We start from the raw sequence: 115,343 nt of genomic DNA, 5'->3' as shown, positions 1-115,343 counted from the left end.
ATGCAGGAAGCAGGTGCTACCTGTGATATTGAATTGGCATACACTTTGGCAGATGGTTTGGAGTACGTACGTAAAGGATTGGATGCCGGCATGGACATAGATACCTTTGCCCCCCGTCTATCCTTCTTCTGGGCCATTGGAATGAACCACTTTATGGAAATTGCCAAAATGAGAGCCGCGAGAATGCTCTGGGCAAAACTCATCAAACAATTCAATCCTAAAAATGAAAAATCATTGGCATTGCGCACCCACTGTCAAACCTCTGGTTGGAGCTTGACAGAGCAGGATCCTTTCAACAATGTAGCTCGCACTTGCATTGAGGCAGCAGCTGCAGCTTTTGGAGGGACACAATCCCTGCACACCAATGCGCTGGATGAGGCCATTGCCTTACCAACCGATTTTTCTGCTCGTATTGCCAGAAATACGCAAATTTACCTTCAGGAAGAGACGCAGATCGCCAAAACAGTCGATCCTTGGGGAGGCAGTTATTATGTAGAAAAGCTCACCCATGACATTGCTGAAAAAGCTTGGGCTCTTATCGAAGAAGTCGAAGCCCATGGCGGTATGACCAAAGCCATTGAGGCTAGTATTCCTAAAATGAGAATTGAGGAAGCAGCTGCCCGAAAACAGGCCCGCATCGATTCTGGACAAGATATTATTGTTGGAGTGAACAACTACCAATTGGAGCAGGAAGCCCCTATCCAAACTTTGGAAGTAGACAACCAAACCGTACGAAACCAACAAATAGAACGTTTAAACAGACTGAAGGACAATCGGAACAATGAAACCGTACAACAGGCCCTATCAAAATTGACCGAAGCTGCCCAAAATGGTGTTGAAAATTTATTGGCATTAGCGGTGGAAGCAGCTCGTGAACGTGCAACTTTAGGAGAAATCAGTGATGCCTTGGAAACGGCCTTCGGACGTTACAAGGCACAAATAAAATCAGTTTCAGGCGTGTACAGTAAAGAAATAAAAAACGACGATTCCTTTAATAAAGCTAGGGAATTGGCCGATAAATTTGCTGACCAAGATGGTCGCAGACCCCGTATTATGATTGCCAAAATGGGCCAAGACGGTCACGACAGAGGCGCCAAAGTAGTAGCTACGGGTTATGCCGATATCGGTTTTGATGTGGATATCGGCCCACTATTCCAAACTCCTCAAGAAGCCGCTAAACAGGCGGTGGAAAATGACGTCCACGTATTGGGAGTATCTTCCTTGGCAGCAGGTCACAAAACACTTGTTCCCCAGGTTGTAGACGCCCTTAAAGCTTATGGCAGGGACGACATACTGGTAATTGTAGGTGGTGTAATCCCTAAACAAGACTATCAATACTTATATGATGCCGGTGCAGTTGCCGTATTTGGTCCAGGGACCAAAATTAGCGATGCCGCCATAAAAATATTGGACATTTTGATTGCTGAATAGGCTTTCTAAATATCCAAAAAAGCCCCAATAACCCCCTGTGAGCCTAAGACTGCTTTGAAACTAAACGTTTAACGTTTGTTAACAAATTACGTTTTTTAAACTCACAAATAATCGTATTTTTACCAGGACAAAAACCAAATCAATTAATGGGTAAAATCATTGCAATTGCAAATCAAAAAGGAGGCGTTGGAAAAACAACGACCTCGGTAAACTTAGCCGCTTCTTTAGGTGCTTTAGAAAAAAAAGTATTGCTGATCGATGCCGATCCTCAGGCCAATGCAACCTCTGGTCTTGGTATTGATGTTGAAGGCATTGAAGTTGGAACCTACCAATTATTGGAGCATACATTGCCTGTTGAGGAATGTATCATGCCTACAGAGTCCCCAAATGTAGATATCATTCCTGCGCATATCGATTTGGTGGCCATCGAAATTGAATTGGTAGATAAGGACCAACGCGAATACATGATGAAAAAGGCCATTGGCCACTTAAAGTCAACTTACGACTATATCTTGATCGACTGTGCCCCTTCTTTGGGCCTTTTGACCTTGAACGCCCTAACGGCTTCCGACTCGGTAGTTATTCCTATACAATGCGAGTATTTTGCTTTGGAAGGATTGGGCAAATTGTTGAACACCATCAAGAGTGTTCAAAAAATCCACAACCAGGATTTGGATATCGAAGGCATGTTGTTGACTATGTACGATGCCCGTTTACGTTTATCCAACCAAGTAGTTGAGGAGGTTCAAAAGCACTTTAGCGATATGGTATTTGAAACCATTATCCAGCGTAATGTGCGTTTGGGAGAGGCGCCTAGTTATGGTGAAAGCATCATCAACTATGACGTGACCAGTAAAGGCGCCGTAAATTATTTAAATTTGGCGAAAGAAATCATTAAAAAGAATGAGTAATGGCGAAGGCAACAAAAAAACAAGCCTTAGGAAGAGGACTTTCCGCACTTCTTAAGGACCCTACCAATGATATAAGTTCTGTTCAAGATAAAAATGCCGATAAGGTTATTGGCAATATTGTGGATTTGGATATCACAACCATTGAGATCAATCCATTCCAGCCCCGTACCAATTTTAACGAAGAAGCCCTTCGCGAATTGGCCACGTCCATCAAGGAACTTGGTGTCATCCAACCTATTACGGTTAGAAAATTAGATTTCAACAAATACCAATTGGTATCTGGAGAGCGCCGTTTTAGAGCCTCCAAATTATTGGGCTTGGAAACCATTCCGGCCTACATCCGTATTGCCAACGACCAAGAGTCTTTGGAAATGGCCTTGGTGGAAAACATCCAACGCCAGGATCTGGACCCTATAGAAATCGCTTTGTCCTACCAACGCTTGATTGACGAAATCAACTTGACTCAGGAACAAATGAGTGACCGCGTTGGGAAAAAGCGTTCTACTATTGCCAACTATTTGCGATTGTTGAAATTGGATCCAATCATCCAAACAGGAATGCGTGATGGCTTTATTTCCATGGGTCATGGTCGCGCTATCATCAACATTGAGGATCAAAACGCCCAATTGGAGATTTACGAAAAAATCATTTCCAATAAATTATCCGTACGTGATACCGAAGCCTTGGTAAAAACCTACCAAGAAGAAAAGACCGTTAAAGTACCGAAAAGCAAATCGGGCGATCAAGAACTACCTGTGTTCATCAAAGATGGAATTAAGGAGTTCTCGGAATACTTTGGACACAAAATCAACGTTAAAGTTTCCAAGAATGGCAAAGGGACCATTTCCATTCCCTTCCATTCCGAAGAAGATTTTAACCGTATGCAAAAATTAGTTAAAGGTGTCAAATAAGCTTTTTTATAGTACGCTTTTTTTCATTCTATGTCATCTTTCAGGTAACGCTCAAACTAAAACGGACAGTACGGCTGTAAACACCGACCTAATGGTGGTACAAGACAGTGTAAAACGTCGTCCATTGAATATATTGGCCCCTTCAAAGGCTGCTTTCTATTCTGCTGTGTTACCTGGTTTAGGACAGGCCTACAACAAGAAATACTGGAAAATCCCGATTGTTTATGCAGCCTTGGGAACCGGTATTTACTTTTATGTAGACAATAGTAAGCAGTACGACCGCTACCGTGATGCCTATAAACGCCGCTTGGCAGGTTTTAAGGATGATGAGTTTTGGGGAGAAGATTCCGAAGGCAATCCTTTGGAGAATCCGAGACTTTCAAACGACGGACTCATCAGAGCCCAAAAAACCTTACGAAGCAACAAAGAAGTGTCACTCTTGGTGACCTTGGGACTTTATGCCCTTAACATTATAGATGCCAATGTCGACGCGCATTTACTGCAATACAACATCGACGAAAACTTGGCATTGAAACCTCACTTTAAATATAACGAACAAGATAATAGTTCCGATTTGGGACTTACCCTCAATTTTAAATTTTAGATCATGAAAATAGCCTTATTGGGATACGGAAAAATGGGAAAGGCCATTGAAGCCATTGCCATCGACCGTGGACACTCTATCGTAATTAAAGCCAATGCCGATACCGATGATTATGACATTACCGAAGCTGATGTAGCCATAGATTTTAGTGTGCCCTCTTCGGCATTTAAAAATATTTCCAAGTGCCTTAGTAACGGGGTGCCTGTCATTTCAGGAACCACTGGATGGCTCCAGGACTATGACAAAGCTGTGGAGCTTTGCAACGCCAATGAAGGCGCCTTTATTTATGCCTCTAATTTCAGTCTTGGGGTGAACCTCTTTTTTGAATTGAACCGTGTGTTGGCCAACTTGATGAAAGGACAACCTCAATACCAAGTGAGCATGGAGGAAATCCACCACACTCAAAAATTGGATGCCCCTAGTGGTACTGCCATTACTTTGGCCGAAGGGATTATCGATAACAACAGCACCTTCAACAATTGGACTTTGGAAGCGCCACAAGAGGACCAAATCCAAATTGAAGCCAAACGTATTGCCGACGTTCCCGGAACCCACATTATCAACTACGATTCTGAAATCGATTCCATTCAAATTTCACATACCGCACACAACCGTCAAGGTTTTGCTTTGGGAGCCGTGATTGCTGCCGAATGGATTGTTGGAAAAAAAGGTGTATTTTCAATGAAAAATGTGTTAAACATTGGTTAAGGAGTGCTTTCTTCGTACCATTTTCAATACATTTCAACCCACTAAACTCTAAAACATGACATTATCTCAATGGTTTATCTTTTTCCTTGCCGTACAAGTAATCCACGGCTTGGGAACCTGGAAACTTTATGTTAAAGCAGGACGTCAGGCATGGGAAGCATTTGTTCCCGTTTACAATGCCGTCATCCTCATGAAAATCATTAACAGACCATGGTGGTGGACCATTTTGTTATTTGTTCCTATTGTGAACCTGATCATGTTCCCCGTGGTTTGGGTAGAGACAGCTAGAAGCTTTAAAAAGAATTCTACAACTGATACCCTTTTGGCAGTGGCCACTCTAGGATTTTACAATTACTATTTAAACTATGTCGCGGATGTTGAATACGTTGAAAATCGTGATTTGCATCCCCGCACTGCTTTTGGAGATTGGGTGAGTTCCATCTTGTTTGCCATTGTGGCCGCAACCATTGTACACACCTACTATATACAGCCATTTACCATTCCTACCTCCTCTTTGGAAAAGACGCTTTTGGTAGGTGATTTCTTGTTTGTAAGCAAGGTGAATTATGGGGCAAGAATCCCAATGACAACAATTGCAGCACCTATGGTGCATGATACCATTCCGGGTGCAAAGATAAAATCCTATATCCCTAAATTGGAGTTGCCTTATTTAAGGCTTCCTGGTTTTGAAGATATAGAACGCAACGATATTGTGGTGTTTAACTGGCCTGTAGATACCATGTTGGACATGTACCACACCGATAAGTATTACTACAAGCCTATCGACAAAAAAACAAACTATGTGAAGCGTTGTGTGGGTATTCCAGGGGATTCTTTGGAATTAAGAGATGGCTATGTTTACATCAACGGAGAGCAAAATGACCTTCCGGACCGTGCTAAGTTACAGTTCTCCTATGAAATCACTTTTAAAAGAAATATTCATCCACAGGAAATTGTAGCGATGTTGAACCGTTACGACATTACAGACGGTTTGGCCTATGGAAGAACTCAAGGGTCTTATTTAATTCCTGCTGCTTCCAATGAAGCTATTGCTCGTTTAAAAAACCACCCAGATGTAGGGGACATCGTTTCTTTAAAAAGTCCTAAAGGAGAACGGTCTTCAGGGATTTTCCCAAGTAATGTAGCCTACAATTGGAACAATGACAATTTTGGTCCTTTGTACATCCCAAAAGAAGGCGCAACCATTGATTTGAACCTAGAAACATTGCCACTTTACAAACATCTCATCACCCATTACGAAGGGCATAAAGTGTCTGTAAATGGAAACCAAATCCTTTTGGACGGGCAACCTAGCACCAGTTACACCTTTGCGAAGGACTATTACTGGATGATGGGAGACAACCGTCACAACTCTCAGGACTCCCGTGTTTGGGGCTTTGTACCCTTTGATCACGTGGTTGGGAAACCGGTATTTATCTGGATGAGCTGGGCCAATGGAAAACCCCGTTGGGAGCGTTGGTTTACGACGGTTGAAGGATCTGGAAAACCTACTTCATATTTAATTCCGTTCTTGGTGTTATTGGCAGGTTGGTTTGGCTTCAGCAAATGGAGAAAACGCAAAAAGGAATAAGCACTTCCCAACTTTTAAAGAGAATAAAACATATATGGATATTGTCATACATCCCACCTATTTCCCTAATGTGGCACATTTTGCAGCACTATTGCAAGCAGACCGTGTCACTTTGGAAATGTGCGACAATTACCAAAAACAGACCTATCGTAACCGCACCTATGTATATGCAGCAAACGGAAAGTTATTGTTGAACATTCCTATTAGGCATACCCAAAAAAACAGACAGCTATACAAGGATGTAAAAATTGCCAACGATACCGACTGGCAATTACTTCATTGGAAATCTTTGGAATCGGCCTATCGTACCTCTCCTTATTTTGAGTTTTACGAAGCCGATTTGGAACCTTTGTTCAAAACACCTTTTGAATATCTTTTGGACTTCAACTTAAAATGTTTTGAAACCATTTGTGAGTGCTTGCAAGTGGAAATTGATTTTGATCGTACTTTGGAATATCAAAAAGATGTTGTGGCTCCTATTAAGGATTTTAGAAGCCTAGTAAACAGCAAAGGAGAACCACAAAGGAACTTTGAGCCCTACACACAGGTATTTGGAGACAAACATGGCTTCATTTCCAATCTAAGCATCTTGGATTTGCTGTTCTGTGAAGGTCCAAACGCCATTACGTATCTGGAAGCTCAGAAACTACAAAAGTAATGCTACAAACTCTCATACATTACGGGATTCACTTTGTGCTTCCCGTGTTTGTTGCTATAATCTTCTTTAAACCGAAATGGCTATTGGCTACCCTCATCATGTGGGCCTGTATTGCCATAGATTTAGACCACTTGCTGGCAACCCCTATTTTTGATCCCACACGCTGTAGCATCAATTTTCATCCACTCCACACCTATTATGCCATTGCAGTTTATGCTGTACTCTCCTTTTGGAAACCCAGTAGAATTTTGGGAATAGGCCTACTCATTCATATTTTGGCAGACTCGGTAGACTGTTTAATGATGCAGCTTTAATTTGGTCATGATGGGATAATGATCAGACAGTTCTATGTCGAAGGTTTTAAAGCTGTTCACCTCAAAATCCTTGTCGGCCAATATAAAATCAATCCGAACTGGGAAAAATTTAAAGTTGAAAGTCCTTCCAAAACCATTGCCAGCCTCTACAAAAGTATCCTGAAGATCCCCTTTGATTTCTTTATACACATAAGAATAAGCCGTATTGTTAAAGTCTCCACAAATAATCATTTTATACGGACATTTAGCCTTGTTTTTTAAGAAGAGTTCTGTCTGACTTTGTTGGAGCTTAAAAGTCCCACCAACGCGCTTAAAAAGGTTCTCTGAGGATTCGTTGGCCAACTTTTCCATATTGGGGTCAATCCTTAGGGATTGTAAATGCACATTGTAGATCCTGATGGTATCCTTCATTTTCACTATGTCGACATAAATGGCATTATTGGAAGAATTGGGAAACTCAATGGAGCCCGAATTTACTATGGGATATTTTGAAAAAATGGCCTGTCCACTCTTTACCTTATTCCCCGAAACCTTTTCAAATTTGTGGTAATTTTTAAGTTGAATAGTTTCATCCGGCCGGTATTCCTGCAGGCTTATGATATCAGGCTGTTGTTCCTTGATAAAGCCCAACATCTCTTTCTTAACGTCCCTATCTTTGATCCATTCAAACAAATTGAACAAACGCACATTATAAGTCATCACCGAAAGGTTGGCCTCATCTTCCACATCTTTGGAAGACGAAAATTTATAAAGTGAGAACAGATAGGTATAGCCTAAACTAAGCACCAAAAGCGACAACAGTAATTGCTTTTTTACTTTGAGCAACCAATAAATAACAAATAAAATATTGAGGAGTATCAATACAGGCACCGCCAGACTGAGTACCGATAGAAAAGCAAATTTGCCAGGCGATACATGGGGTAAAATATAAGACAGCAGCAACATCGTTGCGACAATGGAATTAATGAAGAATACTAATTTTTCAATGACTTTTAGTCGCTTCATACAGTCTTAGTCCTTTCCGGCTTTAAACAAAAATGATTTCTCCTCCTGCGTCAAACTTTCATAGCCACTCTTCCCTATTTTATCCAAAATAAGGTCAATACGTTTTTGTTTGGTGAATTCGTTAAACTCTTCTTTGTTGTGTCCTGCAAAGGATTTGGATTTTCGTCTATGTACAGTTTTCAGGGGAGATTTCGGCTTAAACCATCCTTCTACCTTATTCATAAAACTTTCAAACCTTTTCCCGATATCCTTGCCTTTGCTAAGCTGTTGCGCATAAACATACCCTAGTAAGCTTCCTCCCAAATGCGCTACATAACCTCCCTGATTTAAACTAAACAGTCCTAAAACATCTATCACTACCATGGCCACTCCAATATACCATAGCTTGATATTAAAGGTCATCAAACGCGCTTCTTTGTGGGGCATATAGGCACTCAAAAAAATAATCAAGGCACGTACGCCTGCAGAGGCACCAACTAAAGTTCCTACATTTTTTAACTGTGATTGTGGAAATAAATTGTAAACCAACAAAAAGGCCAATCCGCCACACAAAATGCCCAAAAAGTAAACGTTCAGAGCCATTTTGGTTCGAAACAAATTGAGCATCATTTGAGAAATAAAGTACAGAATAAGCATGTTGAGCGCTACATGCCAAAAGCCATAGTGTACAAAACCGTAAGTAAAAATAGACCAAGGTTGATGGATAAAATCACCAAAACGTTTTGGCATTTCAAACCAATGCAAACTGGTGCCATAGGCCTTAAACAGTATTAAGGAAATAAGAAACACCACAACATTAATGCCTATGATTTTTTCAAAGGCATTCAATCGCTTTAGTTTATACTGTATGTCCTGACTTAAGGAGGTCATATCAATACCATCTATTTTTATTAAACTGTGTTTTTTTCCAATACCACATTATGATAAACCCTGTCAAAGCGCCTCCAACGTGCGCCATATAGGCCGTATTGCTTGGACTAAAGAAAGACTGTCCCGTAAGTGCTGAAATGACATCCAAAATGATAATTCCGGGAATAAAATATTTCGCCTTTATAGGAATAGGCAAAAAGATGAGCATGAGTTTTGCTTCCGGATTCATCATCCCAAAGGCTGCCAAAATCCCCATGATACAACCTGAGGCCCCTACCATGGAAGCCATTGTAACCTTGTTCATTTCAAATAATTCCGCAAATGCATTTGTATCAATCACTGCACCTCTATAATCAAAATCATTTAAAACTGTTTTTAATCCATTATGAAAAAGCTCAGGTTTAATATAACCTCCTTCTATAGCATTTATATTAACAATTGAATTTAACAAATCTGAACTTAAATTTAGATCCCCAATTCCAAAAGCTGCCGAATAATATTTAAAGTAATAAAAGCCAAGCTGGAATAGCACTGCTCCTAATCCAGCTGAGATGTAAATAAACAAAAACTTTTGGCTTCCCAACTGCTGCTCCACTGCGCTTCCAAACATCCACAAGGCCAACATATTAAACCCTAAATGAAAAGGGCTGAAATATTGAAGACTCGCGCCTCCATGCATAAACATATGGGTAATGATTTGCCAAGGTTGGAAAAGATCATTTTTTGGAAAATACAAGGCAAATAATCTGTAAAACAATTCTCCATTCCCTATTAACATAGTAGCAACAAACATAATCACATTAATGATAATGAGATGTTTTACGGTATTGGTAATCCTAATCATAATCTACATAAATTTTTTATCCAAATCGTCCACACTCATCGTAATAAATGTGGGTCTATTTGTGGGTGACACAGAAGGCTCTTTACAGGCAAAAAGGCTGTTCACCATATGCTCCTGCTCCAATTTGGTAAGCGATTGCCCTGTTTTAATCGCCAAACTTTTGGCAATGGATTTGGCCAAAAGGTCGGTGGCACTAAAACTGCTGTCCGGGACTTCCTGCTCTACATCGCTGATGAGCTGCTCCAAAATAATGGAGACTTCACTTTCAGGAACGTTGATAGGAACTCCGGTAATCTCTACAAGATCCTCACCGAATTGCGAAAATATAAAGCCCGTGGACTCCAAATCTTCCTTAAGACTCTCTAAAATAGGAATTTCATTTGATGAAAAGTGCAATTCCAACGGAAAAAGTAGCTGTTGGCTTACCGCTTCCTTAACCGTCATACTTTTTAGCAGGTTTTCATAGAGAATACGTTGGTGGGCCCGGTGCTGATCGATCACCAACATACCGGACTTAATGGTACTTACAATATATTTGTTATGAACTTGATAGGTGTTTTGAGTCGCCCCCACTTCATTGTCCTGAAATAAAGGCTCAGTAGTTTCTTCACTTTCAAATTCTACCTCACTGAAATCTTCTTCATCTCTGGTCCCTTTGGACTCCAAACCAACATACAGACTTTCCCAACTAGCACCAGTATCTTTCTTGAAAGACACAGCTGAAGCACTTCCGCCACCTGAGGACGAACGCTTGGGAGCCATCTCCTCTGCAAAAGGGTTGAAGTTTCTGTCTACTTCAATAGTAGGGGTTGCAGCCGCCTTGTTTTTATAGTTATAGGGCGTATCCAAATTGGTATCCAAATCGAAATCCAGAACCGGTGCAATATTGAACTGTCCCAAACTGTGTTTTACAGAAGACCGGATAATGGCATATAGGGTATGCTCGTCATCAAATTTAATTTCGGTTTTAGTTGGGTGAATATTGATATCAATCGTTTTGGGATCTACCTCTAAATTCAAGAAATAACTTGGGTGTGCTCCATCTTTTATCAGTCCTTCAAAGGCTGAATTAATGGCATGGTTAAGATAGGCACTCTTTATAAAACGGTCGTTTACGAAAAAGAACTGTTCGTTGCGGTTCTTTTTGGCAAATTCAGGCTTGCCAACAAAACCGGATATCTTTAAGACCTCCGTTACCTCATTTACCGGCACCAATTTTTCATTGGTTTTGTTCCCAAAAATATTCACCACACGTTGCCTGTAATTACTGGCCGGAAGGTTGAAACTTTCACTGCCATTATGATACATCATAAAGGCAATATCAGGATGTGCCAAGGCCACCCTCTGGAATTCGTCGATGATATGCCGAAGCTCCACAGTATTGGACTTTAAAAAATTACGTCGGGCCGGAATATTAAAAAACAAGTGTTTTACGGCTACCGAGGTACCTTCTGGTGTAACCACCACTTCTTGGGCAGTTATCTCACTACCCTCAATGGTAATTTGCGTCCCCAATTCCTCCTCGGGTTGGCGGGTTTTAAGCTCTACATGGGCAATGGCTGCAATACTGGCCAAGGCCTCCCCTCGAAAACCTTTGGTATGCAATCCGAACAAATCCTCGGCCGCCCTGATTTTTGAGGTCGCATGGCGTTCAAAGCTCAAGCGTGCATCGGTGGGGCTCATCCCCTTTCCGTTGTCGATGACCTGGATAAGCGTTTTTCCAGCTTCTTTTATAATAAGTTTCACCTGATTGGCGTCGGCATCAATAGCATTTTCAAGGAGTTCCTTTACCACGGAAGCAGGTCGTTGCACCACTTCCCCGGCAGCTATTTGATTGGCAACGTGATCAGGTAGGAGTTGTATGATGTCTGCCATTAGGGTTTTGAAAAGAATATAGACAAATCGAAATCGATGATAATTAGGAATATTAAGATCAAGATCCCCACAATAATCAAGACACGTTTGTTGGCGCCCATGGTATCTGGATTGTTCTTATAATCTTCCCAAGCATTGTTGACCTTTGTTTTCAGACCTCTGTTGTTGCCTACGGTCTGCCTGTAATCATCAAACTTATGCTTCAGTTCATAAGGACTCCCCTCACCTTTATAGTATCGTGGTGTATACTCGAATTTTTTGTTCTTTTTTAAGCTAAATATTCCCATAATGTTTCTGTTATTCGTAACGACTTAAAATGTATAGTAGTACTAGAACAGCAATCAAAAATAAGACCAAAAAAGGAAGTGAGGTAAAAAAAGATTTTTTTCGGCGGTTGGCATCCCTAACTTCCTTCCATTGCGACTCCATAGTGTCTTTGGCTTCCTTCTCCTCTGTTTTTAAATGTTTGGGAGTATAGCTATACCGCTTGTTTTTTCGTTGGCCAAATAAATTCACTATAAAATTTCGTCACTATTACACTTCAAATGTACTTAAAATACAAGGAAATATCATGCTTGGCGTGCTAAAAAATGTTAACACACCTAAGTTGTAAAAATTGACATTGGAATTGGATTGGCTCTAAGCGTTTTGGCGCAATACAGCCATTTTTATGGCCGCTACAGCTGCTTCTACACCTTTGTTACCGTGTTTCCCTCCGGAACGGTCTATGGCTTGCTGCATGGTATTGTCTGTCAACACACAAAAAATAACAGGAGTATCATGTTGCACATTCAAATCCTTGATGCCTTGGGAAACCGCTTCGCACACAAAATCGAAATGTTTGGTCTCCCCTTGGATCACACTCCCTATGGCTATGACAGCATCCACCTGTTGTTGCTGCATTTTTTTGCTGCCGTAGATAAGTTCATAGCTTCCCGGCACGTGCCATTGCAGAATGTTTTCTGGAAGTCCTCCGTGTTCTACCAAAGTGTCATAAGCCCCTTGAGCCAGTCCTTCGGTGATGATATCATTCCATTCAGAAACAACAATCCCAAACCGAAAGTCTTTCGCGTTTGGGATTGTGTTTTTATCGTATTGAGATAAATTTGTCGTTGCCATATTATAGAGCTGCTTCCGCTCTACCTATGAAAACATCAATGTTTGTTGCTTCGGTAGAGTCTGGAAATTCATTTTTGATACGCTTAAAGTACGTCAAGGCTTTATTGGAATCTCCCAACTTATTGGCTAGGTTAGCTGCCTTAAACAAATACAATGGCGTTGTAAATTCATTGCTAGAAGCATTAATAGCCTGCTCGTAGTATCCTAAAGCATCTTCCAATTGGTTCAATTGTACGAAGGCATCACCAATACCTCCTTTAGCCAAAGGCGCCAACATGATATCGTTACTAGAAAAGTTGCTTAAATACTCGATGGCATTTTTGTAATCCTTAAGGTTTAAATACGCCATACCCGCATAATAGTTGGCAAGGTTTCCTGCTGGAGTTCCACTGTGCTTATCAGCAATATCCACCATTCCGTACTTACCTCCAGAACCTTCTAATGCCAAGGTGAAAAGAGAATCCTTTTCAGTACCGTTTACCGCTTGGTCAAAATACTGTTGTGCGGTGAACATATCGTTCATTGCTTCTTCAGCTTTTGGCTCGGCAATAAATTTATTATATCCCAAATACCCCAATAGAATAAGCGCAACAGCACCTACGGTAACCAAAATGGCTTTTTGGTTCTTTTCTGCCCATTCTTCAGTCTTAGAAGCAGATTCATCCAAGGTGTTAAACACCTCAGCTGTAGTGGAGTGCTCGTCTACAATCTCTTCTTCTTGTGGTTCTACTTTAGTCTTTGGTTTATATCCTCTTTTCTTGTAAGTTGCCATATATTCTGTATTAATGCGCCGCAAAAATAAAATTTTTATTGATAAATAAAAGGCAATTTTTTTGTTATTTTTAATAATTTGCACCGCCTTTTGCAGAACTGGAGCAAAAACACATCTTACATTCTCATTTTATGATTTTAAAGTCTCTTTCATTAATCAACTATAAGAATTTTGAAAGCCAATCCTTTACGTTTGATAGCAAAATCAATTGTTTTGTTGGGGCCAACGGCATTGGAAAAACCAATGTATTGGATGCTATTTACCATTTATCCTTCGGAAAAAGCTACTTCAACCCCATCGCCTCACAAAACATCAAACACGGTGAGGACTTTTTTGTAATCGATGGTGTTTTTGACCGTGAAGAGCGCTCCGAAAAAATTATTGTATCCCTGAAGAAGGGACAGAAAAAGGTCATTAAACGTAACGGCAAAGCATATGACAAGTTTAGTGATCATATAGGTTTTATTCCATTGGTGATCATTTCTCCTGCCGATAGGGACTTGATTCTGGAAGGTAGCGAAACCCGACGCAAGTTTATCGACAGTGTGATTTCGCAAAGTGATAAGGTGTATTTAAACAACCTCATCAATTACAACAAGGTGCTTTCGCAACGGAATGCCTTATTGAAGTTTTTCGCTTTAAACAATACCTTCAATGCCCAAACCTTGGAAGTTTACAACGAACAATTGCACCAGTACGGCTCCGCTATTTTTAAAACCCGTGATGAATTTTTAAAAACTTTCATTCCTATTTTCAAATCGCGCTATGAAGCCATTAGCAATAGCATGGAAACGGTGAATCTCAGCTATAAAAGCGATCTTTTTGAGCACGACCTATTAGAACTTTTCGCCCAAAACCTTAATAAGGACAAGGCTTTGCAATACACTAGTAGAGGCATCCATAAGGACGACCTTAACTTTGAAATAGAGGATTACCCCATCAAGAAATTTGGAAGTCAAGGTCAGCAAAAGTCCTTTTTAATTGCCTTAAAACTGGCACAATTCGACTTTATAAAACAACAAAGTGGCGTTACTCCCATCCTACTTTTGGATGATATTTTTGACAAACTGGACGAACATCGCGTAGCCCAGATTATAAGTTTGGTGGACCACGAACATTTTGGGCAATTGTTTTTAAGCGATACCCATGCGGACCGTACGGAAAGTATCATCAAGCAAATTCACCAATCTTACAAGATTTTTAAACTGTAAATCTTCTTTCCTCTTAAAAAGAAAAGACAATCCTTGTATTTTCAACAAGTATGGCAGACCTTTGGATTTCAAAGTTTACAGTAGATGAAATTCAAACTTTTCTTTACGGTTTTAGCCTGTTTCACCTTACTCCATTGTGGAAAAAATCCAGAGACATCCCTTCAACACCTTAATGGATACTGGGAAATCAAGGAAGTCACCTTGGCAGATGGCTCTAAAAAGGAATACACTTTTAGTAACTCTATCGATTTCATAGAGGTCAATGACAGCCTAGTTGGTTTTAGAAAAAAATTAACCCCTACTTTGGAAGGCAAGTTTAAAACTTCTGGCGATGCGGAAAATATTAAGGCTATCATACAAAATGACAGTTTGATTTTGGAGTATACCACTCCTTTTTCCAACTGGAAGGAAACCGTCTTGAAGGCTACCGAGGACAAACTTTTAATCCTCAATGCGCGGAAAGATTTGTACCTTTACAGTCGTTACGAACCTTTAGAACGTATCAATTAATGGCAAAACGGCACAGTGAATATTTAAGCATCAGTGAGGTACTCAAGGAATTTGTAGATACCAACAACCTGCAGGACGGCCTAGACAAAATAGATGTGAGGGATGCCTGGGCAAAGATGATGGGAAATGGCGTGAACAACTATACCACAGCCATTCAATTGGAGCGCGATACACTTTACGTACAATTGAGCTCTAGTGTACTTCGGGAAGAATTGAGTTACGGTAAGGAAAAAATTATCAGCATGCTCAACGAATCCTTGGGCAAGGAAGTAATCAAAACCCTTGTACTTCGTTAAAATCAAAACCTTATAAAAACAAAAAAACGCAACGGTACCGTTGCGTTTTTTTGTTTAAGGTACATGTACCTTAAAACATTTCTCTTCCTGCAAAGTGGAATGCACCTTCAATGGCAGCATTTTCGTCGCTATCACTTCCGTGAACAGCATTCTCCCCAATAGACTCAGCATACATTTGACGGATCGTTCCCTCAGCTGCTTCAGCAGGATTAGTAGCTCCAATCAAAGTTCTAAAATCCTCAACAGCATTTTCTTTTTCCAAGATAGCTGCTACAATAGGACCACGAGTCATATATTCCACCAACTCTCCAAAGAAAGGTCTTTCTTTGTGGATTGCATAGAAAGCCTCAGCATCTGCAGAAGTCATTTGAGTTAATTTCATTGCTACAATTCTAAATCCAGAAGCTGTAATTTTCTCCAAAATCGCACCAATATTCCCTTTTTCAACAGAATCTGGCTTAAGCATTGTAAATGTTCTATTTGTTGCCATTTTAATATATTAAATTATTCAGATTTTACGTTAGTGTTCCATAACGGTTTGACTACACAGCCTTTAACTTGTAGGCACCCCGTAATTTGGGTGCAAAAGTAATGCATTTCTTCATAAAAACCACATAAACCATTATTAAAAAATTGTATCTTCGCCCTCTATGACAAAGCAAGATATCAAGAACATCCAAACGCTTTTAAGCAGACCAAAACATGTTGTAATTATCCCTCACAAGAATCCAGATGGGGATGCCATGGGAGCCTCTTTAGGCCTATACCATTATCTTAAAAACATGAACCACGAAGTAAGGGTCATTGCTCCAAACGACTATCCCGACTTTTTAAAATGGATGCCCGCCGATGACCTTGTTCTAAAATATGAGTTCAACCGTAAAGAAAGTGATGTACTTATTAAAAATGCCGATTTGATTTTCACTTTGGATTTTAATGCCCTGAATCGCATAGGTGATATGGAAACACCGGTTAAGACTTCGGAAGCCATTAAAATAATGATTGACCACCATCAGCAACCAGACGATTATGCCCTTTACACCTACTCTGAAGTGGGCATGTCCTCTACCTGCGAAATGGTTTATCATTTCATTGACATGTTGGGGGATTTGGGATCCATCAATCCAGAGATTGCCACCTGCCTTTACACTGGAATCATGACCGATACGGGGTCCTTCCGCTTTGCGTCTACTACGAGTACTACCCATAAAGTGATTGCCCATTTAATAGATCAAGGTGCCGAAAACGCACAGATTCACAACAATATATACGACACCAATTCCTTTGAACGCCTGCAACTGTTAGGCCGTGCCTTAAGCAACCTTACGGTTTTGCCAGAATATAGAACAGCCTATATTTCATTGACACAAGAAGACCTAAACACCTTCAACTTTAAAAAAGGAGACACCGAAGGTTTTGTGAATTACGGACTCTCTGTAGAAGGCATTGTACTGGCGGTAATCTTTATTGAAAACCAACAGGAAGGCATTGTAAAAATCTCATTGCGAAGCAAGGGGGATTTCTCGGTGAACGAATTATCCCGCGCCCATTTTGAAGGCGGCGGCCATACCAATGCAGCCGGAGGAAAAAGCGATTTGTCCCTTGAGGCCACTATTGAAAAATTTATTAGTATATTACCGAGCTATAAACATGTCCTGAATCATGAATAAATATATACTAATAGGGCTCTTGGCAAGTTGTGCCATGGCCTGTAAATCTCCCGAAGCCCGAAAACCGGTCACGGTCAATAAGGGGTCCTTTATCAATTTATCGGTAGAGCGCAATATTAAACTCAATCAAAAGGAACGCGAATTCATTGAAGGTATCATTCAAAAAGACACCAGCAATACCTATATAGCTTCAGAAAGCGGATTTTGGTACTACTATAATACCAAGGTTGAACAGGATACCATCACGGCAAATTTTGGAGACATTGTCAACTTCGATTATAGTGTCACCGATTTAAGTGGCAACCAAATCTATTCCGAAGAAGAAATTGTCCCAATGGATTATGCCATGGACAAGGAAGAGCTGTTCACAGGCCTTCGTGAGGGTCTTAAATTAATGAAACCTGGAGAAACGGTAACCTTTTTCTTCCCGTCCCAAAAAGCCTATGGGTACTATGGTGATTCCAACAGAATTGGCACCAATACCCCACTTATTTGTAAAGTCACAGTTAATACTATAACCCAAACCCAAAATGATTAATATGAGAAACATGAAAAACAAAGTATTGCAATTATTTTTTCTTGTTGCCTTAATGACAACCACGGCATGTAACGACAAGTATCCTGACCTAGAGGATGGTTTATATGCTGAATTTGTTACCAACAAAGGAACCATGGTCGCCAAGTTATATTTCGACAAAGTTCCGGTAACCGTTGCAAATTTTGTTGCCCTTGCCGAAGGAAATCACCCAATGGTAAAGGAAGAATTTAAAGAAAAAAAATACTATAACGGTACTACCTTCCACCGCGTTATCGATCAATTTATGATCCAAGGAGGTGACCCAACTGCTACAGGTTCTGGAGATCCAGGATATAAATTTGAGGATGAATTTCACCCAGACCTAAAGCATGACAAGCCAGGTATTTTATCTATGGCCAATTCAGGTCCTGCTACCAATGGAAGTCAATTCTTCATCACCGAAGTACCTACTCCAAACCTAAACAACCGTCACGCTGTTTTTGGAGAGTTGGTTTTAGGTCTTGAAATCCAAGACAGTATTTCCAATGTGGAAACGTCTAAACCTGGCGACAAGCCAAAAGAAGATGTGGTGATCCAAGAATTAAACATCATCAGAAAAGGATCGGCTGCGAAAAACTTCGATGCGCCAAAAGTGTATATGGAAGAACTTCCTAAAATCAAGGAAAAACAAAAAGCCTTAAGAGAAGAGGCTAAGAAAAAAGCCGAAGAAGAGCGTTTGGCCAAAGAAGCTCAAAATGCTGAAGCTGGGGCTGCTTTTAAAGCTACCTTAGATGGTTACGAAGCCAAGGCTACTACCCTTCCTTCTGGATTGAAAATGTTCGTGATTACTGAAGGAACTGGTGAAAAACCAAACACTGGAGATATGGTAAAAGTAAACTACGAAGGTTACTTTGCCGATGGTCGTTTATTTGACAGTAACGTTAAGGACGTTTCTGAAAGACATGGAATGTTCAACGAAATGAGAGACCAACAAGGTGGATATCAACCAATGCCAATGAAAGTGAGCCCAGACGCCAATATGATTCCTGGATTTAAGGAAGGTGTTGCTGCTTTAAAAGGTGGAGACCGTGCATATTTCTATCTGCCATACCACTTGGCATACGGAGAGCGTGCCATGGGTCCTATTCCTGCAAAATCAGATTTGATTTTCATTATTGAATTGGTTGAGGACGCAGAATAATATTTCAATCCATATAAATAAAAAAGCCGCTATTAAGCGGCTTTTTTATTTTGGATATATAATTTTTATTTCTTTGGAATCGCCTTAAGGATTTCCAATACAAACTTCCAATATTTTTGAGCAGAAGAAATCTGGGCGCGTTCATCCGGAGAGTGTGCTCCCTTAATGTTGGGCCCAAAACTAATCATGTCCATCTCTGGATAATTGGTTCCTAAAATACCGCATTCCAAACCGGCATGGCAAGCCGCTACATGAGGTTCTTCACCTTGGTTCAGTTCTTTGTACAAAGGCACCATCACCTTTAAAATATCAGAATCCATATTCGGTGTCCAACCTGGGTAATCCCCACTGAACTCTACTTCACAACCTGTCAGTTCAAAAGCAGCTCTAAGTGTGTTTGCCAAATCCCATTTAGAACTTTCCACAGAAGAGCGGGTCAAACATCCCACTTTAATTTCCCCATCTTTTATCACCACATTGGCAATATTATTAGAGGTTTCCACCAAACCAGGAATATCGGCACTCATACGGTACACCCCATTCCAAGCAGCATGCAAGGCTCTTGTAAACCCTTCCTGAACGCCTAGGTCCATGATGTGCTCTGGTGTTTCGGTTTTGGTCACGATGATCTCCAAATCAGGTTCCATGGTTTTCAATTCGGCTTTAATGTCATTGGCCAAATCATTGGTTTCCGCAATAAACACTTCTTCGTGCATGCTATCTATGGCTACAATGGCTTTGCTTTCCCTAGGAATGGCATTGCGCAAACCACCTCCGTTGATTTCTGCAATTCGCAAACCGAAGTTTTCAAACCCATCAAACAATAAACGGTTCATGATTTTGTTGGCATTGCCTAAACCTTCATGGATCTGCATTCCAGAATGGCCTCCCTGAAGTCCTTTCACCTCAATTTTGAAACCCATTTTAAATTCTGGAGTTTCTTCCTCTTCATAACTGCGGGTAGCCGTTACGTCGACTCCTCCGGCACAACCTACTCCGATTTCGTCATCTTCCTCAGTGTCAAGATTCAACAAAATCTCACCTTCCAACAAACCACCTTCCAATCCCATAGCACCGGTCATCCCCGTTTCTTCGTCTATGGTAAACAAAGCCTCAATGGCTGGGTGCTCAATATCGCTACTTTCCAAAATGGCCATAATGGTAGCCACTCCCAAACCGTTATCCGCACCAAGGGTAGTGCCTTTGGCCCGTACCCAATCGCCATCAATATACATGTCGATGCCTTGGGTATCAAAATCGAAATTGGTATCGTTATTTTTTTGGTGCACCATATCCAAATGCGATTGCATCACAATGGCCTTCCTGTCCTCCATCCCAGGAGTTGCAGGCTTCTTGACAATCACGTTGCCTACCTTATCCACGATGGTTTCCAAACCTAGGTTTTCACCAAATTCCTTCATGAACGCAATGACGCGTTCTTCCTTTTTTGACGGTCTTGGAACTGCATTCAAATCGGCAAATTTATTCCATAACGCCTTTGGTTCCAACTGTCTTATTTCTGAATTCATATGTATTAGCTTAAAGTTGCACAAAGGTACAAATTGAAGTCCACAATTAAGAGACACAGATCTGCTTCTTTTTATTACATTTGAAGTATGCAGAACTTTGGCCGCCTCTTTATTGCCTTTTCGATTCTCCTTCAAATCGCCTTTATCAAACTTATCGCGAAGTTCCCCGAATTTGTAGAACGCTGGTACAGCCACGGACTATATGTTTGGATTTCCAAATCCATGCGTTTTACCTTTGGATGGGTTCCTTTCTCGGTGGGTGATCTTCTATACACCCTGGCCACCATTTACATTTTAAGATGGCTCTACATCAATAGAAAACGCATGCTCAAGGATTTCAAATCCTGGGGTGTGGATGTGCTTATGGCCTTGTCGATGGGCTATTTGGCCTTTCATATATTATGGGCCTTTAATTACTACCGTCTGCCCCTCCACGAATCTTTAGGACTGGAAAAAGAATATACCACGGAAGCCCTTTTGGCCACTGCAGAACGCCTTACCGAAAAGGTCAACACCTTGCATACTGCGATCACTTACAATGATACGCTTCCGGTGGTCATGCCTTATAAGAAAACGGAATTGATAAAAGCGGTTCCCAAAGGGTATGAAGTCCTTTCAATGGAATACCCCCATTTGGCATATACTCCAAAAAGTATCAAATGTTCGATTTATAGTTTACCACTTACCTATATGGGATTTAGTGGCTATTTGAATCCGTTTACCAATGAAGCTCAAATAGACGGCATGATCCCTATTTGGAAGTACCCTACAACTGCCAGTCATGAAGTGGCACACCAATTGGGATATGCCGCAGAAAATGAAGCCAATTTTATAGGCTGTATGGCCGCTATACACCATCCTGATAAGTATTTTCAATATTCAGGATATGCTTTTGCCCTACGCCACTGTCTTTTGGAAATCTACCGTAGGAATCCCGAAACGTATGATGAAATGCTGACCAAAGTGAATAAAGGGGTATTAAAAAACTACCAGGAATCACGTGACTTTTGGATGCGTTACCAAAACCCATTGGAACCGGTATTCAAAACTACTTATGACAATTTTTTAAAGGCCAATAACCAAACCGATGGCATGGAAAGTTACAGCTATGTGGTGGCACTATTGGTTAATTATTTTGAGGCCAATCCAGAGCATTAAGCTTTTCTACCCAACTATTTTACGATAAGTTTTTTAATGCTTTTTCTTGTTCCGTTATGCAATTGAACAAAATAAATACCGCTTTCCAAGGAAGACACATCCAATGCCATTTCTTGTTCTTGGGCATAGGACGTTTCCATAACTCGCTTCCCTAGCACATCAAAAACATTTACCCTCAATTCTGAAGAAACCTCTTCTATCTGAATATAGACCATATCATTTGCTGGATTTGGATGAATTGAAAACTCAGCAGTCTCCTGATCTTCTACCGAAAGTGTCTCTACAAATTCGGTAGAGAATGTATTGGTAATTACGGGGTCATTAAAGTCGAAATAGATAGCCGCAGAATTAGGAATAACATCTCCCACTCCATAACCTGAAACAGGTTTTATTTTAAAATGAACGTAACCGTGGCTTTCAGGCTCATCCATACTTTCACTCGGCAAATTAATGTCATCGAACTGCCAAACCAATAGATTGCCCGTTCGGGTAACGACATAATCATGACTGGAATGCAACATTTCAAAAGTGCTTTCATCCAATTGAACATCCAGGACATCCTCAATTCTCACTTCGAAAGCTTCGGCTGTCCCCACATTTTGAAAGCGAATGGTATAATACAAATATTCATCTGAAGTTATAAACTCATCATAAAGAATTTGTGGCCCATGGCTTTCCATAATATCATTTGGATCATAAGATCCAACAACTGTTTCAGTTAAACTCGCAGTGTTATTGTTGGTATTTATTTCATCTGTATTTGATGTATAAGTAACAGAATTAGTAACAGTTTCTCCCAATGCTAGCGTTGTGGGACATACCACTGTTACAGGTATATATATTTCAGAACCTCCCTCAATATCCATAAATTCCAATATAAACCCAGTCGAAGTATTAATTATGGTATAATTTGGTGAGTCATTCACCACAAGCTCACTCAAAGGCAAAGATTCATCCAAAACAAACTCCAATTCTCCTGAATTAGGTTGAGTACCATAATTTTCTAGTTGAATAATACTATAATATGAAAAACCAGGTATCGGAGGAAAGTATGTGTAAAGATGGACATACATATCCTCACAGTCCTCAATTTCCATAATTGGAAAATCAAGTGTTATTTCCGCTCCATTGGAAACGGTAATATCTGAGAGCGTTGTTGTGTTAGAATAATAACAATTTTGTTGTAAGCTTAAATTAAAGTCATAGGAATCGCTTTCCTGAGAGGTGTATAAAGTAAAACTCCCTGTATTGGACATTACACCACTAAAATAACCTGAATCATTCAACTCATAGGTTATTTGGGCTTGGTCAAAATAAGCTTCACCGGTATCAAAAACAGAATTACTATTGGCGTCCAAAAATATATTTACATGAATTAATCCTGAGTTTTCACAATCTATAAAATTCACTAAGGTGGCGTCTGCCCCAACTGGAACTTCCTGTATTGGGTCATAAATAATAACTGAATAATAAGCCGATTCGGTTACCACCAACTCATCTGTTGTTGCCCCAGAAATCAAGATGCCATCTTGATACCATTCATAATTAAATGTACTAGTCGAAGATATTTCCGCCTGCAATAATACAGTAGGTGTTTCTTCACATATATTCTGATCTGCTCCTAATTCCACATCAACCGCCTCCTGGAAATCAACACAATATACCATATAACTAATGCCTTCACTAAGCTCTAGTTCACCTGAGGCACAACTCACAGTTTCATTCGCCACTACAGAAAAGGTAATAGAATCTCCTGCAGACATTATAAACGTTCCCGGAACAACCTGACCGGCAGGATAATAAAGGTTCGAGCCACCAGTATCTAATATTTTCAAGGTGTCATTTCCATCCTCAATAGCCCCTCCTATTAACATTAACATCAACGGATTTCCATTGGAACTTGTATAAGTGACTTCATTATAGCTATTGTTTTCGTAACAAGCCGTAACAAACAAAGGCCCTTCATCACAATCAACAATTACCTGTGCTTGGAAACTAAAAAAGAAAAGGGATAAGGCGAAAAAAAGTAATTTTTGCTTCATAAAAATGTAAATTTGCACTACCAATATACTGTTAATAAGTGAGAAAAGAAATAATCAGTACTCAAAATTCCTACATTAAAGAGTTGTTTCAACTAAAGGAGAAATCCCGTGAACGTAAAAAAACAGGACTTTTTCTCATTGAAGGAGAAAGAGAAATTAGCCTGGCAATCAAGGGCAACTATAACGTTGATACTATTTTATTTTATCCTGAGTTATTTCCGGAAGCCCAACTTAAAACCTTATCAGCCCCATCTATCCCAACCATACAAATCTCAAAGGAAGTATATCAAAAGTTGGCACACCGCTCTACCACAGAAGGTATTTTGGCTGTTGCTAAATCCAAAGCTCACAATTTGGAGCAACTTACATTTAAGTCGAAAAACCCATTAATCATGGTTGCCGAAGCCCCTGAAAAACCAGGAAACATAGGCGCTTTACTCCGTACGGCCGATGCTGCCAATGTGGACGCCGTGATTATCGCTAACCCCAAAACCGATTTATACAACCCAAATATCATCCGCTCCAGCGTGGGATGTGTCTTTACCAATACGATTGCCGTGGGCAGCACTTCCGATATCATTACCTTTTTACAAGACCACAACATTGCCATGTATTGCGCTGCGCTACAGGCTTCGGTGGGATATCACACCCAAGACTACACGGGCCCCACAGCTTTGGTGGTAGGCACCGAAGATACCGGTCTTAGCGACGAATGGCGAACCAATTCAAGACAAAACATTATCATTCCTATGCAAGGCGCTATTGATTCCATGAATGTTTCGGTGGCTGCTGGTATCTTGATATTTGAAGCCAAAAGACAGCGTCAGTTTTTATAATCAAAAATCCATTTATTTCCTCTAAACTCTTATGAACTCCCAAACCCTATTCTATATCATCATTGCCATTATTATTCTGGATTTTATCGTCGACAAAGTGTTGGACGCCCTAAACGCCAAACATTTTAAAGATCCTATTCCACAAGAATTGCATGATGTATATGATGAAGAAGACTATAAAAAATCACAGGCTTATAAAGCCACCAATTATCGCTTTGGTTTATGGAGTTCCAGTTTTTCAATACTAACAACACTTGCCTTTTTAATCTTTGGCGGTTTTGAGTATGTAGACCAATGGGCTCGAAATTTCAGCAACCATCCTATTGTCATTGCCTTGATATTCTTTGGAATTATCATGTTAGCAAGTCAGTTGGTGAGTCTACCGTTTTCTTACTACCGAACTTTTGTAATTGAAGAGCGTTTTGGATTCAATAAAACCAGTAAGGGCACTTTTATTTTGGATAAGCTTAAAGGTCTCCTCATGGGCGCTATTGTGGGAGGAGGTTTGCTGGCCTTGATTATTTGGATCTATCAACTTACCCAAGAACACTTTTGGTTATATGCATGGGGCGTCATTGCACTTTTTTCTGTGGTAATGAATATGTTTTATTCCAAAATTATTGTGCCTCTGTTCAACAAACAAAGTCCTTTGGAAGATGGTCCCTTGCGTGAAAAAATTTCGGAATATGCACAATCGGTTGGATTTCAACTGGACAATATTTTTGTGATTGATGGTTCCAAACGCTCCACCAAAGCCAATGCTTATTTTTCTGGATTTGGAAGTCAAAAACGTGTGACTTTATACGATACGCTTATCAAGGATTTGGAAGAAGATGAAATTGTAGCTGTATTGGCACATGAGGTAGGACACTACAAAAAACACCATATCATTTTTAATTTAATAGCCTCGCTATTACTAACTGGAGCAACCTTATTTATTCTATCCATTTTTATTTCCAATCCCCTATTATCGCATGCCTTGGGCGTGAGTATTCCGAGTTTCCATGTGGGCTTGGTGGCTTTTGGATTGTTGTATGCACCAATTTCGGAATTGACAAGTTTGGTGATGAACCATTTTTCACGTGCTTTTGAATATCAAGCAGACGACTATGCCAAAAACACCTATAAAGCAGCGCCATTGGTAAGCGGACTAAAAAAGCTTTCCAAAAACAGTTTGAGCAACCTTACACCACACCCCGCCTATGTTTGGGTACACTATTCGCATCCTACCTTATTGCAACGGGTATCCAATTTACATCAAAACTAAGCGTGTTTTTAGTTCGAGGTTAATTCCTCGTCATCTTCGTCCTCGTCAACGTCTAAAATATCCAAGTCCTCCAACTGCTTCTCAATTAAAGTAGCTCGCATTTTTTGACGGCGTTTTACACTTAACCTCAAATTTTTAAGTCGCTCCCTATTTAGGGCAATGACCAAATTATAACACATGGCCAAAAGGATCAATGAAAACGGCAATGCGGCCAGCATGACAGCAGTTTGTAATGTTACCAAGCCCCCGCCAATTAATAGGGTTGCCGACAACAGTCCCAAAAGGGCCGCCCAAAACAAGCGTTGTAAAACCGGGGAATCCATTTTCCCTCCGGAAGTAATAAAGTCTACAACTAAAGAACCACTATCTGAGGAAGTGACAAAAAAGCTTACCAAAAGTAATACCCCAACAAAGCTCATGATTTTAGACATGGGAAAGGCCCCCAACATAGCAAACAAGGCAGTGGAAATATTGGCATCGACCTCAGCCCCTATAGGAGCCAACCCGTTAAGTTCCAAATACACTGCTGAAGATCCAAAAACAGTAAACCAAAGAAATGAAAAAGCACTAGGAATTAAAATTACCCCTGTTAGAAACTCTCTAATGGTTCGCCCTTTGGACACACGCGCAATAAAAATCCCCACAAAAGGACTCCAGGCAATCCACCAGGCCCAATAGAAAATGGTCCAATTATTTTGCCATTTGGTATTACTATACACCTCGGTATAGGTCCCTAATTGGATCGCATTCTGTAAATAATTCCCAATATTTTCAATCAAGGAGTCGATGATAAATACCGAAGGCCCAATGAAGAGCATCACCACCATAAAAACAAGGGTAAGCCTAATATTGAATACACTTAAAGCTTTTACCCCTTTGTCCAAACCAGAAGCAATGGAAAACGACGCTATAACCGTAGCCACAATAATGAATATCACATGCGTATATGTGGTATTGGGAATCCCCCATAAATAGTTGAGCCCCGAACCTATCTGAGCAGCCCCAAACCCCAAGGTTGTGGCCAGGCCAAACAAACAAGCAATTACAGCCAGTACATCTACAACATGTCCAAACAAACCATTGATGCGATGTTTTAAAACTGGAAAAAACAAGGAACGGACACTTAACGGTAATTTTCGGTTGAAAGTAAAAAAGGCAAAACCTAAAGACACCATTGCATAAACCGCCCAAGGATGGAAACCATAGTGCAGGAAGGTAAATTTAAAGGCCTGCTCAGCAGCCTTGGCCTCTGTTGCCACCGGAATGGGAGGATTGACCAAATGCTGAATGGGCTCGGCCACTCCATAAAAAATCAAACCGATGCCCATACCTGCTGAAAACAACATGGAATACCAAGAAAAATCGGAATAATCAGGGACTGCCTTAGGGCCCCCCAAACGGATTCTTCCGAAGGGTCCAAAAGCAATAATAATACTCATAACCAACATAGTGCTCACCGTGATGATGAACAACCAGCCCACTTGATCATAAAGTACATCACGCCACTTTTCAAAAAGACGTTCTATGGGCTCCCCAACAATTAAGGTCACCAATACAAAGCCCAAAATAATCAGGGTTGCAGGAATGGTAACTGGATAATACAAATTAAGGAGAGGTTTCTTCTTTTTTTTGTGCTCCATATCAAACGTGGATTTCGCTAATGTTAGAATATCAGAATTGTAGCCCTGAAAGCACCATGGAAAAACTTGAAAAAAGCGAACAGTGGGCGCAGAAAACTATTCAGGAACAAGGTCTTACAAATATACGCATTAAAAAGTAAACCGCTCGATAACAAGCTATTGAATGCAAAACTAAGATTTACATTCGTTAGAGTTCCGCCCTCTAATTCTAAGCTCATAAAATGTAATACACCTTACAACGACTTTTGTAATCAGAAAATACTTTCAAATTAGTATCTTGGGTGCATGTTATAAAAAATTAAGGTCCTTCAAAACAAGACACCTTACACCAACCAATACCAACCTTGAAATACAAGACAATGAGAAAACCTCTTTTACTATTAATTGCATTATCTTCTTTATTTAACATTACATTATCAGCCCAAAACTCGAATTTAACCTATGGAATAAAAACAGGTGCTAATTACTCAAGTTATTCACCTCGATACCCCATGGCCGGCTTTAAAGAAATACACTACTCAAGTAAATTTGGGTTCTATTTAGGGGGCATACTAAATTTTGAAATAAACAATAATTTCAAATTGCAACCAGAACTTAATTTTGCATCACAAGGCGCTAGATATGTAAGTGAAAATATTCATCTTACAAGCGAATATGGTCCCGATATTGTAGGAGATTTTGAATCTAGAATTACCGAATCTACCATTGTTATACCCATAGTATCTCAGTATTTTTTTTCTGAAAAGTTTTACATGGAAGGTGGTCCTCAATTTGGATATATTTTAGACAGAACAGAAAAGTTAATAGTAAACCCCGCTGAGCAATTTGGAGATACTACCAATGAAATTAATGATATTGATTATGACAAATTTGATTTCGGACTCACTTTTGGATTAGGGCTTAAATTTTCAGAAAAAATTGGACTCAATTCAAGATATTTCTTTGGTCTTATAGAACGCAACAATTACCTAAAATCCTCTGTCTTAAATTTAGGATTAGAATATCTTTTTTAGAAACTTTTATATAATTTACCTTTTCTGTATGCTGGGTGCTGCCCTTGGTGGGTATACTGGATATAGCATCGCCAAAAATACCAAACCCAATGGCTCCCATACAGTTGAAGAAAATTTACAAAACTAACCAAACCCCATATAATGACAGATTACTCTGAACGCCTAAAACATCTTGATGACAAAAAACTTATGGATGTTGTAAAAAATTATCGTCAATATGGTTATGACATTTCTGTTCGAGCCACAGCTATTTCAATACTAGGAGAAAGAGGATTTTCAGAAGAAACATTAGAGCTTACGGGAAATATGGATAACAAAACATATGACTACGCGGAAACTCTATATAATTCATTTAAAAGAAATTCCAAGGTAGCATTCATCCTCTTCTGTGTACTTCTAATCACCAATATATCAACTTCTATTTTTGCAATAAGCGCCAACTATTTGACTTCTGTTTCTGTGTCAATAAATGCTATAGCAACCATTCTTTACTTTGTTTTTTTAATTAAATCATTCTTAAATCAAAACAAGTTTTACAAGGTAATTAATGACGATTATGGCACAGAGGGAGTTCTAATGTATTTCCTCTTAGGCATGCCACTTTATATTGTTATGTATTTTTATTTTGGAAATCAAATGAAAGAAAAAATGAAAGATATCCAATAAGATTCTTTCCCGCGAGATAACATTCGCGCGGTTATTTTTCTTGAAGAAAACAAACCACTCTATTTTCAAGTAATTACCCTTGCCAAGAAGAATAAAAGGAATCCTAGAAATTATTGATTTTTAGCATTAAAACCCACAATATCTCTCATCAAAACCCTAATACCTGGGCAAAAATTCCTTACTTTTATATGGCCTAAAAACCTTAACAAATAAGGTCCATTTTAAACTTACCAAATGAAAATATCCAACATCTCCAAAACCCTAGTTCTTGGACTAAGTTTAGCCCTTGTAAGCTGCGCCGAAACCGCCAAAACCAAAACCATTGCTCAAGAAGCCCCTATAAGCAAAGAAGCCTTTGAGGAAGCCCATAGCATTGTGACCCAAAACTGTGTGACCTGTCATGCTCCTGCCGGCAACCCAACCACAAGAATTGCCCCACCACTCATTGCTGTTAAGGACCACTATTTAAAACCGGATATGACGGAAGCTGAATTTGTTCAGTCCGTAGCCAGTTTTTTAAATACCCCGAAAATAGAAAATTCACAAATGCCCAGAGCTGTAGAGCGTTTTGGGCTAATGCCCAAACTAGGCTATTCCCAAGCCCAACTAGAAGCTGTAGCCACTTATATTTATAGAGCTAAATTGGATCAACCGGATTGGTTTGAAACCCATCACCAACAACGCGAAGCCGATTTGATGAAGTATTCTGAAACCGGTACCCAAGATTACCTCAAGAAAGGAATGAGCATTGCCCTATCCACTAAAGCGGTTTTGGGCAAAAACCTGTTAACCGCCATCCAAACCAAAGGCACTGCTGGAGCTTTGGAATTTTGCAACGAAAGAGCCATTGTTCTTACAGATAGTATGTCTACCGAACTGCACGCCAATGTGAAACGTGTTTCAGACAAAAACAGAAACCCAAACAATCTAGCAAATGCTAAGGAACTAGACTATATCGCAGTGGCAAAACAAGATATTGCAGCCACAGGAGAAGCAAGCCCTAAAATGGTTGAAGACAACGGAAAATTAATAGGTTACTACCCTATCATGACCAATCAAATGTGTTTACAGTGCCACGGCACCCCAGACAAAGACATTACGCCTGAAACCTTAATGACGCTTAAGGAAAAATACCCACAAGATTTAGCCACAGGATATGGTATAGATGAACTGCGTGGGATTTGGGTCATTGAAATGGATAAGCCCGAGTAAGTAATAAAACTAACCAGAGATTACATTGCCCCCATAGGCTGCTCCAATTCCTTCAGTAGTTTATAAAACCTAGGATCCTCTGGGTACAATTCCATTAATCCCTTACAAATAGCTCGTGCCGTATTTAAATCGCCTGTATTCATGGCCGCAATCATTTTAATGTACAGCAAATCGGTATTGTTAGGATCGTATTGCAGTGCTTTATTCAAAACTTGCGAAGACAATTTAAAATTCTTGGCTTCCTGAAGTTTTAAGGCATAATTGTAATATGCGCGTAAATTAAAGGGCTCTTTTTGGCAGGCTTCACCCAAATATTTCAAGGACATCTCGTCCTGCCCCATTTCATTATACAACAAGCCCAACATATAGTATGGATAGCTATTAGCGGGTTCAAACTCTAAAATGGCTTTATAATATTTTGCCGCATTTTCAAAATCGCCGTTTTGATAGTATAGCAATGCCAAATTGTTTCTTGCATTATTGTTATAACTATCAAACGAAATGGCTTTTTCATAGGCCGCAATAGCTTTTTCCATATTTCCTTTTAAATAATGATGCTCAGCCATCTGTACCTGCCCCAATGAAAAATCGGAGTTCATTTCCTGAAACTCCCCAAACTCCCTATGGCCTTCGGCAAAACCATCCATTTGAGAGGTTCCATGACCATAAATGTCCAAATATTTAGCTGAAGTAATACGTACCACTCGCACCGAATCCTTTAAAAGTTTAGAAACTTCCTTAACACTAGTTGTATCCCCAATTTGAGTCAAAACTGTTACTGCCTCATTACGCACCAAAGCCGACGAATCCTTCAAAAAGGCTTTCAATTGCTCCAATTCTTTTGAAGTCAATGCCATGTTTCCATAATTGCTCAAAGCGGTCGCACGAAGCAATTCTGAAGCCTGATGATTTGACGCCAAAGTGTGAAAGGCATCTTTATCACCAGCATAACCCGCCAATAAAAAATCGGAAGGATGGTCTTTGGCATCAATAGCCTTGGTTTTCCCTAAAGTCTTGAGGGCATTTAAGGCCCATTCTGGGGTTTTATCCTCATGGCATCTGTTACACGCATTTGGTGTGCCATAAGCCAAACTCTGATCGGGTCTCGGCACTCTAAAACTGTGATCTCTTCTAAAATCATTCCCCATATACGTTCGCCCTGTCATATGGCAGTTCACGCATTGGGCCGCCTCTGTACCTGCCATATGAAAATGATGGGTTTCCGTATCATAAACAGTAGGTGCATGACAATTCAAACAAAGAGCATTACCCTGCTCTTTTAACTTTAGGGAATGAACATTGTGGCAATCGCGACAGGACACTCCGTTTTCATACATTTTACTCTGCACAAAGGATCCATACACATACACCTCGTCATAAATCTGTCCATCGGGCTCATATAAAGGCTGTGTTAAAAGTGCCGGTAAATATTGATCCAAGAATGCCTCATCATGCGTAAAATCCTTGGTAAGTTGAGTCCTTCTTGAGTGACAACGCGCACATTGATTCACCAAGGTTTGAGGTGCCGTATCGGGCGTCATGGTCAATTTACTTTTATAGATAGGATCTTCACCTTCTTCGTAGAATTTCACATGGTTACTGGCTGGCCCGTGGCAAGCTTCACAACTTACATTGATAATTTTAAAAGTCGTATTATAGGATTCCGAAACTGGATCGTAGTTTTTATGTAAATCGGTGGAATGGCAATCAGCACAAGCTGTATTCCAACGCATCCCTCCTCCTGTCCAATGGATCCATTCATCGCTCCGCAACTCTAACTCGGGATATAGGTTGAACCATTGCTGTTTATCACTATCCCACGCAATCGTAAGACATTGCATTTTGCCTTTGTCCAACTCCACAATATATTGCTGTAACGGTGTGTATCCAAAGGTGTATTTTATCGGGTAGTCCTGATAGGTATCATCCGGCCCGGGAATATTCACATAAAAATTGGCATCTTTTTTATAGAACGTGGCCTTGCCTCCTTTGTATGGAAATTCTACATTATTGAAATCTCCAAGCACCGAAACAGAATCGGCTACTTTCATGGCCAAATCATGATGAGAACCTTTCCAATCGTTATAAGCTTCCTGATGACAGGACATACAGGCTTCGTCTCCCAAAAACGTAGCCATGGGAGGGGCACTTGCTAAGTCCTTTTTGTCGACATAGCCTTCATCCTTACACGAAAAAATAGTTAAAAACAGAAGGAATATTAGGGGCAAACAACGTTGTATTGGGAGCATATTGAATTATTTGGAACTCATTGATTATTACCAAATTTACAAATAAATACCAAAGAATACTCGAAACATATGTAAGAAAATCAAACGTTTAAAGCCTAGAGCATTTCAAGCAAGCAGTTAAGAAAAAATAGCTACCTTAGTAATTCCTCATCTTCCATTTCCAATTAACCTCCCAGAACTTTACAAACTAAAAACCATATTGCAAGATGACAGCAAAAGTAGCATTTATAACCGGGGGAAGTCGCGGCTTGGGCAAAGACATGGCATTGGCCATTGCCAAAAAGGGACTCAATGTTGTTTTAACCTTCCAAAGCAATCAAGATAAAGCCAATGAAGTGGTTGCGGAAATAGAAGCCCTTGGCCAAAAAGCCATTGCCCTATCTTTAGACGTCACAAACCCTAGCAGTTTCCCTGAAACTATAAAGCAAGTACAAACCGAAATGGCAAGCTCCTTTGGCTCCGATAAAATTGACTATTTGGTGAACAATGCCGGTATTGGTGCCTATGCTCCCTTTACTGAAACCACCGAGGCCCAGTTTGATAATATGTACCATATTCATTTCAAAGGTGTCGCTCTTCTAACCCAGCAAATGTTGCCTGTAATGAATGATGGAGGCGGTATCGTTAATATTTCTTCTGGCTTAACACGTTTTGCCATTGGCGGATATGCCGCCTATGCGGCCATGAAAGGTGCCGTTGAAACTCTTTCCAAATACATGGCCAAAGAATTGGGCGAACGCAAAATCCGTGTGAATGTTGTGGCTCCTGGAGCCATTGAAACCGACTTTGGCGGTGGTGCAGTTAGGGACAATAAAGAATTGAATGCCTTTATCGCTTCCATGACAGCCCTGGGCCGTGTAGGGCTCCCAGATGATATTGGAAGTGTGGTGGCATTTCTATGTTCCGAGGATGCCAAATGGGTAAATGCCCAAAGAATTGAGGTTTCCGGAGGACAGATGATTTAGAACCTCTCCTTTAATTTTAAATAAAACCAGCTAAACATATATCATTTAGCTAATAGAGATAATTCTTAAATTAGCCAAAAAGCTCACAGCCAATCAATTTACCATGCCCATAAACAATACCCCTAGAACTCTCGCCCTAATTGCTGGGAGTAGCTATCTCATTATTTTTTTCGCTGCTATTTTTGCGAACTTCTTTGTTTTGGAAGCCCTGCTCAATGCCCCAGAGGAAACAATAACCAAAAGCCATTTGATGGTGCGCTTTGGAATTATGGCCTTTTTGCTTACGGTTGTCTTCGATGTTGTAGTAGCCTGGGCTTTGAATGAACTTTACAAGCATCATTTTTTAACGCAATTAAGCACCTTATTCCGAATGATGCATGCCGCTATCATGGGAGTTGCCGTGTTTGCCCTAGTGCAAACTTTGGAAGTTACCGAAGCTAAAGACATATTGCATTTGGTAAACCTTTTTAATACCATTTGGCTAATTGGCTTGTTCTTTTTCGGAATTCATCTCATACTTCTGGGTCGTATCATAAAGACTCCTAAAATAACCGCACTCTTTTTGATACTAGCAGGACTAATGTATATGGTGGATACGGCTGCACATTTTCTATTAGCCAATTACCAAAACTATAGTAATATCTTTTTAGCCCTGGTGGCCATTCCTAGTATTATTGGAGAAATGGCCTTTGCCATTTGGCTATTGATAAAATGTGGAAAAAACACACCTTCCCAACTTAGTTGACAAGGAATATTTTCGAATAACTGGCAGGTTGTGCATAACCAATCTTCTACAGCGCAAATATTTAAATATTTACCAGCCTAGACTTTTCCTATTTCAAGCTTAGTAAAACCCTCAAAAAGCCGTTAAAACTATTGCGCATTTATTTTCTTTACCTTACTTTAGATTTATGACAGAAGTAGAGATAGAAAAGGAAAATGCAGCCATTGCCAAGGCTTACAAGGAACTTCTCAAGGTAAGTTACCAAACATTAACCACAGAAGATAAAAAACTCATACGCCACGCCTTTGACGTGGCCGTGGAAGCCCATAATGGACAGCGCCGTAAATCTGGAGAAGCATATATTTTCCACCCTATTGCCGTGGCCAAAATTGTGGCTCAGGAAATTGGATTGGACGCTACTTCCATTGCTGCGGCCTTACTCCATGATGTGGTTGAGGACAACGAAAACTACACCAAGGATGACATAGAACGTCTCTTCGGGGAAACCGTTGCTAGAATTGTGGACGGACTTACCAAGATTTCTTCTTTGAGTAAGGAAACCGATGTCTCCACCCAAGCGGAAAATTTCCGAAAGATGTTATTGACCCTTAATGATGATGTTAGGGTAATCATCATCAAAATCGCGGACCGCCTGCACAACATGCAGACCATGGATTCCATGCGTACGGACAAGCAGGAAAAAATCGCTTCGGAAACGCTATATATTTATGCGCCTTTGGCACACCGTATAGGCCTCTATAATATCAAAACCGAATTGGAGGACCTTGGGTTAAAATATACGGAACCGGAAGTTTACAACGACATCCTCCTTAAAATCAAGGAAAGTAAGGAAGAGCAAGATGCCTATATCAAAGCCTTTTCCAAAGTAGTGGTTGATGCCTTGGACAATGAAGGCTTGAATTACGAAATCAAGGGCCGTCCAAAATCCATTTTCTCCATTCGGAGAAAAATGATCAAACAGGGCGTATCCTTTGACGAGGTTTACGACAAGTTTGCGGTGAGGATTATCTACAAATCGGATTTTGCGAATGAAAAATTCTTGGCTTGGAAGATTTATTCCATCGTCACCGATCACTTTACCCCCAACCCTACCCGATTGCGGGACTGGATTTCGTCACCCAAATCGACAGGTTATGAAGCTTTGCACATCACCGTGATGGGGCCGAAAGGACGTTGGGTGGAAGTTCAGATTCGAAGTGAGCGGATGAATGAAATTGCCGAAAAAGGCTATGCAGCCCACTATAAATATAAACACGGCCATGCTGAGGATGCCTTAGACACATGGATTGACAAGCTACAGGAAGCTTTGGAAAGCAACGAAACCAATGCTGTGGATTTCGTGGAACAGTTCAAATTGAACCTTTATTCCAAAGAGATTTATGTGTTCTCCCCAAAAGGAGATCTGAAATCACTCCCGAAAGGAGCTACCCCTCTGGATTTTGCCTTTAGCATCCATACAGAAGTTGGCATGAAAACCAGAGGTGCCAAGGTGAATGGAAAATTGGTACCGTTAAGCCAAGAGCTAAAAAGTGGGGATCAAGTGGAGATCCTCACCTCCGAGAATGCCAAACCCAATGCCAACTGGCTGGATTATGCCACAACGGCCAGAGCCCGAAGCAAAATTAAATCTTCGCTTAGAGAAGAGAAGAAACGTATTGGTGAAGATGGCAAGGAAATTTTGAGGAGAAAGTTGAAGCAGCTGAAGATTCAACTGGATGAGAAAGCTGTAAATGATATGGTAGTTTACTTTAAGCTTAAAACCAGCCTCGACCTATTTTATCGCGTTGGTGTTGGCACTATAGACAACAGTATGCTGAAGGACTTTGCTGCCTCGCGAAGCAATGCCTTGATGAGTTTCATTAAAAACAAGATCTCGAGAAGGCAAAATATTTCCAAAGAAGACCTGGATAAGGAAGAAGTGACTTCCAAATACGACATGCTTGTATTTGGCAAGGAGGAAGAAAAATTAGACTATAAATTGGCCAGTTGCTGCAACCCGATTCCAGGAGATCCTGTATTTGGATTTTTAACCATTAACGAAGGGATTAAAGTCCATAAAAAAAACTGTCCAAATGCTCTGAGTCTTCAATCCAACTACGCTTACAGAATTATGCAAGCTAAGTGGATAGATTCCTCGCAACAAGAATTCTCTGCCATTATCACCTTATCGGGTATTGATAATTTGGGATTGGTAAATCATATTACCAAGGTGATTTCTTCCAACATGCACGTGAACATGAAAAGCATCAGTTTCGAGTCTGATGATGGGATATTCTCTGGAAAAATCAACGTGATTGTTAAAAATAATTCCATGCTGAAAAAGCTCATTGATAACCTGAAAAAAATTAATGGTATTGATAAGGTGAGTAGAGTGTAAAAAATGTGTAAATTTGCAACCTAATTATGAGTGTAAAAACAGAACAGACGAATCAGGAAATTGTAAAGAATGTATTTACCAATTTTCTGGAAGAGAAAGGTCACCGTAAAACACCGGAGCGTTACGCTATACTTCAGGAAATCTATGATAGTGAAGAGCACTTTGATATCGAGTCTTTGTATATCAAAATGAAAAACAAAAACTATCGTGTGAGTCGTGCTACACTGTACAATACTATAGAAATCCTATTGGAATGTGGTTTGGTTCGTAAACATCAGTTTGGTCAAAACCAAGCGCACTATGAAAAATCATATTTCGATAAGCAACACGACCACGTAATCCTGACCGACACCGGTGAAGTTATCGAGTTCTGTGACCCTAGAATTCAATCGATCAAAAAAACGATTGAAGAGGTATTTGATATTTCTATATCAAATCACTCACTATACTTTTACGGAACGAAAAACAAACAACCTAACTAATTTTTATAATGGCAGTAGATTTACTACTTGGTTTACAATGGGGGGACGAAGGCAAAGGGAAAATTGTTGATGTATTGACCTCCAAATACAATATTATTGCACGCTTTCAAGGTGGCCCTAACGCAGGACACACCTTGGTATTTAATGGCAAAAAGCACGTGCTGCATACCATTCCATCTGGAATTTTTCATGAAGACACGGTAAATGTAGTTGGAAATGGCGTGGTAATAGACCCTGTTATTTTTAAAAAGGAATTGGATAAATTGGCTGAACAAGGGGTAGACTACAAAAAAGCCTTATTGATCTCTAGAAAAGCCCATATCATTTTACCGACACACCGTTTATTGGATGCAGCGAGCGAAGCTTCCAAAGGAAAAGCTAAAATTGGTTCCACTCTTAAAGGTATTGGCCCTACTTATATGGACAAAACCGGAAGAAACGGAATTAGAGTTGGTGATATTGAATTGGCCGACTGGAAAGACAAATACCGTTCTCTTGCAGACAAGCATGAGGATATGATCAAGTTTTACAATGTAGATATTCAATACAACTTAAAGGAACTTGAAACAGAGTTTTTTGAGGCTATCGCAACCTTAAAAACCTTGACCTTTATCGATTCTGAAGAGTATTTGCACCAATCCATGAAGTCTGGACAGACTATTTTGGCCGAAGGCGCCCAGGGATCGTTGTTGGATATTGATTTTGGAACCTATCCATTTGTAACCTCTTCCAATACTACCGCTGCAGGAGCTTGTACTGGCTTAGGAATTGCTCCAACGCAAATTGGAGAAGTATTTGGAATTTTCAAAGCCTACACTACACGTGTTGGTTCTGGACCTTTTCCAACAGAATTATTTGATGCCGATGGAGAAACCATGGCAAAAGTAGGTCACGAATTTGGTGCCACTACGGGACGTCCAAGACGTTGTGGTTGGTTGGATTTGGTAGCCCTTAGATATGCATGTCAAATCAATGGTGTTACCCAATTGATCATGATGAAAGGAGATGTACTTTCTGGTTTTAAAACGCTAAAAGTATGCACCGCCTACAATTACAAAGGAGAAGAGATTACACATTTACCTTTCAATATAGAAGAAGAAAACGTAACGCCTATCTATACTGAGTTTAAGGGTTGGAATGAAGACCTTACCGAAATGACCGAAGCCTCTCAAATGCCAAAAGCATTGAACGACTACATCGACTTTTTGGAAAAAGAACTTGAAATTCCAATTACCATTGTATCGGTAGGACCTGATAGAAAACAAACTATCGTAAGACAATAATCTATAATCATACTAAAAAAGACCTGCTCTATGTTATAATTTAGCAGGTCTTTTGTGTTAAAAAAAGTGTTAAGGCACACCAAAGCCTTTATTTAATAGTTATTTTTGAACCAAATCTTTGAAATTTGAAAGTCTACCAATTCGTATTAATCCTCCTTCTCTGTGGCTTTTTAACGACTCCCCTTTGGGCACAAAACAAACGTATCCAAATTGAGTACTCAGGTTTTACAGTTAGGGACAGTACCATGGGCAAGGAAGTCACCACTTTTATTCGGGACGACAAGCAACAGATCCATGTAGTACACGAAGGGATTAATATGTATTGTGACAAGGCCATTTACTATAAAAACGAAAATTTTATAGAAGCCTTCAGCAATGTGCACATGCAACAAGGCGATACTATCAACATGACTTCCAAATATGTTGAATACAGTGGTATTACCCAATTGGCTTTTGCCAGTGGTGATGTAGTACTTACCGAACCTCAATCAGTCCTAACAACCGACACCCTTTGGTTTGACAGGGCCAAGCAACAAGCTTATTACAAAACACGAGGAAAAGTAGTTCGAGATACTTCCGGAACCATCACCAGCCAAATTGGGAGGTATTATATGAACGCCAAGAAATACCAGTTTGTTCAGGATGTGGTGTTGGTAAACCCTCAGTATACCCTGAATACTCACCAACTTGATTTCTATACCGAAACAGGAGGCGCCTACATGTACGGACCATCCACAATTAAGGGAGAAAACAACAATATTTATTGTGAACGCGGTTTTTACGACACCAATAATGATACCGGTTATTTTATAAAAAATTCGCGCATCGATTATGAACAGCGCACTGTAGAAGGCGATAGCCTCTACTTTGATCGGGCCAGAAGTTTCGCTTCGGCCACCAACAATATAAAGGTCACAGACACTATCAACAACAGTATTATCAAAGGACACTACGCCGAAGTCTACCGTGCAAAAGATTCGGTATTTATTACCAAAAGAGCCTTGGCTATCGCAGTTCAGGAGAATGATTCCATCTACATTCATGCAGACACCCTCATGGTTACTGGAAAACCTGAACACCGAATCACGCGAGCCTATTATAATGCCAAAATGTATAAAAGTGACATGAGTGGCAAGGCAGACTCCATTCATGCCGACCAAAAAACAGGGCTTACCCAACTGATCAATTTAGAGCGTTTGTCTTCAAAAGATATTTTTGCCACAAAGCGCAATCCTGTGATCTGGAATTTAGGGAACCAAATGACAGGGGATTCCATTCATTTAATTACCAATACCAAAAAGGAACAATTGGATTCCTTGAAAGTATTTGAAAATGCCTTCTTGATTAGTAAGGACACTATCGGCGGTGGCTTCAACCAAGTAAAAGGGCAACGTTTAATTGGATTGTTCCGTGACAATGCCCTCTACAATGTAGACATTATTAAAAATGCGGAAGTCATCAACTATGTTAGGGATGACAAACAGGAATTGGTAGGTATCGATAAATCCAAATCAGGAAGTATCAATATTCAAATTGAAGAAAATACCATTTCGGAAATAAGGTTGATAAATCAAATTGATGGAGAGCTTTATCCCGATTCACAGTTTCCTGAAAATGCCCGAAAGTTTAGAGGTTTCGACTGGCGTGAAGAAGAGCGCCCCAAAAGTGTTGAAGACCTATTCAAGGATGATCCTCCTTTGGATCTCCCTGTCATAAGAGGTCTGGCTCCTTATGTACCACAGGAAGAATTTGTGGACGAAGCTATGCTGGAGCGTGTAAAAGAGGCCGAAGAAAAGAACCCTGACCGAGAGAATAAGGCTGCGAGAAACATCCCTACGCCTATACAGGACAGTATTCAACGCAAAAAGCTCTTAAAAAAGCCATTGTCTCAAACTTCCAAAAAAGGTTAGATATGGAAGATTTCTTAAAATATCAAGCCCAGACTTCACCAAATCCGTTGGCAATGAAAATATCGCACGCCAAGGGATCCTACATTTATGATGCTAACAACAAGGCTTATTTAGACTTTGTAGCTGGCGTATCGGCATGTAGTTTGGGACACCAGCATCCTAGGGTCGTGAATGCCATTAAGGACCAATTGGACCAATATTTACACGTGATGGTTTATGGAGAATACATCCAAGAACCTGCCGTAGAACTTGCAAAACTTTTGGCCCAACATTTACCTGCGCCTTTAGAAAGCACCTATTTAACAAATTCTGGCACGGAAGCCATTGAAGGCGCCATTAAGTTAGCCAAACGTTATACAGGTCGAGGTGAAATTATCGCCGCCAAATCGGCTTACCATGGCAATACGATGGGTTCCATGAGTGTGATGGGACATGAAGAACGCAAACAAGCTTTCCGTCCTTTGATTCCTGGCATACGATTTATTGAATTCAACAACCTTGTTGATCTTGATAAAATCACTTCCAAAACCGCTGGAGTTATTTTGGAGAGTATTCAAGGTGGCGCTGGTTTTATCGAACCTAAAGACGGTTACTTGACAAAAGTTAAGGCCCGCTGTGAAGAAGTTGGCGCCCTGTTGATTTTGGACGAAATCCAACCAGGTTTTGGACGCACCGGAAAATTATTCGGATTTGAAAACTATAACTGTACGCCACACATATTAGTAACAGGCAAAGGCTTGGGTGGAGGTATGCCCGTTGGAGCTTTTACGGCATCGCTTGAAATGATGAATACCTTACAATTGCAACCTAAATTTGGACATATTACCACCTTTGGGGGGCATCCAGTTATTGCTGCTGCTGCCCTAGCTACCGTAAGGGAAATTACAGAAAGTAACCTGATGGCCGAAGCCTTAGAAAAAGAGGCTCTCATACGTGAGCATTTGGTACATCCACTAATTGAGGAAATTAGAGGAAAAGGACTTATGTTGGCAGCCATGACACCGTCGGCAGACATCACTAATGAGGTAGTTTTAAGATGTCAAGACCGCGGATTGATATTATTTTGGTTACTCTTTGAGCCTAAAGCCATTAGAATAACCCCGCCATTAACCATATCTAAGAACGAAATTATTGAAGGCTGTAATATTATACTTTCAGTTTTAAATGAAATTTCGAATGAACAAACACTTTAGAATCAAAAAAACAAACGCTTGTTTTTCAAAGCCTTAAATGAATAAAGAATTGAAGTAAACACCTGAATGTTAATTATTTTGTTAAAAACATTAACGTTAAAATCTTCAAATAGCCAAATAGAAGAGTAAATTTATTTCAACAACAATAAAATCTGCTTATGGAGTTTAGCCACAGTAACGACCACAACAATGTATCGCTAGCCAGATTTGAGTCCATGTTAAAGACAAACAACGTCTTATTTTTCGACTCCAACGAATTTGAGAACATCATCCACCATTATCTAGAAATTGGAAAGATAGCCTTAGCAAAGAAAGCGATAAAGATGGGGCTTGAGCAACATCCCTCCTCCACCAACCTCCAATTGTTCCAAATTGAATTGTACGTTATGGAAAACCAATTGGAAAAAGCAGACCAACTTTTGGATCGACTTTATGAACTGGAACCTTCCAATGAGGAAATTTACATTCAAAAGGCCAATGTACTCTCCAAAAGAGATGACCACAAAAGTGCCATCAACACCTTAAAAATTGCCCTCGACTTAAGTCAGGACCCAGACGATTCCGATTTATATGCCCTTATTGGAATGGAATATTTGTTCTTGGATGAATATGACCAAGCCAAGGAATATTTCTTGAAGTGTCTGGAAATAGACATGCACGATTACTCGGCACTTTATAACATTATCTACTGTTTTGACTTTTTGGATGAAAGTGAAGAAGCCATCAACTTTTTAAATCAATATTTGGACAACAACCCTTATTGCGAAGTGGCTTGGCACCAATTGGGCAAACAATATTTTGCCTTAAAAGATTACAAAAAAGCCTTGGCTGCTTATGACTTTGCCATCATTTCTGATGATACTTTTGTAGGCGCTTACCTTGAGAAAGGTAAGGTTCTTGAAAAACAGAAAAATTTCGAGGAAGCCATTGAAAACTATAAAATCACTCTAGCTTTGGATGACCCAACATCTTTTGCCTTGTTACGTATGGGCTATTGCTATGAAAAGTTGGGGGATAAAGAATTGGCCGTGCAGTATTTCTATAAAACCGTACATGAAGATCCTTTATTGGATAAAGGTTGGATTGCCATCACCAAATTTTATTTAAAAGCTCGCAATTACCAAAAGGCCTTGTATTACATAAACAAAGCCATCAATATTGACAGTGAAAATGTCCTTTACTGGAAACTATATGCACAGATCAATCATCGCTTAAACTTTTTGGAAGAAGCTGAAAGAGGGTATAAAAAAACCTTGGAGCTCGGCAATTACGAACTCCAAACTTGGTTGTCGCGATCTGATATCCTCATTCAGTTGGGAGAATTTGAAGCCTCTATCTATAACTTGATACAAGCCGCAGAATTCTATCCTGAAACCGCTGAAATTGAATACCGTTTGGCAGGGTTGCACTTTAAGCTTTTGGAAAGCGAAAAAGGGCATTACCATCTAAAAAACGGATTGCTCCTAAACGAAGAATTTGAATATATCCTAGAGGAATTATTCCCTGAAGTACACAAAGACCCTAGCATAAACAGGGTATTGGTAAGTACTAAAAAGTCCTCTTCTTAAAATTTAAAGCCTACAAAATTTAATTGTCATAAAGCCAAGGAGTACTCATTATTTCCTTGGCTTTTGGTATTCATAGACCTTCATTTTATAAGATAATTTCAGTTCATTTCAAGTTTGCATAACGATACTTCAAGATGTTTTTTACCTTTACGCTTCTTTATTGAAACCGTACTATGCAAAGACGTTTAATAGACTATATAATCATTGCCCTTAAGGGTACAGCTATGGGGGCTGCCGATGCCGTTCCAGGTGTATCGGGAGGAACCATCGCCTTTATTTCGGGAATATACGAAGAGCTGATAGACAGTATTAGCAACATCAACCTCTCACTGCTTACAACTTTGAAGTCTGATGGGTTTTCTACCTTTTGGAAGCAACTCAACGGGAATTTCCTTTTGGCGCTTTTAACAGGAATCCTAGTCAGTTTTGTGTCCTTTATGAGGTTGGCCAAATACTTAATTGAAAACCACCCCATTCTAATTTGGTCTTTCTTCTTTGGTCTTATAGTAGCCAGTATTTTTTTTGTGGGCAAACAAATTAAATCTTGGTCTTTAGGTACCATTATTTCTTTAATTATAGGAAGTACCCTAGCGTTTTACATTACCACGCTCCCCTCTTTGGGCAGTAATGAAAATCCGTTCTTTTTATTTTTTGCAGGGGCTCTGGCCATTTGCGCCATGATTCTTCCCGGAATTTCCGGTTCCTTTATCTTGGTAATTCTGGGGGCCTATAAAACCTTGAGTGATGCCTTCCATGATTTTGACCTAAAACGAATCGCTATTTTCGCCTTGGGAGCTGTGGTTGGTTTATTAAGTTTTAGTAGAATTTTGAAATGGCTTTTTAAAAATTACCATAATACGACCCTAGCACTTCTTACCGGGTTTATTTTTGGGTCTCTAAACAAGATTTGGCCTTGGAAAGTTACCGATATGGTGATGGAAAAATCCAGTGGAGCCGTCCTTCCTTTTTCGGAGGTTTCAGAATTGGCTACGCTTTCTGTGTACCAAAAGCAAATTCAAAATTTCGACACCTATAAATTGATTTCGGAGCACAGCATACTTCCTTTCGACTATTCAGAACTAAACAACCAACTGGCGAACAATCAATTGGGAGCAGCTATTGCCTTAATGATTCTTGGTTTTTTTACTATCTTCATATTAGAAAAAATAGGCTCCAAAAACGTATAGCATGCACAGCACCAGGACACTTTCAGACCGCATTTTCCTTGTCATCAAGGGGCTTGCCATGGGGGCTGCCAACAAGGTACCTGGAGTGTCTGGAGGTGTAGTGGCCTTTGTAGCGGGATTTTATGAGGAGTTTATCTATTCTCTTCAAAAAATAAACGGCAAAGCCTTTAAGTTATTGATCAACAAACGCTATAAGAGCTTCTACAATTACATTAACGGTCGTTTTTTAGGACTCCTGTTCCTAGGGATGATTGTCAGCTATTTCAGCGTTTCCAAACTCTTGGATTATTTCTTGGTCCATTACGAATTGTATGTATGGAGTCTCTTTTTCGGCATGATCATAGGGTCCATTTACTACATACAAAAGGATTTTCACCATTGGAAAACCAATACCATTTTAGCGCTTATTATTGGCATAGCCTTGGGCTTGGGAATTAGTTTTCTGGATCCCGCCATTGAAAATGACAATTTGCTATTTGTATTTTTCTGTGGAGTTATCAGTGTTTCAGGTATGACCCTCCCTGGGTTTTCAGGATCTTTTATTTTGATTCTATTGGGCAACTATGTGTTGTTATTGGTAGATTCGGTTAATGCCCTGTATGATACCATTACCGAAATGATTAGTGGCAATTTTCATTTTCTTAAAGATCCACACCGCATCAAAATGCTGAAAATCCTGATGGTATTTACCTTAGGATCAGTAACTGGACTGGTTACTTTTTCCCATATTTTGAACTTTATCATCAAACACTACAAACACATAACAACGGCCAGTATCATAGGCTTTATTACAGGCTCTTTGGGCGTTGTTTGGCCTTGGAAAAAAACCATCTTTAAACAAAATGACAACGGAGAATACCTTTTGGATTCGGCCGGTCAAAAGATTATTGAAAACTACCAACGCTATATCCCCGAACTCAACTCCAGCACTTATTTGGCATTATTATTTATTATTATTGGAATTCTTATAGTTTTGGGATTGGATAAATACGGACAAAAAACACGTCGAGCAAATGCATAAGTTAGGATTATTAGGCAGGAACATCTCCTATTCTTTTTCAAAAGGCTATTTCAGTAAAAAATTCGAAACGGAAGGCCTTCCCTTTGTTTACGAAAATTTTGATCTGGAAACTATTTCGGAACTGAAAACCGTATTGCAAAACAATCCCAATTTAATTGGCTTTAATGTTACCATTCCATATAAGGAACAAATTATACCGCTTTTAAATACTCTGGACAGTACCGCGGAGGAGGTTGGAGCTGTGAATACTGTAAAAATTCAAAAGGACGGCTCCCTTAAAGGTTTCAATACGGATTATTACGGCTTTCAAACTTCGTTGGAGCCCTATCTGAAACCTTCCCACAAAACAGCCCTAATTTTAGGAACGGGAGGCGCCTCAAAGGCCGTCGCCTACGCACTGAAAAATTTGGGATTTGCTTATGAATTTGTATCGAGAACATCTAAAGAAAATGTCAAGTTTATCTACCAAGATTTAACCGAAGACATCCTTAAACAATACACCGTTATTGTAAACTGCACCCCCTTGGGAACCCATCCCAATGTTAACCAATGTCCAGACATACCCTATGATGGACTTACCTCGGGGCATCTGTTATACGACCTTATCTACAACCCAGAACACACTAAATTTTTAACCTGTGGAGACATAAAAGGAGCTACCACTGTTAACGGGAGTAAAATGCTACAGCTACAAGCAGAGAAGGCTTGGGAGATCTGGAATATGCCTTAAAAATCGTTTAAAATCACGGCCTCTCCTTTTGTTATGTAAGCGCTTGTTAGTATATTAGCTTTCTAAGTATTTTCGAACTAAAACATTGTAAGAATGTCAGAGAAAGATAACCTGCAAAACGCAGACGGAAACAACGAACAAAACCCTGCTGAGATCCAAGATCAAAGCACAACCAACAACACTTCACAAACTCCAGAAAATGAGCAGCCTACCAAAGAAGCAGAAACTTCTGAAGAAACGACTGCCCAAAAATCCGACACCACTAGCGAAAACGAAGCATCCAAAAAAGCAGATGCTCATGTAGAGGAAATTGATGAGTCTAATGCAGAGGATGCGGAAGATGAAGACAACAGTCAAAGACACAGTGTAGAGAGCAAGGACTACCATTCTATGACCATGGAACAACTTGTAAAGGAACTGGATTATTTGCTCAAGCACCATAAAATACAGACGATAAAATCTCAGGTCAATGAGATCAAATCAGAATTCAACGATAAGTTCGGCGAGCTTTTAGAGGAGAAAAAAGAAGAGTTTATCAATGATGGGGGAAATGAAATAGACTTCTATTTTATCACTCCGGAAAAGAAAGACTTTAATTTCCTATATAAGGAATACAAGAGCAGCCTACATGCCTATTATAAAAACTTAGAGCGCAATCTTAAGGACAATCTTGATAACCGCTTGCGCATTATCGAAGAAATTAAAGGCCTAATTAATGTTGAAGAAAACATCAACACCACCTATAAGCATTTTAAGGAGCTTCAGGAAGAATGGCGCAATGCAGGTCCAATCCCTAGGGATAAATACAACAATGCCTGGAACACTTACCACCACCATGTAGAGATTTTTTATGACTTCCTTCATTTAAATCGCGATTTACGAGACATGGACTTCAAGCACAATTTGGATCAAAAACTCAAAATTATTGAACGTGCCGAAGAACTTGCCAAGGATAACAACGTCAACAGGAGTTTTAGGGAATTACAGGTACTCCATAAAATGTGGAAGGAAGATCTAGGACCTGTTGCCAAAGAACACCGTGAAGACATTTGGGAACGTTTCAGCAATGCTACAAAAATCATCCACGATAAGCGCCAAGCTTACTATGCAGATTTGGATAAGGCCTACGAAGCCAATTTAGAGCGCAAGGAAGACATCATTTCCAAAATAGAGGTCATAGGCCAAGACATCGCTAAAACCCATCAGGCATGGCAAAAGAAAATTAAGGAGGTGGAAGCCTTAAGGCAAGACTTTTTTAATGCAGGAAAGGTACCTATCAAGGTTAACGAAGCTACCTGGGCCAAATTTAAAGGTGCCGTAAGAGCTTTCAACAAAAACAAAAACGCTTTCTACAAAAACCTAAAAAAGGAACAGTACGATAATCTTCAGAAAAAATTGGATCTTATCCAAGTTGCAGAAGATAATAAAGACAGTGACGACTTTGAAACCATCACACCATTGATGAAGAAAATTCAAAGTGATTGGAAAAAGATAGGTCATGTCCCAAGAAAGGACAGTGATAAAATATGGAAACGCTTTAAGGCTGCCTGTAACGCCTATTTCGATCGTCTGCACGCCGAAAAGAATGCCGCCAATAAGGAACAATTTGAAGCTTTTGACAAAAAGAATGCACTACTTGACAGCTTAGGAAGCCTTGCTTTAAGTGGAGACGTAGAAGCTGACATTGAAACCATCAAAGAAAAAATAGCCGAATGGCAAGCAATTGGTCATGTACCGCACAACAAACGTTTTATTGAAGGGAAATTCAACAAAGCCTTAGACGAGTTGTTTGGAAAACTGGACATGGATCCTACGGAAATTGAAATGATCAAGTTTGAGAACAAACTTGAGGCACTTTCCCAACCTAACGACACCAGTCTTTTGGACAACGAGCACAACTTTATTCGTAAAAAGATTGATGAAGTTAAAGGAGAAATCAACCAGTTGGAAAACAATCTACAATTCTTCTCAAACGTCGATGAAGACAACCCAATGGTTAAGGATGTTCTAAACAATATTGAAAACCATAAAGTGACCTTAAATACTTGGGAAGAAAAGCTCAAAAAGCTAAAGGAGATGTACTAAAAAATCAAATCCTATCTGTGGTTGCCCACAGATAGGATATTGACCCCTAACTAAACTAAATTTAAAACCTTAAAATAAATCCGCTTATTTTAAATTAAGGCTAACCTACTTATGATTATTAAACTATAATCATAGTTCTATATTACATATACGTAGCAACTCTTGTATTTGGATTATGAGATGTGAAAAAAATTAAAAAATTATTGTTTTTTTGCTTCCTCCCAGTACACATCCATTTCCCTAAGGGTCATATCCTGAAGTGATTTGTTCAATTCCTTGGCTTTGGATTCCAAATATTTGAATCGGGAAATAAATTTTTTATTGGTACGCTCCAGAGCATTTTCGGGGTTTATTTTTAAAAAGCGAGCATAGTTAATCATAGAAAAAAACACATCTCCCAATTCATTTTCTATCGCTTCTACATCACCTTTTTCTACCTCTGCATGCAGTTCCTGTAACTCTTCCTCTACCTTTTCCCAGACTTGATGGGGTTCTTCCCAATCAAAGCCCACACCTGCCACCTTATCCTGAATACGACTGGCCTTTACCATGGCAGGCAGACTCCTAGGCACACCTTCCAGTACACTTTTCTTCCCTTCCTTAAGCTTTAACTGTTCCCAGTTGCGTTTTACATCCTCTTCATCATTCACTTTTACATCTCCATAAATGTGCGGATGGCGATCGATTAACTTATCACAAATACTATTGCATACATCGGCTATATCGAAGGCTTGTGTTTCACTTCCTATTTTGGAATAAAACACAATGTGCAACAGGACATCGCCCAATTCCTTTTTGATTTCTTCCAAATCATTATCAAGGATGGCGTCTCCCAACTCGTAAACTTCTTCTATGGTAAGGTGCCTTAAAGATTCTAAGGTCTGTTTGCGATCCCATGGGCATTGCTCTCGCAATTCATCCATAATTACCAACAAACGTTCAAAGGCTTTAAGTTGTACTGTTTTATCTGTCATAATAAAGGCTTAGGATTTGAATGACCAAAAGTACAACTATTTGCGTTTACCCAAAGACAAAGTGTGTCTTTAGGTAAACACATTTGGATAGTTTTTTATTCTTCTTCGGAAGCTGCTTCCGCCTCTGCTACTGCTTTAGAAGTTTCTTCAACAGCCGCTAACATATCGTTGCTTTGTAGCAAGTTGTACCATTGAACAATTTTCTTGATATCACTAGCATATACGCGATCTTCATCATAATCTGGAAGAATTCCGAAAAAGTACTCTTCCAAAGCTTCCTTACCATCTTTATGGCTAATGGAAGTTGCTTTTCCTTCTTCCTTCTCCATGATCTTTTCAAACACCTTGAACAAAGGCAACTCCTCTGTTAACGTATATACCGCAATCTCACTCAATACACTAATGTTGTTGTGTACGTTTACAGAGATACGTTTGCTATCAATAAGCGACTCAGCAATAATTCCATTTCTTGTTTGAGTTACTATTTTGTATAATCCCGGCTTTCCTGAAATGGAAAGAATTTTATCTAATCCCATAAATTGTATTGACTTTTTAATTTTGTGCTGGCAAATATAATTTTTTGCCTAAGCTCTCCTAACTCTTAGCGTTTCTTTTTTAAAAGTGGGAAACGCATTTTGTAATCCACTCTAATTTTCCCTTTGGAAATATTGGCAAGCTTTCCTTTTATCAAACGTTTTTTTAAGGAAGAAAGCTTGTCTGTAAACAATACACCATCAATATGATCGTACTCATGCTGGATGACTCTGGCAATCAAACCGTCAAATTCCTCAACCTTTGTCTCGAAATTTTCATCTTGGTACTGAATCTTGATTTTTGGCTTTCTAAAAACGTCCTCACGTACATCTGGAATGCTCAAACAGCCCTCATTAAAGGCCCATTCTTCTCCTTCTTCCTCCAAAATCTCGGCATTGATAAAGGTGCGCTTGAAATTTTTCAATTGCTCTTGCTCTTCCGGAGTAAATGCTTCATCCTCTGCAAAAGGCTCTGTATCTACAATAAACAAGCGAATTGGCAAACCAATTTGTGGCGCAGCCAAGCCAACACCATATGCCCCATACATGGTTTCGTACATGTTTGCAATAAGCGTGTCTAATTGTGGATAATCCTGAGTGATATTTTCACCCATTTTTCTCAAGACGGCGTCACCGTAGGCAACAATTGGTAAAATCATAGGTCTGTTATTTTCGGATGCAAAAGTACAACTATTACACCGTTTTTGAAATTTTAGGCTTCATTTAATTGAGTTCGAACACTCAATTCCAATCATGCTTTTCACTTATTGTTTGGAAGAGAGATAGCTTTGTAGAATTATGGTGGCACTAATCTCATCTATCAGGGCCTTATTTTGGCGCTGCTTTTTTTTCAGCCCGCTATCGATCATAGTTTGAAAGGCCATTTTGGAGGTAAAGCGCTCATCGACCCTTTCAATAGGCACATCTGGAAAGCGAGCTTCCAACTTTTTCAAAAACGGCAGAATGGCTGCCTCACTTTGCGAAGGCTCATCATTCAATCGCTTAGGTTCTCCCACCACAAAGCAAACAACTTGTTCCTTTGAAAGGTAATCTTCCAAAAATGGCAACAACTCCTTTGTGGCAACTGTAGTAAGTCCAGAAGCAATAATCTGCAACTCATCTGTTATGGCTATACCTGTGCGTTTAGTTCCAAAATCAATAGCTAAAATTCTTCCATTCATGCCACAAAAATACCATTTTAAAATCCATATTTTCTAAAGGCTTTGCCAATTTTCTCCTAAATCCCCATTATTTAAGCATCTCCTTTTTAAGTAAAAATTATCGGCTTATCTTTGCATGAATTTTGAAATGACAACAATGAACGAATTACAACAGATTATTGAAAACGCTTGGGAAGACAGAGCTTTGTTGACAGAGCAATCTACCATTGACAGCATTAGAAAAGTGATCACTTTACTTGACTCTGGAGAGTTGAGAGTTGCCGAACCAACTGCCGATGGATGGCAGGTAAACGAATGGGTAAAGAAAGCCGTAGTGCTTTATTTCCCTATCCAAAAAATGGAGACTTTGGAAGTAGGCATTTTTGAATACCACGATAAAATTCCATTAAAGAAAGGCTATGCAGAAAAAGGAATTAGAGTCGTTCCTCATGCTGTGGCACGTCACGGAGCTTATATTTCTGCAGGTACTATTTTAATGCCTAGTTATGTTAATATTGGTGCTTACGTAGACGAAGGAACGATGGTAGACACTTGGGCTACTGTTGGAAGTTGCGCGCAAATTGGTAAAAACGTACACCTATCTGGTGGTGTTGGAATTGGTGGAGTTTTAGAGCCACTTCAAGCTGCTCCAGTTATTATTGAAGACAATGCCTTTATCGGTTCTCGTTGTATCGTTGTAGAAGGTGTTCGCGTTGAAAAAGAAGCAGTATTGGGTGCAAATGTGTGCTTGACGGCTTCTACAAAAATCATTGACGTAACCGGAGACGAGCCTGTTGAAATGAAAGGTGTAGTTCCTGCAAGGTCTGTAGTGATCCCTGGAAGCTATACAAAGAAATTCGCTGCTGGTGAATACCAAGTGCCATGTGCCTTGATTATTGGAAAACGTAAAGAAAGTACCGATAAAAAGACTTCTTTAAACAATGCGTTACGCGAGTACGATGTAGCCGTGTAATCACATATATTTTCACAAACACTCTTTCCTTAAGGGTGTTTGTGTTTTTAACCTACCGTTATTAACCGACTTCCTTAAACGTGAAAATACTTATTATTCAAAAGAAAATGATTGGTGACGTGCTCACAACAAGTATTTTGTTTGAGGCCCTCAAAAAGAAATATCCTAAGAGTGAACTGCACTACGTCATCAACAACAACACCTATCCTGTTGTTGAGAACAATCCTTTTATTGATCGGTTTTTATTTGTGACTCCAGAAATAAAAGCGAGCAAATTGAAGTTCTTGAATTTTCTGAAAGTCATTAAAAAAGAGGAGTACGATATCGTCGTTGATGTATACAGCAAGTTTACCAGTGGATTGATGGCCGCCTTCTCAGGTGCCGAAATGAAGATTTCACAACACAAATCCTACACTTCATACATCTACACCCATACGTTTGAGAACAAAAAAGTACCAGCTACCAACGCTGGGCTTGCCATAGAAAACAGGTTACAACTGTTACACCCCATTTCTGAATCCCTTTCAGAAACTATCATAAAACCTAAAATTTATCTGACCGATAATGAAAAATCTTCAGCCAAGGAACGATTGGTAAATACAGGCATCAGTTTAGAACAACCGCTTTTTATGATTGGTGTTTTGGGAAGTGCCAACACCAAAACCTATCCCTTGCCACATATGGCCAAACTTATTGATGCCATAGTTGCCAAAACCCAAGGACAGATTTTATTCAATTATATTCCGAATCAAATTACAGAAGCCAAGACCGTTTACAATTTCTGTAATAAGGCTACAAAAAAACATATCTACTTCGACGTTTTTGGTAAAAGTATTAGGGAATTTTTGGCATTGACCAACCACTGTTCGGCACTGATTGGTAATGAAGGGGGCGCAGTAAATATGGCCAAGGCACTTGAGGTGCCTACATTCACGATTTTTTCTCCCTGGATCAAAAAAGAAGCTTGGAACATGTTTGAAAATGGGACCACCAATGTGTCCGTTCATCTTAAAGATGAAAAGCCAGAACTTTATGAAGGGAAATCCTTAAGTGACATGAAAGATGATGTGTTTGCCCTTTACGAGGCCTTCCCTCCTGAATTGATCTTACCGAAATTGGAAAACTACCTAAATCAGTTTTAAACCGGCTTTTTGATACCAAAATCGGTCCAAGCCCGTTTCTCCTTTTTGGTGGTAGCGCGAATGGCCAAATTCTTATCTATGGATTCTTGGTTTTTATAGCCTCTTGGATGGTCCAAATGCAAACAAATGGCACTATACCTAATTTGCTTCGACTTTATACCATAATTAAATAAGCGTTCTCCCAACTCCCGATCCTGACCGCCATACTGCATACGCTCATCAAAACCATTGACAGCCAAAATATCCTCTTTCCAACCAGAAGCATTATGTCCGTTCCAACTGGCATTGGTTGGTGTCATGGCATTCAGCAATTTGCTTTTAAAACCTGAAGCCGTCAGCTTATTGTTTTTAAAGGACACTTTTAGGCCATGCTCTTTGAGCCAGTGCACTCTAAAGCATCGTTGGGAAATAACATCGTCTTTTGTAATCACTTCCGAAATGGACATTGGCAACATAAAGTAACCTCCTGAAAGGAAAAACCCAGGTTCGCGATAATCCATATGCACCTGCACAAAATCTTCCCTAGCGATACAATCGCCATCACTCATCAAAATATAGTCGGCTTTACATTTTAAAATGGCCTTGTTCAGGATTTGTGACTTTTGAAACCCATTGTCCTCGTGCCATACATGCACAATTGGAAAATCGACCTCAGCTCTCATACGGTCCAACAAATCAAAAGTAGGTTGTTTTGATCCATCATCGGCAATGACAATTTCAAATTCCTTATAGGTTTGTGCTGCATAACTCCAAAGCACTTTTTCCAACCACGCTTCGGAATTATAGGTACTGATAATTATAGAAATTTTTGGTTTACTCATCTCTTTACTGTTGTATTCCGTAGGCCGTAACGGTAGATTTTGTCTTTTTGGTCTGCTTTCGTATCGCTTTGTTTTTACTTAAAGCGGCTTCATTTTTATAGGGTCTTTCGTGATGAAGGTGCACGCAAATAACGCTATATCTCGCCTGAATAAACTTTAAGCCATTATTCATCAATCGCTCCCCTATTTCACGATCTTCACCTCCATATTCCATACGTTCATCAAAGCCATTCACCTCCAAAACATCTTGTTTCCAAACAGATACATTCATCCCATCGAAAGTAGCCTTTGTAGGTGTAAAAGTATTTAAAAACCATGATTTTACCCCAAACGAGGTCAATTTATTCAATTTAAAGGTCTTTTCAAGGCCTTGCTCCAGCAACCATTCTGCATTGAAACAATGTTGGCTTTCCACCTCTTTTTGGGTGATAGCCTTCGAAATTTGTTCCGGCAACTTAAAATACCCTCCGGAAATCACACAATTGGATTGCTGAAGTTTTAAATGTGTTTCCACAAAATCACGTCTAGGAATACAGTCACCATCCGTAAAGATCAAATATTCGGCATTGGCCAAACCAATGGCCTTATTCAAAATTTTGGTCTTTTGAAACCCATTGTCCTCCTGCCAAACATGTATAATGTTAAGGGATGAATTCGCTATAAACCCATCTATTAGGTCCTTGGTTTCACTAGAAGACCCGTCATCTGCAATAAGAATCTCGAAATTGGGTTCGGTTTGAACTTCATATCCCCACAGCACTTTTTGCAACCATTCCGGTTGGTTGTATGTGCTGATGATTACAGTGGCCTTTGGTGTTTCCATTAGTGCAAAAATACTATTTTTACATCCAATTTGGTGACCATGCTCAAACTATCAGGGGTAATTATTACCTATAACGAAGAACGAAACATTGAACGCTGCCTGCAATCCTTAGTAGGTGTTGTGGATGAAATTGTGGTGGTTGATTCATTCTCAAACGATAACACCAAATCCATCTGTGAGAAGTTCGAGGTCACTTTTATTGAACAACAATTTTTAGGATATATCGAACAAAAAAACTTTGCCCTCCAACAAGCTTCCCATGATTATATCGTTTCCTTGGATGGTGATGAAGCCCTTTCGGAAACCTTACGGAACTCTATTTTAATGTTGAAAGACAATTGGCAATGGGATGGGTATTACTGTAACCGTTTCAATAATTTCTGCGGACAGTGGATCAAACATTCCGATTGGTATCCCAACAGAAAACTTCGTGTTTTCGATCGTAGAAAAGCGTCTTGGAAAGGCATCAATCCGCACGACAATGTAGTCTTGCACGACCCTAAAGCCAAAACGGGGCAATTGAAAGGCGACTTGCTGCATTGGACCTATCAAACCTATTCAGAATTCAACCAAAAAACAGAATATTTTTCAAGCATTGCCGCCAAAGCCTATTTTGATTTGGGTAAAAAAGCTAGCATCTGGAAAATTGTCTTCAACCCAACTTGGGCCTTTTTTAAGTCGTATGTGCTAAGATTAGGCTTTTTGGACGGTTTAAACGGCTTGGTCATTTGCATTCAAACGGCCAACATCACGTTTTTAAAATACACGAAGCTTCGGGAATTGTACAAAAACCTGCATTAGCGCTTTTTCTTCCTCCAAAAAAAGTACTTCTTCTTGAAGGCTTCTTTCTTTTTAAACCCACTGGAAAACTTCTTTGAGAAATAATACATCTTTTCCTTGATTTCTTCCTTGGGTGCTCCAATTAATGTGGCGTATTCGTCACTGATAATATCCAACATATAATCTTTGGGTGACAAACGGGCAAAATTGTTCAAACGCATATCCAAATCCATTTTTTCAAAGCGCATCCTGTTCAAATCCACCAGGTAAAATTGATAGTCGTTGTCCACTTTTTTTATCAAGGTATTTCCCGGAGAGTGATCTAAAAAGTGAATTCCCTTTTCGTGAAGTTGGTACGTGAACCTAGTAAACCCGCGTAAAATACGTTCGTAATCCTCACACATAGGGTCATCAATTAGTTTTCTTATGGTGAAATCGTACTCCAATTGCTTACTGATATAATAACTCTCCTTAAAAAACAAAGGGGTTTTATGCTCGACATAAGCAATGGCATCCGGCGTACCAATGCCCATATTCTGCAATTTACTAGCGTACTCAAAAGAACGTTGGGCCTTACTTTTCCTGAAAAAATTGTAGACCACCTGGTTGATCCAATTAGGGACCTTAAACGACTTCACATTACTCTGTATGCCATTTATATCCAATATTTTAATCACATTTCTATATCCGGTTCCAATTAATTCACCCGAAGAATCAAAACGCTGCAAAGCTTGTTCTAGGATTGGTTTGGATACATTTACTTTGGGATCGATTACAATTTTTGTAGGCATTTTAACTAAATTTCACGTTACAAAAGTAGACTTTTAAAAATAGTTAACACAGTCCAATCTTAATGGAACGAATATTTTACATTATTTTTGCATCCGAATACACCCCGAATGATGTTTAAACACTACCTCATAACTAGATTTAACCTAAAAAATCCCCGTTGGAATACCACAAAAAATAACGAAACCCTCCTCAATGATGAATGGATGGAACATAGAATGTGGTTATTTGAAAACTTTTGTCTGCCCAGTATTCTAGCGCAAAGCAATCAAAATTTTAAGTGGCTCATTTTTTTCGACAGTTCAACGCCTGATAAATTCAAGACACAAATTCGGGAGCTTTTAAAGCAGCATGAGATCATCTTACCTTTTTTTATTGATGGTATGGCAAGTTTTCATCCTTCCATCATGGATTTCATCACAAAGGATGCTAGCACGAAAGACTACATTATCACGTCCAGAATAGATAATGATGATTGCATTAGCAAGCATTACATTGACACCGTTCAGAAACAATTCAACCAACAACCTTTTTTAGCCATTGATATTGTAAAGGGCTATTCCCTTCAAATATCACCAAAAGTAATGTTGGGCAAAAAGGAACACGTATTCAACCCTTTTATCAGCCTTATTGAAAAGAAAGACAATTTCAAGACGGTTTGGCAGAGTGACCACAATATGTGGAAATCGGAAGATAGAATCATCAAAATCACCAAAGAGCGATTATGGATGTCCATCATCCATGAAAAAAACAAGGTGAATTTGTTTGATGGTTACGATGATGTAGATTGGTTTGCTATAAAAAATGATTTTGTAGTCTCAAAAGAAATCGACACTTTCATAAACCAAAACCTAGTATCACAAAATGAATGGAAAGCACTTAGTTTGAAAAACAAATTATATGTCAACTATGTGCTGATGAGCAAAACATTGAAAAAAGAACTGGGGGTTTATAAATTGAAAAAATAATGAGGTTAATTCAGTTTACAGCATCAAACGGATGGCGAGGCCATGAGCAGAAAATAATTTATCTGTACGAAGCTTTCAAAAAATACGGATATGTAGAAGACCAATGGATCATGTGTCCGGAAGATTCTGAGGTTTACAGAGTGGCTTCCAGCAAAAACATGCAAATTATCCCTTATAACTACAAAAAGGAATATGATCTTGGCCTAGCCAAAGACATCAAACGTATTTGTGAAAAGCATCACGTAGATGTCATGCTTATCCATAGCAGCAAAGCTCACACTTTGGCGGTAATGTCTAAATTATTCTATAAACTTGACACCTCTTTGGTGCTATGCAGAACCCTCATAAAACGTGTGGATACCAATGTTCTCAGAAAATGGAAGTACAATTATGACGGTATCGAAAAAATCATCTGTGTGTCCCAACCTGTGGTCGAATCCTTAAAACCTGCCGTAAAAAACCATGATAAATTTTGTATTGTGGGCAGTGTGACCGATATCGAGAAATTCCCAAAACAAGCGCCTACAGGAATTCTGCATGAGGAATTCAATATCCCTAAAGACTTAAAAATCATAGGAAATATTGCTGAATTTACAGGCTTTAAAGACCACTACACTTGGGTTGATACGGTTGAAATTTTAGTCAACCGAAACAACATCAAAGCAAAATATATTTTGGTAGGAAAAGGGAGCTTAGAAGAAGACATTAGAAATTACGTAGCCCAAAAAGGACTGGGCGAGCACATCATTTTTGCCGGTTTTAGAAAGGACATCCCCAACATTTTGCCTGAATTTGATTTGTTTATGTTCACCTCCAACAATGAACCTACGGGTGGCGTTCTATTGGAATCCTATGCTTGTAAAGTGCCGATTGTAGCCGCCAAGGCCGGGGGCATTCCAGAAGTTATTGTTGATGGCGAAACAGGTTTGTTGGCCGAAGTTGGCAACCCAACCGATTTTGCCGATAAAGTAGAACACTTATTGGCCGATGAAACACTTCAAAATAAATTGACCACCAACGGTTATCAGTTTTTAGTTGAAAATTTCACCAAGGAAATCATTGCCAAAAAGTTTTATGAAGAACTCAAAGCAACTATGAAGTCATAGAATCTTCTGGAAGCTTTATTTTTTCGCCCAACTTATGGTTCAAGTGTTCAACAGTTAATCTTTTATATCCACCCCACGGGAAAAAGGTCAACTCGCCAAAATATATTTTGTTCTTTACAGAGTATAAGTCCACCCTAATAAACACAAATTCCTCCGATAGTTTTTCGGCCACCTCGATCATTTCTTCAAGGTTGTCTGGTCTTTTGACTTCTTTGGATAAATAGTTTGAAGTATTGGTATCTGGACTTATTTTCTTCCAATTCAAATCGTAATAACAATTGCGGTACTTTCCATCTACAAAGGTTTTCACCCAAATGCACTCCACCTTCCCGTGAATACAGAAAAACTTATAATCGATAATGTTGTCACTGTCCAATTGGTCCAAATAGTGCTCAGCTACAATTCTAGGTTGCACATCTTTATAAACACGCTCAAAATACTTGTGGTAATAATTTTTGTCTAAAAAGCCCTGTAATTCCTCTGTGGTCTTGTCCCAATCTAGTTTTGATTTATCTTTAACAATAATATTATACCCCGAACCGTGGGTGCCCTTCAAGACAAACTTCTCTGGCATGTCCCGTAAATCCTTGGTTTTAGGATTGTCATAAACATCCACCAAATCTATTAAGTATTCCTTGCCAACTTTTTCTTCCACATACTTTCTAACCTCATATTTATCCACAAAATTCCCATAAGATTCGTCATAGAGGTTGAATTTTAACCACTGCAGTTTCTCCACAAATTCCTTAGGGTTATGCAGGTCAAGCTCCTTATTGTTTTTCAACTTATAGGAGGCTTTTGCAAAGCCTACTTCATTTCCTGTCGACTTGTGATAATTTGTGAGTAGGCGGTAGTATTTTCTTCTAAAAAAGTTCATGTTTGAAATTTTAGGGGATGCAAAAATAATAATTCAAATAGGATTATCTTTGCTTTTTAAGTACTTATTATGAATAGTATAACGAAAGAAACCATTGAAGCGTCCAAAATTCTACAACTAGGCGGCACCATCCTCTACCCCACCGATACGGTTTGGGGCATTGGTTGTGACGCCTCCAACCCTGAGGCCGTCCAAAAAGTGTATGAGCTAAAACAACGCAGCGATTCCAAAGCCTTAATTTGCTTGGTCGCAGATGAGCGCATGCTCAAAAAATACGTCAAAGACATCCCTGCTGCGGCCCCTGACTTCTTTGACATTCCAGGGCAACCTATCACCATAATTTATGACGGACCACAAAACTTGGCTCCCAATCTCGTGGGCAGCGACGACACCATTGCCATCAGGATTCCAGACAACGACTTCTGTTTTCAGTTACTGAGAAAGTTTAACGGTGCCATTGTATCTACCTCAGCCAATATCAGTGGGCAACCTACCCCAACTTCCTTCGAAGAAATCTCTGAGGAGATTTTAAAAGGTGTGGACTATGTTGTAAATTTGCCCAGCGAAAAATCAAAAACAAAACCGTCCTCTATTATTAAACTTAGTAAGGATGGTAAGGTTAAAATTATAAGGAAGTAATCTCCTAAATTTTCAATCTATCAATTTCAATATAAAACCTAGAAATTGAGGTTTTGAAAACTGGCATTTCATTGATGAATTACAAAGAAGCACTCAAGCACCCTCTGTTCAAAATTGTATCTCAAGCGGCACAAGAATTAAAAATTGATGCCTATGTTATTGGTGGCTTTGTGAGAGACCATATTCTGCAAAGAAACTCTAAAAAAGACATCGACATTGTGGCCGTTGGCAGCGGTATTGCATTGGCCAAACAAGTGTCCCAATTATTGCCCAACAAACCAAAGGTACAAGTGTTTAAAACCTACGGCACGGCCATGTTGCGTTATGAGGATATTGAAGTTGAATTTGTTGGTGCCCGTAAGGAAAGCTACCAAGAGCACAGCCGCAACCCTATTGTGGAAGATGGCACTTTGGAAGACGATCAAAACCGAAGAGATTTCACCATTAATGCCTTGGCTTTAAATTTGTCTGAAGATGGTTTTGGAGATTTGTTAGACCCTTTCAATGGACTAAAGGACATGGAAGCCAAGATTATCCGTACGCCTTTAGATCCAGACATCACCTATAGCGACGATCCGTTACGTATGATGCGAGCCATTCGTTTTGCAACGCAATTGGGCTTCAAAATTGAAAAAGCGTCTTTGGAGGCCATTAGCCGAAACAGTGAACGGATTAACATCATTACCAAAGAGCGCATTGTAACCGAACTTAATAAAATTCTGGAAAGCGAAAAACCTTCTATTGGTTTCCTTCTTTTGGAAAAAACAGGGTTGCTTCACTATATTCTTCCAGAACTAACCGCCCTTAAAGGCATTGATGAAGTGGAAGGACAAAGACACAAGGACAACTTTTACCATACCTTGGAAGTGGTAGACAATATTTCCCTAAACACGGAAAATGTTTGGTTACGTTGGGCGGCATTGTTGCACGATATTGGAAAAGCGCCTACCAAACGTTTTAGCAAAAAGGTAGGTTGGACCTTCCATGGCCACGAGTTTGAAGGCTCCAAAATGGTCTTTCGTTTATTCAAAAGACTCAAAATGCCATTGAACGATAAGATGAAATTTGTTCAAAAGATGGTGTTTATGAGCTCTCGCCCTATCATTTTGGCCAGCGATATGGTCACCGATTCTGCAGTAAGACGCTTGGTGTTTGATGCAGGAGATCATGTGGAGGATTTAATGACCCTTTGTGAAGCCGACATCACCACCAAAAACCCAAAACGCTTTAAAAAATACCATAACAACTTTAAGATTGTACGGCAAAAAATTGTGGAAGTTGAGGAACGCGACCATGTAAGAAACTTCCAACCACCCGTTTCGGGAGAAGAAATCATGGCAACCTTCAATCTAACACCTTCAAGAGAAATAGGCATCATTAAAGAAGCTATCAAGGAAGCTATTTTGGAAGGCGACATTCCAAACGAGCACGAAGCAGCTTACGAATTGATGCTTAAAGAAGGAGAACGATTGGGCCTTAAAGCTGTTGTTACCAAAGACCAAATTTCCAAAAAACAGTAAACACACACACCTTGGCAAACGCAACAAAAGACAACAAAAAAGTCATCTATTGGTTACTCACAGGATGCCTTCTTATTTTTATTATGGTAGTTGTAGGAGGCATCACAAGATTGACGCATTCTGGGCTTTCCATTTCCAATTACAAACTCATTTCGGGCACCATCCCACCAATGAATGAGGTGGAATGGCAGGAAGCTTTTGAGCTATACAAACAATACCCGGAATATCAGAAACTGAACAATCATTTCGATCTTCAGGATTTTAAGGACATCTATTTTTGGGAATGGTTACACCGCGTGATAGGTCGTTTGATAGGAATGGTATTCCTGATTCCGTTTTTATACTTTTTAATTACCAAACAGCTTACCAAAAGCACCATAAAGAAGTCTGTAGTACTTTTGGCTATGGGAGGTTTTCAAGGCTTTTTGGGGTGGTATATGGTGAAAAGTGGCTTGGTAGACCGTCCAGATGTGAGCCATTTTAGATTGGCTGCCCACTTAACCACAGCTTTTATCACTTTTGCCTACACCTTTTGGGTGGCCTTGGACTTGATGTTCCCGAACAGAAAAACCATCGATATAAAGTTCAGAAACCTTATTAGGATTGGACTTGCCGTATTATTGTTACAAATCATCTACGGAGCTTTTGTGGCCGGTTTGGATGCAGGCTTTATCCACAACTTCTGGCCGTTTATGAGCGAAGGAAAATTTATCCATGAAACTGTTTATATTGAACAAAGCCCGGTTTTAAAGAACTTTATTGAAGGGAAAAGCGGTGTCCAGTTCGTGCACCGTACTGTAGCCTACTTTGTGGTAGCCATCATCATCATGATATGGTATAAAGGGAAACGCCTGCAACCTACTTCCTACCAGAACAGGAGTTTGGATGCCCTGTTCGTGATGGTTGGTTTGCAATTTTTATTGGGAGTGCTTACCCTGATTTATCACGTTCCTGTATGGTTGGGTGTAGCCCACCAAATAGGCGCATTTTTCCTATTGGCAGCCATGACTTTTACGCTGCACAGATTCACCAAATAACCGAAAATAGATTACATTTGTAATATGATTTACAGATTTAGGATTATACTGGACAACGATACGGAAGATGATGTGTTTCGCGATTTGGAAATTCGAGAAACCGATACTTTGGAGGACCTTCACAATACCATTACCCAATCCTTCGGGTTTGATGGCAACGAAATGGCCTCTTTTTATTTGAGTAACGATACTTGGGAACAAGGGGAAGAAATCTCATTGTTCGATATGGGAGACGGCATGAACTCGGTGCGTTTAATGAATGAAACCACATTAAACGATGTAGTACATGAAAGCCAAACCAAGTTGATTTATGTGTATGACTTTTTGAGCATGTGGACCTTTTTTGTGGAATTGGCAGAGATTGTTGAGGAAGCCGATGGCATGGACTACCCTAACCTTATGTATGTGCACGGTCAAATTCCAGATGAAGCCCCAGAAAAAGCTTTCGAAGCTGATGACATGATGGACGACTTCAATGAATTTGACGATGATCTGGATCTAGACGATTACGAAAGTCTGGACTTTGACGAAAACTGGAATTAGGACACTTTTAAAAGAAATTTTTCATATTCATGCCTTGGTAATTTCGCCTCACGAAATCCAAGGCATTTTTCATGATAGCGCCCATTGTTTCACTGCGTCTAAACTCCACGTCCAAAGTATATTTATAAATAGACTCACGCAATTGTTCTACGTGCTCTGGGATGGATATGGTATCTTCTTCCATGCATTCCAAAAGCTCCGCAACCCTGTCATGATAACTAATCATACGTCTTGCCACAATAGAGCGCTCTTCAACTTTATATTGCTCGATTGACTCCTTTTGAATTTTCTCGCGCACCAACTCAACCATCGTAAAATTCTCCTTAAAAAATTGCGGTCTATACACATTGAATTTCCCTTCGTAACATTGTTGGTCAAAATCTATAGCCCGAATTCTATAAACCACATGGTCAAAATCGTGAGTGGGCACAATAACATAGTTATAGGAACGCATGTCTCCCAACAACCGAATCATGCAACGTTCATTGAATTTTATAAACTCTTTGGCTATTTGGGATTTTTCTGAATGGGAACACTCAGGCAACATGTTTTTGATAAATTCATCTCCGGGAATACCTGCAATATGCTCCTCAATTAGGGTGTTTTTATATACCAAGAAGTTCAAATTATATGGCGAAAGCATATGTTCAAACTCTAGACCATAAACCCTGGAAGCATCGGCTTTTTTCACATAAAAATAAGTGTAATTATCATTGAGGACATTCCTGATTTTCACGCGGAAAGGCTTAGAATTTCCAAACGTACAATAATCTATGGCATCCACATTTAGGTACTTAAAAATACTTTCATTTCCATCGGATATCAGTATGGAATACACTCGCTTCAGACTCAAATCTATTTCTTCCCGCTCAAATTCGTTATAATAAACCCGAATCCAAAGAGTATCCTCTCCATGGTTGTCATACACCACAATAGAGCCTTGAAACCTCAGCAAATCCTCATAAAAAATAGGCAAGCGTATATTGCGGTTATACTCTTGTAAATAATTATGTAACTTACTGCCAATTGGGTAGGATGGCTTTTTTTTGGATATTTTTAAATCGTCCATAATGATAAAAGAAGTCTAATTTAAGGCTTTTATAAATACCTTGTAACAAAAGCCCACAATGCTCGTCATATTTTTAACCTTTCAATTGAAAATACTTTGGAACCAATCCTTACTATCAACAATCTCACCAAGAAATTTGGCTATTTAACGGCCGTTCAAGATTTAAGTTTTACTATCAACAAAGGGAATGTGTATGGCATCCTTGGGCCTAATGGCAGTGGTAAATCCACCACCTTGGGCATTGTCCTTAACGTAGTCAACAAAACCTCAGGAAACTTTCATTGGTTTGATGGCAATATTAGCACACATAATGCTCTCAAAAAAGTGGGAGCGATCATTGAGCGCCCCAATTTTTATCCCTACATGACCGCGTACCAAAACCTAAAATTGGTCTGCAAAATTAAAGGGGTGCCTTTTGAAAAGATTCAAGAAAAACTGGAAGTTGTAGGCTTGTTGGACCGAAAGGACCATAAATTCCGCACCTATTCCTTGGGTATGAAACAACGTTTGGCCATAGCCTCTGCCCTATTGAACGATCCTGAAATCCTCATTTTAGACGAACCCACCAATGGTTTGGACCCGCAAGGAATCCATCAAATTAGGGAGATTATAAAAAATATAGCCGCCAATGGCACCACTATCCTATTGGCCTCACACCTATTGGACGAAGTTGAAAAAGTATGTTCCCACGTGGTTGTGCTTAGAAAAGGTGTCAAACTATATTCGGGCCGAGTAGATGAAATGATTAACAGTCATGGGTTCTTTGAACTTAAGGCTACTGAGGAAACGAAACTCTTGGAAATTTTGAAACATAATACTGCCTTCGGAAAAATTAAAACTGAAAATGGTTTGGTAACCGCATTTTTAAACGAGCCTATGGATGCCTCCGCTTTCAACAAACTTATGTTTGAACAAGGTATTTCCCTATCGCATTTGGTGAAACGCAAGGAAAGCCTAGAAGAACAATTTTTACAACTAACTGACAACAAATAAACAACAACCAACATCCTCCCTATGGTACGTCTTTTAAATCTGGAACTACAAAAATTATTATTGAACAGGGTAAGTAAAGTATTGATCTTTATCTCATTTATTTTGCCTTTTACAGTATTGATTTTATCCTCTATAAAAATTAATTTCTTCAACCTATTCACCTTGGAATTGGGAGAATTGGGAGTCTTTAATTTTCCCATCATTTGGCACATTACCACATTTTTTGCTTCACAGTTCAAGTTCTTTTTTGCTATTGTGGTAGTAAGCATGATTGGCAATGAGTACAGCAACAAAACCTTAAAGCAAAACCTAATTGATGGCCTAAGTAAAAAGGAATTTATTCTGTCTAAATTCTACACCATTGTGTTTTTCTCTTTGGTCGCAACCCTATTAATTGGCTTGGCTGCGTTTTGCATAGGCATGTATTATTCCAGCTATAAGGAAGCAGCCATTATCTTTAGGGAAACCAACTTCTTAGTGGCTTATTTTGTAAAATTGGTTGGCTTTTTCAGCTTGTGTCTCTTTTTTGGAATGCTAGTAAAACGGTCTGCCTTTGCTTTGGCCTTCCTGTTTGTTCTTTATATTTTGGAATGGATTGTATTTGGTATACTTGTTTGGCAAACAAATGCTGAACTTGCAGAAAAAATCCAAAATTTCTTCCCGCTGAAATCCATGTATAAACTCATTGACCAACCTTTTCAACGGATCATGATGACCAAATTTCCGGAAAAAATGGATTTGGCATATGACTACGCCGTTCATTGGTATGAAATTGTAATTGTTTTAGGTTGGACAGCCATATTTGTCATTTTATCCTACAAATTATTAAAAAGTCGAGATTTATAATATATTTGATAGCCAGCGCTATTTAAATGAATTATAAATTAATTTTTCCAATACTTTCCCTCTGCTGTATTGTAAATGTGTTTTCGCAAAACGAAGCCTCCAATTGGTACTTTGGGCAAAATGCGGGCTTACATTTTAATGGCACAACGGGAGGTGTAACACCTTTAACAGACGGGCAACTGAACACTTTGGAAGGCTGCACATCCATTTCAGATCCCGATGGCAACTTAATGTTTTATTCGGATGGAAGAACTGTGTGGAACGCTGCCCACCAACCCATGGCAAATGCCAATGAACTTTTAGGAACAGGACTTAAAGGTGATGATTCCAGCACCTCTTCTGGGTTGATAGTCCCTAAACCACAAGATCCCAATTCCTATTATATTTTTACGGTCGATGAGCCACATCATTTCAATTCCTCTGCATTTCCCAACAATGAAGATGGTGACGGTGTAAATGATGGCTTAATGTATTCTTTGGTAGACATGTCTTTAAATGGTGGGCTTGGTGATGTAGACCCATTTGAGAAAAACATACAATTGATCACCTACGATACCACAGACCCCGATGAAGTAGATTTTAAATGTTCTGAAAAAATAACTGCCGTAAAAGCAGATGACTGCTCTTCGTTTTGGGTCATCACCCATTTTACGGATAGTTTTTATGCTTTTAAGGTAGATATTAATGGTGTAGACACGACTCCTGTAGTATCGGTTGTGGGGCCTGAAGTGCCTGTATCTGGCTATCGCAGAAACGGATTAGGATACCTCAAAGCTTCTCCTGACGGTTCAAAACTAGCTGCCGCCCACCATGGGTTTGCCACAGAATTGGCTGGTGAATCTGGAGGCGGAATTTATTTATTTGATTTCAACAACGAAACTGGAGAGGTTACCAATTCCTTAGAACTCTATTCCCCCATCAATAACAATAGCCCTTACGGCCTGGAATTCTCGTCCCAAAACACAAAATTATACGGTACCGTTAGTCAAGGAATTGATGGCGCAGGTGCAAGTCAGGTTATTCAATGGAACCTTGACGCCAATGACATCCCGAATTCACAGGTAGTAATTCATTCCTCCGGACAAATGGCTTCTGGAGCCTTACAATTGGGAATCGATAAAAAGATTTATCGAGCTCAGGTTAATTTTTCCAATATCAATGGCTCTGGACAATATTTGGGAATTATCCATAATCCAGAAGCCAGCGGGGCAGCCGCTAACTATGATGAAACGGGTATTTTTCTTGACGTCAACGGTGGCTTTCAAAATATAAGTCGAATAGGATTACCTCCATTTATTCAATCCTTATTTAATACTGAAATTGATATCATCCAAAACGGAATTAGCACCACACAACTTATGCTTTGTGACGGTGACACCTATACCCTAACTGCTGACGATATTTTAGGAGCGACCTACAATTGGACCAAGGATGGACAAAGCCTAGCCGAAAGCACCTATCAATTGTTGGTGGACACCCCAGGTTTTTACGAAGTATACATAGACCCCAATAATGGAGAGTGCCCTATAGTTGGGGAAGCCGCAGTAAGTTATATTCCATACCCTGAAGCATTTCAACCAGAAGACATTATTGCTTGTGACCTCACCACAAGTTCAACTTTTGATTTTACAACTCTGGATAATTCTATCCTAGGCACTCAAAACCCGAATAATGTTAGTGTCCACTACTTCACATCTATAGAGGATGCCGATAATAACGCAAATGAAATTGAATTCCCCTTCATAAACACAGAAAATCCACAGGAAATTTATGTTCGGGTACAGAGTACAGTAAACTCCAATTGCTACGTGACTACCACATTTTTTGTTGAAGTTTTTATTTCCCCTACCATCGATACACTTGACGATATAACGGTCTGCGATGAAGATTTTATTTCAAATCCATTGGATGGCATTACTTCAATCGACCTTTCAAATCTTTATGGCAGCATTTATGGCAATCAAGATCCATTGCTTTATAGCATCTCATTTCACACCTCACAACAGGATTCAGAAGGAAATAACTCTCCATTACCAACCAACTATACAAATTCTACAGCCTTTGAACAGGAGATTTTTGTTAGAATAGAAAACAACCTTATTTCTGACTGTTATGATACAGATTCTTTTGTTCTTACTGTGAACCCTGCACCTATAGCCAATGAAACAACCTTATTACAATGTGATGAAGATGGTACCCCGGAAGGGTTTACAATATTTAATCTCACCGAAGCCGATGAGGCCATTACTGGAGGTGAAACCAATAGAATGGTAGAGTATTTTCTTTCGGAAGAGGAGGCTTCTACAGGCAGTCAGGCATTGGACCCAAATGAATTTCACAACTTCCACAACCCCCAAACCCTTTTTGTCAAGGTTACAAACCTAAACACTAGTTGCATTAATACGACTACCTTAACTTTGGAAGTTAGCACCACATCTGCCAATGATACAACTTTGGAAGCCTGTGACGATGATGGGATAGAAGATGGCCTTTATTTATTTAATTTGGATGATGCCCAAGATGCCATTTTAAATGCATTGCCTCCCAATTTAGTGTTGGAATACTACGAAACTTATGAAGATGCCCTTTTGGAGATTAATGCGCTCTCCAACAATTTCACCAATTCTATTCCCTATTCCCAAACCGTATATGCTCGTGTTGAAGACAGCAATGATTGCTATGGGATTTCGGAGATTTTGCTGAATGTTTTAGAGCTTCCAAATGTAGAAACCGAAGCCGATGCCTATTATTGTACAAATCTGTTCCCCGAAACACTTACCTTAACTGGAGGCGTTATTGATGATCTTCCCAACAATTACTATTACAATTGGTCTACAGGAGAAACAACTACCACCATTGAGGTGGACTCTCCTGGCACCTATACCGTAAGGGTTACTAATACTTTAGGTTGTTTCAAAGACCGAACCATTACAGTATTCCCTTCCAATTCTGCTACAATTGAATCGATTGAAGTCATAGATGCATCAGAAAATAATACTATTACTGTATTTGTTACCGGCGATGGGGAGTATGAATATGCATTGGATGATATTGATGGTCCCTATCAAGACAGTCCAACCTTCACCAATGTGGAGGCAGGATTCCATACCGTTTACGTTCGCGATAAAAATGGCTGTGGCGTGACAGAACAAATAGTTTCTGTTATTGGATTTCCAAAATTCTTCACACCAAACGGAGATGGTTACAACGACTTTTGGCAAGTAAGGGGTATTAGTAAACAATTTCAACCGAATAGTGTCATCTACATTTTTGACCGTTATGGAAAACTACTTAAAGAACTTGACCCATTAAGTCCTGGTTGGGATGGCACTCTAAATGGAAAACTGCTCCCGGCAAGTGATTATTGGTTCTCGGTAACCTTAAACGATGGCAGAAAATTCACAAGTCACTTTGCCCTAAAACGATGATCATATATTTCTTAAATTGCTAAATAAAATCAATTAATGAAAAGCAATCAACCATTCAACTTCCTTCTATTCTTTTGCTTTACCATATATACATTTGGACAGGATATTTCCTTGTACCAGCAATTTAATGGACGTTATGACTATACGGCTATTGGCAATACGATGAATCTCATGGAAAATGGAGAAGACCTGCCCTGTGAAATCCTTACCGCTTCTTCTGCTACTTTAAATTTAAACTCGAATCAAAATATTGTAGCCGCATATTTGTACTGGGCAGGAAGTGGACCTGGGGATTTTGAAATTAAATTGAATGATCTTGATGTTAGCTCTGAACGGGAGTTTTCAGATGCTTTAGATGAAAATCGCGTTTTCTTTGCTGCCTTTGCTGATGTTACTTCTGTTGTTCAAAACATTGGTTCAGGAATCTATACTATATCAGAGCTTGATGTCTCAGCAGAAATCCCAACATACTGTCCTTCAAGCACAAACTTTGCTGGTTGGGCTATTACAATTATTTATCAAGATGATAATCTACCCCTCAACCAACTTAATGTCTATGACGGACTCCAAAGTGTTCCAGAAATGCTCACTATTACTTTGGACAATTTAAACGTTTTTGACAATGAAGATGCCAAAATAGGGTTTATCGCCTGGGAGGGGGATGCCTCTTTAGCAGTAGAAGAACAATTGACCATCAATGGAAACGTGATTGGCAACCCACCACTCAACCCTACCAACAATGCTTTTAACGGTACCAACAGTTTTACAGGTTCTTCTGCTTTATACAATATGGATATTGATTTTTATAACATTCAAAATAACATTGCTATAGGTGATACTACTGCTACCATCCAGCTTACCTCAGGGCAAGATTATGTAATGATCAACAACGTTATTACAGTTTTAAATAGTCAGCTTCCGGATGCCACCATTACTCTTGACACCTATACTTTAGAATGTGATGACAGAGCTGTTGAGATAAACTATACGGTTTTTAACACCAACTGTACAGACTACCTCCCCGCTAATACGCCCATTGCTTTTTATGCCAGTGCCGTTTTAGTTGGTCAAAATGCAACTTTAAATGACATCCCAATCGATGGCTCAGAATCCAATACCATAACTGTAATGATTCCTGAAAGTGTTGGAGATGATTTTACCTTAACCTTATCTGTTGATGATATAGGTTCTGGCACAGGAACAATTACGGAAATCAATGAGGATAACAACACAGAAGATACAGCTATCGAATTACTGGTTACACCTCCCTTGGAGGTATTGGATGAAACCCTAGCTTGCGACCAAGGCTTTGACACCGCAATTTTTGATTTGAACACTATTTTAGAAAGCTTACTTCCTAACTCCGGCACTCCTTCATTTTATATATCCCTAGAAGACATGGAAATTAATGAAAATGAAATTTTTAACCCTACTGATTACGCCAATACTAGCAGTCCCCAAACTATTTATGCAAAGGTTGAATCTGATCCCTGTTATAACATCTACAGTTTTGATCTCATTGTTGAAAATTGTCCCCCTTTTGTTCCCGAAGGCTTCTCACCAAATACAGATGGCTTAAACGATTGGTTTAACATTCAAGGGCTGTATGATATTTTTGAAGCTCATAAACTAAAAATATTCAACAGATATGGGGTTTTAATTTTTGAAGGCGACAATGCAACTCCTTGGAAAGGCAGGTCTAACAGGGGCTTAAATAATAATGGAAATCTCATGCCTGTTGGGACTTACTACTACATATTGGATTTAAACGACCCCAACTATAAAGATATTGTTGGATGGGTTTATGTTAATTATTGAAAATCCCAAGCAGCATTTAGTCGCATTTTTTTGCACTTCATCTAATTTTCAGTACTTTTGTCAGCTAAATAACTAGCTTGAAATTTATTACATGTCCCAACTAACGTGCATAATGTAGAGAGCTTTAACCCCTTGTCATGAAAGCATTCAAAATATCCTTCCTAATATTTGCCTGCCTTTTATGTAATCCAATATTTTCCCAGCAAATCTCCGTTGACACTTCATACTCAGCACAGGAACTTATTGAAGACATATTGGTGCAAGGCTGTGTTGAAATTTCTAATGTTACTTCTGGGGTAAACGGGAGCGGGAATGGATACAACAGTTTTGGATATTTTGAAAAAGCTGGTTCTAACTTCCCTTTTGACAATGGAATTATTTTGTCTACTGGAAATGCTACTTCTGCGGGAAACACACCTATCTCGGATATTTTAAATGAAGGGGAACCCGATTGGGGACCAGACTCTGATTTGGAAAATGCCTTAGGTATTAGTGGAACCGTGAATGCTACTTCTATCGAGTTTGATATCGTATCCATTTCCAACGAAATACAGTTCAATTATATTTTGGCATCAGAGGAGTATTTTGGGAATTTTCCCTGTCAATATTCCGATGGATTTGCTTTCCTAATTAAAGAAACAGGAACCCCTGGACCTTACACAAACATTGCGGTGATCCCAGGAACAACAATCCCCGTAAACACCAATACCATCCACGACGAAATTGCAGGCTTTTGCCCTCCTGAAAATGAAGAATATTTTGCGGGATATAGTCTAGGAGATACCAATTTTAATGGAAGAACCACTGTTATGACAGCAACCGCTGCCATTACTCCAAATGTACAATACCACGTTAAATTGGTAATAGCAGACCAAACTGATGAAAACTACGATTCGGCTGTTTTTGTAGCTGGTAACAGTTTTAATACTAACGTTGATTTGGGAATTGACCTTACAACATGTGCCTCTTCTGTGACCTTAGATGCAGACATCCAAAACCCTTTGGCTGTCTATTCTTGGTATTTAGACAATTCCTTGATTTCCGGAGAAACCCAACCAACTCTCGACGTAACTGAGTCCGGAACTTACAAAGTGGTCATTGAAATCCCTATTGCCGATACTACCTGTACGATCGAAGATAGTGTAGTGATCAACTTAAGCTCTACACAAACTGCAACGCCCATAGCCGATTACGAAATTTGTGATGACCCAAGTAATAATGGCCTTGAGACCTTTGATTTGGTAACTATGAACGCTGTGGTTTTAGCTTCCGTCCCCGCTTCCAATTATGACATATCCTATCATTACTCACAAGCGGACGCCAACAACAATGTCAACCCTATTAACTCACCAATCCAAAACACCTCCAACCCCCAGGATATTTATGTGAGAATTGAAGATATTGACAATGGATGTTTAGCTTACAGTAGCTTTAACCTTGTTGTCAATCCATTACCTATTATTACGGATCCTACAGATCTTTTGGTTTGTGATGATAATAGTCCGGATGGTTTCACAATGATTGACCTCACAGAAAAAAACGACGAAATCACTTCTGGCCAAAGCAATTTAATTGTAAGCTATCATTACTCACAATCTGATGCCGACACGGGTGCCAACCCCATCCCATCACCTTATACCAATACAAATTCCTCAGAGCAACTCTTTGTAAGGGTCATTGATGCTCAAACAGGTTGTGCTACCACTACAACCCTGAACCTTATGGTACAGAGTAATCCCATTATCAATTCGGAAGATTTATATATAGATGCTTGTGATACCGAACACGATGGTTATGCCACTTTCGACCTTAACACCATCATTGACGAGGTCCTTAACGGACTTACCGGAGTGTCTACAACATTCCACGAAACATATGAAGATGCCCTTACAGGTGACAACCCTATTCCAAATCCATCGGACTATGACAATGAGAACTTTGAGGTACAGACGCTCTATATCAGGGTTGTGGATAACATCACGGGCTGCGCTTCCGTAGCTTCTTTTGAAATCCACCCTAATCTATTGCTAACAGGAACCAATATTATAGATTTTTCGGTTTGTGACATTGACAATGACGGAAGCGAAAATTTTGATTTGGAAAATATGGCTGTTACTATCGCAAACGACATTCCAGAGGTAACCATTGCCTTTTATCTTACAGAATCAGATAGAGCCAATCAAATTAATGAACTGGACCAAAATGTTCCTTTCTCCCCAACAGAATACCCTCAAACACTGTACCTGACCATAAGCAGTCCAACCTGTGATGAATATGCAGAAATAGAAATCTATCTTATAGGAATCAATGATTTTGAATCTCCAGGAAATGTAGAATATTGTGACAATGACCAAGATGGTTTCACCTTAATGGACCTGAGTTCTTTTGATGATTTAGTCACGGGAGGCCAATCAGGATATTCAGTAAGTTATTTTGCCTCAGAAGCCGATGCCGAATCCAATATCAATGTTCTTCCTACTCAGTATACCAATACGTCAAATCCACAAACTTTCTATACTAGAATTCGATTTGATGAAACTGGCTGTGCTTCTATCAACTCCTTTCAAGTAACCATATTATCAGCGCCAACTACCAATACACCATCACCTATTAAAATATGCGATGATGATTTGGACGGAATATCTATAGTCGATCTTACTTCAAAAATCCCAGAAGTTCTCCCTGACGTCAATAACCAGACGGTTACTTTTCATAACACTTTTGAAGATGCCGATATGGGAGCTAATCCCATTGCTGAAGAAACTAGCTATACCACAGATACACAAACCTTGTATATCAGAGTTGAAAATGGAGGCAGTGAATGCTATTCCGTAGAACCTTTAGAAATTTATGTCAACACGCTTCCTCAACTATCAGGACCAATAAGCGACTATAAAATCTGTGAGCAGAACAGCGATAACATTGGGGATTTCACATTCATCACTAGAGATGAAGAAATTTTAAATGGCCAAACGGGCAAACAAGTACTGTATTTTACAACACAAACGGACGCCGAAAACCGAACCAACATAATTGATAAAACAATTCCTTATCAAAATACGTTAAATCCGCAGACTATCTATTTTAGAATTGAAAATATTACAGATGAAGATTGTTATATCACTTCTTCGTTCACTATAGAAATAGGGACCAACCCGCAATTCAACAAACCTTTGGACTGGTTTCTTTGCGACGATATTACCAACGATGGTTTTGAAGAATTTGACCTTAATGTGAAAGCTCAAGAAATGACTGATGGTATCAACGAAGATATCGAAGTAACTTTCTACCTAAGCTTAGCGGATGCCGAAAATGAAGAAAACCCTATTCCTTCCAACTACACCAATACAACGAACCCGCAAACCATTTTTGTAAGTCTCAGCAATGGCTCATTCTGTAATTCGACAACCAGTTTTGAAATAAATGTCATTCAAGCCCCAGAAGCCAATCCTGCCGAACCATTAATTGCATGTGATACGGACTTTGACGGTATTGTTACTTTCGATTTAACCCAGGCAGAAGTGGATATTTTGGACGTGAGACAGGAAGATATTGTCATTTCTTATTACGAAACCCTTGACGAGTTGGAAATTCAAGTTAATGAAATCCCGGACCCAACCGCTTACGACAATATCACCAATCCCCAGACTGTTTATTTTAGAATTACCAATACTACCTCTGGTTGTTACTTAGCGATTCCGATTGAATTAATTGTGAACCTCCCCCCTCCAATAAACCAAATAGGCAATATCGAAATCTGTGAAAATGAGGATAATTACTACGACCTCAATGAAGCAAGCAATTTACTCTTGGATGATTTGAATGGCGTTACCATTGATTATTTTGAAACTGCAGCAGATGCAGAAGCCAACACTAATGCAATTTCTACAGATTACACTTACCAATCTTATAACGATATCATTCATGTTCGCGCCGAATATGAAGATACTGGCTGTTTTGCCACTTACTTTTTCGTACTGAGGGTCAAATTACTGCCCAATGCACTTACCCCTCCTGACTTGGTAGATTGTGATGATGATTATGATGGCTTTTTACCATTTGATTTGTCACAGCAGGATGCCTCTATTTTGGGCAATCAAAACCCTTCGGAATTTACTGTTACTTACTATACAAATGAAGCTTCCGCAAATTCAGGTTCTAATGCCCTTCCTTTACCTTCTAATTTACAGGATCAACAGACTGTCTATGCGCGAGTAGAAAACAACGATACTGGCTGCTATAGCCTAACGCAATTTATGGTTTTCATCAATCCAAAACCTATTGTGGACATCCCCGATCAAGCCATCTGTTTGGATAACTTGCCATTAGTTGTTGACGCCAATACATTTATCGAAGGTGACACCTATTTATGGTCTACAGGCGAAACAACCCCTGAAATTGAAATCGATGAAATAGGCATCTACTCTGTTACCGTTACAACTCTAGATGGTTGCAGCACAACCAGTGAATTTACAATTACCGAATCTGAGCAAGCTAATATTGAATTTACTGAAGTTTTGGACTTTTCAGACCCTAACAATGTAACCGTAACCGTAAGTGGCATTGGAAACTATCTCTATCAATGGGATGATGAGGAGCCACAGGAATCCAATGTATTTGAAAATGTCACCTATGGCTACCATACCATCACGGTGATTGATTTGAATGGCTGCTCGGAAGTAACCAAACAAATTGTAGTAGTAGACGCCCCAAAATTTATGACCCCAAATAATGATGGCTTCACAGACACTTGGCACATTGCTGGAATAGAAACACTTCCTGGATCCGTAGTTTATATTTTTGACCGATTTGGCAAACTGCTTAAGCAACTAAATTCAGACTCTGAAGGTTGGGATGGCACCTATAACGGGCATTTAATGCCCGCATCTGATTACTGGTTTGTAGCCAACATCAAACGCGGAGATATCCAGTTTGAAGTCCGAGGGCATTTTGCACTTCGTCGATAGGCGATATAAAAAAATCCACCTGTTAAATTTATGCCAATCATAGCTTTATAGCTTTCATTTCTTTTTGTTAGCGGTGCCCAAACATGTAAATTTGCGCTATGCGTTTCAAAATAAAATCAGAATTTGGTCCTACTGGGGATCAACCTCAAGCCATCAAGCAGTTGGTTGCAGGTATTGAAGGAAGTGACAGATACCAAACCTTACTTGGTGTAACAGGTTCGGGTAAAACTTTTACCGTTGCCAATGTTATTGAGCACGTGCAACGTCCTACCCTAGTCTTGGCACATAACAAAACCTTGGCTGCTCAGTTATATTCTGAGTTCAAACAGTTTTTTCCAGACAATGCTGTTGAGTACTTTGTTTCGTATTACGATTATTACCAACCAGAAGCCTATATTCCCGTTACCGGAGTTTATATAGAAAAGGATCTTTCCATTAATGAGGAAATCGAAAAAATGCGTTTGAGCGCCACCTCCTCCCTACTTTCCGGAAGACGGGACGTTTTGGTAGTCGCCTCGGTTTCCTGTTTATATGGGATTGGAAATCCTGTGGAATTTCAAAAGAATGTCATTTCATTGGAACGGGACCAAATCATTTCCCGTACCAAATTACTCCACATGTTGGTACAAAGTCTGTACTCAAGGACCGAAGCTGAGTTCAACCACGGAAATTTCAGGATAAAAGGAGATACCGTTGATATCTTCCCTAGTTACGACGATCATGCTTTCCGCATTCATTTTTTTGGAGATGAAATCGAAGACATCGAAGCTTTTAATGTGCAAACCAATGAGGTACTTGAAAGATACGACCGCCTTAATATTTATCCTGCCAATATGTTTGTAACGTCACCGGATGTATTGCAGGGTGCCATTAAAAATATCCAAGACGATTTGGTAAAACAGCATGATTACTTTAAGGAAATAGGCAAACATTTAGAAGCCAAACGTCTTAAGGAGCGTACAGAGTTTGACCTTGAAATGATTCGGGAACTGGGATATTGTTCCGGTATTGAGAACTATTCGAGATATTTGGATGGTAGAGACCCCGGAACCCGGCCGTTCTGCCTTTTAGACTATTTCCCAGACGATTATTTAATGGTTGTAGATGAAAGTCACGTGACCATTTCCCAAGTACATGCCATGTATGGAGGTGACCGAAGCAGAAAGGAAAACTTAGTGGAATATGGCTTTAGATTGCCTGCCGCCATGGATAACCGCCCGTTGAAGTTTGAAGAATTTGAAGCCCTTCAAAACCAAGTCATCTATGTAAGTGCCACACCAGCAGATTATGAATTGGAAAAAGCAGGAGGTGTTTATGTGGAACAAGTAATCCGTCCGACGGGATTATTGGACCCAATCATTGAAGTACGACCAAGTTTAAATCAAATTGATGATTTGATAGAAGAAATCCAACAGCGCGTTGAAAAGGACGAACGGACATTGGTGACAACTCTTACCAAGCGTATGGCCGAAGAGTTGACCAAATATTTGGATCGCATTCAAATACGATGTCGCTATATCCATAGTGACGTGGATACTTTAGAACGTGTTGAAATCATGCAGGATTTAAGAAAAGGCTTGTTTGATGTGCTGGTGGGAGTCAACCTCCTTCGTGAAGGTTTGGACCTTCCAGAAGTTTCTTTGGTTGCCATTTTGGATGCTGACAAAGAAGGATTTTTGCGTTCCAACCGGTCGCTCACCCAAACCGTAGGTCGAGCCGCCAGAAATGTAAATGGAAAAGCCATTATGTATGCAGACACCATTACAGGAAGTATGCAAAAAACTATTGACGAGACCAATTACCGCCGCGAAAAACAAATTGCCTACAATACCAAACATAAACTTACCCCAAAACCACTCAACAAAAGCTTGGACAATGCACTGACCAAAAATTCCGTAAGTACTTACAGCTATGAACTCAAAGCTGCCAAGGCTGCCGAACCGGAAAGCGAATACCTGTCCAAAGCGGAATTGGAGAAAAAGATTCGGGATAAAAGAAAGCTTATGGAAGAAGCTGCTAAAGCTCTAGACTTTATGCTAGCTGCGCAGTTTAGGGATGAAATTAAGGCCTATCAAACCAAATTGGATGCCTTAAAAGTATAATACCATTAATTATACTGAATTTTAAAAATATCTATCAGGAAATCTGGAGGGACAATCTTGTTGGGAAAACTCTCCATTAAATCCAACACTTTATTGATGGATTCATGGCTAAGGCCCATTCGCAACCCAAAATTGTGGAGTTTTACCAATTCCTTCCTGGATATTTCATTGTCCAAGTTCATCAAAAGCACCAATCGGTGGAATTGAACAATACGCTCACTGTGTGACTTTAAATGTACGTAAGTGACCGGGTGCTCAAAAAGATAATCGAAGTCCTCTCTAGAAATATCCAATTGCTTGGCTACCCCCAAAAGGAATTTATATTCAATAATCTTAATACTGTCATCTGCTTGAGCAAAAGCAATCATCTCGGAAAGTAAGCTCAATTTTTCAACACGGTTTATCATACCTAAGGGATCTATATTTTACTTCATTTTAAAATTAGGAAGATATTATTTTTAATTATCGTTGATTTATAGTCAGTTATCGAAAAAAAAAATACCGTTCGTCCTCCTTTTTTTACTTTGGTATGCTATCAATCGTCTAAAACACTGAAAAACAGCAATTTACAGAAATTATTCCAAAACGTCGAATGATAAATTGTAAAAATCAAAGTTCGATAAACGGTACTGTAGTTATTTGCCTAACTTTGTAAAGTTCTTATTCCATAATACAGTCATGAAGCATTATCAATGTATCCTAATTTATTTTTTGGCCTTTCTTGGTATGCAAAATACCATGGCACAAAGTACTGCTTCCAAAAATGTAATACATTTCAATATTGAAGCTCCTCCACTGGATACAAGCAAAAAAATATGGGTTTACCTTCCCAATTCTTATTCAAATTCAAAAGAACGTTTTCCCGTAATTTATATGACTGATGGTCAAAATCTATTTGACAATGAAACCTCTTACGTTGGGGAATGGGGCATTGATGAATTTTTGGACGGCCTTTCAGAGAACCAAGCCATTATTGTTGGTATTGAACATGGCAATGACAAACGTATAGATGAGTTAACCCCGCATCCAAACCCCAAATATGGAGGCGGAAACGGAGATTACTACCTCGATTTTGTTATCAACACCCTTAAACCTTATATAGATCAACACTACAAAACCAAAACCGAAGCTCGTTTTACCACATTTTGGGGTTCTTCACTCGGAGGCCTAATGGCATTTTATGCTACCCTAAAATACCCAGACGTCTTTGGAAATGCCGGAGTTTTTTCCCCTTCTTTTTGGTTCAGTGAAAAAATTTACGATTTTGCGAAAGAATCAAAACTTCCAAATACATCACGGTTTTACTTTTTAATTGGCACTGAAGAAAGTGAGACTGGTGTCGCAGACCAAAATAAAATGGTAGTGCTTCTTAAATCGAAAGGTGTTACTGAAGAGAACATAGTAAATAACATTATTGAAGGCGGAAAGCACAATGAGGCCTTTTGGAAATCGCAATTTGCCCAAGCCTACAGTTGGTTAATCAAAAACTAAAATATCATGACAAATAACGATATATTCAAAAAATTGAGAGTTGCCCTAAAACTTAGGGATGAAGAGATTGTGAAAATTATGGAGTTGGTAGACTTTAGAATTTCAAAAAGTGAATTGGGTGCTTTTTTCAGAAAGGAAGACCATCCCAAGTACATGGAATGTGGTGACCAGATATTACGCAATTTTTTAAACGGGTTGGTTATTCATATGCGTGGGCCAATGCCACCAAAAAAGGGGTCTCAACAAAGCAATAATCCTTCAAAGAAACCAACAAAAAACTCCTAAACAAAGACTGCTTAGGAGTTTTTCAAACATTCGGTAAAATTATTACTCTTCTACATCCAGTTTTATTGGGACCAAAAAGGTTTGCTTTTTGTTATAGATATTAAAAGGTAACTGTTGATAGTTTAAACGTTCCTTTACAAATTCCTCTACTGCCTCATTAGGGCTGTCTACGGAAAGTACAACAATTTCATTGTCGTGATTAAAGGTAATTGTAGCATAAGCTAACACATCTTCTTCCAACACAAAATTTGGTTCTACCAAAAATTGGGTAATTTCATTAGTAATTGCAGTTGCTTCTGCACTTTTTGCTGTGGCATTTGCTTTTGGCGATGTACTTGCCATTAGTACACTACTGGAGGTAATTGCTACCGCCAATAATAGCCCTTTGATTGTTTTCATAAATGTTCGATTTTAAATGATTGATACTTAATAGACTATAAGTAAGCAAAAATGTTACACTTAAATCGAGTAATTAACGTCATCTTAACGACTTTTAACATTATTAACAAAAAAAGACTGAAACCTATAAGGCTTCAGTCCTCTTCATATATAATATTATAAGCTATTTTGCCTTACGACAAAACTTGCTGTACTTTATCGGCAGCTTCCTGGAATTCAGTAGCACTCAACACATCCAATCCTGAATTGTCGATCAATTCTTTAGCGATATCTGCATTGGTTCCTTGAAGACGTACAATAATTGGCACATTGATAGTCCCCATGTTCTTGTATGCATCAATAACTCCTTGAGCAACTCTATCACAACGTACAATTCCTCCGAAGATGTTGATCAAAATAGCTTTTACGTTAGGATCTTTCAAGATGATTTTAAAAGCAGCCTCAACACGAGCAGCATCCGCAGTACCTCCCACGTCCAAGAAGTTTGCAGGCTCACCTCCAGCTTGCTTGATCAAATCCATAGTAGCCATGGCCAATCCAGCTCCATTTACCATACATCCCACGTTTCCATCCAAATCTACATAGTTCAAACCAACTTCTTTAGCTTCAACTTCAATTGGGTTTTCCTCACGTAAGTCTCTTAAGTTTACATAATCCTTATGTCTGTAAAGTGCATTGTCATCGATAGTCACCTTAGCATCTACAGCCATGATTTTGTCATCACTTGTTTTCAACACAGGGTTGATCTCAAATAAAGAAGCATCAGATTTCACATAAGCAGTATACAAACTTGCAACGAACTTCGTCATTTCTTTAAAAGCGTTTCCAGACAATCCAAGGTTGAAAGCAATACGTCTTGCTTGGAATGGCATAAGTCCAACAGCTGGATCTACTTCTTCAGTAAAAATTAAGTGTGGAGTCTCTTCAGCAACAGTTTCAATATCCATACCTCCTTCGGTAGAATACATGATCATGTTACGACCAGTACCACGGTTTAACAACACAGAAATGTAGAATTCTTCCGGCTCGCTGTCACCTGGATAGTAAACATCCTCGGCAACCAATACTTGGTGTACTTTTTTACCTTCGGCAGAAGTTTGTGGAGTGATCAAATTCATTCCAATGATTTGACCTGCCAACTGCTCAACTTCCTGAAGGTTTTTGGCCAACTTTACACCTCCACCTTTTCCACGTCCACCCGCATGGATTTGTGCTTTAATCACATGCCATCCGGTTCCAGTCTCAGCGGTTAGTTGTTTTGCTGCAGCAACAGCCTCTTGAGCGTTTTGGGCTACGATACCTCTTTGGACACGCACTCCAAAACTGCTTAATATTTCTTTTCCTTGATACTCGTGTAAATTCATCTGTTATAATCTATTTGTTATCTCTTAAAAGAGAATCACTTTTTAAATTTATGGTGAACAAAAGTAAACAACCTATAACTTTTTACCAATAATTTTTAAAGGAAGTATTCCTAGGTTAAAAAAGTTGCATAAAGAAGCGTTAATACGCCTTGGTTTATGGTCTTAATAAGAAATTCTTTTGTTAGTTTTGCGGCGTCTTAAAAAATTTTAAAATGAAAACAAACACCTTACTTGAAATCGCTGAGAATTTTGGGAGTCCAGTTTATGTTTATGATGCTGAAAAAATTGCTTCCCAGTATAAACGTTTAACATCTGCGTTTAGTAAGGTGAAACAGTTGAAAATCAACTATGCTGCTAAAGCACTTTCCAACATCTCCGTTTTAAAGTTGTTGAACAGCTTAGGCTCTGGCTTGGATACTGTTTCCATTCAAGAGGTGAAATTAGGATTGGCCGCTGGATTTACTCCAGAGCGTATCATTTTCACTCCAAATGGGGTATCCTTGGAAGAAATTGAGGAAGCTGCTAAATTGGGAGTACAAATCAATATTGACAACCTTTCAATTTTGGAGCAGTTTGGGACCATTCACCCAAAGACGCCAGTTTGTATTAGAATCAATCCTCACGTGATGGCCGGTGGAAATACCAACATTTCTGTAGGGCATATTGACAGTAAATTCGGAATTTCAATTCATCAAATCCCGCACATCCTTCGCATTGTTGAGAACACCCAAATGACTATTAACGGTATCCACATGCATACAGGAAGTGACATTTTGGACATTGATGTGTTCCTATATGCAAGTGAAATATTATTCGATACCGCTAAGCATTTTAAAAACTTGGATTTCATCGATTTTGGTTCAGGATTCAAGGTTCCTTATAAAGAGGGAGACATTGAAACCAATATAGAAGAGTTTGGAAAGAAATTGACCAAGCGCTTTACCGAATTCTGTAAAGACTATGGAAAAGAATTAACCTTAGCCTTCGAACCTGGGAAGTTTTTGGTGAGCGAATCTGGATTTTTCTTAACCAAAGTAAACGCTATCAAGCAAACCACCTCAACGGTGTTTGCTCAAGTAGATACAGGATTCAACCACTTGATTCGTCCAATGCTTTACGGGGCACAACACGAAATTGTCAACCTTTCCAACCCTAGAGGAAAAGAACGTTTTTATTCGGTTGTGGGTTACATCTGCGAAACAGATACTTTCGCTAGTAACAGACGTATCAAGGAAATTACCGAAGGTGATATCTTGGCATTTAAAAATGCCGGGGCCTACTGTTATTCGATGGCCTCTAACTACAATTCACGTTTCCGTCCGGCCGAAGTGCTTTGGTACAAGGACGCCGCCCATCTAATTAGAAAAAGGGAAACGTTTGAGGACATTATCAAAAATCAAATAGAGATTGAATTATAAAAACAAAAAGCGCTAATTAACAAATTAGCGCTTTTTTCATATATTTATTGTACTCAAACTCATCTTATTGAGGTTAGTTTTTGCTTTTAAACCCTATTTATGACGCACAAGTTTACTATCAATAAGAACATCCACGAGGCTGACACCCTACCCGCACATTTTTACAGAAGTCAAGACGTTTTCGACAATATTAAAGAAGACATCTTTTTTCGGTCATGGCAATGGGTAGGTGACACGCAACTATTACCCTTTGCCGAAACGGTTTATCCGTTTTACCTTTTAGACAACTATCTTTCTGAACCGTTGGTGCTGGTAAGAACTTCCGACCAAAGCATCAAGTGCTTTAGCAATGTTTGCACCCATCGAGGAAACATTGTGGTCTTAAACCCTGGGAAACAAAAAACCTTGCAGTGCATGTACCATGGCCGAAGGTTCAATCTGGATGGTACTTTCAAATCCATGCCCGAGTTCGATACTGCCGAAAATTTCCCTAGGCCTTGCGACAACCTTCATGAATTCCCAGTTGCCACTTTGGATCCCTTCATTTTTGTAAGTCTCGATCCTTTATTCGACTTCAATTCCGTTTTGAATACGATGAAAGAACGCATCGGTTTTTTACCATTGCACCAGTATAAGTTGAGAAACGACCTCAGCAAGGATTACCTTGTCAATTGTCACTGGGCCTTGTATTGCGACAACTATTTGGAAGGCTTTCACATTCCTTTCGTACATGATGATTTAAATAGTGTTCTGGATTATGGAGATTACACCACAATTTTATATGACCACTGCAACCTCCAAATTGGTTACACCAATGCTAGTGAAGAAGTTTTTGAGCTTCCTGAAAACCACATCGATTATGGCAAACAGGTAGCTGCCTATTATTATTGGATATTCCCAAACATGATGTTCAATTTTTATCCTTGGGGACTATCTATCAATATTGTAAAACCATTAGGTTTAAACAAAACCAAAGTGTCCTTTATCACTTATGTGTATGACGAAACCAAATTGAACAAAGGTGCAGGTGCACTTTTGGACAAAGTAGAACGGGAAGATGAATTTGTAGTAGAGCTCGTCAACAAAGGTGTTCAATCTAGATTTTATAACACGGGAAGATTTTCTCCCACAAGGGAACAAGGAGTACACCACTTTCATTCCCTACTTGCTAAACATTTAAATTAACCCACTGTAATATGAAACAAATAGCTCCCTCAGTAATCCGACAGGTTTTTCTTCTCATTCTAATTACGTTTATAGCCTATCTCATTTGTCTGGAAATGCTTCCCTACCTCACTGGCGTTTTGGGAGCCATAACCATTTACTTCCTATTTCAAAAATGGATGACCTATTTGGTAAAAGTAAAACGATGGGGCGTAAATGCGGCTGCCATATTCTTGATGTTCTTGTCTTTTCTTATCATTCTGGTACCTGTAGGAGGCATTATTTGGATGTTAGGAAATAAGATAGGGCATGCAGTGGACAACAGTACGGAAGTTATCAATGCGTTTAAGGAACAATTTGGTAAAATAGAGCAATTTGCAGGCTTTGATATCAATTCCCAAATAGACACTTCAAAAATTACTGGCTGGCTATCTGAAAATTTACAGGCATTTGCTGGAGGCACCTTTAATGCCGTTATTGCAGTTGGATTAATGTACTTCATGCTGTACTACATGCTTACAAACCGCAGGGAATTGGGCACATCGATGAACAAATATGTTCCAATGAACAGGGAAGGATTGGTTGAAGTTGGAAAGGAAATAAAGGCCATGGTTCGATCTAATGCCTTGGGAATTCCTTTGGTAGCAATTGCACAGGGAATTGTGGCCTTGATAGGCTTTCTTATTTTTGGAGTAGAATCGCCATTTTTTTGGTTTGTGATTACCATTATAGGTTCCATGATTCCATTTGTGGGTACTTTGGTTGGAATTCTCCCTGTATTTTTAATAACACTATCTGCGGGTCATACAGCTCAGGCTTGGGGTGTCCTCATATATGGTTTTGTGGTTGTTGGGTCTACAGATAATATCATTCGCTTGTTTATATTGAAAAAGCTGGATAACGTTCACCCTTTGATAACCTTGGTAGGAGTAATTGTTGGTGTTCCCTTGTTTGGATTTATTGGATTGATATTTGGGCCACTTCTCATTAGTTTATTCCTAATTCTTATAAAAACCTACAAAGTACAATATGGAGCTAAAGACCCCAATGAATGGCATCATTTACCTCAAGAAAGCGAATAAATTATATTTAATCATTTAACACTTTAAGCCTTTTATTTAAAACAAATTCACCTATATGATGTATATATTGTAATTTTTCATACCTTTAAAATACCCTAAAGTCTTTTTAAACAATCAATTAAGGCTTGTATGACTAAACAACCATCACTTTTGTTTGCGCCTAAGGGTATAGCAAATCTTTCAATCAAATGGCATGACTTACAACAAGGTCCCTTTGATTTAAAATTTCATATTTTTTCTTTATTTGCTTTTGGTCATTTTACAAAGTGCATATTTGCCTTCCCACATTTAATTACGGTCGAGGACTCCCCTTCCCTTCCTTTTTCCCAAGTCATTAAATAAATAGTACAGCCCTAATTCTCCTCAACAAACCCACCTTACAGAATTTATTGCTCCAAACTACCCATTTTTTCAGTGCACACGAACACTTGCTCTCGTTATGTTTTGCTAATTAATCCAAATAGACTAGGCTAAAAACACTCCTAGTCCATTGTAAAATCAATGAATTATGAAAACAAATTATCTGTTCCCCAAAAGTTCCCTACAACTCCAAAATCTTGCCATTTTGCTACTTCTGGTTACATTTTGCCTACCACTATCATCCCTGTCCCAATCATCTAGCCGAAGAATGCTCAACATGACTGAATTCACAGTAAAAATGGGGCATAACTCACAATTTAAGGAGGGTGTTAAAATGTGGAAAAAATGCTACAATGATAACAACGGAACCTTTAAATGGAACATGTGGCAGCGGTTTCAAGGAGAAGGGAATGTATATGTACTTACCAGCACCATGAACAATTGGGCTGAATTGGACAAAGAGGATGAGGATACAGCTAGCAACAAATGCCGCTCAAAAGCCATGGATTTTATTTGGCCACATGTTGACAAAGTGCAGTACAATCTAGCAGAATCCATCCCTGAAATTAGTAGGTCTTCCCCTTTAGAAGGCACTAAAGTAGTTTGGGTGTACAATGTAAAAATTGCCAATTCCTCCGACTTTAAAGAGGTTACCAAAGAAATCTCTTCTACTATGCGCACTTCTGGAGGTGGCATTAGAGGTACGTGGTACAATGTGATGGGTGGAGGCCCCGATGTAGCCGATTACTTTATCGCCATACCATTTTTAAACTTTGCAGATTTAGACAAGGATACCGATGGTGTTTGGACGATCTACGAAAAAGCACATGGCAAAAAGAAGGCTGACGAGCTGCGAGCTAAATTCAGAGCCTCCCTAATTTCCGATTGGGCCTATCTGTATTCATATATGGAAGATCTTTCATCGAACTAAGAAGCTAGCAATAGCTAATTATAAAATTGCTAAACAAACTAATAAAGTAGAGGTTATCTGATAAATGCACTGAGCAGATAACCTCGCTTTTTCATCAATAGTTTTTTTAAACACCAATGCTATGGAAACAACCAATCAAACTGCCCTACAACCAACCAAATCTAAGGAACGCATCAATTCTCTAGATGTTATTCGAGGGGTTGCCCTATTGGGGATTCTTTTAATGAACATTAACGGAATGGGATTGCCTTTTGCATATATGGACCCTACCATATCGGGGGGAGCCGAGGGTTTGAACCTAAAAGCATGGATTATGACCAATATGCTGTTTGAGGGTACCATGAGAGGCTTGTTTACCTTGCTTTTTGGAGCTGGAGTTATTTTATTGACATCCCGTTTAGAAAGCCGCCGGGCTGGAATTAAAACTGCCGATATCTTTTACAGACGCCTTTTATGGCTTCTAATATTTGGAATTATAAATGCCTATGTCTTTCTGTGGCATGGTGATATTTTGTTCCACTATGCCGTGTTTGGACTTATGTTGTTTCCGTTCAGACATACGCCTTCCAAAAAATTAATCATTGGCGGACTGGTACTCATAGGTTTGGGAGTTTCCTGGACCTATAGTGAGTATAGAGACAACATAAAAATTAAGAACGAAGGGCTTGAAGCCGCCGCCTTAAAAAAAGCCAACGATTCCTTGACCTCGAAACAAACAGCCGCTTTGGGAAAATGGGAAAAATTGAACACCAAAATGCCCCAAGAAAAAATCGACGAACAAGTTGCAGAAATGCGTAATCCCAGTTATTGGTCTATTTTCAGTTATAAAGCCAGAAATTACTCCGATCGCCAAGGATGGTTTCTATACCGATTTGATTTATGGGACGTCTTTAGTTATATGCTGTTAGGTATGGCCTTTTTCAACCTAAGAATTTTTCATGGGGAAAAATCCTTTAAATATTACGCACTTATGACGCTCATAGGTTATGGCATTGGCCTTTCGGTCAATTATTACGAAACTATCCAACTTATCAAAAGCAGCTTTGATCCCATTGTAACTTCCAAAACCTTTATCACCTATGATTTGGGAAGACTATTCACAACCTTGGGCCATGTAGGGTTTATCATGCTTTTCATTAAATCCGGAATATTGGGCTTCCTTCAAAAATCTTTAGCTGCGGTAGGAAGAATGGCCTTAACCAACTATTTAGTACACAGTATTATTGTGGCCTTTATTTTTCTAGGATTTGGATTTTCACTGTACGGACAATTGGAACGCCATCAACTGTATTACATCGTTTTTGCTATTTGGATTGCGCAATTAATCTATAGTCCCATTTGGCTAAAGTATTTTAGATATGGTCCCTTTGAATGGCTATGGCGCTCCTTGACCTATCAACAAAAGCAACCATTTAGAGTGGACTCCAAAGCCTCTTTCAGTGTAAAAGCAACCGAATCCTGAATTAGTCATTTCGAATGTTTCTAACAATCAATGGATTATTATACCTATATTTAGTACAGTTCCCCAGTCTTAGGTTTAATCATTGATAGTCGCCTATGCTCATAAAAACCAACCGGATTGAAACTATCGACCTCTTACGGGGCGTAGTCATGGTACTCATGGCTTTGGACCACACTAGGGATTATTTCCACATAGGAAACTCCATTAGCAGTCCAACAGATTTGGAAACCACCACCCCATTTCTATTTTTCACAAGGTTTATTACTCATTATTGTGCGCCTGTTTTCATTTTTTTAGCGGGAACTTCCGCTTTTCTTTATGGAAGCAAAAAGACAAAACCCCAGCTATTCAAATTCCTTTTTACTAGAGGACTATGGTTAATCTTCCTTGAAATTGTTCTAAACAATCTAATTTGGCAATTCGACCCAAAATACAACCTTATTGTGCTTCAAGTAATATGGGCTATTGGACTTTGTATGGTAGGCTTGTCCTTTTTAATTTTCCTTCCAAAAAAATTGCTTTTGGTTATTGGAGCCATATTGATTGCAGCCCATAACTCCTTTGACAGCTTTACTTTTGAAGGCTCCAATATTCGCTCCATCCTTTGGTATATATTTCATCAGCAAAAAGGCATCCCTCTAGGGGAAGACCACTTTATCATTTTTGCCTATCCCATTGCCCCTTGGTTGGGCGTTATGGTTTTAGGTTATTGCTTTGGAGTGTTATACAGTAAGGATTTTAATGCTACGACGCGAAGGAAATGGCTACTCCAATTTGGGCTTTTTGCCATTGCGGCCTTTTTTATCATTCGAGGTATGAACATTTATGGAGATATGGTGCCTTGGACCAAACAAAAGAACTTTGTTTTTACCGTATTGTCCTTTTTTAATGTTACCAAATACCCCCCATCCCTATTATACATACTGATAACCTTGGGTCCTTCTATGTTATTCCTTTACGCTTTTGAAGGGATCAAAACCAAAGTCACAGATTTCTTTATCGTATTTGGAAGAGTGCCATTATTCTATTATTTCCTGCATGTGCTGCTCATACACGCTCTTGCCATTGTTGCTATATTGGTACTGGGAGGCAGTTGGAGCGATCTAATAGCGTCACAAGGAGGCCTGTCGCCTTCAAGTATTGCAGCCTACGGATATTCCTTGTTTGTGGTATATATAGTCTGGATCATCATAATTGCCATGCTTTACCCAATTTGCAAAAAGTACATGAGATATAAAGCACAGAATAAATCCAAATGGTGGTTAAGTTACCTGTAACAGCTCTAAAATATGGCTATTAAACAAGACAAAGGGCTAAAGAGAACCATCGGACTATTTGGACTTTCTGCTAATATTATCAATATTATTGTGGGGGCTGGAATTTTCGCATTGCCAGCAATTGTTGCCCAAAACATGGGAGCCTCCAGCATTATTGCTTATGCCTTTTGCGGAATTCTTATGGCTTTGATCATGCTTTGCTATGCCGAAGTTGGCAGTAAGATTACCAATACCGGAGGCTCTTATGCCTTTATTGAAACTGCTTTTGGAGATTACGCAGGATTCTTGAGCGGAATTTTCAACATCACCAGTTGCTTGCTGGCAGATGCAGCTGTTTCTAATGCCCTAATTGATGTTTTAGGTTCTGCCCTTCCAATATTTGGCATCAATTCTGTGAGGATCCTAACTCTTTTCACTATTTTCTTCGGGTTGGCATATGTGAATGTAATAGGGATCAAACAGGGCATTGGACTCGTTATATTCAATACCTGCGCCAAACTTTTCCCTTTGATACTTTTGGTGCTTGTGGCATGGAAAGATGTTTCACTTTCCAACCTTTCGTGGACAGAAGCCCCTACAATCAAACAGTTGGGTGAAACCTCCTTAATTTTGTTTTTTGCTTTTCAAGGAGGTGAAGTTGGATTGACTGTGGGAGGAGAAGTCATCAACCCAAAACGAACCGTTCCCAAGGCCATTTTTATCAGTATTTCAACAGTAGTGGTTCTTTATATTTTAATTCAACTAGTGTCACAGGGGGTATTAGGGGAATCACTGCCCAATTACACAGCTTCTCCTTTAGCTGAAACTGCAAAAGTAGTCATGGGTAAATTTGGCTATCTTTTACTCTTGGCCGGCGCCATGATTTCCATGTTTGGAAACTTAAGCGGGGAAGTACTCAACAACCCACGTGTAATCTATGCCTTATCTAGAGATCGCGTGCTACCATCCAAACAGCTTGCCAAAATACACAAAACCTTTGCAACTCCATATATTGCTGTAATACTCTATGCCAGCATTGCATTTATCCTAGCGGCTACAGGCACCTTTGAACAATTGGCACCCATTGCAACAGGAAGTCTTTTAATTGTTTATTTAGGAGTTGTTCTTTCGGTGATTAAATTGAGACGCTCCAAGAAAATAGATCAGGATGGCTTCAAAATTCCAGGAGGTCTCACGGTTCCCCTGTTGTCTTGTGTTATCATTCTGTATTTTTTATCCTATCTGTCAGTATCTGAAAAAATTGGCACATTCATCTTTATTGTACTTCTCAGTATTTTATACGCTTTCATCAAGGTTTTCAACAAAACATGATGCTCCACAAACCCTATCAACTTCAACAAAAACAAATGAAATTCAAATATTTACGTTCAAGATCACTAATTCTTTAGTATATTTAATACAATATCCCAAACCAATTATTCTCCCATTCATAAGAACATTTTTTGTGTAACTTAAAATTTGAAATTATGAAACCCGAGGCAAACACTTGGACCAAGACCGAATTACAGGTCTATATTTTACTGCTTTGCGCCAATGCAGACACTCATGAATCGGAGGCTGAAATCAACCTGATCAAGTCCAAATCATCTCCTAAAATCTTTGAAAAGATATATCAGGAATTCTCAAACGACACGGAAGAACAACGTTTTGAAAAAATTGATGATACCGTACAATTGCACCACTATTCCAACCTTGAATTGGCTCAACTGAGACGGGAGATGTACGAGATATTTTTCTCTGACTGCAATTTTGCCATGATGGAACGCAACTTGGACAAAATCATGGATAATATTCTTTATTAAACATGGGTGTTCAAGGAACATTCATGTATTTCTCAAGCCTAAGCGTTTGGGAGCACCCTTTCCTACGTTACTGGGGGCAATTTCTTTGTGCCCATTCTTTAAACACCTATTCCAAACCTCCTATTATCTCCTTCTCCCTATTCTCTCTCAATTATCCCTCAAATGTACTTTTCATTTCCCAACGTCCTTCCAAATTCTCCACCTGACATGAAAGCCCTGACCAACCTTATTCTTTTCCTTTTGGTTTCCTGGTCCTGTCTGTCACAGGAAATGGATTTGAAGCGCTATTCCTATTCCGAATTATTTCAAATGATCGAAGAGGAGCAAGACACTATATTTAAACTAAAAAATGCTGAAATTGTCTACAATGAAGCTACAGACTCTCTCTTTCAGGCAAAAGCAGACCTTATAGTAGACTCCATTTTAAGTACTCAAAAACAAAAGGTTATTGACAAAGTATTATTTCTAGACAACGTACAATTCTTAACCTCAAAAAATACCAAAGATGAATCGATTATCAATGGAGTCATAAAACACATCACCTTCCTAAAAGAAGTAACATTAAGTCAATGTTCGTCAATAGCACTATTAAATTGTCACTTTAAGGGAAGACTTTACCTATACCTTGATAATAAGGACAATCAAATAGAAAAAAGAATTAACTATATCCAAAATACCTGGAATCAAGATCAGTTCATTTCATCAACCTTGGGATTGATAATGAAACACTGCCATTTTCATGATGAAACTGTCATTTCTTCAAATTTAGCTCCATATAAACTTGATTCTCCCCACAACATATTAACTATTATTGATCACTGTTCCTTTTATGAGTACAAACCTCTAAATGACAGTTACAACAGTCACTTTTTCTTGCTTTTTCTTAATATAAACAATCTGCACTTTACTAACAATCGAATTATAGGAAAATCAACTCTCATAACTTTTTCTTCAGACAAGGTGGATTATACCAAAATACAGGATAATGAATTTTTAGAGTCCTCCATTTTACTTTATGTTAAAGAAATGCAAGGGATAAACATTCTAGATATTTCAAAAAATTCTTTTGGAAAACACGTCGGACTAGTCATTGACACTTTTGACCCCAAGTACGTTATTGATTGGAATTCCTTCGAAAACAAACTCTTTTCCATACAAACCTATGACAGTTTTTATTACAAGAAAAACCCTTATAATGCTCCGTTATCAACCAAAGAAATAGACGAGTATTTAAATCAAATATTGGAAGACAAAGATATCTTTAAGGGAGAAATAGGCCTTCGAGGAAAATTACTGAACCATTATAATAATATTCTGGACACCGAGAGTAAAAACTCGGTATATATAGAATTAAAAGATTTAGAAACACAAAAGCTTGCCTACGAATATAAAAACACCCCATCCTTTGACACCTTTTTTCAATGGAAAGTCAACCAGTTTTTAAAGCTATTTTCTAATTACGGCACCAAACCATCCAAAGCCATCATCTTTTCACTGTATGTCATTATGTTCTTTGCTGTTATCTATTTATTTTTTCCAAACAGTTGGGATACCCATGGGAGAAAACGCATCATGGATCGCTTTGGTTTCTTTATAAAATATATGAAAAAAGACGCGGGAATACATGAAGTGTACTTGGAAGACAAACAACCCGATTTAATGGAATATGAGGCGTTTAAAAACTTATTAATCCAAACTACTCCTCAAGTTCCAAAATTTTTCATTAAAACTGGTTTGCCGCTTTACAAATGGACCATTGCAAGAACCAAACTACATGCCTCTCTTTTAAGTAAATTCGATATCATGAAAGGCACATGGCAAGATCTCCCACTTAAAAAGCGGTTCTGGAAATCTATCTTATTAATAGGCGCCTTTTTGATTGCGATTATCTACGACCTTTTCATCAAGATTTTAAATGCTTTAATGCTGTCCATCAATACTTTTACAACCCTTGGGTTTGGAGAAATCCCAATTAAAGGCTTTCCTCGTTACCTTGCTATTGTACAAGGTTTTATTGGCTGGTTCATGTTAACAATTTTTAGCGTATCACTTATATCTCAATTACTGAACTAGACATGCTACAATTCTACAGAAATATCCGTTACCAACTAGCTGCTGAAAACAAAGCAGCGAAATACCTACGCCATGCAATTGGGGAAATTATTTTGGTGGTGATTGGGATTTTAATTGCGCTTCAAATTAATAATTGGAATGAAAAAAGAAAACTCAAAATTGAAGAACAACAAATCTTAAACAGTTTATTGGAAGACTTAAAAGCAGCCAAAAAACAATCGGAACAATCCATAACCAGTGAAAAGTTGGCGATAGACCAAATGGAAGCCGCCTTAGGAAACGAAAAAATCCGAGTCTCATTTTTTAACACAAAAAATCCCAATGCGCTTTACCATAACATTTTTTGGGGTTTTGAAATTGATATTCCAGTCATAAACGCTTATGAAGAAATTAAAACCTCAGGGAAAACAGACCTCATCAGTAACAAAACCATCCGAGGTCATTTTACCAATCTAGAACGCAGCATCAATAATCTCAACAACTTAATGGACGATCGCATAACAGTACATCAGTTACGAATAGATGAAATTGTAGTAAATGACATAAATTTTTTACCACTTCTAAAATCGGAATTTCCTAAACTCTCCATTGAAACAGGAGCTCCCATTGATTTTCCGTCTATCATGAAGCAACCAAGAATAAGGAATTTGATAGGCATAAAACTGGAGCTTAGTGCCAGTGTTTACGAATACAGAAAACAATTGTCCAATGAAATCCAACTTCTAATAGAGCTCCTTGAGCAAGAAATTGACAAACCATGATTAAATTTTTCCGAAACATCCGTAAAGCCCTTATCAATGAAGGTAAGACTACTAAATACCTCAAATACGCCATTGGAGAAATTGTCTTGGTAGTGATTGGAATATTGATTGCCCTTCAAATCAATAATTGGAACGAGGAACGCAAAGACCGAAAAATAGAAAAAGAAATGCTCCTAAGTTTTGCTTCAGATTTGGAAGGCGATTGCCTACACGTAACAAATTTAATCCATGACTATGAAAACGACCTAATATACCAGGACTCTATCCTAAAGGTGCTTTTTGAATCTAAAACTACATCACCTGAAAAATTCTTAATATGGAATTATCAAATATTTGTTTTGCAAAATTATTTTGAACCTACCACAGGCACCTATGATGAAAGCGAATCCAGCGGCAGATTACAGCTCATTACCAATAAAACAATCAAAGAACGGCTCAACAGCTACTATACTTATGTAAAATCAGATAACACTGCAAACAGAACCAATAAAGAAATGACCTTCGATCGTTCCCACCCCTATTTTTTCAGCTTATTTGGAGCCTCAAAGGAACTATACAAAACCAGGCAAAGGGACTATGACCTTCCTAGCATTGATATTAAAACATTTAAACAGGACAACCAATATATTTCCAAACTCACCGAAAGACGAGTCAACCATTTTATTCAACTTAAAGAATATGAAAAATTGTTGGAATGGGAAATCGAGCTACTGGACTTAATCTCCAATGAAACAACCAACTAATTCTAGCTAATACTTCTATAAACCAAAAAAATGCATTAAAAACGCCTTTAAGTGTTGTATTCTAATACAACACTTCATGAGTCTATTGCTTTACAGTCCCATTAAACTGACTTATGTTGGAATTGATAGGATTCCCTGAACTCCTTCTAAAAGAAGCAATCTGCCCAGCATGCCAAATGGCATCGGCTATAGGGCCATTAATGGCATTCCAAAACGGAAATTCACGTTCTCCAAACACAATGTTATAATCAGACAAATCGTTACTTGCACGTAAAATATCAGCGGCTTGTTTGAGATTCAAAAGGGTTTGTTTACGCTTTTCTTCAAAACTAGAATTGGAAAAATCTCTTTTAGTGTTGGGTTGTTTTAAAGTTGCATCCAACACCACATAACTCAGGTTTAAAACATGGTCAATAGTCTCACCGGTAGAACGCACTTCAGAACCTGGAGTATAGGCCAAATCGGTTTCTTTTAAACCTTCCGTTGCCCAATAATATCTAAACCCTAGTCCATCTACCATTCTAGCGGCCACAGTGCCTGCCGTATAAATTTCGGAAGCCGCGGGTAATTCATAATAGGGCAATGTTGTATCCATATCCTTTTGTCCAAAAATAAGGGATGCCATCAATAGCATCCCTCCTGTTAGAATTATCTTCATGTATTAATCGTTTAATTCTGAAATATCCGAAATGGTTCCTGTTCCGTATTTGTCAAACAAATAAACCAAGGCCGTCATGGTGGCAGCACCCAATTCCAACTCACGCTTGTTCACGTGCTCAAAGGTATCGTTGGATGCATGGTGATGATCAAAATAACGCTGTGAATCTGGTCGTAATCCAGCCAATACAATATCACCATTCTTTAACGGACCAATATCTGCACCACTACCTCCTTTTTCAAAATAGTGAATTAAATACGGTTTGAACAAGGCTTGCCATTGCTGCACTTTATGTAACACGGCATCACTGCAATCAAATGAGAAACCTCTCGGTGTAAAACCTCCCGAATCACTTTCCAAGGCAAACACATGGTGTTCCCCTTTGGACTTGGCAACTTCAGCATATTTTTTTCCGCCGCGCATACCATTCTCTTCATTCATAAATAACACCACTCTAATGCTTCTTTTAGGTTGAATACCGCTCTCCTTCAACAAACGCAACACATCCATAGACTGTACCACGCCTGCTCCATCGTCATGCGAACCATCTCCCAAATCCCAAGAATCCAAATGACCACCTACAACCATATATTCATCTGGGAATTCACTTCCGGTGATTTCACCTATCACATTATAGGATTGTACATCTTTTAACTGCTTACAATGCTGGCTGAAATAAAACTTCAACTGACTATTCAATGCCAACATAGAGCTTAACAATTCCGCATCATTGGTACTGATAGCTGCTGATGGAATACGTTGGTCATTTGGCAAATCGCCGTAACTCATAGCTCCTGTATGAGGAAAATCATCCAAACGCAAATTCACCGAACGCACAATAACTCCCGAGGCACCATATTTTGCTGCTTCCTTGGCTCCCGAATAGCGCTGGTCTACACACCCGCCATAGGCTTCAAAAGTATTCACCAAATCGGCTTGCATAGGGCGATTGAAAAACACAATCTTTCCTTTGATGTTTTCACTTCCCAAAACTTTCAATTCATCGATGCTCTTTACCTCTACAACTTCAGCTTTCAAACCACCATTAGGCGTAGCCACCGAACCTCCCAAAGCACAAATATTCACATTGGTTGTTTTGCCTGGAGCGGTTTCCACATAGGCAAATTCCGGCGCTCCCCTCACCCATCTCGGCACCATTACAGGTTGCAACCAAACTTTATCCAAACCCAATTGCTCTAACTCCTCTTTGGTATATTCCACAGCCCGTTCTGCATTTAGGGAACCTGACAAGCGCCCACCAATTTGATTGGACAAATGATCAAGCCAATCATAACTTTTTCCGTTGGTTAAAGAAGTGGTATAAATAGTTTTGATGACCTCTGCATCGGTTTGGGCTTGTATTTGAAAAGATAACAAAACAAGCATTAAGGCAATAATGTGCTTCATAGAAAATAATTTTGGGCTCTAAAGATAATTGTTCTTATTGGGCATCTTCTAAAAGAAACCTTAAAATTAACAGTACCCCTAAGGTGATTACTCATTCTCTAACTGCTGTTTGTACAATTCCAGATGAGCTTTAATTTCATCATCCAATTCTGGTTCCTTGATATCATCATACGATTGCAAGGTATCCAACAAAACTCTTGCGACAATATATCTGGCCGTTGCCTTATCATCGGAAGGGATGACATACCACGGCGCATGGGCTTTATTGGTTTTATTTATGGCATCCTCATAGCAATGTTGATAGGTGTCCCACAATTCTCGTTCCTTAAGATCGCCAGGCGAAAACTTCCAGTTCTTCTCTTTTTTTTCCAACCGGCGCAGCAGTCTATCTTTTTGTTCTCCTTTGGAAAGGTGTAGAAAAAATTTAAAAACAATGGTGCCATTCTCTACAATGTGCTTCTCAAAATTGTTGATTTCCTTAAACCTTTTGTCCCAAAACGCTTCATCAATATCCTCTAACGAGGTGACATTTGGCAGGTTTTCACCCAAAATATATTGTGGATGTACACGGGTAACCAAAACATTTTCATAATGGGTCCTATTGAAAATCCCGAATTTACCTCGGGCTGGCAGCCGAACATAATGACGCCATAAATAATCGTGTTTCAATTCCAGAGGCGTTGGTGTTTTAAAACTATGCACCACAATTCCACGAGTATTAAAATCCTTGAATACTTCCCTAATCATACTATCCTTTCCTGCGGTATCCATCCCTTGAATACACACCAAAACCGCATATTTGCCATGGGCATACATGGTATCCTGCAGTTTTCCCAAAGTAACCCGTACCTCTTCCAGCTCCTTTTCGATCTTTTCTTCGGAAGCCTTCAAATCGTAAGTGGTTTTAAGATCTTCCAAAACTATAGGTTCTGAGGCTTTAAAATGGTCAATTTTTATCTTTTTCATCAACTTGATATTTATGGTCTTAGTTCTATTTAAATATAGGAAAATTATGATTTCACTAAAAAAATCATACGCTTTACCGATTTTTTGCTACTTTTATCGAGCCTACTTAATTTATTAAACCCAAATCACTATGAAAAAAATCTACATTTTCTCATTAGTATTATTAACCAGTGCCATAACATTTGGCCAATCATTATGCTCGGACGCACAACCAGATGCCGTATATGCCTACTCCCATGTGAAGACGGCCTATGACTCTAACAATTTAACCCACCTAAAGCAATATTCCAAACGTTCTTTGGAAGCTTTTAAACGGGTAAAAACCACCTTAGAAAATTGTGGGGGATGCAAAACTGCTTATAACAAAGCTTATGATGGCGCCGAATTGTTAGCAAAAGTATCCTCGGCAGAGACCTTTGAGGACGGAAGATACTATGTAAAAAAAGCCAAGGAAATTGCTCAAGAAACCATTACCGAATTGGACATGTGTACAAAAAACACTGGCACGACAGACAACCAAGACCTTGCCGATTTGGAAAGTGCTCAATTTGAATTGGAGCAACAACAATTGGAATTGCAGCGCAAGCAAGAAGAAATCAAACAAAGACTTGTGGAGCAGCAACAAAAGGAAATAGCTATTAAAAAGGAATTGTTGATTAGCGAAGCTGGAACTTCTATTACTGACAATATTAAATCCTACAACAAAGTGCTATCCTCTTGCGGATGCCAATCGGACAACATTCGCTTTGAAGAAAACAAAACCGAGTTAATGGACAAGTCCTTAGAAGAAATTAGGTCATTCTACATTAATACGATGGCTGCTATTACCAACACGTACCTAGAACGCTTAAATTCTTGTAAAATGTAATTGCAAGAGTATCTTATAAAAAAGAGCAGCTACCAAAAGTAGCTGCTCTTTTTTTATCTAAACAGTTATAATTTCTATTTCGAAGCAAAGAGCTTTACATCATCCTCACTCACTTCCTTACCTCCCAAAATGATCAAGCGTTCCACAATATTTCTAATGTTCCCGAATTTTTTCAATATAATCAAATTTTAACATTTATGTTTTTGATTTTTTTTAAAGAAAAAACTTACTATTATATGAATTTTATTTAATATAGATTTTAAAAACGCTTTACTAGCAAACTTTATATATGCCTACTGATGTCTACCCTTTAGAACGCAACATAGGTGAATTTGGAGGTTATAGATTACCATTAGTTCCTACACAACAATAAATCAATATTTAAGATATGAAAAAACTCCTTACAATACTTATCCTAGCATTAAACATTTGTTTTGCATTAGGACAGCAACTCCAATCGAAAGAAATACAATATGGGAATTGTAAGGAGTTTATTTTCAACAAAAAGAAAAAAGATAGTAGTATCTATAATATTAATGCTTCTCAGCTAAAAAAGCTTATAAAATGTAAAGAAAAAAAACACACATTATTATTCATCGTTAATCACAGATGCAATGGAATTCTAGATAAAATGAAAGATATTGTTACCATGCTAAACCATGGCGATATGGATATTATGTTTATTAGCATAGATGACGACAATTCAAAGAAACTATATGATTTTCGCCAATTCTTTTTAAGAATACATTATGCTTTTCCTGTTTTTGTAATAAGCGAAAGTTATTCAAAAAACAATGCGAAAAAACTAAAATTATTTCTCAATGACCTAAATAATAAAGGGGAATATAAAAATGTAGGAAGTGGATCAATAATTCTTTTAGATAAAAACGCAGATTTAATTTATTACTCAAATCATAATACTGAATATCCAATAGAAGAACTTAAGCAATTCATTTATTAAAGTACTTCTATCAATTATTTCCTTCTATCATTTCGCAGCAAAAAGCTTTACATCATCCTCACTCACTTCCTTACCGCCCAAAATAATCAAGCGTTCTACGACGTTGCGTAGTTCACGGATGTTTCCTGTCCAATCATAATGCTGCAATAATTTTACTGCTTTATCTGAAAACGACTTTACACCTGTACCTTGTTCCGTAGCAATTTTTTTAGCGAAAAAGTCAATCAATAAAGGAATATCGTCACGCCTGTCATTTAAAGAAGGTACTTTAATTAGAATTACCGCCAAACGGTGGTACAGATCCTCACGGAATCTGCCTTCATCTATTTCCTTCTTTAAATCCTTATTGGTAGCAGCTACCACACGCACATCTACCTTGATATCCTTATCACTACCAACACGTTGTATTTTATTCTCCTGAAGTGCCCTTAATACTTTCGCCTGTGCCGACAAACTCATATCCCCAATTTCATCCAAGAAAATAGTTCCGGCATTGGCAGCTTCAAACTTACCAGCCCTGTCTTTTACGGCACTGGTAAAGGCTCCTTTAATATGCCCGAACAATTCACTTTCTATCAACTCCGAAGGAATTGCGGCACAATTCACTTCAATTAAGGGACCTTTGGAGCGCTCACTCTTTTCATGTAACCAATGCGCCACCAATTCCTTCCCGGTACCATTGGGACCTGTAATTAGTACACGGGCATCTGTAGGCGCTACCTTTTCAATCATTTCTTTGATCTGCTCAATAGCCCCACTTTCTCCTACCATTTGGTAACTCTTACTGACTTTCTTTTTCAGCATTTTATTCTGCACTACCAACTCCTTTCTGTCCAAGGCAATCCTAACCGTATTGAGCAAACGGTTCAAGTCTGGCGGCTTGGAAATATAATCGAAAGCGCCAAGACGCATGGTATTGACTGCCGTATCCAAATCGCCGTGCCCCGAAATCATCACCATCGGAATTTCTGGTTTCAATTTCTTAACCGCTTCCAGTACTTCTACACCATCCATCTTTGGCATTTTGATATCACAAAGGATCAAATCATAATCCTCCTGTTTTACCTTTTCAACACCCGCCAAGCCATCTTCGGCTTCTTCCACAACATAGGTGTCATTTTCCTCGGAAAGGATTTTCACCAAAACTCTTCTAATGGCGGCTTCGTCTTCAATGACTAGTATTTTCGGCATAGTATTTAAGTTCTATTTTTGAGGTTCTATAATATGAATATCACGTTGTGGGAACGGAATGGCAACATTGTGTTCTCTAAACAAACGGTCTATTTCAAATCGGATATCACTTTTTGGAAAAGCAGCCTTAAAACTATCGTTAAGGGTAAAAATCAATTTAAAGTCCAACGAACTATCTCCAAAATTGATAAACTGTACCGATGGCTCAGGGTCCGGCAACACACTGGGATGCGAGCTGGCAGCTTCCAACAACAACCTTTTCACCAATTGCACATCGCTTCCATAGGCCACACCAACCTGCACACTTTCCCTTGTAGTCGTGCCGTTTTGCGTCCAGTTATACAGACTGTTGGTTAAATATAAATGATTAGGAATCACCAACACCTTATTATCTACCGTTACAGCACGGGTAGTCCTTAATTTAATTTCTTCTACACGCCCCACTTTGCCTTCAATTTCAATAATATCATTAACGGACACGGTTTGGTCCACCAAAATAAAGATTCCAGAGATGATATCCTGGAACAAGGTCTGCAAGGCCAAACCAACACCAATCAACAAAGCTGCAGAAGCTGCAAAAATAGCCGTGACATTCACCCCCACCGAATCAAACACCACAAGGAGTACAATGACATAAATAAGCCATCTGGAGAATGAAAATACGGTATCAAATTTCACCCTATTTTCTTCGGGCATGCGTTTGGATACTAATTTTTTTAAAAATGTCAACACCACCGAAGTAATCCCATAGATGATAAACACCAACAGGATCAATCCTATGGTGATTTTTATACTATTGTCTTCATTGGCATAAATAACCTTTCCCAAAAACCCGGTGATGGTATCCCAAACACTGCTTTCTGTGACGATGGTTTCAATTTTACCTATAGGATCTTGCATACCTTAGTATTTTAACCATTTATACAACTCTTTATAACTTGGCTTCTTGCCGTACATCAAGATACCTACACGATAAATTTTGGCAGCGAACCAAACTGTAAACACAAAGGTACCTATCAATAAAGCTAAAGATAACAATTGCTGCCAAATTGGAACACCGAAAGGAATTCTCATGAGCATTACCACGGGTGAGGTAAAAGGTATGAATGAAAACACCGTAGATACTGTACCATGTGGATCTTCTATTACTGTAAACACCCCTACATACACTGCCAAAATAAGGGGCATCAAAATAGGCATCATGAATTGCTGGGTATCGGTTTCGTTATCAACAGCGGCTCCAATAGCGGCATATAGAGAGCTATATAACAAATAGCCTCCCACAAAAAAGAACATAAAGGCTACTATTAGATTGGCAATTGGTAGATTTTGAAATGCCATTAGTCCCAACCTCAGCTTCGATTCAAACTCTGGGGATTGCACAGCTTGTTGCATTAGTTCTTGCTGTGGGGTATGCATGTCCATTAAACTAATTCCGAAAATAGCAGAAACAATACTCATTAGTACACCTCCTAGAATAATCCAAACAATAAACTGAGTGATTCCTGCCAGAGAAGTTCCTATAATTTTCCCCATCATCAATTGGATAGGTTTTACCGATGAAATAATGACTTCTATAATTCTACTAGTCTTTTCTTCTATAACGCTGCGCATGATCATATTCCCGTAAATAATGATGAACATAAACAGCAAATATCCCGCCATACCTCCAAAGGCCAATTTTAGAACATTGTCGATCTTGGAGGTCGTTTCTCCGGAAAATGTTTCTTGCGCTATGTCGATACTAATTCTTGAAGAATTAATCATATCAAGATCAACGCCGTTACTCTCCAATTCTAAATCGGTCATTTTTTTCTCCAACCTTCTTTCCAGACTAGACATAACTGTTAAAGAAGGGGATTCCTCTGAATAAAAAGTGATGCCCTTGGATGCTGAAATAGAATCTACCTGCTTAGGTATAAAAAGTAATCCATAATCCTCCTGCGCCTTGACCAAAACCTTAGCTTCTTCCAGGGATGTGTTATTGGTTAAATAGTTGTAGGTAGTATTATCGGTACTTTGAAAAACGTCTTCCAACATACCCGTTTCATCCAATACAGAAATACTGCGCTTTTTATTATTGTTCAGCTGTGTTAAATAAGCTACAACCGCAATAAGTGCAATCATAATCAACGGACTCAAGATAGTCATGATGATGAACGATTTATTCTTGACTTTGGTCAAGTATTCGCGCTTAATGATAAGTGGTAAATGGTTCATGCTTAATTATTTTTCACGGTTTCAATAAAAATATCACTGGCACTCGGAATCACTTCCACAAAATGGTGCACTTCTGCCTTAGAAGTCAAAAAGGTCAACAAATCATTGGAAGTTGCACTACCATTAAGCTTGATGTTCAACTTTAAATCGTCGTTCAAGTTTTTGAAGGTTGCCGGCAATACTTCAAATTTATCCTGAATAGCCCTTGTCACGCCTTCAACATCTTGTGTCTGCAACCCAACCTCAAAGGTGTTTGTTTTGAACTGTCGTTGGATATCAGTCAACTTTCCGTCCAAAATTTTATTGGATTTATTGATCAAGGCAATATGGTCACACAATTCCTCGACAGATTCCATGCGGTGGGTAGAAAAAATAACCGTAGCTCCTTCATCCCGTAATTGAAGGATCTCATCTTTGATCAAATTAGCATTAATAGGATCGAAACCTGAAAATGGCTCATCAAAAATCAACAATTTGGGACGGTGCAATACCGTCACTACAAATTGAATTTTTTGGGCCTGCCCTTTACTTAGCTCCTGGATCTTTTTATTCCACCAATCGCCTATTTCCAATTTATCGAACCAATATTTCAAGCGCTGTTTGGCTTCGGATTTACTCAATCCTTTTAATTGCGCCAAATAAAGTGCCTGCTCGCCCACCTTCATCGATTTGTAGAGCCCACGCTCTTCCGGAAGATACCCAATATCCTTGATGTGCTCTTCATGGAGCGCCTTGCCATCTAGCATGACATGGCCAGTATCTGGCATGGTAATCTGATTGATGATTCGGATTAAAGTGGTCTTTCCGGCACCGTTAGGCCCCAAAAGTCCAAAAATACTCCCCTTAGGAACGGCAATTGAAACGTCATTTAGCGCTTTAAAGTCTCCAAACTTTTTGGAAACAGCCTCAGCCACTAATAAATTGTCCATAGAATAATTTTCTGCTAAATAAGTTGTTTGTGGCGTAAAAATATTAAATATATACCAAGAACATTACTTAAGAACAAAAAAGTACTCGATCTATTTTTTAAAAAACATGCTTGGGAGCTTCCGTTAGAAATTGTTCGAGGAAGGGATCTTTATACTTTTTATTGAGTTATAAAGTGAAAGTAGGTTACAGCTCAAAATTTAGGGAATCGTATAAAAAACAAAACCCACCCTTAAAGGCTTAAGGATGGGAAAAAATTGCTATGAAAAAGAAAAATTACCACTAATATTCAATTAGTGACAATCAAATATAGTGTTTTTTATTAAATTAACAGATTATTAAGAAAACATATCTTTTACTTTTTCAAAAAAAGATTTGTCACTACTTTCTGGTTTTGGTGAAAAATGGTCGTCATTTCTCATCTTTTCGAAAAATTCACGTTGTTGCTTGTTCAGTGTTTTAGGTGTCCAAACATTTACATGTACCAATAAATCACCGGTACCATATCCGTTAATACTTGGAATACCTTTACCCCTCAAACGTAAAATTTTACCAGACTGTACTCCTGCTTCTACCTTGATTCTTACTTTACCTGTTACGGTATCTATTTCGGTAGTGTTTCCTAAAACTGCATCTGGCATACTTACATAAAGGTCATAATGCAAATTATCTCCTTCACGTTTTAGGGTTGGATGATCCTCTTCCTGAATTGCAACCAATAAATCTCCGGCAATACCATTTCCAGGTGCATCATTACCCTTTCCGGTAACTTTAAGCTGCATTCCGTCCACTACACCTGCTGGAATTTTCACAGACACTGTTTCCTCTACAACCTTCATACCTTGTGCATCGGCATCTGCAGGCTTTTGGTCAATACTCTGCCCTGCACCACCACAAGCGGTACAAGGTGACGCTGTTTGCATACGTCCCAAAATAGTATTGGTCACTCTAGTTACCTGACCAGTACCGTTACAGGTACTACAGGTTTTATATGTAGTTCCAGGTGCTTGTACTTTACGCTTGACCTTGATTTTCTTTTCAACACCATTGGCAACTTCTTCCAAGGTTAACTTAACCCTGATACGTAGGTTGCTTCCCTTAACACGTCTTTGGCCTCCACCAAATCCGCCGCCAAATCCAGAGAAACCACCGCCGCCAAAAGCACCGCCAAAAATATCACCAAACTGACTGAAGATGTCATCCATATTCATGCCACCTCCGCCAAATCCGCCACTGCCATCAAAGGCTTGGTGACCATATTGATCGTAACGTGCACGTTTGTCTGGATTGCTCAATACTTCATACGCTTCTGCCGCTTCCTTAAACTTAGCCTCCGCTTCGTGATCCCCAGGGTTTTTATCAGGGTGATACTTTAGTGCTAGTTTACGGTACGATTTTTTAATTTCTGCAGCAGTAGCTGTCCTCTCTACTTGTAAAATCTCGTAATAATCAGTCTTTGCCATGTATTCAGTTTATTGTCCTATTACTACTTTTGGGAAACGGATAATTTTATCTCCCAACTTATATCCTTTCTCGATCACATCGATAATTTTCCCTTTTAAATCTTCACTTGGCGCCGGAATTTGCGTTACTGCCTCATGATCATCGGCATTAAAAGCATCTCCTGCCGTAACCTCAATCTCGCTCAAGCCCTTTTGCTGCAAAGTCGATTTCAATTTCTGCCTGATCAACTCCACACCTTTCAACAAGTCTTCTGCATCACTTTTGGAAATTTCGGCATACGCTCTGTCAAAATCGTCCAATACAGGCAACATTGATTTCATAACGTCCTCACTGGCCGTTTTAAACAATTCCACACGTTCCTTAGAGGTTCGCCTTTTGTAATTTTCAAACTCTGCAAACAAGCGCATAAACTTGTCCTTTTCCTTTGCCAAGTCCTCGTTTAGTTTGTCTTCAATAGACACTTCTGTTTCGGGAGTTTCCTCAACCTGTGTCTCTTCTGCCACAGGCTGCTCTACCTGTTGGTCTTCTATGTTTTGTTCGTTTTGTTCCTTTTTACTCATGCTAAACCTATTTTTAACTTCAATACAGTTGGCAAAAGTACTGCCATTATTATTAAAATGTCAAAATGTCACCAAATAATTTTATCCCCAAATGCTATCTTCTGGAACATTTTTTATTTTTGTTGTTTAACAATTCATTAAAAACACTAATTACCATGAAAAAAAGAATTTTTAACGTATTTACAGTTTTAGCTTTAACTGCTATGGTTGTGAGCTGCCAAGATAAGGGCAAAGAAGCTAAAACCACCGAGGCAGAACCAGTTGCTGAAAGTACTACGACTACTGAAAAATTTGTCATCGATTCTACAGAATCTACTATTTACTGGAAAGGATTCAAACCTACCGGTTCTCACCACGGAACAGTAAAATTGGAAAAAGGTGTCTTTAAAGCCAATGGAACCGAAATGATAAGTGGTTCATTTTTGATTGACATGAGATCTCTTGTGGATATGGATATGGAACCTGGTGACATGAAGGACAAGCTAGAAGCGCACTTAAAAGGAACTGTTGAAGGTAAAGAAGGAGACTTTTTTAACGTAACCAAGTTCCCTACAGCGGCTTTTGAAATTACAGGATCGCAACCAACTACTGAAAACAAAAGTCTTATATCTGGAAACCTTACTATAAAAGGTATCAAACAAAACATTACGTTCCCAATTTCGGTAACTAATGACGGTGACACGATCTCTATAGTAAGTGATACTTTTACTATTGACAGAACTAAATGGGAAATAAACTTCCGCTCTAAGTCAATTTTTGACGATTTAGGAGACAATTTTATCAACGATGATATCCAATTGAAGTTTGTATTGAAAGCTACAAAGGCATAATTCTAGTTTTTCAAGCCAAAAAGAAAAGGCCGTTCGCAATGAACGGCCTTTTCTTTATATATAATGTATGGTATTTAATTTAACAGGTATTGAAACTGTAGTACCGCCATCCATTTATTATCAGACTTAAAAGTGCGCCCATCCACTTCGGAAAAGATAGGTCGGTTTTGACCATCTATAGTAAACTTCATACGTTGCCCGTTAACAAACCAATTAATTCCAAACCGATAACAAAAAACATGCTCATCCAAAGCTTCATACTGCCCCCATTGACCGGCGGTATACACCTGCAAATTATCCCAAAACCTTTTACTGTCCTTTTCTCCTAATAAAAGACCTGTTTGATAATAAATTGCAGAACCCGTCCCAATGGCAGGGAAAGCATTCCCTTTTCCGTTGATTTCCTGTACATCGCCAATACTTCCAAAAGCAGGATTATTGACACCTAACATTCGTAGGTAATTAGGTCCCATATCATAATCATAATAGGCAACATACCCCGTTAAGGCTTTTGCAAAGGACAAATGGAGGGGCTGTTCATAAAACAAATCCGCCGACCATAAATTTAAATCGTGATATTGCAAATCTCCATTCTCAAGAGAAGCCATAGCCTTTTCTTGGAATTTAGCGCCTGCTCCTAAAGCAAAAATCCGTTTCTCCCCTAGATAGGTCCCCTTGAAATTAGGCCCGAGCACAGACTCCTTATCCCAAAAATCATACTTTACATATCCCGTATACTGAAGTTGCAAATCGTCATAAAAGAAATCTGCCGTTCCTTCCTTCAATTTTGGCGCGGCGGCCCCTGTTTGGGTATAATCATAAGGAAAAATCAAACCTAACCTGTAATTCAACCCCTGTATATCCCCAAACACAAAAGCTCCTAGATTTCGTGTAATGTCATCCGTTCTGTTTAAAGTTGGCTGCGCCATTAAAGGTAAATCCAAAGGTACCATGGAAGTGGTCGATGGCGCCGTATACCTAGAGAGTCCATCCCAAGTAGACTTACCAACAGCCACGTGAAGTTGGTCAAAAATTTTAAAGGAACCGTATAAATCTAATATTTTTGGCAGAGGCCAGTCCTCACCCACATTATTATAGTTGTTTTGCCCAATAACTGCAAACAACTTAAAGCGATCACCAATCTTCCAAGTAGTTCCCATTCGATAGCGTCTTACAGCCATATCGATACTGTATGAACTCAGGTCGCCATTTTCAAGAGTGCTTCCAGGGTTCCACTGCGTGTAACGCAGCCAAGTTTGTGCCGAGGCGTTAAACTTCAATTGAATATTTGGTGACTCTGTCAAGGTCCATTCCAATGGTGTTTTTTCTTTTTGGGCAAAAAGCCAAAAGTTTGGCATAGCAAAAAACAAAATCACGGCTAACCTCAACTTATTTCTTTGGCAATATTTTAATATGGTCAATGAAAGAAATTTCATAAAAATATGCTTTTCTATTTTGAAGTGTTTACGAAATCGTTTGAAACAGCCTTTATCAAGCAAAACACTGTATATCACAACGAAAACACCGCGAAACTACCCCATAAATTACTTTTTTTTCATGATATTTCTCATAGTTTTTCACTAGATTAGAGAATAAATTTGATACATCAAAACCGAGTATCATGAAAACTATTTCAACAATTTTAGTCCCGTTCGATTTTTCCGAGGTTGCTCAAAATGCTCTGAAATATGCCACCCATTTTGTGGAAAATAACCCTCAGGCAAAAATCATCCTTGCACATGTTGTCGATAACGAGCAAACTGCCGAACTGGAAGCCAAGCTTAATGATATTGTACAGCTTTTCGGCAAAAATCTAAAACACCCCATAACCCCGATAGTAGTAAAAGGTAAAATGATCGATGCCCTTTTGGAAATTGAGCATACCACACCTATAGATTTGGTCATTATGGGTACTTGCCCAAAAGGAACCGATTGCAACCTACAGACCAAAACCTCCGAATTTGTGTTGGTGTCTAAAAGTCCTGTAATTGTGATTCCTGATGGCTATACCAAGATTTCTCCTAAAAAGATATCACTTATTATTGACCAAGAGGAAATCCACAACAAAAAATTATTGGAAGTGCTCTTGGATGTGGCTAGACGCTTTAACGCGATGGTAGATGTATTGACCATTGTTAATAAGGAAGAAAAGAACTTTGGTTATTCTGAAAACAATGAGAACAATGAGAATGCCATTATCTATTATCTAGAGAAATTTTACTCGCACCATGCCTTTATAGAGGACGACAATATTGTGGACGGTATCTTTTCTTATGTAGATCACAACAACATTGACCTTATAGCAATTTTGCCAAAAAATCACGCAATAAAACCAATAGCATCAGAAGGAAAATTGACCAAAGCACTTACCCAGCAATCAAAAGTTCCTTTATTGGCTATTGAATTTTAATACCACTTTAAACCCGTTTTATTAATATGGTAACTCTAGGAATAATATTAGCAATAACCATCGCCCTCTTTATTTGGGGAAAATTTTCCCCAGACATCGTCGCCATGATTTCCATGCTAGCCCTATATCTCTCAGGAATTCTAGATTTAACCGAAACCTTAAGCGGGTTCAGCAACCCTACCGTAATTATGATTGCCGGCCTCTTTATTGTGGGTGAAGGGCTGGCAAGAACGGGTTGGACAGCCTTGGCAGGTCAAAAGTTTGTAAAACTAGCCGGAAAGAGCAAGTCGAAACTTTTGGTAATTGTAACACTGGGGTCTGGGTTATTATCAGGATTTGTTAGTAACACCGGGACCGTAGCCACCTTACTGCCAGTATCTATTTCGGCCGCTTGGACCGCTGGGATGCTGCCTTCAAAACTACTAATGCCCGTAGCCTTTGGATCGAATGCTGGGGGACTATTAACCTTAACAGGGACACCAACAAACATTATTGTTAGTGACCATTTGGTGTCCAACAATTTAAATGGGTTTTCATTTTTTGAATTCGGCCTGATTGGTGTCCCTTTGTTGCTCATTGCCATCCTTTACTTTAAGTTTTTCGGAATGAAACTTTTGCCAAATATCGATACCGATAATAGACCTATAGATCTGGATTCTGAAATGGGGAAATGGTTAGAAAACTTTAGTATTGGCGATAATATGTACCGATTACGTATCCGCTCCATGTCCCCAATGATTGATACCAAAATAAATGAATGGGATCTGCAGGCTAAGTACAACATCAACATTGTAAGACTGAGACGCAGACATGTTAACAGACTAAAAGGGCAACCTGCATTTGTGGAATTCCCGGAAGGAGACACTGAAATGAAATACCATGATATCATTACGATAAAAGGAGCCCCAAAGGATGTAGACAGATTTATTTTAGACTTTAAACTTGGACTTATACCTCAAGAATTCAAAAAGTCTGAACTCAAAAAAGAACTGATCAACCAAGAAGTTGGATTGGTAGAGGTGATTGTAACAAATTCCTCATTCTTCGTAGGTAGAACCATGCCTCTTGGACGCTATCTCAATCAACAGGGAATTCAGTTATTGGGAGTCTCAAGAAACGGGCAGCCTGTTAACGGTGTAAACATCACCATAAAAGCAGGAGATTCATTTATCATCCGTGGAAGCTGGGAGAAGATAGAACAATTAAAATCCATGTATGAAAACTTGGTGATAATTGGAAGCCCCGAGGCCATGGCAAAAAATGTAGACGTCCTTACTCCACGTTCCTACATTGCCTTGGGTGTAATGATTTTAATGATTGTTTTATTGGCTTTTAAAATCTTGCCTGGGGCCATTGCTGTTTTGATTTGTGCAGGAATTATGATGTTCACTGGTTGTGTACCGCTCCACAAAGCTTATAAAAACATTAGTTGGATTAGCGTGGTAATGATTGCAGGTATGATCCCTATGGGCATAGCCCTTCAAAAAACAGGAGCTGCCGAAGCTATCTCAAACCTACTAATTGAAACTTTGGGACAGTCTAACCCAATTATATTAATGACTGGAATATTTCTTATCACGACACTTTTCAGTCAAACAATCAACAACTCGGCAACAGCGGTACTCATGTCTCCTATAGCCTATATGGCTGCCGTTGGGATTGGCGTATCTCCTTACCCATTCCTTATGACGGTGGCAGCAAGTGCCTCTACCGCCTATATGACCCCCATGGGAACCACCACCAATGCCATGGTAATGGGAGCGGGTGGTTACAAATTCATGGATTACCTAAAAGTGGGAACCCCTCTTTTACTAATAACCTTAATAATATCAGTCATAATCATACCTCTGGTATGGCCTTTATAAAATTTAACAAACAAACAAAAATTAACCTAAAACGAAAAAGTCATGGAAGCAGTAGTAAATCAAGCTCAAGACCAAGATTTAAACCAATATGGTTTAAAAGATGTTACAGCCCACTGGAATTTATCTCCTGAGGAGCTCCAAAGAATCACTATTGAAAAAGGCATGGGGACGGAAACCGAAAACGGAACGCTTTGTGTAAACACCGGTAAGTTTACAGGACGATCGCCAAAAGACCGCTTTTTGGTTAAAGATAACTACACCAAAGATAAAGTATGGTGGGGAAGAATTAACAAACCTATTGCTCCTGAACAATTTGATGTTTTATATGACGAAGTAACCAATTATCTTTCTGGCAAAGACGTATATGTTCGTGATGGCTATGTGTGTGCGCACCCAGAATACCAAATGAACGTTAGAACCATTACAGAATTCCCTTGGTCTAACTACTTTGTTAAAAATATGTTCCTTCGTTTTGATGAAGCCGAACTTAAAAACTTTGAAGAAGAATGGTTGGTGGTATGTGCCCCTGGGTACTCTGCACCAAACCCTAAAGAAATGGGATTACTTGATGGTAACTTCTCTATTTTGAATTTTACCAAAAAAATCGCCTTAGTTGGGGGATCTGCCTATACAGGTGAAATGAAAAAAGGAATATTCTCTGCCCTAAACCTTATTTTACCAATTGAAAAGGATGTGTTACCAATGCACTGTTCTGCCAATGTTGGAGAAGATGGAGACACCGCCATATTCTTTGGACTTTCAGGAACAGGGAAAACTACCCTATCTGCCGATCCTGACAGAAAATTAATTGGAGATGATGAGCACGGATGGACCAAAGAAAATATCATTTTCAACTTTGAAGGCGGTTGCTACGCTAAAGTAATTGACCTTACCGAAGAAAAAGAACCAGACATTTTTAGAGCTATTCGTCCAGGTGCCTTATTAGAAAACATCGTCTTTAAACAAGGGACTAAAGAAGTAGATTTTGCAGATAGTTCTATTACTCAAAATACACGTGTAAGCTACCCAATAGATCATATTGACAACATCCAGCAACCATCATATGCAACCAACCCAAAAAACATCTTTTTCTTAACTTGTGATGCTTTTGGTGTGTTGCCTCCAGTTTCCAAATTAACGCCTGGTCAAGCGGCTTACCACTTCATCTCTGGGTATACTGCAAAAGTAGCAGGAACAGAAGCAGGAATCACTGAGCCAGTTCCATCTTTCTCAGCTTGTTTTGGAGAACCATTTATGCCATTGCACCCAGCTGTATATGCAGAAATGTTAAGCGATAAAATGCAAGAAGCAGGCGTAAATGTTTGGTTGATCAACACAGGTTGGAGCGGTGGCCCTTACGGGGTTGGTTCAAGAATAAAACTAAAATACACACGTGCCATGATTTCTGCGATCTTGAAAGGTGAGTTGGAAAATGTACCATTCAAATCGCACCCAATCTTCGGATTGTTCATGCCAGAATACTGCCCAGGTGTGCCAACCGAAATTTTGGATCCAATCAATACTTGGCTACAAAAAGGCGTGTATATCAGTAAATCCATTCAATTGGCGCATTCCTTCCATATTAACTTCGACAAGTTTGCCAACCAAGCTTCCGAAGAAATTGTACAAGGAGGACCACTAATTGATACTCATCACACTTTAGGTGATACTTTTTAAGTTTATTTGATTGTTTAACTTGAAAAAGGTTGTCTGTAATGGACAACCTTTTTTAATTTTATAGATAGTGAATTATAATAAATCCTTTAAAGCCATCTCTAGTTTGGGATATTCAAATGAAAACCCCATGGCTTCCACTTTTTTACTACATACCAATTGACTCTCATACAACAGTTGGTGCATGTCTCCCAAAACCAATTTCATAAAACTTTTAGGAATATTTGGCATGATTAAGGGCTTATGCAAATGTTTGGCAATGATATGAAGCATTTCCTTATTGGTTACAGGATTGGGTGCCACACCATTAAAGATCCCTGAGATTTCACTTGTAAGAACATACAAAAACAATCTGGCTAAATCCTTGACGTGAATCCAAGATTGCCATTGGCTACCATCGCCAAAGGTAGCCCCCATCCCATAACGAACAGGGTGCACCAATTTTGGCATGGCGCCTTCACTTTTATCCAAAACCAAACCAATTCTAATTTTGGATACCTCAATTCCCAATTCTGAAAAAGCATCGGCAGCGGTTTCCCATTGTTCTGTAACAGTTCCCAAAAACGAAGGAGACACCTCCTCCATACATTCTTCATAATATCGGGTAAGGGAATCAGGATAAATCCCAATGGCACTGGCACTAATAAGCTTCTTGACCGACATGTTATTTTTGGAAATACTCTCCCGCAAAAGATTTAAAGAGGATACCCTACTCTCCAAAATGGTCTTTTTATAACTTCGGGTCCAGCGTTTTGAAATTGGAGACCCTGCTAAATTTATAATACCATCGACACCATCAAAACAGGCCACATCAATTTCCCCATTCATAGGATTCCAGTAAAACCCTTTGTAATGAGGTTGGTTTTCGAGCTTGTGCGTGGAAGTTGTTAAATAGTGTACTACAATGTCCTTTTTAGGACATTGGGCAACAATTGCCTTCCCCACAAGTCCAGTAGCACCTGTAATTAAAATTCTCATGTAACCTTTTTTATAAAGTTAGGAAAAGCCAACGGCATTCCACCTTCTTTTAATTAAGGTTTAACAAAAATTTCTTACAAACAAATGATTTGTAACACATAGGGAAAGAGACGTCAAAAAATCTTAAGCAGGTTTATAAGCGCGTAACATTTCACGTTTACCTGGAGGTCCAGGTAGTTTATCTACCTTAAACCCAACCGCCAACATGGCACGACGTACACTTCCTTTGGCAGAATATGTCACCAAAACCCCATTTGGCCTTAAAGCCTCAAACATAATTTTAAAAATATCCTCAGTCCATAGTTCTGGCTGAACTCTGGCCCCAAAGGCATCAAAATAAATAAGATCAAAGGAATTAACCTCATCAATGTCCTTGAATTCCTTTTGTTGTTTATGAAGAGTAAACAAAGACGTTATTTCGTGATCTGCCTTCCAATCCACCTCATGCAAAGCTTCAAATTGAAGCGTTCGATCTTCTTTTAAAAGTTGTTCTGGATAATTTAATAATTGAAGTTCTTCGGGCTTTACAGGAAACGCTTCCACACCAACATAAGTGATAGAACAATTTAATTTCTCGGCTTCTAATAAGGTTAAAAACGCGTTCAAACCAGTTCCGAAGCCTATTTCCAAAATACTAAGCGGTTCCGATTGGTAACCTAAAAAATTTTCAATCTTATAATGAAGACCATGTTTGATAAACACATGCTGCGCCTCTTGAATGGCCCCATGCTTCGAATGGTACTGCTCGTCCCAATCTTCAATTTGGATGGTTTTGGAACCATCTCCAGTGGTAATGATTTTTCGTTTCACTGAATTACTTAATCAAAAGTTTTTGAATTCTAGGAATTGGTCCTGTACACCCCATATTGTGACAGGAAATGCAAAGATTCACGGTCGCATTGAAACGCGTTTTCAAGGATTCCGTTGAAGTAGAATCGAATAGACGTTGTTCAGCTTCAATAAAGGCTTTAGACATCGCTTCAAATGCTTCGGTACGGTCTTTAAAGTCCGAAAGTTCTGCGGTATGGATCTTTAAAATCTGTTCAGGGAATCTAGACGGTGTTTCCCCCGAAAGTATACCCTGCTTCAATTCCGCTTTATAATTGTACATCTCGTTCATGAGATTGGCCATTTCCGAAGGTACGTACATATCGTACTTGATAGGCACTTCTGTTTCTACTACCGCTTCTTTAGGCTGTTCTCCACAGCTGTACAAAACAGTTAGAAACAATAAAATTGCAAAACGCATCATGCTACTCTTCTTTCAGCAATACGCCATCAGCCATAAACGTATAGGTACGTTCTGGATCGGTAATTTTGGCTATTTCTTCTTCACTCTGGCCTGCATCTTGGGCATAATGGCGCAATTCGGCTACCGAAGTTTCAGACACATAAGCCATCCCGTTAACAATAACTTCTTTTCCAGCTATATTTTTGGGCACAAAAAAACCGTAATCCTTAAATTTCACCATTACCTGTTTTTCATCTCCCAAATCCAATTTCATCCAACACCCCTTGGCTTGGCATACTTCATCAACTTTTGCCACAACTTTGGTTGACAAACTATCACCTGCCTGTAAGGACTCAAATTGACTGGCTAATGCAGAAGCCATTATGGCATCATCAGCTTTCAAAGAAGCTCCAAACGACACATAAGCCACTTCTTTT

General features: G+C 39.1%; 104 protein-coding genes (2 of these 104 cut by a window edge). 66 read left to right on the top strand and 38 right to left on the bottom strand.

Features of this window, described 5'->3' with window-relative positions:
• The 8 genes from scpA to ZA05_RS13700 all read left to right on the top strand — a co-directional run.
• Window positions 1–1,431, top strand: the 3' portion of a protein-coding gene (gene scpA, locus ZA05_RS13735; RefSeq protein WP_053992262.1) for a methylmalonyl-CoA mutase. 696 nt of this gene lie to the left of the window's left edge; 1,431 of the gene's 2,127 nt are visible here — the last part of the coding sequence; its start codon lies beyond the left edge, outside the window; the stop codon is at window positions 1,429–1,431.
• A 146-nt stretch (window positions 1,432–1,577) separates the two neighbouring features.
• Window positions 1,578–2,342: a ParA family protein gene (locus ZA05_RS13730; protein ID WP_053992261.1), complete on the top strand. Its 765-nt coding sequence runs from the start codon at window positions 1,578–1,580 to the stop codon at window positions 2,340–2,342.
• Complete coding sequence (locus tag ZA05_RS13725; RefSeq protein ID WP_053992260.1) at window positions 2,342–3,253, top strand: ParB/RepB/Spo0J family partition protein; 912 nt, start codon at window positions 2,342–2,344, stop codon at window positions 3,251–3,253. The genes ZA05_RS13730 and ZA05_RS13725 overlap by 1 nt, the downstream gene beginning before the upstream one ends.
• Window positions 3,243–3,857 (top strand): DUF5683 domain-containing protein, encoded by a 615-nt coding sequence (locus ZA05_RS13720; RefSeq protein ID WP_053992259.1) that lies wholly within the window; start codon window positions 3,243–3,245, stop codon window positions 3,855–3,857. Before ZA05_RS13725 ends, ZA05_RS13720 begins: the two co-directional genes overlap by 11 nt.
• 3 nt (window positions 3,858–3,860) lie before the next feature.
• Window positions 3,861–4,565: a 4-hydroxy-tetrahydrodipicolinate reductase gene (gene dapB, locus ZA05_RS13715; RefSeq protein ID WP_053992258.1), complete on the top strand. Its 705-nt coding sequence runs from the start codon at window positions 3,861–3,863 to the stop codon at window positions 4,563–4,565.
• A 55-nt stretch (window positions 4,566–4,620) separates the two neighbouring features.
• The gene (gene lepB / locus ZA05_RS13710) at window positions 4,621–6,156 is read left to right on the top strand and encodes a signal peptidase I (protein WP_053992257.1); all 1,536 of its coding nucleotides are present in this window, start codon (window positions 4,621–4,623) and stop codon (window positions 6,154–6,156) included.
• 34 nt (window positions 6,157–6,190) lie between these two features.
• Window positions 6,191–6,814 (top strand): WbqC family protein, encoded by a 624-nt coding sequence (locus ZA05_RS13705; protein ID WP_053992256.1) that lies wholly within the window; start codon window positions 6,191–6,193, stop codon window positions 6,812–6,814.
• The gene (locus ZA05_RS13700; protein WP_053992255.1) at window positions 6,814–7,128 is read left to right on the top strand and encodes a DUF6122 family protein; all 315 of its coding nucleotides are present in this window, start codon (window positions 6,814–6,816) and stop codon (window positions 7,126–7,128) included. The genes ZA05_RS13705 and ZA05_RS13700 overlap by 1 nt, the downstream gene beginning before the upstream one ends.
• Here the strand turns inward: ZA05_RS13700 and ZA05_RS13695 are convergent.
• The 7 genes from ZA05_RS13695 to ZA05_RS13660 form a co-directional block, all read right to left on the bottom strand.
• Window positions 7,111–8,133, bottom strand: a complete 1,023-nt coding sequence (locus tag ZA05_RS13695) for an endonuclease/exonuclease/phosphatase family protein (RefSeq protein ID WP_053992254.1) — start codon at window positions 8,131–8,133, stop codon at window positions 7,111–7,113. The genes ZA05_RS13700 and ZA05_RS13695 overlap by 18 nt on opposite strands.
• A 6-nt stretch (window positions 8,134–8,139) precedes the next feature.
• The gene (locus ZA05_RS13690; RefSeq protein WP_053992253.1) at window positions 8,140–9,003 is read right to left on the bottom strand and encodes a rhomboid family intramembrane serine protease; all 864 of its coding nucleotides are present in this window, start codon (window positions 9,001–9,003) and stop codon (window positions 8,140–8,142) included.
• A 1-nt stretch (window position 9,004) separates the two neighbouring features.
• On the bottom strand, window positions 9,005–9,847 hold the full coding sequence (locus tag ZA05_RS13685) for a rhomboid family intramembrane serine protease (protein ID WP_053992252.1): 843 nt from the start codon (window positions 9,845–9,847) through the stop codon (window positions 9,005–9,007).
• Between the two features lie 3 nt (window positions 9,848–9,850).
• On the bottom strand, window positions 9,851–11,722 hold the full coding sequence (gene mutL / locus ZA05_RS13680) for a DNA mismatch repair endonuclease MutL (RefSeq protein WP_053992251.1): 1,872 nt from the start codon (window positions 11,720–11,722) through the stop codon (window positions 9,851–9,853).
• A complete protein-coding gene (locus tag ZA05_RS13675) occupies window positions 11,722–12,009 on the bottom strand; it encodes a hypothetical protein (RefSeq protein ID WP_053992250.1) in 288 nt (95 codons plus the stop codon). Before ZA05_RS13675 ends, mutL begins: the two co-directional genes overlap by 1 nt.
• A gap of 352 nt (window positions 12,010–12,361) precedes the next feature.
• Entirely contained in the window at window positions 12,362–12,841 is a 480-nt protein-coding gene (ribH, locus tag ZA05_RS13665; protein ID WP_053992248.1) for a 6,7-dimethyl-8-ribityllumazine synthase, read from the bottom strand.
• A 1-nt stretch (window position 12,842) separates the two neighbouring features.
• A complete protein-coding gene (locus ZA05_RS13660) occupies window positions 12,843–13,613 on the bottom strand; it encodes a tetratricopeptide repeat protein (protein WP_053992371.1) in 771 nt (256 codons plus the stop codon).
• A 131-nt stretch (window positions 13,614–13,744) separates the two neighbouring features.
• On the opposite strand from ZA05_RS13660, the gene ZA05_RS13655 reads away from it, so the two are divergent.
• From ZA05_RS13655 to ZA05_RS13645, 3 genes are all read left to right on the top strand, one after another.
• Window positions 13,745–14,824: a DNA replication/repair protein RecF gene (locus ZA05_RS13655; RefSeq protein ID WP_053992247.1), complete on the top strand. Its 1,080-nt coding sequence runs from the start codon at window positions 13,745–13,747 to the stop codon at window positions 14,822–14,824.
• 84 nt (window positions 14,825–14,908) lie between these two features.
• Window positions 14,909–15,334: a lipocalin family protein gene (locus tag ZA05_RS13650; protein ID WP_053992246.1), complete on the top strand. Its 426-nt coding sequence runs from the start codon at window positions 14,909–14,911 to the stop codon at window positions 15,332–15,334.
• Entirely contained in the window at window positions 15,334–15,630 is a 297-nt protein-coding gene (locus tag ZA05_RS13645; protein WP_053992245.1) for a DUF721 domain-containing protein, read from the top strand. Before ZA05_RS13650 ends, ZA05_RS13645 begins: the two co-directional genes overlap by 1 nt.
• Window positions 15,631–15,700: 70 nt before the next feature.
• Here ZA05_RS13645 and ZA05_RS13640 read toward each other — a convergent pair whose 3' ends face one another.
• Window positions 15,701–16,120, bottom strand: a complete 420-nt coding sequence (locus tag ZA05_RS13640; protein WP_053992244.1) for a nucleoside-diphosphate kinase — start codon at window positions 16,118–16,120, stop codon at window positions 15,701–15,703.
• 160 nt (window positions 16,121–16,280) lie between these two features.
• Here ZA05_RS13640 and ZA05_RS13635 point away from each other — a divergent pair, with 160 nt between their 5' ends.
• From ZA05_RS13635 to ZA05_RS13625, 3 genes are read left to right on the top strand one after another with little or no spacing between them, the layout of a single operon-like run.
• Window positions 16,281–17,300, top strand: a complete 1,020-nt coding sequence (locus ZA05_RS13635; protein WP_053992243.1) for a bifunctional oligoribonuclease/PAP phosphatase NrnA — start codon at window positions 16,281–16,283, stop codon at window positions 17,298–17,300.
• Entirely contained in the window at window positions 17,293–17,838 is a 546-nt protein-coding gene (gene gldI / locus ZA05_RS13630; RefSeq protein WP_053992242.1) for a gliding motility-associated peptidyl-prolyl isomerase GldI, read from the top strand. Before ZA05_RS13635 ends, gldI begins: the two co-directional genes overlap by 8 nt.
• A gap of 1 nt (window position 17,839) precedes the next feature.
• Window positions 17,840–19,018 (top strand): peptidylprolyl isomerase, encoded by a 1,179-nt coding sequence (locus ZA05_RS13625; protein WP_369793862.1) that lies wholly within the window; start codon window positions 17,840–17,842, stop codon window positions 19,016–19,018.
• Window positions 19,019–19,083: 65 nt separating this feature from the next.
• Here the strand turns inward: ZA05_RS13625 and ZA05_RS13620 are convergent, their stop codons facing one another.
• Window positions 19,084–20,547 (bottom strand): aminoacyl-histidine dipeptidase, encoded by a 1,464-nt coding sequence (locus tag ZA05_RS13620; RefSeq protein WP_053992241.1) that lies wholly within the window; start codon window positions 20,545–20,547, stop codon window positions 19,084–19,086.
• Between the two features lie 87 nt (window positions 20,548–20,634).
• Here ZA05_RS13620 and ZA05_RS13615 point away from each other — a divergent pair, with 87 nt between their 5' ends.
• A complete protein-coding gene (locus ZA05_RS13615; protein WP_053992240.1) occupies window positions 20,635–21,705 on the top strand; it encodes a DUF3810 domain-containing protein in 1,071 nt (356 codons plus the stop codon).
• A 14-nt stretch (window positions 21,706–21,719) separates the two neighbouring features.
• Here ZA05_RS13615 and ZA05_RS13610 read toward each other — a convergent pair whose 3' ends face one another.
• A complete protein-coding gene (locus ZA05_RS13610) occupies window positions 21,720–23,747 on the bottom strand; it encodes a T9SS type A sorting domain-containing protein (protein ID WP_053992239.1) in 2,028 nt (675 codons plus the stop codon).
• Window positions 23,748–23,785: 38 nt separating this feature from the next.
• On the opposite strand from ZA05_RS13610, the gene ZA05_RS13605 reads away from it, so the two are divergent.
• A complete protein-coding gene (locus tag ZA05_RS13605) occupies window positions 23,786–24,583 on the top strand; it encodes an RNA methyltransferase (protein WP_053992238.1) in 798 nt (265 codons plus the stop codon).
• A 31-nt stretch (window positions 24,584–24,614) separates the two neighbouring features.
• On the top strand, window positions 24,615–25,850 hold the full coding sequence (locus ZA05_RS13600) for a M48 family metallopeptidase (protein ID WP_053992237.1): 1,236 nt from the start codon (window positions 24,615–24,617) through the stop codon (window positions 25,848–25,850).
• Window positions 25,851–25,858: 8 nt separating this feature from the next.
• Here ZA05_RS13600 and ZA05_RS13595 read toward each other — a convergent pair whose 3' ends face one another.
• A complete protein-coding gene (locus ZA05_RS13595) occupies window positions 25,859–27,490 on the bottom strand; it encodes a BCCT family transporter (protein WP_053992236.1) in 1,632 nt (543 codons plus the stop codon).
• 359 nt (window positions 27,491–27,849) lie between these two features.
• Between ZA05_RS13595 and ZA05_RS13590 the strand changes: the two genes are divergently transcribed.
• The 3 genes from ZA05_RS13590 to ZA05_RS13580 all read left to right on the top strand — a co-directional run bounded on the left by ZA05_RS13590 (window position 27,850) and on the right by ZA05_RS13580 (window position 30,381).
• The gene (locus ZA05_RS13590; RefSeq protein WP_053992235.1) at window positions 27,850–28,503 is read left to right on the top strand and encodes a porin family protein; all 654 of its coding nucleotides are present in this window, start codon (window positions 27,850–27,852) and stop codon (window positions 28,501–28,503) included.
• A 141-nt stretch (window positions 28,504–28,644) separates the two neighbouring features.
• Entirely contained in the window at window positions 28,645–29,169 is a 525-nt protein-coding gene (locus ZA05_RS13585; protein WP_053992234.1) for a hypothetical protein, read from the top strand.
• 234 nt (window positions 29,170–29,403) lie between these two features.
• Window positions 29,404–30,381: a DUF3365 domain-containing protein gene (locus ZA05_RS13580; protein ID WP_053992233.1), complete on the top strand. Its 978-nt coding sequence runs from the start codon at window positions 29,404–29,406 to the stop codon at window positions 30,379–30,381.
• Window positions 30,382–30,401: 20 nt separating this feature from the next.
• Here ZA05_RS13580 and ZA05_RS13575 read toward each other — a convergent pair whose 3' ends face one another.
• Window positions 30,402–32,630, bottom strand: coding sequence for a tetratricopeptide repeat protein (locus tag ZA05_RS13575; RefSeq protein ID WP_053992232.1), 2,229 nt, complete (start codon window positions 32,628–32,630; stop codon window positions 30,402–30,404).
• A 206-nt stretch (window positions 32,631–32,836) separates the two neighbouring features.
• Between ZA05_RS13575 and ZA05_RS13570 the strand changes: the two genes are divergently transcribed.
• The 12 genes from ZA05_RS13570 (at window position 32,837) to ZA05_RS13515 (ending at window position 48,176) form a co-directional block, all read left to right on the top strand.
• On the top strand, window positions 32,837–33,595 hold the full coding sequence (locus ZA05_RS13570) for an SDR family NAD(P)-dependent oxidoreductase (RefSeq protein ID WP_053992231.1): 759 nt from the start codon (window positions 32,837–32,839) through the stop codon (window positions 33,593–33,595).
• 103 nt (window positions 33,596–33,698) lie between these two features.
• The gene (locus ZA05_RS13565; RefSeq protein ID WP_053992230.1) at window positions 33,699–34,340 is read left to right on the top strand and encodes a DUF4386 domain-containing protein; all 642 of its coding nucleotides are present in this window, start codon (window positions 33,699–33,701) and stop codon (window positions 34,338–34,340) included.
• 166 nt (window positions 34,341–34,506) lie between these two features.
• The gene (locus tag ZA05_RS13560) at window positions 34,507–36,717 is read left to right on the top strand and encodes a bifunctional (p)ppGpp synthetase/guanosine-3',5'-bis(diphosphate) 3'-pyrophosphohydrolase (RefSeq protein WP_053992229.1); all 2,211 of its coding nucleotides are present in this window, start codon (window positions 34,507–34,509) and stop codon (window positions 36,715–36,717) included.
• Between the two features lie 26 nt (window positions 36,718–36,743).
• Window positions 36,744–37,199, top strand: a complete 456-nt coding sequence (locus tag ZA05_RS13555; protein ID WP_053975577.1) for a Fur family transcriptional regulator — start codon at window positions 36,744–36,746, stop codon at window positions 37,197–37,199.
• Between the two features lie 8 nt (window positions 37,200–37,207).
• Window positions 37,208–38,482, top strand: a complete 1,275-nt coding sequence (locus ZA05_RS13550; protein WP_053992228.1) for an adenylosuccinate synthase — start codon at window positions 37,208–37,210, stop codon at window positions 38,480–38,482.
• A 125-nt stretch (window positions 38,483–38,607) separates the two neighbouring features.
• Window positions 38,608–40,392, top strand: a complete 1,785-nt coding sequence (locus ZA05_RS13545) for an OstA-like protein (RefSeq protein WP_053992227.1) — start codon at window positions 38,608–38,610, stop codon at window positions 40,390–40,392.
• 2 nt (window positions 40,393–40,394) lie between these two features.
• The gene (locus ZA05_RS13540) at window positions 40,395–41,585 is read left to right on the top strand and encodes an aspartate aminotransferase family protein (RefSeq protein ID WP_053992226.1); all 1,191 of its coding nucleotides are present in this window, start codon (window positions 40,395–40,397) and stop codon (window positions 41,583–41,585) included.
• A gap of 158 nt (window positions 41,586–41,743) precedes the next feature.
• A complete protein-coding gene (locus ZA05_RS13535) occupies window positions 41,744–43,153 on the top strand; it encodes a tetratricopeptide repeat protein (protein WP_053992225.1) in 1,410 nt (469 codons plus the stop codon).
• Between the two features lie 173 nt (window positions 43,154–43,326).
• Entirely contained in the window at window positions 43,327–44,340 is a 1,014-nt protein-coding gene (locus ZA05_RS13530; protein ID WP_053992224.1) for a DUF368 domain-containing protein, read from the top strand.
• A gap of 1 nt (window position 44,341) precedes the next feature.
• Window positions 44,342–45,361 (top strand): DUF368 domain-containing protein, encoded by a 1,020-nt coding sequence (locus ZA05_RS13525; RefSeq protein ID WP_053992223.1) that lies wholly within the window; start codon window positions 44,342–44,344, stop codon window positions 45,359–45,361.
• Window positions 45,354–46,091, top strand: coding sequence for a shikimate dehydrogenase (locus ZA05_RS13520; RefSeq protein ID WP_053992222.1), 738 nt, complete (start codon window positions 45,354–45,356; stop codon window positions 46,089–46,091). Before ZA05_RS13525 ends, ZA05_RS13520 begins: the two co-directional genes overlap by 8 nt.
• Window positions 46,092–46,184: 93 nt before the next feature.
• Window positions 46,185–48,176 (top strand): DUF349 domain-containing protein, encoded by a 1,992-nt coding sequence (locus ZA05_RS13515; RefSeq protein WP_053992221.1) that lies wholly within the window; start codon window positions 46,185–46,187, stop codon window positions 48,174–48,176.
• A gap of 200 nt (window positions 48,177–48,376) precedes the next feature.
• On the opposite strand, the gene mazG is transcribed toward ZA05_RS13515, so the two are convergent.
• The 4 genes from mazG to ruvX form a co-directional block, all read right to left on the bottom strand.
• Complete coding sequence (gene mazG / locus ZA05_RS13510) at window positions 48,377–49,150, bottom strand: nucleoside triphosphate pyrophosphohydrolase (RefSeq protein ID WP_053992220.1); 774 nt, start codon at window positions 49,148–49,150, stop codon at window positions 48,377–48,379.
• A 95-nt stretch (window positions 49,151–49,245) separates the two neighbouring features.
• Window positions 49,246–49,686 carry a DUF5606 domain-containing protein gene (locus tag ZA05_RS13505; protein ID WP_053992219.1) on the bottom strand — a complete coding sequence of 147 codons (441 nt, stop codon included), beginning with the start codon at window positions 49,684–49,686 and terminating at the stop codon, window positions 49,246–49,248.
• A gap of 65 nt (window positions 49,687–49,751) precedes the next feature.
• Entirely contained in the window at window positions 49,752–50,342 is a 591-nt protein-coding gene (def, locus tag ZA05_RS13500) for a peptide deformylase (RefSeq protein WP_053992218.1), read from the bottom strand.
• 105 nt (window positions 50,343–50,447) lie between these two features.
• Complete coding sequence (ruvX, locus tag ZA05_RS13495; protein WP_053992217.1) at window positions 50,448–50,864, bottom strand: Holliday junction resolvase RuvX; 417 nt, start codon at window positions 50,862–50,864, stop codon at window positions 50,448–50,450.
• 136 nt (window positions 50,865–51,000) lie between these two features.
• Between ruvX and ZA05_RS13490 the strand changes: the two genes are divergently transcribed.
• Together ZA05_RS13490 and ZA05_RS13485 are read left to right on the top strand one after the other, a co-directional pair.
• Window positions 51,001–51,816, top strand: coding sequence for a 2,3,4,5-tetrahydropyridine-2,6-dicarboxylate N-succinyltransferase (locus ZA05_RS13490; protein ID WP_053992369.1), 816 nt, complete (start codon window positions 51,001–51,003; stop codon window positions 51,814–51,816).
• Between the two features lie 80 nt (window positions 51,817–51,896).
• Entirely contained in the window at window positions 51,897–52,958 is a 1,062-nt protein-coding gene (locus ZA05_RS13485; RefSeq protein ID WP_053992216.1) for a glycosyltransferase family 9 protein, read from the top strand.
• On the opposite strand, the gene ZA05_RS13480 is transcribed toward ZA05_RS13485, so the two are convergent.
• Together ZA05_RS13480 and ZA05_RS13475 are read right to left on the bottom strand one after the other, a co-directional pair.
• Complete coding sequence (locus tag ZA05_RS13480; protein WP_053992215.1) at window positions 52,955–53,779, bottom strand: glycosyltransferase family 2 protein; 825 nt, start codon at window positions 53,777–53,779, stop codon at window positions 52,955–52,957. The genes ZA05_RS13485 and ZA05_RS13480 overlap by 4 nt on opposite strands.
• A gap of 4 nt (window positions 53,780–53,783) precedes the next feature.
• Entirely contained in the window at window positions 53,784–54,602 is an 819-nt protein-coding gene (locus ZA05_RS13475; RefSeq protein WP_053992214.1) for a glycosyltransferase family 2 protein, read from the bottom strand.
• Window positions 54,603–54,641: 39 nt separating this feature from the next.
• On the opposite strand from ZA05_RS13475, the gene ZA05_RS13470 reads away from it, so the two are divergent.
• Window positions 54,642–55,403, top strand: a complete 762-nt coding sequence (locus ZA05_RS13470) for a glycosyltransferase family 2 protein (protein ID WP_053992213.1) — start codon at window positions 54,642–54,644, stop codon at window positions 55,401–55,403.
• Here ZA05_RS13470 and ZA05_RS13465 read toward each other — a convergent pair.
• Complete coding sequence (locus ZA05_RS13465) at window positions 55,400–56,173, bottom strand: lipopolysaccharide kinase InaA family protein (protein ID WP_053992212.1); 774 nt, start codon at window positions 56,171–56,173, stop codon at window positions 55,400–55,402. The genes ZA05_RS13470 and ZA05_RS13465 overlap by 4 nt on opposite strands.
• 108 nt (window positions 56,174–56,281) lie before the next feature.
• On the opposite strand from ZA05_RS13465, the gene ZA05_RS13460 reads away from it, so the two are divergent.
• Together ZA05_RS13460 and ZA05_RS13455 are read left to right on the top strand one after the other, a co-directional pair.
• Window positions 56,282–57,139 carry a glycosyltransferase gene (locus ZA05_RS13460; RefSeq protein WP_082333780.1) on the top strand — a complete coding sequence of 286 codons (858 nt, stop codon included), beginning with the start codon at window positions 56,282–56,284 and terminating at the stop codon, window positions 57,137–57,139.
• Window positions 57,139–58,245, top strand: coding sequence for a glycosyltransferase family 4 protein (locus tag ZA05_RS13455; RefSeq protein ID WP_053992210.1), 1,107 nt, complete (start codon window positions 57,139–57,141; stop codon window positions 58,243–58,245). Before ZA05_RS13460 ends, ZA05_RS13455 begins: the two co-directional genes overlap by 1 nt.
• Here ZA05_RS13455 and ZA05_RS13450 read toward each other — a convergent pair.
• Complete coding sequence (locus ZA05_RS13450; protein ID WP_053992209.1) at window positions 58,232–59,122, bottom strand: ATP-grasp fold amidoligase family protein; 891 nt, start codon at window positions 59,120–59,122, stop codon at window positions 58,232–58,234. The two genes, ZA05_RS13455 and ZA05_RS13450, sit on opposite strands and share 14 nt — an antisense overlap.
• A gap of 69 nt (window positions 59,123–59,191) precedes the next feature.
• Here ZA05_RS13450 and ZA05_RS13445 point away from each other — a divergent pair, with 69 nt between their 5' ends.
• The 4 genes from ZA05_RS13445 to ZA05_RS13430 all read left to right on the top strand — a co-directional run bounded on the left by ZA05_RS13445 (window position 59,192) and on the right by ZA05_RS13430 (window position 62,861).
• Window positions 59,192–59,761, top strand: coding sequence for an L-threonylcarbamoyladenylate synthase (locus ZA05_RS13445; RefSeq protein WP_053992208.1), 570 nt, complete (start codon window positions 59,192–59,194; stop codon window positions 59,759–59,761).
• Window positions 59,762–59,835: 74 nt separating this feature from the next.
• A complete protein-coding gene (locus ZA05_RS13440) occupies window positions 59,836–61,281 on the top strand; it encodes a CCA tRNA nucleotidyltransferase (RefSeq protein WP_053992207.1) in 1,446 nt (481 codons plus the stop codon).
• A gap of 83 nt (window positions 61,282–61,364) precedes the next feature.
• A complete protein-coding gene (locus tag ZA05_RS13435; RefSeq protein ID WP_082333779.1) occupies window positions 61,365–62,318 on the top strand; it encodes a COX15/CtaA family protein in 954 nt (317 codons plus the stop codon).
• Between the two features lie 24 nt (window positions 62,319–62,342).
• Entirely contained in the window at window positions 62,343–62,861 is a 519-nt protein-coding gene (locus ZA05_RS13430; protein WP_053992205.1) for a hypothetical protein, read from the top strand.
• A 7-nt stretch (window positions 62,862–62,868) separates the two neighbouring features.
• Here the strand turns inward: ZA05_RS13430 and ZA05_RS13425 are convergent, their stop codons facing one another.
• Window positions 62,869–63,933 (bottom strand): hypothetical protein, encoded by a 1,065-nt coding sequence (locus ZA05_RS13425; RefSeq protein WP_197276103.1) that lies wholly within the window; start codon window positions 63,931–63,933, stop codon window positions 62,869–62,871.
• Between the two features lie 93 nt (window positions 63,934–64,026).
• Here ZA05_RS13425 and ZA05_RS13420 point away from each other — a divergent pair, with 93 nt between their 5' ends.
• The 6 genes from ZA05_RS13420 (at window position 64,027) to uvrB (ending at window position 78,084) form a co-directional block, all read left to right on the top strand.
• Complete coding sequence (locus ZA05_RS13420) at window positions 64,027–64,923, top strand: ABC transporter ATP-binding protein (RefSeq protein ID WP_053992203.1); 897 nt, start codon at window positions 64,027–64,029, stop codon at window positions 64,921–64,923.
• A gap of 21 nt (window positions 64,924–64,944) precedes the next feature.
• Entirely contained in the window at window positions 64,945–65,769 is an 825-nt protein-coding gene (locus ZA05_RS13415) for an ABC transporter permease (protein ID WP_053992202.1), read from the top strand.
• A 26-nt stretch (window positions 65,770–65,795) separates the two neighbouring features.
• Window positions 65,796–69,197, top strand: coding sequence for a T9SS type B sorting domain-containing protein (locus tag ZA05_RS13410; protein WP_053992201.1), 3,402 nt, complete (start codon window positions 65,796–65,798; stop codon window positions 69,195–69,197).
• A 36-nt stretch (window positions 69,198–69,233) separates the two neighbouring features.
• Entirely contained in the window at window positions 69,234–71,015 is a 1,782-nt protein-coding gene (locus ZA05_RS13405) for a gliding motility-associated C-terminal domain-containing protein (protein ID WP_053992200.1), read from the top strand.
• 137 nt (window positions 71,016–71,152) lie between these two features.
• Complete coding sequence (locus ZA05_RS13400; protein ID WP_053992199.1) at window positions 71,153–75,982, top strand: T9SS type B sorting domain-containing protein; 4,830 nt, start codon at window positions 71,153–71,155, stop codon at window positions 75,980–75,982.
• A 98-nt stretch (window positions 75,983–76,080) separates the two neighbouring features.
• The gene (gene uvrB, locus ZA05_RS13395; RefSeq protein WP_053992198.1) at window positions 76,081–78,084 is read left to right on the top strand and encodes an excinuclease ABC subunit UvrB; all 2,004 of its coding nucleotides are present in this window, start codon (window positions 76,081–76,083) and stop codon (window positions 78,082–78,084) included.
• Window positions 78,085–78,089: 5 nt separating this feature from the next.
• Here the strand turns inward: uvrB and ZA05_RS13390 are convergent, their stop codons facing one another.
• Window positions 78,090–78,491, bottom strand: coding sequence for a hypothetical protein (locus ZA05_RS13390; protein ID WP_053992197.1), 402 nt, complete (start codon window positions 78,489–78,491; stop codon window positions 78,090–78,092).
• 271 nt (window positions 78,492–78,762) lie between these two features.
• Here ZA05_RS13390 and ZA05_RS13385 point away from each other — a divergent pair, with 271 nt between their 5' ends.
• Together ZA05_RS13385 and ZA05_RS13380 are read left to right on the top strand one after the other, a co-directional pair.
• Window positions 78,763–79,575 carry an alpha/beta hydrolase gene (locus tag ZA05_RS13385; RefSeq protein WP_082333778.1) on the top strand — a complete coding sequence of 271 codons (813 nt, stop codon included), beginning with the start codon at window positions 78,763–78,765 and terminating at the stop codon, window positions 79,573–79,575.
• A 6-nt stretch (window positions 79,576–79,581) separates the two neighbouring features.
• Window positions 79,582–79,860 carry a DUF1456 family protein gene (locus ZA05_RS13380; protein ID WP_053992196.1) on the top strand — a complete coding sequence of 93 codons (279 nt, stop codon included), beginning with the start codon at window positions 79,582–79,584 and terminating at the stop codon, window positions 79,858–79,860.
• Window positions 79,861–79,902: 42 nt separating this feature from the next.
• Here ZA05_RS13380 and ZA05_RS13375 read toward each other — a convergent pair whose 3' ends face one another.
• Together ZA05_RS13375 and sucC are read right to left on the bottom strand one after the other, a co-directional pair.
• Window positions 79,903–80,259, bottom strand: coding sequence for a hypothetical protein (locus ZA05_RS13375; RefSeq protein ID WP_053992195.1), 357 nt, complete (start codon window positions 80,257–80,259; stop codon window positions 79,903–79,905).
• 173 nt (window positions 80,260–80,432) lie between these two features.
• Window positions 80,433–81,623, bottom strand: coding sequence for an ADP-forming succinate--CoA ligase subunit beta (gene sucC / locus ZA05_RS13370; RefSeq protein WP_053992194.1), 1,191 nt, complete (start codon window positions 81,621–81,623; stop codon window positions 80,433–80,435).
• Window positions 81,624–81,835: 212 nt separating this feature from the next.
• Between sucC and lysA the strand changes: the two genes are divergently transcribed.
• The 11 genes from lysA to ZA05_RS13310 all read left to right on the top strand — a co-directional run bounded on the left by lysA (window position 81,836) and on the right by ZA05_RS13310 (window position 94,696).
• Entirely contained in the window at window positions 81,836–83,041 is a 1,206-nt protein-coding gene (lysA, locus tag ZA05_RS13365) for a diaminopimelate decarboxylase (RefSeq protein WP_053992193.1), read from the top strand.
• 99 nt (window positions 83,042–83,140) lie between these two features.
• Window positions 83,141–84,226, top strand: coding sequence for an SRPBCC family protein (locus ZA05_RS13360; RefSeq protein WP_053992192.1), 1,086 nt, complete (start codon window positions 83,141–83,143; stop codon window positions 84,224–84,226).
• A gap of 11 nt (window positions 84,227–84,237) precedes the next feature.
• Window positions 84,238–85,287 (top strand): AI-2E family transporter, encoded by a 1,050-nt coding sequence (locus ZA05_RS13355; protein WP_053992191.1) that lies wholly within the window; start codon window positions 84,238–84,240, stop codon window positions 85,285–85,287.
• A gap of 508 nt (window positions 85,288–85,795) precedes the next feature.
• Window positions 85,796–86,578, top strand: coding sequence for a hypothetical protein (locus tag ZA05_RS13345; protein ID WP_157514711.1), 783 nt, complete (start codon window positions 85,796–85,798; stop codon window positions 86,576–86,578).
• A gap of 121 nt (window positions 86,579–86,699) precedes the next feature.
• A complete protein-coding gene (locus ZA05_RS13340) occupies window positions 86,700–88,040 on the top strand; it encodes a DUF418 domain-containing protein (protein ID WP_053992188.1) in 1,341 nt (446 codons plus the stop codon).
• A gap of 95 nt (window positions 88,041–88,135) precedes the next feature.
• Complete coding sequence (locus ZA05_RS13335) at window positions 88,136–89,317, top strand: DUF1624 domain-containing protein (RefSeq protein ID WP_053992187.1); 1,182 nt, start codon at window positions 88,136–88,138, stop codon at window positions 89,315–89,317.
• A gap of 12 nt (window positions 89,318–89,329) precedes the next feature.
• The gene (locus ZA05_RS13330) at window positions 89,330–90,628 is read left to right on the top strand and encodes an APC family permease (RefSeq protein ID WP_053992186.1); all 1,299 of its coding nucleotides are present in this window, start codon (window positions 89,330–89,332) and stop codon (window positions 90,626–90,628) included.
• A gap of 155 nt (window positions 90,629–90,783) precedes the next feature.
• Window positions 90,784–91,119 (top strand): hypothetical protein, encoded by a 336-nt coding sequence (locus ZA05_RS13325; protein ID WP_053992185.1) that lies wholly within the window; start codon window positions 90,784–90,786, stop codon window positions 91,117–91,119.
• A gap of 162 nt (window positions 91,120–91,281) precedes the next feature.
• Window positions 91,282–93,192, top strand: a complete 1,911-nt coding sequence (locus ZA05_RS13320; RefSeq protein WP_157514710.1) for a potassium channel family protein — start codon at window positions 91,282–91,284, stop codon at window positions 93,190–93,192.
• A gap of 2 nt (window positions 93,193–93,194) precedes the next feature.
• Window positions 93,195–93,953: a DUF6090 family protein gene (locus ZA05_RS13315; RefSeq protein ID WP_053992183.1), complete on the top strand. Its 759-nt coding sequence runs from the start codon at window positions 93,195–93,197 to the stop codon at window positions 93,951–93,953.
• On the top strand, window positions 93,950–94,696 hold the full coding sequence (locus tag ZA05_RS13310) for a DUF6090 family protein (protein ID WP_053992182.1): 747 nt from the start codon (window positions 93,950–93,952) through the stop codon (window positions 94,694–94,696). The genes ZA05_RS13315 and ZA05_RS13310 overlap by 4 nt, the downstream gene beginning before the upstream one ends.
• An 82-nt stretch (window positions 94,697–94,778) precedes the next feature.
• Here the strand turns inward: ZA05_RS13310 and ZA05_RS13305 are convergent, their stop codons facing one another.
• The 3 genes from ZA05_RS13305 to ZA05_RS13295 all read right to left on the bottom strand — a co-directional run bounded on the left by ZA05_RS13305 (window position 94,779) and on the right by ZA05_RS13295 (window position 97,727).
• Window positions 94,779–95,354, bottom strand: coding sequence for a hypothetical protein (locus ZA05_RS13305; RefSeq protein ID WP_053992181.1), 576 nt, complete (start codon window positions 95,352–95,354; stop codon window positions 94,779–94,781).
• A 3-nt stretch (window positions 95,355–95,357) separates the two neighbouring features.
• Window positions 95,358–96,761: a M20/M25/M40 family metallo-hydrolase gene (locus ZA05_RS13300; RefSeq protein ID WP_053992180.1), complete on the bottom strand. Its 1,404-nt coding sequence runs from the start codon at window positions 96,759–96,761 to the stop codon at window positions 95,358–95,360.
• Between the two features lie 87 nt (window positions 96,762–96,848).
• Window positions 96,849–97,727, bottom strand: a complete 879-nt coding sequence (locus ZA05_RS13295) for a PPK2 family polyphosphate kinase (RefSeq protein WP_053992179.1) — start codon at window positions 97,725–97,727, stop codon at window positions 96,849–96,851.
• 130 nt (window positions 97,728–97,857) lie between these two features.
• On the opposite strand from ZA05_RS13295, the gene ZA05_RS13290 reads away from it, so the two are divergent.
• Both ZA05_RS13290 and ZA05_RS13285 read left to right on the top strand, forming a co-directional pair.
• Window positions 97,858–98,595 carry a hypothetical protein gene (locus ZA05_RS13290; RefSeq protein ID WP_053992178.1) on the top strand — a complete coding sequence of 246 codons (738 nt, stop codon included), beginning with the start codon at window positions 97,858–97,860 and terminating at the stop codon, window positions 98,593–98,595.
• 388 nt (window positions 98,596–98,983) lie between these two features.
• Window positions 98,984–99,556, top strand: coding sequence for a hypothetical protein (locus ZA05_RS13285; protein ID WP_053992177.1), 573 nt, complete (start codon window positions 98,984–98,986; stop codon window positions 99,554–99,556).
• Between the two features lie 27 nt (window positions 99,557–99,583).
• Here ZA05_RS13285 and ZA05_RS13280 read toward each other — a convergent pair whose 3' ends face one another.
• The 6 genes from ZA05_RS13280 to ZA05_RS13255 all read right to left on the bottom strand — a co-directional run bounded on the left by ZA05_RS13280 (window position 99,584) and on the right by ZA05_RS13255 (window position 105,918).
• Complete coding sequence (locus tag ZA05_RS13280; protein ID WP_053992176.1) at window positions 99,584–100,747, bottom strand: sigma-54 dependent transcriptional regulator; 1,164 nt, start codon at window positions 100,745–100,747, stop codon at window positions 99,584–99,586.
• 12 nt (window positions 100,748–100,759) lie between these two features.
• Window positions 100,760–101,647, bottom strand: coding sequence for a mechanosensitive ion channel family protein (locus tag ZA05_RS13275; RefSeq protein ID WP_053992175.1), 888 nt, complete (start codon window positions 101,645–101,647; stop codon window positions 100,760–100,762).
• A gap of 3 nt (window positions 101,648–101,650) precedes the next feature.
• The gene (locus ZA05_RS13270; protein ID WP_053992174.1) at window positions 101,651–102,967 is read right to left on the bottom strand and encodes an ABC transporter permease; all 1,317 of its coding nucleotides are present in this window, start codon (window positions 102,965–102,967) and stop codon (window positions 101,651–101,653) included.
• 2 nt (window positions 102,968–102,969) lie between these two features.
• Window positions 102,970–103,896, bottom strand: coding sequence for an ABC transporter ATP-binding protein (locus tag ZA05_RS13265; RefSeq protein WP_053992173.1), 927 nt, complete (start codon window positions 103,894–103,896; stop codon window positions 102,970–102,972).
• A 336-nt stretch (window positions 103,897–104,232) separates the two neighbouring features.
• Window positions 104,233–105,357, bottom strand: a complete 1,125-nt coding sequence (dnaJ, locus tag ZA05_RS13260; RefSeq protein WP_053992172.1) for a molecular chaperone DnaJ — start codon at window positions 105,355–105,357, stop codon at window positions 104,233–104,235.
• Window positions 105,358–105,366: 9 nt separating this feature from the next.
• Complete coding sequence (locus tag ZA05_RS13255; RefSeq protein ID WP_053992171.1) at window positions 105,367–105,918, bottom strand: nucleotide exchange factor GrpE; 552 nt, start codon at window positions 105,916–105,918, stop codon at window positions 105,367–105,369.
• Between the two features lie 155 nt (window positions 105,919–106,073).
• Here ZA05_RS13255 and ZA05_RS13250 point away from each other — a divergent pair, with 155 nt between their 5' ends.
• The gene (locus ZA05_RS13250) at window positions 106,074–106,748 is read left to right on the top strand and encodes a YceI family protein (RefSeq protein WP_053992170.1); all 675 of its coding nucleotides are present in this window, start codon (window positions 106,074–106,076) and stop codon (window positions 106,746–106,748) included.
• Between the two features lie 74 nt (window positions 106,749–106,822).
• Here the strand turns inward: ZA05_RS13250 and ZA05_RS13245 are convergent, their stop codons facing one another.
• A complete protein-coding gene (locus ZA05_RS13245; RefSeq protein WP_053992169.1) occupies window positions 106,823–108,184 on the bottom strand; it encodes a hypothetical protein in 1,362 nt (453 codons plus the stop codon).
• 185 nt (window positions 108,185–108,369) lie between these two features.
• Between ZA05_RS13245 and ZA05_RS13240 the strand changes: the two genes are divergently transcribed.
• From ZA05_RS13240 to pckA, 3 genes are read left to right on the top strand one after another with little or no spacing between them, the layout of a single operon-like run.
• Window positions 108,370–109,158 (top strand): universal stress protein, encoded by a 789-nt coding sequence (locus tag ZA05_RS13240; protein WP_053992168.1) that lies wholly within the window; start codon window positions 108,370–108,372, stop codon window positions 109,156–109,158.
• Between the two features lie 26 nt (window positions 109,159–109,184).
• Window positions 109,185–111,023, top strand: a complete 1,839-nt coding sequence (locus ZA05_RS13235; RefSeq protein ID WP_053992167.1) for an SLC13 family permease — start codon at window positions 109,185–109,187, stop codon at window positions 111,021–111,023.
• A gap of 42 nt (window positions 111,024–111,065) precedes the next feature.
• Window positions 111,066–112,700 carry a phosphoenolpyruvate carboxykinase (ATP) gene (pckA, locus tag ZA05_RS13230; protein ID WP_053992166.1) on the top strand — a complete coding sequence of 545 codons (1,635 nt, stop codon included), beginning with the start codon at window positions 111,066–111,068 and terminating at the stop codon, window positions 112,698–112,700.
• 72 nt (window positions 112,701–112,772) lie between these two features.
• Here the strand turns inward: pckA and ZA05_RS13225 are convergent, their stop codons facing one another.
• From ZA05_RS13225 to ZA05_RS13210, 4 genes are all read right to left on the bottom strand, one after another.
• Window positions 112,773–113,675 (bottom strand): TIGR01777 family oxidoreductase, encoded by a 903-nt coding sequence (locus ZA05_RS13225; protein WP_053992165.1) that lies wholly within the window; start codon window positions 113,673–113,675, stop codon window positions 112,773–112,775.
• 123 nt (window positions 113,676–113,798) lie between these two features.
• Complete coding sequence (gene mnmD / locus ZA05_RS13220) at window positions 113,799–114,485, bottom strand: tRNA (5-methylaminomethyl-2-thiouridine)(34)-methyltransferase MnmD (protein WP_053992164.1); 687 nt, start codon at window positions 114,483–114,485, stop codon at window positions 113,799–113,801.
• A gap of 4 nt (window positions 114,486–114,489) precedes the next feature.
• Window positions 114,490–114,927 carry a hypothetical protein gene (locus ZA05_RS13215; protein ID WP_053992163.1) on the bottom strand — a complete coding sequence of 146 codons (438 nt, stop codon included), beginning with the start codon at window positions 114,925–114,927 and terminating at the stop codon, window positions 114,490–114,492.
• A 1-nt stretch (window position 114,928) separates the two neighbouring features.
• A protein-coding gene (locus ZA05_RS13210; RefSeq protein ID WP_053992162.1) for a DUF4920 domain-containing protein crosses the window boundary here: on the bottom strand, window positions 114,929–115,343 show its 3' portion. 89 nt of this gene lie beyond the right edge of the window; 415 of the gene's 504 nt are visible here — the last part of the coding sequence; its start codon lies beyond the right edge, outside the window; it ends in the stop codon at window positions 114,929–114,931.

Source organism: Mangrovimonas sp. TPBH4 (assembly GCF_001280505.1).
Lineage (GTDB): Bacteria > Bacteroidota > Bacteroidia > Flavobacteriales > Flavobacteriaceae > Mangrovimonas_A.
The sequence above is the reverse complement of the archived record's forward strand: the minus strand, read 5'-3'. Positions and strand labels throughout refer to the sequence as shown.

What these genes read in the sequence shown, in the direction of transcription:
- ZA05_RS13280 (WP_053992176.1), bottom strand. Translation starts at nt 100,747, where the DNA reads ATGCCGAAAATACTAGTCATTGAAGACGAAGCCGCCATTAGAAGAGTT.
- ZA05_RS13705 (WP_053992256.1), top strand. Translation starts at nt 6,191, where the DNA reads ATGGATATTGTCATACATCCCACCTATTTCCCTAATGTGGCACATTTT.
- ZA05_RS13480 (WP_053992215.1), bottom strand. Translation starts at nt 53,779, where the DNA reads ATGAGTAAACCAAAAATTTCTATAATTATCAGTACCTATAATTCCGAA.
- ZA05_RS13440 (WP_053992207.1), top strand. Translation starts at nt 59,836, where the DNA reads ATGAATTACAAAGAAGCACTCAAGCACCCTCTGTTCAAAATTGTATCT.
- ZA05_RS13620 (WP_053992241.1), bottom strand. Translation starts at nt 20,547, where the DNA reads ATGAATTCAGAAATAAGACAGTTGGAACCAAAGGCGTTATGGAATAAA.
- ZA05_RS13320 (WP_157514710.1), top strand. Translation starts at nt 91,282, where the DNA reads ATGTACTTTTCATTTCCCAACGTCCTTCCAAATTCTCCACCTGACATG.
- ZA05_RS13360 (WP_053992192.1), top strand. Translation starts at nt 83,141, where the DNA reads ATGACGCACAAGTTTACTATCAATAAGAACATCCACGAGGCTGACACC.
- ZA05_RS13255 (WP_053992171.1), bottom strand. Translation starts at nt 105,918, where the DNA reads ATGAGTAAAAAGGAACAAAACGAACAAAACATAGAAGACCAACAGGTA.
- ZA05_RS13685 (WP_053992252.1), bottom strand. Translation starts at nt 9,847, where the DNA reads ATGATTAGGATTACCAATACCGTAAAACATCTCATTATCATTAATGTG.
- lysA (WP_053992193.1), top strand. Translation starts at nt 81,836, where the DNA reads ATGAAAACAAACACCTTACTTGAAATCGCTGAGAATTTTGGGAGTCCA.
- ZA05_RS13525 (WP_053992223.1), top strand. Translation starts at nt 44,342, where the DNA reads ATGCACAGCACCAGGACACTTTCAGACCGCATTTTCCTTGTCATCAAG.
- ZA05_RS13530 (WP_053992224.1), top strand. Translation starts at nt 43,327, where the DNA reads ATGCAAAGACGTTTAATAGACTATATAATCATTGCCCTTAAGGGTACA.
- ZA05_RS13560 (WP_053992229.1), top strand. Translation starts at nt 34,507, where the DNA reads ATGACAGAAGTAGAGATAGAAAAGGAAAATGCAGCCATTGCCAAGGCT.
- ZA05_RS13235 (WP_053992167.1), top strand. Translation starts at nt 109,185, where the DNA reads ATGGTAACTCTAGGAATAATATTAGCAATAACCATCGCCCTCTTTATT.
- ZA05_RS13595 (WP_053992236.1), bottom strand. Translation starts at nt 27,490, where the DNA reads ATGGAGCACAAAAAAAAGAAGAAACCTCTCCTTAATTTGTATTATCCA.
- ZA05_RS13555 (WP_053975577.1), top strand. Translation starts at nt 36,744, where the DNA reads ATGAGTGTAAAAACAGAACAGACGAATCAGGAAATTGTAAAGAATGTA.
- ZA05_RS13315 (WP_053992183.1), top strand. Translation starts at nt 93,195, where the DNA reads ATGCTACAATTCTACAGAAATATCCGTTACCAACTAGCTGCTGAAAAC.
- ZA05_RS13520 (WP_053992222.1), top strand. Translation starts at nt 45,354, where the DNA reads ATGCATAAGTTAGGATTATTAGGCAGGAACATCTCCTATTCTTTTTCA.
- ZA05_RS13250 (WP_053992170.1), top strand. Translation starts at nt 106,074, where the DNA reads ATGAAAAAAAGAATTTTTAACGTATTTACAGTTTTAGCTTTAACTGCT.
- ZA05_RS13550 (WP_053992228.1), top strand. Translation starts at nt 37,208, where the DNA reads ATGGCAGTAGATTTACTACTTGGTTTACAATGGGGGGACGAAGGCAAA.
- ZA05_RS13655 (WP_053992247.1), top strand. Translation starts at nt 13,745, where the DNA reads ATGATTTTAAAGTCTCTTTCATTAATCAACTATAAGAATTTTGAAAGC.
- ZA05_RS13245 (WP_053992169.1), bottom strand. Translation starts at nt 108,184, where the DNA reads ATGAAATTTCTTTCATTGACCATATTAAAATATTGCCAAAGAAATAAG.
- dapB (WP_053992258.1), top strand. Translation starts at nt 3,861, where the DNA reads ATGAAAATAGCCTTATTGGGATACGGAAAAATGGGAAAGGCCATTGAA.
- ZA05_RS13460 (WP_082333780.1), top strand. Translation starts at nt 56,282, where the DNA reads ATGATGTTTAAACACTACCTCATAACTAGATTTAACCTAAAAAATCCC.
- ZA05_RS13615 (WP_053992240.1), top strand. Translation starts at nt 20,635, where the DNA reads ATGCAGAACTTTGGCCGCCTCTTTATTGCCTTTTCGATTCTCCTTCAA.
- ZA05_RS13295 (WP_053992179.1), bottom strand. Translation starts at nt 97,727, where the DNA reads ATGAAAAAGATAAAAATTGACCATTTTAAAGCCTCAGAACCTATAGTT.
- ZA05_RS13290 (WP_053992178.1), top strand. Translation starts at nt 97,858, where the DNA reads ATGAAAAAAATCTACATTTTCTCATTAGTATTATTAACCAGTGCCATA.
- ZA05_RS13430 (WP_053992205.1), top strand. Translation starts at nt 62,343, where the DNA reads ATGATTTACAGATTTAGGATTATACTGGACAACGATACGGAAGATGAT.
- ZA05_RS13390 (WP_053992197.1), bottom strand. Translation starts at nt 78,491, where the DNA reads ATGATAAACCGTGTTGAAAAATTGAGCTTACTTTCCGAGATGATTGCT.
- ruvX (WP_053992217.1), bottom strand. Translation starts at nt 50,864, where the DNA reads ATGAATGGAAGAATTTTAGCTATTGATTTTGGAACTAAACGCACAGGT.
- ZA05_RS13690 (WP_053992253.1), bottom strand. Translation starts at nt 9,003, where the DNA reads ATGACCTCCTTAAGTCAGGACATACAGTATAAACTAAAGCGATTGAAT.
- ZA05_RS13695 (WP_053992254.1), bottom strand. Translation starts at nt 8,133, where the DNA reads ATGAAGCGACTAAAAGTCATTGAAAAATTAGTATTCTTCATTAATTCC.
- ZA05_RS13385 (WP_082333778.1), top strand. Translation starts at nt 78,763, where the DNA reads ATGAAGCATTATCAATGTATCCTAATTTATTTTTTGGCCTTTCTTGGT.
- ZA05_RS13570 (WP_053992231.1), top strand. Translation starts at nt 32,837, where the DNA reads ATGACAGCAAAAGTAGCATTTATAACCGGGGGAAGTCGCGGCTTGGGC.
- ZA05_RS13580 (WP_053992233.1), top strand. Translation starts at nt 29,404, where the DNA reads ATGAAAATATCCAACATCTCCAAAACCCTAGTTCTTGGACTAAGTTTA.
- ZA05_RS13225 (WP_053992165.1), bottom strand. Translation starts at nt 113,675, where the DNA reads ATGAGAATTTTAATTACAGGTGCTACTGGACTTGTGGGGAAGGCAATT.
- ZA05_RS13310 (WP_053992182.1), top strand. Translation starts at nt 93,950, where the DNA reads ATGATTAAATTTTTCCGAAACATCCGTAAAGCCCTTATCAATGAAGGT.
- ZA05_RS13265 (WP_053992173.1), bottom strand. Translation starts at nt 103,896, where the DNA reads ATGGACAATTTATTAGTGGCTGAGGCTGTTTCCAAAAAGTTTGGAGAC.
- ZA05_RS13270 (WP_053992174.1), bottom strand. Translation starts at nt 102,967, where the DNA reads ATGAACCATTTACCACTTATCATTAAGCGCGAATACTTGACCAAAGTC.
- ZA05_RS13540 (WP_053992226.1), top strand. Translation starts at nt 40,395, where the DNA reads ATGGAAGATTTCTTAAAATATCAAGCCCAGACTTCACCAAATCCGTTG.
- ZA05_RS13600 (WP_053992237.1), top strand. Translation starts at nt 24,615, where the DNA reads ATGAACTCCCAAACCCTATTCTATATCATCATTGCCATTATTATTCTG.
- sucC (WP_053992194.1), bottom strand. Translation starts at nt 81,623, where the DNA reads ATGAATTTACACGAGTATCAAGGAAAAGAAATATTAAGCAGTTTTGGA.
- ZA05_RS13640 (WP_053992244.1), bottom strand. Translation starts at nt 16,120, where the DNA reads ATGGCAACAAATAGAACATTTACAATGCTTAAGCCAGATTCTGTTGAA.
- ZA05_RS13585 (WP_053992234.1), top strand. Translation starts at nt 28,645, where the DNA reads ATGACAGATTACTCTGAACGCCTAAAACATCTTGATGACAAAAAACTT.
- ZA05_RS13400 (WP_053992199.1), top strand. Translation starts at nt 71,153, where the DNA reads ATGAAAGCATTCAAAATATCCTTCCTAATATTTGCCTGCCTTTTATGT.
- ZA05_RS13215 (WP_053992163.1), bottom strand. Translation starts at nt 114,927, where the DNA reads ATGATGCGTTTTGCAATTTTATTGTTTCTAACTGTTTTGTACAGCTGT.
- pckA (WP_053992166.1), top strand. Translation starts at nt 111,066, where the DNA reads ATGGAAGCAGTAGTAAATCAAGCTCAAGACCAAGATTTAAACCAATAT.
- ZA05_RS13730 (WP_053992261.1), top strand. Translation starts at nt 1,578, where the DNA reads ATGGGTAAAATCATTGCAATTGCAAATCAAAAAGGAGGCGTTGGAAAA.
- ZA05_RS13375 (WP_053992195.1), bottom strand. Translation starts at nt 80,259, where the DNA reads ATGAAAACAATCAAAGGGCTATTATTGGCGGTAGCAATTACCTCCAGT.
- ZA05_RS13675 (WP_053992250.1), bottom strand. Translation starts at nt 12,009, where the DNA reads ATGGGAATATTTAGCTTAAAAAAGAACAAAAAATTCGAGTATACACCA.
- ZA05_RS13355 (WP_053992191.1), top strand. Translation starts at nt 84,238, where the DNA reads ATGAAACAAATAGCTCCCTCAGTAATCCGACAGGTTTTTCTTCTCATT.
- ZA05_RS13625 (WP_369793862.1), top strand. Translation starts at nt 17,840, where the DNA reads ATGAGAAACATGAAAAACAAAGTATTGCAATTATTTTTTCTTGTTGCC.
- ZA05_RS13415 (WP_053992202.1), top strand. Translation starts at nt 64,945, where the DNA reads ATGGTACGTCTTTTAAATCTGGAACTACAAAAATTATTATTGAACAGG.
- lepB (WP_053992257.1), top strand. Translation starts at nt 4,621, where the DNA reads ATGACATTATCTCAATGGTTTATCTTTTTCCTTGCCGTACAAGTAATC.
- ZA05_RS13285 (WP_053992177.1), top strand. Translation starts at nt 98,984, where the DNA reads ATGAAAAAACTCCTTACAATACTTATCCTAGCATTAAACATTTGTTTT.
- ZA05_RS13635 (WP_053992243.1), top strand. Translation starts at nt 16,281, where the DNA reads ATGACAAAGCAAGATATCAAGAACATCCAAACGCTTTTAAGCAGACCA.
- ZA05_RS13590 (WP_053992235.1), top strand. Translation starts at nt 27,850, where the DNA reads ATGAGAAAACCTCTTTTACTATTAATTGCATTATCTTCTTTATTTAAC.
- ZA05_RS13535 (WP_053992225.1), top strand. Translation starts at nt 41,744, where the DNA reads ATGGAGTTTAGCCACAGTAACGACCACAACAATGTATCGCTAGCCAGA.
- ZA05_RS13505 (WP_053992219.1), bottom strand. Translation starts at nt 49,686, where the DNA reads ATGGGATTAGATAAAATTCTTTCCATTTCAGGAAAGCCGGGATTATAC.
- ZA05_RS13450 (WP_053992209.1), bottom strand. Translation starts at nt 59,122, where the DNA reads ATGAACTTTTTTAGAAGAAAATACTACCGCCTACTCACAAATTATCAC.
- ZA05_RS13305 (WP_053992181.1), bottom strand. Translation starts at nt 95,354, where the DNA reads ATGAAGATAATTCTAACAGGAGGGATGCTATTGATGGCATCCCTTATT.
- ZA05_RS13610 (WP_053992239.1), bottom strand. Translation starts at nt 23,747, where the DNA reads ATGAAGCAAAAATTACTTTTTTTCGCCTTATCCCTTTTCTTTTTTAGT.
- ZA05_RS13650 (WP_053992246.1), top strand. Translation starts at nt 14,909, where the DNA reads ATGAAATTCAAACTTTTCTTTACGGTTTTAGCCTGTTTCACCTTACTC.
- ZA05_RS13325 (WP_053992185.1), top strand. Translation starts at nt 90,784, where the DNA reads ATGAAACCCGAGGCAAACACTTGGACCAAGACCGAATTACAGGTCTAT.
- ZA05_RS13445 (WP_053992208.1), top strand. Translation starts at nt 59,192, where the DNA reads ATGAATAGTATAACGAAAGAAACCATTGAAGCGTCCAAAATTCTACAA.
- def (WP_053992218.1), bottom strand. Translation starts at nt 50,342, where the DNA reads ATGATTTTACCAATTGTTGCCTACGGTGACGCCGTCTTGAGAAAAATG.
- ZA05_RS13410 (WP_053992201.1), top strand. Translation starts at nt 65,796, where the DNA reads ATGAATTATAAATTAATTTTTCCAATACTTTCCCTCTGCTGTATTGTA.
- mazG (WP_053992220.1), bottom strand. Translation starts at nt 49,150, where the DNA reads ATGACAGATAAAACAGTACAACTTAAAGCCTTTGAACGTTTGTTGGTA.
- mutL (WP_053992251.1), bottom strand. Translation starts at nt 11,722, where the DNA reads ATGGCAGACATCATACAACTCCTACCTGATCACGTTGCCAATCAAATA.
- ZA05_RS13340 (WP_053992188.1), top strand. Translation starts at nt 86,700, where the DNA reads ATGGAAACAACCAATCAAACTGCCCTACAACCAACCAAATCTAAGGAA.
- ZA05_RS13240 (WP_053992168.1), top strand. Translation starts at nt 108,370, where the DNA reads ATGAAAACTATTTCAACAATTTTAGTCCCGTTCGATTTTTCCGAGGTT.
- ZA05_RS13515 (WP_053992221.1), top strand. Translation starts at nt 46,185, where the DNA reads ATGTCAGAGAAAGATAACCTGCAAAACGCAGACGGAAACAACGAACAA.
- ZA05_RS13465 (WP_053992212.1), bottom strand. Translation starts at nt 56,173, where the DNA reads ATGCCTACAAAAATTGTAATCGATCCCAAAGTAAATGTATCCAAACCA.
- ZA05_RS13435 (WP_082333779.1), top strand. Translation starts at nt 61,365, where the DNA reads ATGGTAGTTGTAGGAGGCATCACAAGATTGACGCATTCTGGGCTTTCC.
- ZA05_RS13455 (WP_053992210.1), top strand. Translation starts at nt 57,139, where the DNA reads ATGAGGTTAATTCAGTTTACAGCATCAAACGGATGGCGAGGCCATGAG.
- ZA05_RS13335 (WP_053992187.1), top strand. Translation starts at nt 88,136, where the DNA reads ATGCTCATAAAAACCAACCGGATTGAAACTATCGACCTCTTACGGGGC.
- ZA05_RS13565 (WP_053992230.1), top strand. Translation starts at nt 33,699, where the DNA reads ATGCCCATAAACAATACCCCTAGAACTCTCGCCCTAATTGCTGGGAGT.
- ZA05_RS13405 (WP_053992200.1), top strand. Translation starts at nt 69,234, where the DNA reads ATGAAAAGCAATCAACCATTCAACTTCCTTCTATTCTTTTGCTTTACC.
- dnaJ (WP_053992172.1), bottom strand. Translation starts at nt 105,357, where the DNA reads ATGGCAAAGACTGATTATTACGAGATTTTACAAGTAGAGAGGACAGCT.
- ZA05_RS13330 (WP_053992186.1), top strand. Translation starts at nt 89,330, where the DNA reads ATGGCTATTAAACAAGACAAAGGGCTAAAGAGAACCATCGGACTATTT.
- ZA05_RS13380 (WP_053992196.1), top strand. Translation starts at nt 79,582, where the DNA reads ATGACAAATAACGATATATTCAAAAAATTGAGAGTTGCCCTAAAACTT.
- ZA05_RS13470 (WP_053992213.1), top strand. Translation starts at nt 54,642, where the DNA reads ATGCTCAAACTATCAGGGGTAATTATTACCTATAACGAAGAACGAAAC.
- ZA05_RS13575 (WP_053992232.1), bottom strand. Translation starts at nt 32,630, where the DNA reads ATGCTCCCAATACAACGTTGTTTGCCCCTAATATTCCTTCTGTTTTTA.
- ZA05_RS13660 (WP_053992371.1), bottom strand. Translation starts at nt 13,613, where the DNA reads ATGGCAACTTACAAGAAAAGAGGATATAAACCAAAGACTAAAGTAGAA.
- gldI (WP_053992242.1), top strand. Translation starts at nt 17,293, where the DNA reads ATGAATAAATATATACTAATAGGGCTCTTGGCAAGTTGTGCCATGGCC.
- ZA05_RS13725 (WP_053992260.1), top strand. Translation starts at nt 2,342, where the DNA reads ATGGCGAAGGCAACAAAAAAACAAGCCTTAGGAAGAGGACTTTCCGCA.
- ZA05_RS13645 (WP_053992245.1), top strand. Translation starts at nt 15,334, where the DNA reads ATGGCAAAACGGCACAGTGAATATTTAAGCATCAGTGAGGTACTCAAG.
- ZA05_RS13490 (WP_053992369.1), top strand. Translation starts at nt 51,001, where the DNA reads ATGAACGAATTACAACAGATTATTGAAAACGCTTGGGAAGACAGAGCT.
- ZA05_RS13300 (WP_053992180.1), bottom strand. Translation starts at nt 96,761, where the DNA reads ATGAAGCACATTATTGCCTTAATGCTTGTTTTGTTATCTTTTCAAATA.
- uvrB (WP_053992198.1), top strand. Translation starts at nt 76,081, where the DNA reads ATGCGTTTCAAAATAAAATCAGAATTTGGTCCTACTGGGGATCAACCT.
- ribH (WP_053992248.1), bottom strand. Translation starts at nt 12,841, where the DNA reads ATGGCAACGACAAATTTATCTCAATACGATAAAAACACAATCCCAAAC.
- ZA05_RS13345 (WP_157514711.1), top strand. Translation starts at nt 85,796, where the DNA reads ATGAAAACAAATTATCTGTTCCCCAAAAGTTCCCTACAACTCCAAAAT.
- ZA05_RS13475 (WP_053992214.1), bottom strand. Translation starts at nt 54,602, where the DNA reads ATGGAAACACCAAAGGCCACTGTAATCATCAGCACATACAACCAACCG.
- ZA05_RS13275 (WP_053992175.1), bottom strand. Translation starts at nt 101,647, where the DNA reads ATGCAAGATCCTATAGGTAAAATTGAAACCATCGTCACAGAAAGCAGT.
- ZA05_RS13700 (WP_053992255.1), top strand. Translation starts at nt 6,814, where the DNA reads ATGCTACAAACTCTCATACATTACGGGATTCACTTTGTGCTTCCCGTG.